General features: G+C 69.8%; 77 protein-coding genes and 1 riboswitch (1 of these 78 only partly in view). Of the genes, 40 read left to right on the forward strand and 37 right to left on the reverse strand.

Annotation, left to right across the window (positions count from 1 at the left end):
- A protein-coding gene (locus tag ACFVYL_RS15850) for a PP2C family protein-serine/threonine phosphatase (protein WP_389715993.1) crosses the window boundary here: on the forward strand, positions 1 to 728 show its end. It extends 808 nt beyond the left edge of the window; the window shows 728 of its 1,536 coding nt (coding positions 809-1,536); its start codon lies off the left edge, out of view; it ends in the stop codon at positions 726 to 728.
- Positions 729 to 999: 271 nt separating this feature from the next.
- The gene (locus tag ACFVYL_RS15855; protein ID WP_389715996.1) at positions 1,000 to 2,484 is read left to right on the forward strand and encodes an aminopeptidase P family protein; all 1,485 of its coding nucleotides are present in this window, start codon (positions 1,000 to 1,002) and stop codon (positions 2,482 to 2,484) included.
- 85 nt (positions 2,485 to 2,569) lie between these two features.
- Here the strand turns inward: ACFVYL_RS15855 and ACFVYL_RS15860 are convergent, their stop codons facing one another.
- On the reverse strand, positions 2,570 to 3,115 hold the full coding sequence (locus ACFVYL_RS15860) for a carboxymuconolactone decarboxylase family protein (protein ID WP_389715998.1): 546 nt from the start codon (positions 3,113 to 3,115) through the stop codon (positions 2,570 to 2,572).
- Positions 3,116 to 3,156: 41 nt separating this feature from the next.
- Between ACFVYL_RS15860 and ACFVYL_RS15865 the strand changes: the two genes are divergently transcribed.
- Together ACFVYL_RS15865 and ACFVYL_RS15870 are read left to right on the forward strand one after the other, a co-directional pair.
- Positions 3,157 to 4,623: a PLP-dependent aminotransferase family protein gene (locus tag ACFVYL_RS15865; RefSeq protein ID WP_389716001.1), complete on the forward strand. Its 1,467-nt coding sequence runs from the start codon at positions 3,157 to 3,159 to the stop codon at positions 4,621 to 4,623.
- 76 nt (positions 4,624 to 4,699) lie between these two features.
- On the forward strand, positions 4,700 to 5,203 hold the full coding sequence (locus tag ACFVYL_RS15870; protein WP_389716003.1) for a nitroreductase/quinone reductase family protein: 504 nt from the start codon (positions 4,700 to 4,702) through the stop codon (positions 5,201 to 5,203).
- Between the two features lie 63 nt (positions 5,204 to 5,266).
- Here ACFVYL_RS15870 and ACFVYL_RS15875 read toward each other — a convergent pair whose 3' ends face one another.
- On the reverse strand, positions 5,267 to 5,737 hold the full coding sequence (locus ACFVYL_RS15875) for an ATP-binding protein (RefSeq protein WP_389716005.1): 471 nt from the start codon (positions 5,735 to 5,737) through the stop codon (positions 5,267 to 5,269).
- A gap of 259 nt (positions 5,738 to 5,996) precedes the next feature.
- Here ACFVYL_RS15875 and ACFVYL_RS15880 point away from each other — a divergent pair, with 259 nt between their 5' ends.
- The 9 genes from ACFVYL_RS15880 (at position 5,997) to ACFVYL_RS15920 (ending at position 16,327) form a co-directional block, all read left to right on the forward strand.
- Entirely contained in the window at positions 5,997 to 6,914 is a 918-nt protein-coding gene (locus ACFVYL_RS15880) for a hypothetical protein (RefSeq protein ID WP_389716008.1), read from the forward strand.
- 192 nt (positions 6,915 to 7,106) lie between these two features.
- Positions 7,107 to 7,829, forward strand: a complete 723-nt coding sequence (locus ACFVYL_RS15885) for a YcnI family protein (RefSeq protein WP_389716010.1) — start codon at positions 7,107 to 7,109, stop codon at positions 7,827 to 7,829.
- A 99-nt stretch (positions 7,830 to 7,928) separates the two neighbouring features.
- Positions 7,929 to 8,630 carry an SCO family protein gene (locus tag ACFVYL_RS15890; protein ID WP_389716012.1) on the forward strand — a complete coding sequence of 234 codons (702 nt, stop codon included), beginning with the start codon at positions 7,929 to 7,931 and terminating at the stop codon, positions 8,628 to 8,630.
- 41 nt (positions 8,631 to 8,671) lie between these two features.
- The gene (locus ACFVYL_RS15895; RefSeq protein WP_389716393.1) at positions 8,672 to 9,142 is read left to right on the forward strand and encodes a copper chaperone PCu(A)C; all 471 of its coding nucleotides are present in this window, start codon (positions 8,672 to 8,674) and stop codon (positions 9,140 to 9,142) included.
- 14 nt (positions 9,143 to 9,156) lie between these two features.
- Entirely contained in the window at positions 9,157 to 11,130 is a 1,974-nt protein-coding gene (locus ACFVYL_RS15900; RefSeq protein WP_389716015.1) for a copper resistance CopC/CopD family protein, read from the forward strand.
- A gap of 11 nt (positions 11,131 to 11,141) precedes the next feature.
- Positions 11,142 to 12,386 (forward strand): iron uptake transporter deferrochelatase/peroxidase subunit, encoded by a 1,245-nt coding sequence (gene efeB, locus ACFVYL_RS15905; RefSeq protein ID WP_389716017.1) that lies wholly within the window; start codon positions 11,142 to 11,144, stop codon positions 12,384 to 12,386.
- 188 nt (positions 12,387 to 12,574) lie between these two features.
- Entirely contained in the window at positions 12,575 to 13,510 is a 936-nt protein-coding gene (pheA, locus tag ACFVYL_RS15910) for a prephenate dehydratase (protein ID WP_389716019.1), read from the forward strand.
- A 706-nt stretch (positions 13,511 to 14,216) separates the two neighbouring features.
- Positions 14,217 to 15,506 (forward strand): serine--tRNA ligase, encoded by a 1,290-nt coding sequence (serS, locus tag ACFVYL_RS15915; RefSeq protein WP_389716021.1) that lies wholly within the window; start codon positions 14,217 to 14,219, stop codon positions 15,504 to 15,506.
- Complete coding sequence (locus ACFVYL_RS15920; protein ID WP_389716023.1) at positions 15,503 to 16,327, forward strand: HAD family hydrolase; 825 nt, start codon at positions 15,503 to 15,505, stop codon at positions 16,325 to 16,327. Before serS ends, ACFVYL_RS15920 begins: the two co-directional genes overlap by 4 nt.
- A 650-nt stretch (positions 16,328 to 16,977) precedes the next feature.
- Here ACFVYL_RS15920 and ACFVYL_RS15925 read toward each other — a convergent pair.
- Genes ACFVYL_RS15925 through ACFVYL_RS15940 form a run of 4 tightly spaced genes read right to left on the reverse strand, consistent with a single transcriptional unit; the run spans position 16,978 to position 20,552 of the window.
- Positions 16,978 to 17,697 (reverse strand): ABC transporter permease, encoded by a 720-nt coding sequence (locus tag ACFVYL_RS15925; protein ID WP_389716025.1) that lies wholly within the window; start codon positions 17,695 to 17,697, stop codon positions 16,978 to 16,980.
- 11 nt (positions 17,698 to 17,708) lie between these two features.
- Positions 17,709 to 18,620, reverse strand: a complete 912-nt coding sequence (locus ACFVYL_RS15930) for an ABC transporter ATP-binding protein (protein WP_389716027.1) — start codon at positions 18,618 to 18,620, stop codon at positions 17,709 to 17,711.
- Positions 18,620 to 19,537 (reverse strand): ABC transporter permease, encoded by a 918-nt coding sequence (locus tag ACFVYL_RS15935; RefSeq protein WP_389716029.1) that lies wholly within the window; start codon positions 19,535 to 19,537, stop codon positions 18,620 to 18,622. The genes ACFVYL_RS15930 and ACFVYL_RS15935 overlap by 1 nt, the downstream gene beginning before the upstream one ends.
- Positions 19,527 to 20,552, reverse strand: a complete 1,026-nt coding sequence (locus ACFVYL_RS15940) for an ABC transporter ATP-binding protein (protein ID WP_389716395.1) — start codon at positions 20,550 to 20,552, stop codon at positions 19,527 to 19,529. Before ACFVYL_RS15940 ends, ACFVYL_RS15935 begins: the two co-directional genes overlap by 11 nt.
- A 258-nt stretch (positions 20,553 to 20,810) precedes the next feature.
- On the opposite strand from ACFVYL_RS15940, the gene ACFVYL_RS15945 reads away from it, so the two are divergent.
- The 5 genes from ACFVYL_RS15945 to ACFVYL_RS15965 all read left to right on the forward strand — a co-directional run bounded on the left by ACFVYL_RS15945 (position 20,811) and on the right by ACFVYL_RS15965 (position 26,101).
- Positions 20,811 to 21,662, forward strand: coding sequence for a M24 family metallopeptidase (locus tag ACFVYL_RS15945; RefSeq protein ID WP_389716031.1), 852 nt, complete (start codon positions 20,811 to 20,813; stop codon positions 21,660 to 21,662).
- Positions 21,659 to 23,452: an SDR family oxidoreductase gene (locus ACFVYL_RS15950; RefSeq protein WP_389716034.1), complete on the forward strand. Its 1,794-nt coding sequence runs from the start codon at positions 21,659 to 21,661 to the stop codon at positions 23,450 to 23,452. Before ACFVYL_RS15945 ends, ACFVYL_RS15950 begins: the two co-directional genes overlap by 4 nt.
- A complete protein-coding gene (locus ACFVYL_RS15955) occupies positions 23,449 to 24,381 on the forward strand; it encodes a metal-dependent hydrolase (RefSeq protein ID WP_389716036.1) in 933 nt (310 codons plus the stop codon). The genes ACFVYL_RS15950 and ACFVYL_RS15955 overlap by 4 nt, the downstream gene beginning before the upstream one ends.
- A 34-nt stretch (positions 24,382 to 24,415) precedes the next feature.
- Complete coding sequence (locus tag ACFVYL_RS15960) at positions 24,416 to 25,363, forward strand: MerR family transcriptional regulator (protein ID WP_389716039.1); 948 nt, start codon at positions 24,416 to 24,418, stop codon at positions 25,361 to 25,363.
- 168 nt (positions 25,364 to 25,531) lie between these two features.
- The gene (locus ACFVYL_RS15965) at positions 25,532 to 26,101 is read left to right on the forward strand and encodes an RNA 2'-phosphotransferase (protein ID WP_389716042.1); all 570 of its coding nucleotides are present in this window, start codon (positions 25,532 to 25,534) and stop codon (positions 26,099 to 26,101) included.
- Positions 26,102 to 26,224: 123 nt separating this feature from the next.
- On the opposite strand, the gene ACFVYL_RS15970 is transcribed toward ACFVYL_RS15965, so the two are convergent.
- The gene (locus ACFVYL_RS15970; RefSeq protein WP_389716044.1) at positions 26,225 to 27,136 is read right to left on the reverse strand and encodes an LLM class flavin-dependent oxidoreductase; all 912 of its coding nucleotides are present in this window, start codon (positions 27,134 to 27,136) and stop codon (positions 26,225 to 26,227) included.
- A gap of 168 nt (positions 27,137 to 27,304) precedes the next feature.
- On the opposite strand from ACFVYL_RS15970, the gene ACFVYL_RS15975 reads away from it, so the two are divergent.
- Entirely contained in the window at positions 27,305 to 28,255 is a 951-nt protein-coding gene (locus ACFVYL_RS15975; RefSeq protein WP_389716046.1) for an HAD hydrolase family protein, read from the forward strand.
- 110 nt (positions 28,256 to 28,365) lie between these two features.
- Here ACFVYL_RS15975 and ACFVYL_RS15980 read toward each other — a convergent pair whose 3' ends face one another.
- The 5 genes from ACFVYL_RS15980 to ACFVYL_RS16000 form a co-directional block, all read right to left on the reverse strand.
- Entirely contained in the window at positions 28,366 to 29,412 is a 1,047-nt protein-coding gene (locus ACFVYL_RS15980) for a murein hydrolase activator EnvC family protein (protein WP_389716049.1), read from the reverse strand.
- 152 nt (positions 29,413 to 29,564) lie between these two features.
- On the reverse strand, positions 29,565 to 31,301 hold the full coding sequence (locus ACFVYL_RS15985; protein ID WP_389716052.1) for a GAF domain-containing sensor histidine kinase: 1,737 nt from the start codon (positions 31,299 to 31,301) through the stop codon (positions 29,565 to 29,567).
- A gap of 137 nt (positions 31,302 to 31,438) precedes the next feature.
- Complete coding sequence (gene cydD, locus ACFVYL_RS15990) at positions 31,439 to 34,978, reverse strand: thiol reductant ABC exporter subunit CydD (protein ID WP_389716055.1); 3,540 nt, start codon at positions 34,976 to 34,978, stop codon at positions 31,439 to 31,441.
- Between the two features lie 98 nt (positions 34,979 to 35,076).
- Positions 35,077 to 36,081 carry a cytochrome d ubiquinol oxidase subunit II gene (cydB, locus tag ACFVYL_RS15995; protein ID WP_389716058.1) on the reverse strand — a complete coding sequence of 335 codons (1,005 nt, stop codon included), beginning with the start codon at positions 36,079 to 36,081 and terminating at the stop codon, positions 35,077 to 35,079.
- Positions 36,082 to 36,100: 19 nt separating this feature from the next.
- Positions 36,101 to 37,645: a cytochrome ubiquinol oxidase subunit I gene (locus tag ACFVYL_RS16000; protein ID WP_389716061.1), complete on the reverse strand. Its 1,545-nt coding sequence runs from the start codon at positions 37,643 to 37,645 to the stop codon at positions 36,101 to 36,103.
- A gap of 234 nt (positions 37,646 to 37,879) precedes the next feature.
- Here ACFVYL_RS16000 and ACFVYL_RS16005 point away from each other — a divergent pair, with 234 nt between their 5' ends.
- Complete coding sequence (locus tag ACFVYL_RS16005) at positions 37,880 to 38,254, forward strand: cyclophilin-like fold protein (protein ID WP_389716063.1); 375 nt, start codon at positions 37,880 to 37,882, stop codon at positions 38,252 to 38,254.
- A gap of 35 nt (positions 38,255 to 38,289) precedes the next feature.
- Here the strand turns inward: ACFVYL_RS16005 and hisC are convergent, their stop codons facing one another.
- Positions 38,290 to 39,369 carry a histidinol-phosphate transaminase gene (hisC, locus tag ACFVYL_RS16010; protein WP_389716065.1) on the reverse strand — a complete coding sequence of 360 codons (1,080 nt, stop codon included), beginning with the start codon at positions 39,367 to 39,369 and terminating at the stop codon, positions 38,290 to 38,292.
- A 454-nt stretch (positions 39,370 to 39,823) separates the two neighbouring features.
- On the opposite strand from hisC, the gene ACFVYL_RS16015 reads away from it, so the two are divergent.
- The 3 genes from ACFVYL_RS16015 (at position 39,824) to ACFVYL_RS16025 (ending at position 43,320) form a co-directional block, all read left to right on the forward strand.
- The gene (locus ACFVYL_RS16015) at positions 39,824 to 40,945 is read left to right on the forward strand and encodes a LacI family DNA-binding transcriptional regulator (protein ID WP_389716068.1); all 1,122 of its coding nucleotides are present in this window, start codon (positions 39,824 to 39,826) and stop codon (positions 40,943 to 40,945) included.
- Between the two features lie 242 nt (positions 40,946 to 41,187).
- Positions 41,188 to 42,243, forward strand: a complete 1,056-nt coding sequence (locus ACFVYL_RS16020; protein WP_389716070.1) for a metallophosphoesterase — start codon at positions 41,188 to 41,190, stop codon at positions 42,241 to 42,243.
- 180 nt (positions 42,244 to 42,423) lie between these two features.
- The gene (locus ACFVYL_RS16025) at positions 42,424 to 43,320 is read left to right on the forward strand and encodes a hypothetical protein (protein ID WP_389716073.1); all 897 of its coding nucleotides are present in this window, start codon (positions 42,424 to 42,426) and stop codon (positions 43,318 to 43,320) included.
- A gap of 217 nt (positions 43,321 to 43,537) precedes the next feature.
- On the opposite strand, the gene thiC is transcribed toward ACFVYL_RS16025, so the two are convergent.
- Positions 43,538 to 45,337 carry a phosphomethylpyrimidine synthase ThiC gene (thiC, locus tag ACFVYL_RS16030; protein ID WP_389716076.1) on the reverse strand — a complete coding sequence of 600 codons (1,800 nt, stop codon included), beginning with the start codon at positions 45,335 to 45,337 and terminating at the stop codon, positions 43,538 to 43,540.
- Positions 45,330 to 45,484, reverse strand: a riboswitch (TPP riboswitch). It overlaps the preceding gene by 8 nt.
- A 71-nt stretch (positions 45,485 to 45,555) precedes the next feature.
- On the opposite strand from thiC, the gene ACFVYL_RS16035 reads away from it, so the two are divergent.
- A complete protein-coding gene (locus tag ACFVYL_RS16035; protein ID WP_389716077.1) occupies positions 45,556 to 47,001 on the forward strand; it encodes a YibE/F family protein in 1,446 nt (481 codons plus the stop codon).
- 63 nt (positions 47,002 to 47,064) lie between these two features.
- Here the strand turns inward: ACFVYL_RS16035 and ACFVYL_RS16040 are convergent, their stop codons facing one another.
- The 4 genes from ACFVYL_RS16040 to ACFVYL_RS16055 all read right to left on the reverse strand — a co-directional run bounded on the left by ACFVYL_RS16040 (position 47,065) and on the right by ACFVYL_RS16055 (position 49,468).
- On the reverse strand, positions 47,065 to 47,502 hold the full coding sequence (locus tag ACFVYL_RS16040; protein ID WP_389716079.1) for an SsgA family sporulation/cell division regulator: 438 nt from the start codon (positions 47,500 to 47,502) through the stop codon (positions 47,065 to 47,067).
- A 102-nt stretch (positions 47,503 to 47,604) separates the two neighbouring features.
- Positions 47,605 to 48,318 carry an IclR family transcriptional regulator gene (locus ACFVYL_RS16045; protein ID WP_389716398.1) on the reverse strand — a complete coding sequence of 238 codons (714 nt, stop codon included), beginning with the start codon at positions 48,316 to 48,318 and terminating at the stop codon, positions 47,605 to 47,607.
- A gap of 326 nt (positions 48,319 to 48,644) precedes the next feature.
- Positions 48,645 to 48,866, reverse strand: coding sequence for a DUF5326 family protein (locus tag ACFVYL_RS16050; RefSeq protein ID WP_361719010.1), 222 nt, complete (start codon positions 48,864 to 48,866; stop codon positions 48,645 to 48,647).
- Positions 48,867 to 49,150: 284 nt separating this feature from the next.
- A complete protein-coding gene (locus ACFVYL_RS16055; RefSeq protein WP_389716082.1) occupies positions 49,151 to 49,468 on the reverse strand; it encodes a cupin domain-containing protein in 318 nt (105 codons plus the stop codon).
- 111 nt (positions 49,469 to 49,579) lie between these two features.
- On the opposite strand from ACFVYL_RS16055, the gene ACFVYL_RS16060 reads away from it, so the two are divergent.
- The 3 genes from ACFVYL_RS16060 to ACFVYL_RS16070 all read left to right on the forward strand — a co-directional run bounded on the left by ACFVYL_RS16060 (position 49,580) and on the right by ACFVYL_RS16070 (position 52,258).
- Positions 49,580 to 49,960 carry a phage holin family protein gene (locus ACFVYL_RS16060; protein ID WP_389716085.1) on the forward strand — a complete coding sequence of 127 codons (381 nt, stop codon included), beginning with the start codon at positions 49,580 to 49,582 and terminating at the stop codon, positions 49,958 to 49,960.
- Between the two features lie 131 nt (positions 49,961 to 50,091).
- Positions 50,092 to 51,282, forward strand: a complete 1,191-nt coding sequence (locus ACFVYL_RS16065; RefSeq protein ID WP_389716087.1) for a cystathionine gamma-lyase — start codon at positions 50,092 to 50,094, stop codon at positions 51,280 to 51,282.
- Positions 51,283 to 51,775: 493 nt separating this feature from the next.
- Positions 51,776 to 52,258, forward strand: coding sequence for an NUDIX domain-containing protein (locus ACFVYL_RS16070; protein ID WP_389716089.1), 483 nt, complete (start codon positions 51,776 to 51,778; stop codon positions 52,256 to 52,258).
- 18 nt (positions 52,259 to 52,276) lie between these two features.
- Here the strand turns inward: ACFVYL_RS16070 and ACFVYL_RS16075 are convergent, their stop codons facing one another.
- Together ACFVYL_RS16075 and ACFVYL_RS16080 are read right to left on the reverse strand one after the other, a co-directional pair.
- Entirely contained in the window at positions 52,277 to 53,743 is a 1,467-nt protein-coding gene (locus tag ACFVYL_RS16075; RefSeq protein WP_389716091.1) for a globin domain-containing protein, read from the reverse strand.
- Between the two features lie 366 nt (positions 53,744 to 54,109).
- Positions 54,110 to 54,742 (reverse strand): HAD family hydrolase, encoded by a 633-nt coding sequence (locus ACFVYL_RS16080; protein WP_389716093.1) that lies wholly within the window; start codon positions 54,740 to 54,742, stop codon positions 54,110 to 54,112.
- 178 nt (positions 54,743 to 54,920) lie between these two features.
- Between ACFVYL_RS16080 and ACFVYL_RS16085 the strand changes: the two genes are divergently transcribed.
- Positions 54,921 to 55,790 (forward strand): GNAT family N-acetyltransferase, encoded by an 870-nt coding sequence (locus ACFVYL_RS16085; protein ID WP_389716096.1) that lies wholly within the window; start codon positions 54,921 to 54,923, stop codon positions 55,788 to 55,790.
- A gap of 71 nt (positions 55,791 to 55,861) precedes the next feature.
- On the opposite strand, the gene ACFVYL_RS16090 is transcribed toward ACFVYL_RS16085, so the two are convergent.
- Together ACFVYL_RS16090 and ACFVYL_RS16095 are read right to left on the reverse strand one after the other, a co-directional pair.
- Positions 55,862 to 56,290 (reverse strand): heme-binding protein, encoded by a 429-nt coding sequence (locus tag ACFVYL_RS16090; protein ID WP_389716099.1) that lies wholly within the window; start codon positions 56,288 to 56,290, stop codon positions 55,862 to 55,864.
- A 96-nt stretch (positions 56,291 to 56,386) separates the two neighbouring features.
- Positions 56,387 to 57,619 (reverse strand): MFS transporter, encoded by a 1,233-nt coding sequence (locus ACFVYL_RS16095; protein WP_389716101.1) that lies wholly within the window; start codon positions 57,617 to 57,619, stop codon positions 56,387 to 56,389.
- Between the two features lie 141 nt (positions 57,620 to 57,760).
- Between ACFVYL_RS16095 and ACFVYL_RS16100 the strand changes: the two genes are divergently transcribed.
- Both ACFVYL_RS16100 and ACFVYL_RS16105 read left to right on the forward strand, forming a co-directional pair.
- Entirely contained in the window at positions 57,761 to 58,219 is a 459-nt protein-coding gene (locus tag ACFVYL_RS16100) for a MarR family winged helix-turn-helix transcriptional regulator (protein WP_389716103.1), read from the forward strand.
- Between the two features lie 78 nt (positions 58,220 to 58,297).
- The gene (locus ACFVYL_RS16105) at positions 58,298 to 58,750 is read left to right on the forward strand and encodes a GNAT family N-acetyltransferase (protein ID WP_389716106.1); all 453 of its coding nucleotides are present in this window, start codon (positions 58,298 to 58,300) and stop codon (positions 58,748 to 58,750) included.
- A 114-nt stretch (positions 58,751 to 58,864) separates the two neighbouring features.
- Here the strand turns inward: ACFVYL_RS16105 and ACFVYL_RS16110 are convergent, their stop codons facing one another.
- From ACFVYL_RS16110 to ACFVYL_RS16120, 3 genes are all read right to left on the reverse strand, one after another.
- Entirely contained in the window at positions 58,865 to 60,244 is a 1,380-nt protein-coding gene (locus ACFVYL_RS16110; RefSeq protein ID WP_389716108.1) for a serine hydrolase domain-containing protein, read from the reverse strand.
- A gap of 79 nt (positions 60,245 to 60,323) precedes the next feature.
- A complete protein-coding gene (locus tag ACFVYL_RS16115) occupies positions 60,324 to 60,788 on the reverse strand; it encodes a carboxymuconolactone decarboxylase family protein (RefSeq protein WP_389716111.1) in 465 nt (154 codons plus the stop codon).
- Between the two features lie 64 nt (positions 60,789 to 60,852).
- Positions 60,853 to 61,323: a MerR family transcriptional regulator gene (locus tag ACFVYL_RS16120; protein WP_389716114.1), complete on the reverse strand. Its 471-nt coding sequence runs from the start codon at positions 61,321 to 61,323 to the stop codon at positions 60,853 to 60,855.
- A gap of 57 nt (positions 61,324 to 61,380) precedes the next feature.
- On the opposite strand from ACFVYL_RS16120, the gene ACFVYL_RS16125 reads away from it, so the two are divergent.
- Complete coding sequence (locus ACFVYL_RS16125) at positions 61,381 to 62,334, forward strand: SDR family NAD(P)-dependent oxidoreductase (RefSeq protein WP_389716117.1); 954 nt, start codon at positions 61,381 to 61,383, stop codon at positions 62,332 to 62,334.
- Here the strand turns inward: ACFVYL_RS16125 and ACFVYL_RS16130 are convergent.
- A complete protein-coding gene (locus ACFVYL_RS16130; protein ID WP_389716120.1) occupies positions 62,321 to 63,175 on the reverse strand; it encodes a helix-turn-helix domain-containing protein in 855 nt (284 codons plus the stop codon). The two genes, ACFVYL_RS16125 and ACFVYL_RS16130, sit on opposite strands and share 14 nt — an antisense overlap.
- Positions 63,176 to 63,250: 75 nt before the next feature.
- Here ACFVYL_RS16130 and ACFVYL_RS16135 point away from each other — a divergent pair, with 75 nt between their 5' ends.
- Positions 63,251 to 64,114 (forward strand): alpha/beta fold hydrolase, encoded by an 864-nt coding sequence (locus ACFVYL_RS16135; protein ID WP_389716122.1) that lies wholly within the window; start codon positions 63,251 to 63,253, stop codon positions 64,112 to 64,114.
- A 90-nt stretch (positions 64,115 to 64,204) separates the two neighbouring features.
- On the opposite strand, the gene ACFVYL_RS16140 is transcribed toward ACFVYL_RS16135, so the two are convergent.
- From ACFVYL_RS16140 to dnaB, 5 genes are all read right to left on the reverse strand, one after another.
- Entirely contained in the window at positions 64,205 to 64,600 is a 396-nt protein-coding gene (locus tag ACFVYL_RS16140; RefSeq protein ID WP_389716123.1) for a hypothetical protein, read from the reverse strand.
- Between the two features lie 39 nt (positions 64,601 to 64,639).
- The gene (locus ACFVYL_RS16145) at positions 64,640 to 64,942 is read right to left on the reverse strand and encodes a hypothetical protein (protein WP_389716399.1); all 303 of its coding nucleotides are present in this window, start codon (positions 64,940 to 64,942) and stop codon (positions 64,640 to 64,642) included.
- 58 nt (positions 64,943 to 65,000) lie between these two features.
- The gene (locus tag ACFVYL_RS16150) at positions 65,001 to 65,336 is read right to left on the reverse strand and encodes a hypothetical protein (RefSeq protein WP_389716126.1); all 336 of its coding nucleotides are present in this window, start codon (positions 65,334 to 65,336) and stop codon (positions 65,001 to 65,003) included.
- Between the two features lie 2 nt (positions 65,337 to 65,338).
- Positions 65,339 to 65,704, reverse strand: a complete 366-nt coding sequence (locus tag ACFVYL_RS16155) for a hypothetical protein (RefSeq protein ID WP_389716127.1) — start codon at positions 65,702 to 65,704, stop codon at positions 65,339 to 65,341.
- Positions 65,705 to 65,962: 258 nt separating this feature from the next.
- Complete coding sequence (gene dnaB / locus ACFVYL_RS16160; protein WP_389716129.1) at positions 65,963 to 67,438, reverse strand: replicative DNA helicase; 1,476 nt, start codon at positions 67,436 to 67,438, stop codon at positions 65,963 to 65,965.
- Positions 67,439 to 67,898: 460 nt separating this feature from the next.
- Here dnaB and ACFVYL_RS16165 point away from each other — a divergent pair, with 460 nt between their 5' ends.
- Positions 67,899 to 69,236 (forward strand): MATE family efflux transporter, encoded by a 1,338-nt coding sequence (locus ACFVYL_RS16165; protein WP_389716132.1) that lies wholly within the window; start codon positions 67,899 to 67,901, stop codon positions 69,234 to 69,236.
- A 128-nt stretch (positions 69,237 to 69,364) separates the two neighbouring features.
- Here ACFVYL_RS16165 and rplI read toward each other — a convergent pair whose 3' ends face one another.
- The 4 genes from rplI to rpsF form a co-directional block, all read right to left on the reverse strand.
- Positions 69,365 to 69,811: a 50S ribosomal protein L9 gene (rplI, locus tag ACFVYL_RS16170; RefSeq protein ID WP_389716134.1), complete on the reverse strand. Its 447-nt coding sequence runs from the start codon at positions 69,809 to 69,811 to the stop codon at positions 69,365 to 69,367.
- An 18-nt stretch (positions 69,812 to 69,829) separates the two neighbouring features.
- Complete coding sequence (gene rpsR / locus ACFVYL_RS16175) at positions 69,830 to 70,066, reverse strand: 30S ribosomal protein S18 (protein ID WP_003949403.1); 237 nt, start codon at positions 70,064 to 70,066, stop codon at positions 69,830 to 69,832.
- Between the two features lie 73 nt (positions 70,067 to 70,139).
- Complete coding sequence (locus ACFVYL_RS16180; protein ID WP_389716137.1) at positions 70,140 to 70,742, reverse strand: single-stranded DNA-binding protein; 603 nt, start codon at positions 70,740 to 70,742, stop codon at positions 70,140 to 70,142.
- A gap of 79 nt (positions 70,743 to 70,821) precedes the next feature.
- On the reverse strand, positions 70,822 to 71,112 hold the full coding sequence (gene rpsF, locus ACFVYL_RS16185) for a 30S ribosomal protein S6 (RefSeq protein ID WP_016644628.1): 291 nt from the start codon (positions 71,110 to 71,112) through the stop codon (positions 70,822 to 70,824).
- 266 nt (positions 71,113 to 71,378) lie between these two features.
- On the opposite strand from rpsF, the gene ACFVYL_RS16190 reads away from it, so the two are divergent.
- From ACFVYL_RS16190 to ACFVYL_RS16200, 3 genes are all read left to right on the forward strand, one after another.
- Positions 71,379 to 71,693 (forward strand): hypothetical protein, encoded by a 315-nt coding sequence (locus tag ACFVYL_RS16190; protein ID WP_389716140.1) that lies wholly within the window; start codon positions 71,379 to 71,381, stop codon positions 71,691 to 71,693.
- A gap of 147 nt (positions 71,694 to 71,840) precedes the next feature.
- Positions 71,841 to 72,962: a lipid II:glycine glycyltransferase FemX gene (locus ACFVYL_RS16195; RefSeq protein WP_389716141.1), complete on the forward strand. Its 1,122-nt coding sequence runs from the start codon at positions 71,841 to 71,843 to the stop codon at positions 72,960 to 72,962.
- A gap of 66 nt (positions 72,963 to 73,028) precedes the next feature.
- Positions 73,029 to 74,060, forward strand: a complete 1,032-nt coding sequence (locus ACFVYL_RS16200) for an alanine racemase (protein ID WP_389716143.1) — start codon at positions 73,029 to 73,031, stop codon at positions 74,058 to 74,060.
- A 99-nt stretch (positions 74,061 to 74,159) separates the two neighbouring features.
- On the opposite strand, the gene ACFVYL_RS16205 is transcribed toward ACFVYL_RS16200, so the two are convergent.
- Positions 74,160 to 75,704: a glycosyltransferase family 87 protein gene (locus ACFVYL_RS16205; RefSeq protein WP_389716145.1), complete on the reverse strand. Its 1,545-nt coding sequence runs from the start codon at positions 75,702 to 75,704 to the stop codon at positions 74,160 to 74,162.
- Positions 75,705 to 75,829: 125 nt separating this feature from the next.
- Positions 75,830 to 78,589, reverse strand: a complete 2,760-nt coding sequence (locus ACFVYL_RS16210) for a transglycosylase domain-containing protein (protein WP_389716147.1) — start codon at positions 78,587 to 78,589, stop codon at positions 75,830 to 75,832.
- 373 nt (positions 78,590 to 78,962) lie between these two features.
- Between ACFVYL_RS16210 and ACFVYL_RS16215 the strand changes: the two genes are divergently transcribed.
- From ACFVYL_RS16215 to ACFVYL_RS16230, 4 genes are all read left to right on the forward strand, one after another.
- A complete protein-coding gene (locus ACFVYL_RS16215; protein ID WP_389716149.1) occupies positions 78,963 to 79,649 on the forward strand; it encodes a PadR family transcriptional regulator in 687 nt (228 codons plus the stop codon).
- A gap of 59 nt (positions 79,650 to 79,708) precedes the next feature.
- A complete protein-coding gene (locus ACFVYL_RS16220; protein ID WP_389716152.1) occupies positions 79,709 to 80,791 on the forward strand; it encodes an inositol-3-phosphate synthase in 1,083 nt (360 codons plus the stop codon).
- A gap of 79 nt (positions 80,792 to 80,870) precedes the next feature.
- Positions 80,871 to 82,127: an MFS transporter gene (locus ACFVYL_RS16225; RefSeq protein ID WP_389716154.1), complete on the forward strand. Its 1,257-nt coding sequence runs from the start codon at positions 80,871 to 80,873 to the stop codon at positions 82,125 to 82,127.
- 114 nt (positions 82,128 to 82,241) lie between these two features.
- Complete coding sequence (locus tag ACFVYL_RS16230) at positions 82,242 to 82,766, forward strand: hypothetical protein (RefSeq protein WP_389716156.1); 525 nt, start codon at positions 82,242 to 82,244, stop codon at positions 82,764 to 82,766.
- Positions 82,767 to 82,895: the final 129 nt, after the last annotated feature.

Raw genomic sequence — 82,895 nt, forward strand, 5'->3', positions numbered from 1 at the left:
AACGCACCCGCGCGGCCGACGCCACCCTGCGCGAGGAGCTCATGCCCTCGCGGCTGCCCCGCATCGCCGGGGTGCAGCTCGCCGCCCGGCACCGCACGGGGCCGCGCGGCGGCGGCGACTGGCACGACGCGCTGGCGCTGCCGGACGCGGCGCTCGGCCTCGCGGTCGGGTCCGTGACCGGCTCCGGTCCCAGCGCCGTGGCCGCGATGGGGCGGCTGCGCGCCTCCCTGCGGGCCTACGCCGTGATGGAGGGCGAGGACCCGGTCGCCGTCCTCTCCGACCTGGAACTGCTGCTGCGCCTCACCGAGCCCGCGCGGTCGGCGACGGCGCTCTTCGCGTACTGCGAGCCCGCCCTGCGCAAGGTCGTCCTCGCCGGTGCCGGGCACAGCCCGCCGCTGATCGTCGGCGAGCGGCGCACGGAGTTCGTCGAGACCTCCCTGTCCGCGCCGCTCGGGATGCTCGCCTGCTGGGAGGCGCCGAGCGTGGAGATCAGCCCGGAGCCCGGAGAAACGGTGCTTCTCTACACCGACGGGCTCCTGCACCGCACCGGCGATCCGATGGACCGGGCCTTCGCGCGGCTGCACGCGGCGGCGGCGAGCGTGCCCAGGAGCATCAGGGACGACCCCGGAGCCATCGCCGACCACGTGCTGCGCACCGTCCTGCCGGACGGCCTCGACACCGTGGGCAGCGACGAGGACGTGGTGCTGCTGGCGGCACGCTTCGAGTGAGCGCGGGGGCGTGTCCGGGCGAGGCGCCGGGCACGCGCGCGTGGAGGGGTTCTTTGTGCGACCCCGGGTTCTTTGTGCGACTCCGGGCACGCGCGCGTGGAGGGGTTCTTTGTGCGGCCCCGGGTTCTTTGTGCGGCTCCGGGCACGCGCGCGTGGAGGGCTTCCTTGTGAGGCCCCGGGCACGCTGTGTAAGTGGCCTTCCGGCCCTGGGACCCCTTCCGTACGCCCGTACGATGGAGGGTGGTCCAGTGTCGTACATAGGAGGCAGATCGTGTCGGAGGCGCTCAACCCGGCTGAGCCCATTGCTGCTACCGCAGCGGGCCCGGAAGAGACCGAAGAAGAGCCGATCAAGCAGCGCAAGAACGGCCTGTACCCGGGCGTTTCCGACGAGCTTGCCGAGAACATGCAGTCCGGCTGGGCCGACACCGAGCTGCACGACCTGCAGCCGATCGCGCAGGCCGAGCACACCGCGGCCCGCCGCGCCGCGCTCTCCGCGCGCTTCCCGGGCGAGCGTCTGGTCGTCCCCGCGGGCAACCTGAAGACCCGGTCGAACGACACCGAGTACGCCTTCCGGGCCTCCGTGGAGTACGCGTACCTCACGGGCAACCAGACCGAGGACGGCGTCCTGGTCATGGAGCCCACCGCGACCGGCCACGACGCGACCCTCTACCTGCTGCCGCGCTCCAACCGTGCGAACGGCGAGTTCTGGCTGGACGGCATGGGCGAGCTCTGGGTCGGCCGCCGGCACTCCCTCACCGAGGCCGAGAAGCTGTACGGCGTGCCCGCCTCCGACGTGCGCGAGCTGGCCGACACGCTGCGCGAGGCGACCGGACCCGTCCGCGTCGTGCGCGGCTACGACGCCGGCATCGAGGCGGCCCTGACCGACAAGGTCACCGCCGAGCGCGACGAGGAGCTGCGCGTCTTCCTCTCCGAGGCCCGCCTGGTCAAGGACGCCTTCGAGATCGGCGAGCTGCAGAAGGCCGTCGACTCGACCGCGCGTGGCTTCGAGGACGTCGTGAAGGTCCTCGACAAGGCCGAGGCCACCAGCGAGCGCTACATCGAGGGCACGTTCTTCCTGCGCGCCCGCGTCGAGGGCAACGACATCGGCTACGGCTCGATCTGCGCCGCGGGGCCGCACGCCACCACCCTGCACTGGGTGCGCAACGACGGAGCCGTGCGCTCCGGCGAGCTGCTGCTGCTCGACGCCGGTGTGGAGACGCACTCGTACTACACCGCGGACATCACGCGCACGCTGCCGATCAACGGCCGCTTCGACGCGCTGCAGAAGAAGATCTACGACGCCGTGTACGAGGCGCAGGAGGCCGGCATCGCGGCGGTGAAGCCGGGCGCCAAGTTCCGCGACTTCCACGACGCCGCGCAGCGCGTGCTCGCCGAGAAGCTGGTCGAGTGGGGCCTCGTCGAGGGCCCGGTCGAGCGTGTCCTGGAGCTCGGCCTGCAGCGCCGCTGGACCCTGCACGGCACCGGCCACATGCTCGGCATGGACGTCCACGACTGCGCCGCCGCGCGCACCGAGGCGTACGTGAACGGCACGCTGGAGCCCGGCATGTGCCTGACCGTCGAGCCCGGCCTGTACTTCCAGGCGGACGACCTGACCGTGCCGGAGGAGTACCGCGGCATCGGTGTCCGGATCGAGGACGACATCCTCGTCACGGAGGACGGCAACAAGAACCTGTCGGCGGCTCTGCCGCGCACGTCCGACGATGTCGAGGCGTGGATGGCGCAGCTCAAGGGCTGAGCATCCGGAGGGACTCACGGGCTGAGCGTCCTGGCGGACCGGGCCTCTTCTTTAAGAAGAGGCCCGGTTCTGCGTTTGTGCGCGCCTAGCGGTCATCCTCGCCCGCCACCTTGGCGGTGCTCAGGGAGATGCGGTTCCAGGTGTTGATGGTGAAGATCAGGGCGAGGACACGGGCCAGTTCCGTCGCGTCGAAGTGGCGGGCCGCCTCGGCGTAGACGTCGTCCGGCACGCCACCCTGGGAGACGAGCGTGACGGACTCGGTCAGGGCGAGGGCCGCCTGCTCCTTCGCCGTGAAGAAGTTCCTGGCCTCGCGCCACACGCCGATCATGTGCAGCCGCGCCTCGTCCTCGCCGGCCTTGCGGGCGTCGGAGGTGTGCATGTGGACGCAGTAGGCGCAGCCGTTGAGGAGCGAGGCGCGGATCTGGATCAGCTCGACCAGGGACAGGTCGAGGCCTTCGCGGGCGGCGGCGTCGAAGCCTATGAGGGCCTTGAACGCCTTGGGGGCGGACTTGGCGAAGTCGAGGCGGGGCGCGTGCTCGTGGGTCTGAGCGTGGGCGTGGGCGGCGGCGTCGGTCGTGGTCTGCGGGGTGTTCGTGTCGTTCGTGTCGTTCGTGTCGTTCGTCATGACCATGAATCTACGGTCGGAAAAGACCTCGGGTAGGGTGCATTTTCATGCCGGAATCATGGGTCAATCTGGCGGAGCGCATCGGCAGCGACCTGCATGTGGAGCTGTCGGGCCCCGGCAGTCGCCGCGCCGTCCTCATCCGTGCGCTGCGAGACGCCGTACGCGAGGGCAGGCTCGCCCCCGGCAGCCGTCTGCCGCCCTACCGTTCGCTCGCCGCCGACCTCGGTCTGGCCCGCAACACGGTCGCCGACGCCTACGCCGAACTGGTCGCCGAAGGCTGGCTGACGGCGCGGCAGGGCTCGGGCACGCGGGTCGCGGCCGGGGCGTCCTTCGCGCGGACGCCGTCCCGGCGCCCACGGACGCCCGTTCCGGCCCGGCCGACCGCCCCCGCCCACAACTTGCGCCAGGGCACACCGGACGCCGCCTCCTTCCCCCGCACGGCCTGGCTCGCGGCCGCCCGTCGCGCACTGGGCGCCGCGCCCAACGAGGCCTTCGGGCCCGGTGATCCGCGGGGCAGGGCCGAGCTGCGCCAGGCGCTCGCCGACTATCTGGCGCGGGCTCGCGGGGTGCGCACGGACCCCGAACGCATCGTGGTGTGCTCCGGGTTCGCGCACGGTCTTCGGCTGCTCTTCGGGGGCGCCAGGGGCGCGGGCGGCGGGGTGCTGCGCGGGCCCTTCGCCGTGGAGTCGTACGGCCTCGGCTTCCACCGGGAGATCCTCGCGGACTCGGGCGTACGGACGGTGCCGCTCAGCCTGGACGAACAGGGCGCCAGCGTCGAGGAGTTGACCGGGATCCCGCGGGTCCGCGGCGTGCTGCTCACGCCCGCGCACCAGTTCCCGACCGGCGGCCCGCTGCGGGCCGCCCGGCGCGCGGCGGTCGTCGACTGGGCCCGCGCCGGCGGCGGTGTGGTCCTGGAGGACGACTACGACGGTGAGTTCCGCTACGACCGCGAGCCCGTCGGCGCCCTGCAGGGCCTGGATCCCGAACGGGTCGTCTATCTCGGCTCGGTCAGCAAGAGCCTGTCCCCCGCCGTGCGCCTGGGCTGGATGGTGCTGCCGGAGCACCTCGTCGACGGCGTCCTCGCGGCCAAGGGGGAGCGGGAGGCGTGGGCGAGCGTCCTCGACCAGCTCACGCTCGCCGACTTCATCGCCTCCGGGCAGTACGACCGCCACATCCGCCGGATGCGGCAGCGTTACCGGAACCGCCGCGACCACCTCGTCACCGCCCTCGCCGCACACGCCCCGCACATCACGGCCACCGGCATCGCGGCCGGCCTGCACGCGGTGCTGCGGCTGCCGCCCGGCACGGAGGCGTCCGCGGTCAAGGCCGCGTCCTGGCAGGGGATCGCGCTCGACGGTCTCGCCGCCTTCCGGCACCCGCGGGCGACGATGCCCGCCGGGGACGGGCTCGTCGTCGGGTACTCGACGCCCGCCGAGCACGCGTACGGGGCGGCCGTCGAGGCGCTGGTCCGGGCGCTGCCACCCGCGGACGACTCCTCCGTAGCGGGGAAATAGGCCCGGCCTCTTGATCGTTCGGAGCGGATACCAGTCGGTAAGCGGACACCAGTCGGTATTCGGAGGGGATCTGACCATGAGCAGCACGAGCGGCACCGTCGAGGGCGAGAGCCGGGTCGACGACGACGGCATCAACAACGCGAACCCCTTCAACCGCCGCGTCATCGAGGAGTTCCGGGCCAACGGCGGCCGGGTCGGCGGGCCGTTCGAAGGGACGAGCCTGCTCCTGCTGACCACCCGTGGCGCGAAGAGCGGGCTGCCGCGGACGACGCCCGCGGTCTATCTGCCGGACCCCAGCCCAGGCGGCGACCGTCTCGTCGTCTTCGCCTCCAACGGGGGCTCGGAGAAGGCCCCGGGCTGGTACCACAACCTCGTGCGCGACCCCGCGGTCGTCGTCGAGGTCGGCACGGAGCGGTACGAGGCCCGCGCCACGCCCGTCGACCGGAGCGAACACGACGAGCTGTGGCGTCGGCAGATCGAACGGGACCCGGACTTCGCGGAGTTCCGGGCCCGGGCGCCGCGGACGATCCCGGTGATCGCGCTGACCCGCGCGGGTCAGTCCACGGAGTCCGCCGGGTAGGAAACCGCCGGGTAGGAGTCCCCCATTACTGTCTACACAGCTTTCAGGCCGTCATCGAACCGTTCAGGCCGTCATCAACGGCGCGTCCTCACGCCACTTGAGGATCTTGTCGAAACTGATCACCGCGCCGCCCCTGCCCGGCTTGTTGCCGAGGTGGACGTGGTCGGCGAGCTCCCTGATGAGACAGAGGCCACGCCCGTGCTCGTCCGTCTCCGCGGCGGGCGGCCGGGGCGCCGGGCAGCCGCGCGAGGCTCCGGGGAAGCCCGGTCCGGAGTCGGTCACCTCGATACGGCACTTCTCGCCGTCCAGATAGGCCGTGACCCGATATCCGCCCGTACCGCCCAACGCACCGCCGGGGACGCCCGCGCCGCCGTGTTCCACGGCGTTGGCGCACGCTTCGCTGAGAGCGACCGACAGGTCGTAGGAGACCTCCGGGTCCACGCCCGCCGTCTCCATCGTGCCGATCAACAGGCGGCGGGCGAGCGGAACGCTCGCAGCTTCGCGCCGCAAATGGAGAGACCACCAGATGCTCATGCTCCAGCCTCCTGGCTGCGGCTCGACATACCGATACGTATTGCCACACGCACTCACGGCTAAGCGCTCGCCCGGCGTGATACCGCCCATACGGCGGATGCGCGGCCCCCGCCACCCGGTGTAGGACGCGGCGCCGGGCCCCCTCCCGGCCGGCTCGCGGATCCGTCCGGCGGCCCGCAGAAGCCCCCAACACCCCGGAACTGGACCTTCCGGACCTGCCGTACGCACGGGGTGGGCCCAGTGCGATGATGGCCCGGCCATGACTGCCCCCCACCAGCGCCAGCCGTACGACGGAGCCGATCTCCGGCTGCTCAGGGCCGCGATGTTCGCCGCGGTCTGCGTCGTGCTGTCCGCCGGTGGCCATGTGCTCGCTTCCTGCGCCGGTGTCCCGCTGTGGACCCTGGGTCTGGCCTTCCTTCTCGTCCTCGCCGTCGCGCTGCCGCTCGCCGGGCGGGCCCGTTCGCTGCCCGGCATCGCCGCTCTGCTCGCGGTGGGACAGCTCGGCCTGCACGCCCTGTTCGGCCTCGGCCAGCACGGCGCCACCGTCTCCGTCGCCCGGAGCGGTGACGGCACCCTGGTGGAACGGGCCGCACGACTGGTCTGCGGGGCGGGCGCCGCGACGATCACGCCCGCGCAGGCCCACCGGATCCTGACCACCGCCGGGCTCGGCCCCGGCGGCACGGGCGGCTCCGGAGCGGTCCACCCCGCAGGACACGGGCACGGCGGGTCCGCCGCCGCGGACACCGCGCTGGACTCCATGGCGGGTGCGAGCGGCGCGCCGGGAGCCGGGGGCTCCATGGGATCGATGGGGTCGATGAGGTCGATGGGCGCCATGTCGCTCCTGCCCTCCGTGCCCATGCTCATCGCCCACGTCCTCGCCGCCCTGGCCGCCGGCTGGCTGCTGCGCCGCGGCGACATCGCGCTGCTCCGCCTCGTCCGGCTCGCCGACGGGGCGCACGGGGTCGCCGAGGGCGCGCTCGTACGTGCCCTGCGTTCGGCGCTCGCCCTCGTACGCGCCCTGCGGGCGGGGCTGCCCGGCGCGCCCGAGACGACCGGTCCGCGGGCTCCCCGCACCGCCCGGCTCGCGCCTCCGAAGCCGCGCACCGTCGCACTCGAGGACACCGTGATCAGGCGCGGCCCACCGGCCGGCCCCCGCGACATCGAACTCGCCGCCTGACGCGACGCACTCCACACCGCTGTACGAGAAAGCACTCCTCTACGGAGAAGCACTCCACACCGCTGTACGGAGGGGTCGCCCGGCGCCGCGCGCGCGTGCCCGACCGGCCGCGCACACCCCTCGTATCCAGCACCGGTAGGCGACCGCGCGTCGCGTACCGCTCACCACTGACGAAAGTGGAGTGTTCCTGTCATGAAGCTGTCCCGTATCGCCGCCGTCGGCACCGTCGCCGCCTCCGCCGTCCTCATCCTCTCGGCGCCCGCGTTCGCGCACGTCAGCGTCTCCCCGGAGGGCGAGGCCGCCAAGGGCGGGTACGCCACGGTCAACTTCAAGGTGCCGAACGAGATGGACGACGCCTCGACCAACAAGCTCGAGGTCTCCTTCCCGACCGACCACCCGCTCGCCTCCGTGATGACCCAGCCCATCCCCGGCTGGAGCGTGAAGGTCACCAAGAGCAAGCTCGACAAGCCGCTGGAGATCCACGGCGAGAAGATCGACGAGGCCGTGACCAAGGTCACCTGGACCGCCGACGGCAAGGGCATCCAGCCCGGCACCTTCCAGAAGTTCCCGGTCTCCATGGGCCAGCTGCCCGAGGACGCCGACCAGCTCGTCTTCAAGGCGGTCCAGACGTACGACAACAAGGACGTCGTCCGCTGGATCGAGCCGCAGCAGAAGGGCCAGGAGGAGCCGGAGCACCCGGCGCCCGCCCTCACCCTGACCGCCGCCTCCGAAGGCCACGGCGCCGCCGGTGACACCGCATCGGACGACAAGCACGCCAAGACCGAGAGCGCGTCCTCCGACTCCTCGGACAGCAGCGACACCACCGCCCGCGTCCTCGGCATCGCCGGCATCGTCGTCGGCGCCGCGGGCGTCGCGTTCGGCGTGCTCGCGACCCGCCGCCGCGTCACCGGCTGAGCCGCAGGACGAGCCACCCACGGGGTGCACCGCCGCGGCAGACAGCCGCCCCGGTGCACCCCGGCCCCCTCACATCTGGGACATTTTCGTATGCGCACGATGAGCTCGAAGAGCCACTCCACGTACCCCTCGCAGAGCGCCGCGAAGGGCACCCGCAAGAAGCTCGCCGCGGCCGCCCTGCTGGCCGCGGCCGCTCTCACGCTGACCGCCTGCGGCGGCGGTGACGACAAGAAGCCCGCGGCCGAAGTCTCCGTAGAGACCGATTCGGGCAAGGCCGCCACGGTCCTCGACCGGCCGTACAAGAAGCCGGACCTCGTCCTCAAGGACACCCACGGCAAGAAGTACGACCTGCGCAAGGAGACCGCGGGCAAGCCGACGCTGATCTACTTCGGCTACACGCACTGCCCGGACGTCTGCCCGCTGACGATGAACAACATCGCGGCCGCCAAGCAGAGGACCCTGTCCAAGGCCGACCAGAAGAAGCTCAAGGTCGTCTTCGTCACCACCGACCCCGGGCGCGACACCCCCGCGGAGCTCGGCAAGTGGCTCAAGGGCGTCGACGCCGACTTCGTCGGTCTGACCGGTGACTTCGCCACCATCCAGGCGGGCGCCCGGCAGCTCGCCATCAGCGTCGAACCGTCCAAGAAGGACAAGAAGGGCAAGATCGTTTCGATGCACGGCACGCAGGTCATCGCCTTCTCGCCGAAGAACGACGCGGGGTACGTCATCTACAACGACAAGGCCACGGCGGACGACTACGCCAAGGACCTCCCCAAGCTCCTCAAGGGACAGAACCCGTGAACCACCGCACCACCCGACACCGCGCGCTCGCCGGCGGAGCCATGGCGCTGGCCGCCGCGCTCACCCTGGCGGGCTGCAACGACTCGGACTCCGACAAGGCGTCCGGGCCCGCCTCCGCGAAGGCGCCCGAGCTCAAGGTCAGCGGCGCCTACATCCCCGAGCCCACCATGGACGACATGGCGGCCGGCTTCTTCACGCTCACGAACAAGGGCGGCGCCGACAAGCTCACCTCCGCGACCAGCGACGTCGCGGGCTCGATCACGCTGCACAGCACCAAGGGCGGCGTGATGAAGGAGCAGAAGTCCTTCGACGTGCCCGCGGGCGGTCACCTCGACTTCGCCAGCGGCGGCAACCACCTGATGCTCGAAAAGCTCAAGCGCAAGCCGGAGAAGGGCCAGCAGGTCGCCCTGACACTGCACTTCCAGAAGTCGCGCCCGATCACGATCGAGGTGCCGGTCAAGGAAGCGACGTACAAGCCCGCGCAGCACGACTCGTCACACAACTCGCACTGAGGGACGGACCGTTGATGCAGACCATCGCTCCCCGCTCCAGGGTCGCTCCCCGGACCAGCGCCGCCCCACGTGTCTGGCGGCTCCTCCTCGTGCTCCTCGCCGCGACCGGTGCCTTCCTCGCCGGTGCCGCGCCGGCCTCCGCGCACGCCGCGCTGACCGGCAGCGACCCGAGGCAGGGAGCGGTGGTCGAGTCGGCCCCCGCCCAGGTCAAGCTCACCTTCTCGGAGAAGGTCGCCATGTCGGACGGCTCCGTGCGGGTGCTCGACCCGGCCGGCAAGCGCGCCGACACCGGCAAGACGGCCGACCTGGGCTCCAACACGTACGGCGTGAAGCTGCGCCCCGGCCTGCCCGACGGCACCTTCACCGTCGCCTACCAAGTGGTCTCCGCCGACAGCCACCCGGTCGCCGGCGCCTTCACCTTCTCCATCGGCGCGCCCTCCGACACCAAGGTCGCGCTGCCCGACCAGGAGGCCGGCGGCGGCCTGGTCGGCCTGCTCTACGACATCACCCGCTACCTCTCGTACGCCGGGTTCATCGTGCTCGTCGGCGGCGCCGCCTTCATCCTGGGCTGCTGGCCGCCCGGCGCCGCGGTGCGGCCCCTGCAGCGGCTCGTGACGTCCGGCTGGGTCACGCTCACCGGCTCCACCCTCGTCCTGCTGCTCCTGCGCGCCCCCTACACCAGCTCCGGAAAGCTCGCCGACGCCTTCGACATGGGCAAGCTCGGCGACGTCCTCAACACCAAGACGGGCGCGGCCCTCGTCTCCCGGCTGCTGCTCCTCGCCGCCGCCGCGCTGTTCATCGCGGTGCTCTTCGGCGCGTACGTCAAGCGTGACGGGCCCGAAGAGGCCGCCGAGAAGAAGGACCTCACCTTCGGGCTCGCCATCGGCGGCACCGTCGTCGCCCTCGGCATCGCGGCGACCTGGGCGATGGCCGAACACGCCTCGACCGGCATCCAGGCGGGCATCGCGATGCCCGTCGACGTGCTGCACCTGCTCGCCGTCGCCACCTGGCTGGGCGGGCTCGCGGCGCTGGGCCTCGCGCTGTTCCGCACGGCGGCGGTGGACGCGCGGGCCGTGCGGCGGTTCTCGACCGTCGCCTTCACCAGCGTCGTCCTCCTCGCCGCGACCGGCACCTACCAGGCGTGGCGCCAGGTCGGCTCGTGGTCGGCGCTGACCGGCACGTCGTACGGGCAGCTGCTCCTCGTCAAGATCGGCCTGGTCGTCGTCCTGGTGGGCGTCGCGTCCGTCTCCCGCAGGTGGACCCGGCGGATCGCCGCCGAGGCGGGCGGGCCAGCCCCCGAGGCGGCGGCCGCCGTGGTCGTCGAGCAGCGCGGCAAGCAGTCGTCGAAGAAGCCGCAGAAGAAGCCGGTCACGGTGCCCGCGTCCGGCGAGGGTGCGGGCGGCGCGGGCGGCGACTCCAAGCGCTCCGCGCAGCTGGCGCGCCAGCAGGCCGCCATGGACACCGCCCGCGAGAAGCGCGTCCGCGATGCCGACCCGCACCGCTCAGGCCTGCGCCGCTCGGTGCTCACCGAGACCGGGGTCGCCGTCGTGCTGCTCGCCATCACGACGATCCTCACCACCACCGAGCCGGGGCGCACCGAGGAGGAGGCCGCCAACGCCACCTCCGCGGCGGCGGCGCAGCGCTCGGGCCCGCTCAGCCTCAAGGTGCCCTTCGACACGGGCGGCACCGACGGCAAGGGCACCGTGCAGATGGACCTCGACCCGGGCCGCAGCGGCAGCAACGCCCTGCACGTGTACGTCAAGCGCCCCAACGGCAGCGCCTTCGACGTCCCCGAGGTGAAGCTCTCCTTCACCCTCAAGTCGAAGGACGTCGGGCCGCTGCCCGTCAAGCCCGACCACATCGCCACCGGACACTGGAGCGCGAACGGCGTGCAGATCCCGATGGCAGGAAACTGGCAGATCGCGGTGACGGTGCGGACCTCCGACATCGACCAGGTCACCGTGAAGAAGAACGCGCAGATCGGCTGAACGGAACCACCATGGCGGACAACGGCATTTCGAGGCGACGGCTGCTCGGCACCGCGGGCGCGACCGGTCTCGCGCTCGGCGCGGCGGGCGGCGCCGCCGGTTACGCCGCGGCGCCCTCGTCGGACGGGTCCGCCCCGGCGGGCGCGTCGTCCGCCCTGGCGTCCCTCGGCACGGACGAGGTGATGTTTCACGGGAAACATCAGCCCGGCATCACCACGCCCATGCAGTCCCGCGGCCATCTCGCCGCCTTCGACCTGGCGGCGGGCGCGGGCCGCAAGGAGGCGGCGGCCCTGCTGCGCCGCTGGTCGGCGACTGCCGGGCAACTGATGGCGGGCAGGCCGGCCGACGGCGAGGACACGGCGGTCGCCCGCGACGCGGGTCCGTCCTCGCTCTCCGTCACCTTCGGCTTCGGCGCCTCCTTCTTCTCCCGCACGGGCCTGCACAAGCAGCGTCCGGACGCCCTGAACCCGCTGCCCGACTTCTCCTCGGACCACCTCGACAAGGCGCGCAGCAACGGCGACCTGTGGGTGCAGATCGGTGCGAACGACCCGCTGGTCGCCTTCCACGCGCTGCGTGCGCTCCAGCGGGACGCGGCGGACACGGCGAAGGTCCGCTGGCAGATGAACGGGTTCAACCGTTCGCCGGGCGCCACCGCCCGCCCGTTGACCACGCGCAACCTGATGGGCCAGATCGACGGCACGAACAATCCCAAGCCGTCGGAGAAGGACTTCGACCGGCGCGTCTTCGTTCCCGATGACGGGGACCCGGCGTGGATGGCGGGCGGTTCCTACGTCGTCGTACGCCGCATCCGCATGCTCCTCGACGACTGGGAGAAGCTCGGTCTGAAGGAGCAGGAGGCGGTCATCGGACGGCACAAGTCGGACGGCTCACCGCTGACCGGCGGCACGGAGACGACCGAGCCGAAGCTCGACAAGGCGGGCCCGGACGGCAAGGTCGTCATCCCGCTCAACGCGCACGCCCGCATCACCCGTCCCGACCAGAACGGCGGCGCCGCGATGCTGCGCCGCCCGTTCTCGTACCACGACGGCTTCGACGCCAAGGGTGAGCCCGACGCGGGTCTGCTCTTCGTCTGCTGGCAGGCGGACCCGATGACCGGCTTCATCCCGGTGCAGCGCAAGCTCGACCGGGGCGACGCCCTGTCGGAGTTCATCCGGCACGAGGCGAGCGGGCTCTTCGCGGTGCCGGGCGGGGCGGCGAAGGGCGAGTACGTGGGGCAGCGGCTGCTGGAGGCGTGAGCCGTCGCTCGCGCAGGGGGTGGAGTCGTACGTCTTCGCACCCGATGGAGTCGTATGTCTTCGCACCCGCTGGGGTCATACGTCTTCGCACGCGCCGGGGCCGTACGTCTTCGCACGCGCGTACGGGGGTGGGCGCCGCTCTGTGAGACGCGTGAGCCGCGCCACGTCGGGCCCATTAGGGTGACGGTATGTCGGCGACGCGCTATACGTACCTGGGCCCCGAAGGCACCTTCACCGAGGCGGCCCTCCGGACGCTGCCCGAGGCGGCGGCCCGGGAGCTCGTCCCCATGGTCTCCGTGCCGGCCACGCTGGACGCGGTCCGCAGCGGCGAGGCGGCGGCCGCGCTGGTGCCGATCGAGAACTCCGTCGAGGGCGGCGTCACCACCACCGTCGACGAGCTCGCCAAGGGCGAGCCCCTGATGATCTACCGCGAGGTCGTCCTGCCGATCGCGTTCGCCCTGCTCGTGCGGCCCGGCACCGAGTTCAAGGACATCAAGACGGTCACCGGCCACCCCGTGGCCCAGCCGCAGGTCCGCAACTGGCTGGCCGCGCACCTGCCGGACGCCGTGTGGGAGTCGGCGGCCTCGAACGCGGATGGCGCCCGGCTCGTCCAGGAGGGCCGCTTCGACGCCGCCTTCGCGGGCGAGTTCGCCGCGGCGACGTACGGCCTCGAACCGCTGGTCAGCGAGATCCACGACGCGGCGAACGCCGAGACCCGCTTCGTCCTGGTCGGCCGCCCGGCACGCCCCGCCGCGCCGACGGGGGCCGACAAGACCTCGGTCGTCATCTGGCTGGGCGACGACCACCCGGGCGCCCTGCTCGAACTGCTGCAGGAATTCGCCGTGCGCGGCGTCAACCTCATGCGGATCGAATCGCGGCCGACGGGCCAGGGCATCGGCAATTACTGCTTCTCGGTGGACGCCGAGGGGCACATCACGGACCGCCGGGTCGGCGAGGCGTTGATGGGGCTCAAGCGGATCTGCCCGCAGGTGCGCTTCCTCGGGTCGTATCCGCGGGCCGGGGTGGCGACGGAGGATGTCCGGCCGCTGCGGCCCGGGACCACCGACGGCGAGTTCATGGCGGCGTCGGACTGGCTGACGCGCTGCCAGGACGGTCGTTTCTAGCCACTCGCGGTAGGCCTTCCCACCGCTCTCCGTAGTCCTGTCGGCCGCCTTCCCGCGGTCCTTGCTGCCTGCCTCGCGGCTGCCCCTGGCCTGCTCCCTGCGGTCCTACCTGCAGATTTACGTTGTCCACAGAAGTTATCCACAGGCACGCGTCTCGACCTGGGGACAAGTCGACAACGAAGCGCGACATGGTCGACAAATCGGCCCACAGCCCCCAAGTCCGTCCACAGTCCGCCACGTCACCCCTCGTCCACTCTTTTCTATTGATCAACTCTTTGGAGCGAGGTATTTCCACTCGAAAGTGGGTGTGCGGGTGGTTTGAGAAGGGAATCTTTCACCCCGCACAGGGCTTTCGGAACACCCCCTTCCGGCATCCACAGATCTTTCGCACAGGCTGTGGATAACTGTCCGGAGGTGCTGATTCCTGTGGACAACCGCGGTGGACAGGCGGCCCAAGTCCGGTCTCCCACAAGGGGTTCCGGTCAAGGCGGCGGTCGCACTCTGCCCCATTTCGGGGAATCGTGCCCTTTTTATTGACCCGACCGGTCGGGCGGCCCGGGTCGCGGCACGGCGGATCTTTTCCGGCCGTACCGATCTTGATTCGGGGTGGCCGGACGCCGGAATTCGCATTCCGGCAAAACAGACATAACGCACACCCGGGAATATCGATTCGTAGGCCGGATCCGCACGACGGTAGCCTTGAGGGGTGATTGACCTTCGCCTGCTCCGTGAGGACCCCGACCGTGTTCGCGCCTCCCAGCGCGCCCGTGGAGAGGACGTCGCGCTCGTCGACGCCCTGCTCTCCGCCGACGAGCGGCGCAGGTCGTCCGGCCTCCGCTTCGACGAGCTCCGCTCCGAGCAGAAGGCGCTCGGCAAGCTGATCCCCAAGGCCGCGCCCGAGGAGAAGCAGGAGCTCCTCAAGAAGGCGGGCGAGCTCTCCGCCGCGGTCAAGGCCGCGAACACCGCGCAGGACGAGGCCGAGGAGGAGACCAAGCGTCTCCTGCAGCAGCTGGGCAACATCGTCCACCCGGACGTCCCGGTCGGCGGCGAGGAGGACTTCGTCGTCCTCGACACCATCGGCACCCCGCGCGACTTCGCCGCCGAGGGCTTCGAGCCCAGGGACCACCTGGAGCTCGGCGAGCTGCTCGGCGCCATCGACGTCGAGCGCGGCGCGAAGGTCTCCGGCTCGCGCTTCTACTACCTCACCGGCGTCGGCGCCCTTCTCGAACTGGCCCTGGTCAACGCCGCCATCGCGCAGGCGACCGAGGCGGGCTTCATCCCGATGCTGACCCCGTCGCTGGTCCGCCCGCGCGCCATGGAGGGCACGGGCTTCCTCGGCCAGGCCGCGGAGAACGTGTACCACCTGGAGAAGGACGACTACTACCTGGTCGGCACCTCCGAGGTCGCGCTCGCGGCGTACCACATGGACGAGATCATCGACGCCGACAAGCTGCCCCTGCGGTACGCGGGCTTCTCGCCCTGCTACCGCCGCGAGGCCGGCACGTACGGCAAGGACACCCGCGGCATCTTCCGCGTCCACCAGTTCGACAAGGTCGAGATGTTCTCGTACGTCGACCCGGCCGACGCCGAGAACGAGCACAAGCGCCTCCTGGAGTGGGAGAAGCAGTGGCTGACCGGCCTCGGCCTGCCCTTCCAGGTGATCGACGTGGCCACCGGTGACCTCGGCTCCTCGGCCTCGCGCAAGTACGACTGCGAGGCGTGGATCCCCACCCAGGGCAAGTACCGCGAGCTGACCTCCGCCTCGAACTGCGACGGGTTCCAGGCCCGCCGCCTGTCGATCCGCATGCGCGACAGCCGCGACGGCAAGAAGGTCCTCCAGCCCCTCGCCACGCTGAACGGCACGCTGTGCGCCGTCCCGCGCACCATCGTGGCCATCCTGGAAAACCACCAGCAGGCCGACGGCTCCGTGGTGGTGCCCGAGGTCCTGCGTCCGTATCTCGGCGGACGAGAGATCCTGGAGCCCATCGCCAAGTGAGTCACCCTGCCCCGGTCACGCCCTCCTTCCCCTACAAGCTGGTCGCGACCGACCTCGACGGGACGCTGCTGCGCCCCGACGACACGGTGTCCGAACGGACGCGTCAGGCGCTCACCGCGGCCACCGCGGCGGGCGCCGCGCACATCATCGTCACCGGCCGTGCGGTGCCCTGGACCCGCCACATCCTCGACGACCTCGGTTACGACGGACTCGCGGTGTGCGGCCAGGGCGCGCAGGTCTACCACGCGGGGGAGCACCGGCTGCTCACCTCGGTGACGCTCGACCGGCAGCTGGCGGGCCTGGCGCTCGCCAAGATCGAGGCGGAGGTCGGCCCGCTCTTCCTGGCCGCGAGCCGCGACGGTCTCGACGGCGAGGTCCTGGTCGGCCCGGGGTACGCGGTCCAGGACGGCCCGCTCCCCGCCGTCCCCATCACGGACGCCGCCGACCTGTGGGCGGCCCCGCTGAACAAGGTGTACATCCAGCACCCCGGCCTCGGCGACGACGCGCTGGCGGAGGTGGCGCGCGTCGTGGCGGGCGACCTGGTGGGCGTGACCATGGCGGGCGAGGGCATAGTCGAACTCCTCCCGCTCGGCCTCTCCAAGGCCACGGGCCTCTCCCTGGCGGCGCGCCGGCTGGGCGCGAAGGCCGCGGACACGATCGCGTTCGGCGACATGCCGAACGACATCCCCATGTTCGGCTGGGCGGCGCACGGCGTGGCCATGGCCAACGCCCACGACGAGCTCAAGACGGTCGCGGACGAGGTGACGACGTCGAACGAGGCGGACGGCATCGCGGTGGTGCTGGAGCGGTTGCTGGGCTGAGCGCCCCTTCGGCGGAGGATGCGCGGATCGAACGCGCGCAGGGGGCTGCCCCTGACGACGGCTTAGAGCCTGTCTTGGAACCCCCGTCGTCCGCGCGAAGCGCGGGCGCAGCGGCGGATTGGGGCCTCCCCTGCTCGAGCGGAGCCGAGAGCTTGGGGAAGCGTGCGATCGGTGTGCGGAGCCTCAGGTCATGTGGCGGAGCCACCTGTCCTGGGGCTCCGTGCGCCGAGCGTGCGTGCCGAGCGCCGCTGCGCAGGCGGGGGTTCAAAGACAGGCTCTCAGCAAGCCGCTGCCTTACCACTCGGCCAATCCTCCCGGGAAGGGAGGGGCGGCCCGCGCAGCGATGCGGACACCGCGCGCTCGAAGCGGCCGCCCCCGGGCAGCTCCCCCGTGAAGCGGGACTCCACGGAATGGGTGACCACTCCGGAGCCTGCCGCACGCTGCCCTGCCGGGAACTCGACTGATCCCGTACTGGACGGGTACGCCGGCTCTTCTCCCGGACTGTCACCGCCCCGGTCTCCCTGCGCGGTGACGTCAACTACTCTGCCCGCGACCCGAATTCCCCGCTACCGAATAAGTCGGGTCACCTGATCCGAATTAATCGGGTCGCCTCGCTCCGGGTCACCTTGAAGCGAGTCGCCTCGCATCGGTCACTCCTCCCCGGCCAGCGTCAGCGACCGCAGCTTCTGTCCCGCGTACCAGGTGGCGAGCGCCGTGACGGCGACCAGCAGGACCGTCGCGGCCGGCAGGCCGACGTCCGAGGTGATCAGGTCGCCGTGACCGACCTTCTGGGCCACGGCGAGGGACCACTGCTGCACGCTGAGCGTGCGTGCTCCGGAGACCAGCGATCCGAAGAGCGCCTCCCACACGAGGGCGTAGACGAGGCCGAAGACCACGGCGTGCCGGGTGACCGTGCCGAGGAGCAGGAAGATCGCGGCGTACGTGACGGACGCGACGAGCGCGGCGATCGTGTAGGCGATGGCGACCTGCTGACCGTTGCCGTTCAGGATCATCCCCGCGATGAACGTGGGGATCGCGGAGAAGGCCATGGTCACGGCGATGGCGACGATCAGCTTGGTGAAGATGATCGTGGGCCGCTTGACCGGCTTGGACAGCAGGTAGACGACGGAGCCGTCGTCGATCTCGGGGCCGATCGCGCCGGTGCCCGCGATGACGCCGATGATCGGCACCATCGTGGCGAGCGCGAAGCCGCCGAGGACGTCGACGGCCACCTGGTCGTCGGCGCCGCTGAAGCCCCGTACCGCCGCGGAGATGACGATCAGGAGGAGGGGCAGGGCGAAGAGGATCAGAGCCCGGCGTCGGCCGAGCAGGGCCCGGTAGGTGAGCCGGGCGACAGTGGGGTTGTACACGGTCACTCCCTTCAGGCCGCGACGAGGTAGGAGAAGACCGACTCGAGGGACTCGTCCGAGGGCGAGACCGTCAGGAGCCGGATGCCGTGCTCGCGGGCGACCCGGGGCAGCAGCGCGGTGAACCGGCCGAAGTCGACCGCCTGGATACGCAACGCGCCCTCCTTGAGGTCGACTTCGATGCCGGCCGTCGAGGGGTCGGCGATCAGCGCGGCGGCCAGGGTGCGGTCGTCGCTGGAACGGATCAGATAGCGGTGCGGGCGGTCGGTCATCAGGCGCCGGATCCTGCGGAAGTCACCGCTCGCGGCGTGCCGTCCGGCGACGATCACCTCGATGTGCGAGGCCAGTTGTTCGACCTCTTCGAGGATGTGCGAGGAGAACAGGACCGTGCGGCCCTGTTCGCCCATGGTCCGCAGGAGGTCCATGAGCTGCATGCGCTGGCGCGGGTCCATGCCGTTGAAGGGCTCGTCGAGCAGCAGTACGGACGGGTCGTGGACCAGGGCGGAGGCCATCTTCACGCGCTGGCGCATGCCCTTGGAGTACGTGGAGATCTTGCGGTCCTGCGCGTACTCCATCTCGACCGTGGCGAGCGCCTTCTTGGCGGCGCGCTCGTCCAGGCCGTGCAACTCGGCGTTGGCGACGACGAATTCGCGGCCCGTGAGGAAGTCGTACATCCCCTCGCGCTCGGGGACGATGCCGATGTCGCGATAGCTCGCTTCGTTGCGCCAGATCGGCTTCCCGTCGAGGGTGACGCTGCCCGTGGAGGGGGCGAGGAAGCCGCCCATCATGTTGATGAGGGTCGATTTGCCGGCGCCGTTCGGGCCGAGGAGCCCCGTGACTCCCGGGCCGATGTTCATGGTGATGTCGTTGACCGCCACCACGTTGCCGAACCAGCGCGACGTGTGGTCGATGCTGATGGTGGTCATTAGAGGCCGACCTTCCGGTAGCGGCGCATCAGTGCGCCGTAGCAGCCCGCGATGAGGCCGAGAACGACTACTACGTAGACGACGCCCACGCCGGACGAGGGGCCTTCCGCTCCGGGGAAGGCGGAGGTCGCGCCGAGGAAGGCGCTCTGCACACCGTCGACGAGCGTGATCGGCGAGAAGAGGCCCAGCCAGGCGATGGCTCCGTTGCTGCCCTGTTCGGAGGCGATCGTCTGGACCGTGGACACCGCTCCGTAGGTGATGGTCAGGACGGCGATGACGGCGGCGATGCCGAAGCCGCGGCGGGGCGTGATCGCAGAGATGACGAGCGCGATGCCGGAGAAGAGCAGGGAGAGCACCGCTACGGAGACCAGGCCTTGGGCGAACCCCGCGGCCTGGTCGGCGAAGTCGAGTTTGGCGAGCAGCGCGCCCACGTAGAGCACGAGGAGCGGCGCGGCGGTGAGGACGAAGAGGGCGCAGGACATCGCGGCGAACTTCGCGAGGACGTAGTCGCCGCGCTCGATGGGACGTGAGAAGTACAGGGGCACCGTTTTGAAGCGCAGGTCGCGCGAGACGGTCTGCGGGGCCTGGGCCGCCAGGAAGAGGCTGATGACGGCCTGGAGCACGATCGCGTAGCGGGTGTAGTCGACGGGCAGATCGTCGGCCTTCGTGGCGACGGCGACCGCCACCATGATCGCCGCGGGCAGGCACATGACCGCGAAAAGGATCATGGGCAGGACCTTGGACTTGGCGGAGCGCCCGAGTCCGTACGCGCCGCGCAGGCTCTGGGAGAAGAGCGAGCGGCGTGCGTAGGCACGGCCGAGGCGCGGTCCTTCGTAGTTGCGGTACCCGATGTTGTGGATCTGGGTGGAACCGATCGTTCCGGTGGGCTCAGGGGCCCGGGTGGACTCAGTGCTCATCGCGCCGGCCTCCTGTCTGCTGTGCGGCGGCTGTTGCTGCCGGGGCGGTGGCCGCGGCGCGCTCCGGGGCGGGCTCCTGACGCGCGTCGTCGTGGTCCTTGAAGACCTCCGCGATGTGGTGCCTGCGCTGTTCCATCCGGATCAGGCCGAGGCCGAGGTCGGCGACGAGGTCGCGCACGATGTCGTACGTCTCCTCGCCGTCGGCGGAGAGCAGGATCGTGTGGCCCGCGCCGGGCAGTTCGCCGCCGGTCTCGGTACCGATGCCGCGGTCCCCCAGCGCGTCGCGCAGGGCGCGGGTGCCGTCGGGGTGCTCGTCGGTGTCGGTGACCTCGACGGCGAGCGTCGTGGTGGTCTGGGTGAAGTCGGTGGTGGAGCTGGACCGCAGGAGCTTGCCGCCGTCGATCACGACGACGTGGTCGCAGGTGCGCTCCAGCTCGCCGAGGAGGTGCGAGGTGACCAGGACCGAGATGCCGAAGTCGGTGTGGACGCGGCGGATCAGGCCGAGCATCTCGTCGCGGCCGGCCGGGTCGAGACCGTTCGTCGGCTCGTCGAGGAGGACCAGTTGGGGGTCGTGGACGAGGGCCTGCGCCAGCTTCACGCGCTGCTTCATGCCGGTCGAGTAGCCGCCGATGGGGCGGTACCGCTCTTCGTAGAGCCCGACGTGGCGCAGGGTGTCCGCGGTGCGCTCGCGGGCCGCGGCAGGTGGGAGTCCGGACATGCGCGCCATGTGGACGACGAACTCGGTGGCCGAGACGTCGGGCGGCAGGCAGTCGTGCTCGGGCATGTACCCCACGCGTTCGCGGATCTCGCCGCCGCTCGCGGCGACGTCGAGGCCGAGCACGGCGGCGCGGCCCTCCGTGGCGGGGGACAGACCCAGCAGGATCTTGATCAGAGTGGACTTGCCGGCTCCGTTGGCTCCGACGAGTCCGGTCACACCGGGCCCGATATCCATGGAGAGCCGGTCAAGCGCGGTCACCCTCGGGAACCGCTTGCTCAGGCTTTCGGTCGCGATCACAGTCACGCTTCGACGCTAGTGGCGCGGACCACACGGGTCGTCAGTCCATGGGCCTGCCCTGACCTCACTCTGGAGTATTACGGGCCCGTAAGGGTCGTCCGGACGTCGGCCCCTGGGGGTTCTTCCGGACGTGTCCCGCAGGTTGGGCAGAACCCTTGACGTAGCCGCCGGGCATTGTCACATTCATCAGTGTCAAGTTACGACCGCGTACGGCGATGGACCGGACACGGGATGACCGGACTCGGGACGGACGGTGGCATGACCTCAGCAGTGGCAGGCGAGCTCTCCGCGGAACTGCGGGGGTTCAGAGAAGTGCAGACCCTCGCGTACGAATGCGCGGAGGCGGTCGCGGCCCAGCTCAAGCCGGGGGTGACGGAGCGCGAGGCGGCGCGGATGCAGCGCGAGTGGCTGCGCGAGCGGGGTGTGCGGGACTGGTTCCACCTTCCCTTCGCCTGGTTCGGGGACCGCACGGCGTTCGTGAACTTCCGGATCCCCCTGCAGTTCTTCCCGACCAACCGCAAGCTGGAGCCGGGGATGCCGTTCATCCTCGACATGGCCCCGGTGTACAAGGGCTTCACCGCCGACATCGGCTATTCCGGCTGCCTGGGTCTGAACCCCGTGCACGACAAGCTCCTCGCCGACCTGGAGGCGCACCGCGAGCTGCTCCTGCGCGAGGTGCGCGAGCGCCGCCCGCTCCGGGAGATCTATGAGGACGTCGAGCGGCTCATGGTCCGCCAGGGCTATGCCAACCGCCATCGCGCCTATCCGTTCGGCGTCATCGCGCACAAGGTCGACCGGGTCAAGGAGCGCCGGCTGGCCCCGCACGTCTTCGGGTTCGGCACGCAGTCGCTGAAGGGCCTTGCGAGCGACGCGATCCACGGCCACCGCGAGGGCTGGTCCCCGCTGTGGTCCCCGTACAAGTTCTCCGACCACCCGCCCCAGAAGGGGCTCTGGGCGGTCGAGCCGCACCTCGGATTCAGGGGTACGGGCGCGAAGTTCGAGGAGATCCTGGTCGTCACCGACTCCAAGGACCCCGAGGAGAGCGCGTTCTGGCTGGACGACGATCTGCCGCATGTGCGGCGCTGGGCTGAGGAGAGGGCCGCCGCATGACGACCGGAGACATCGGCAAGAGCACCGGCGGAGGCCTTAAAGGTGCGCGCGAGCGCTGGGTGCGCACGGGCGGGGTGGAGCTGTGCGTCGCCGAGCTGGGCGACCCCGCGAGGCCCACGGTCCTGCTGGTGCACGGCTATCCGGACTCCAAGGAGGTGTGGAGCGAGGTCGCCGGACGCCTCGCCGACCGCTTCCACGTCGTGCTGTACGACGTCCGCGGGCACGGCAGGTCGACCGCCCCGCAGCCGTTGCGCGGCGGCTTCACCCTGGAGAAGCTCACCGACGACTTCATGGCGGTCGTCGACGCGGTCAGCCCGGACAGGCCGGTGCACGTGGTCGGGCACGACTGGGGCTCGGTGCAGTCCTGGGAGTTCGTCACCGTCAAGCGCACGGAGGGCCGCATCGCGTCCTTCACCTCGATGTCGGGCCCTTCGCTCGACCACTTCGGCCACTGGATCAAGCAGCGCATGTCCCGGCCCACACCCCGCAAGGTGGGCCAACTGCTCGGCCAGGGCGCCAAGTCCTGGTACGTGTACATGCTGCACACCCCCGTGCTCCCCGAGCTCGCCTGGCGCGGTCCGCTCGGCAAGCAGTGGCCGAAGATCCTCCAGCGCCTGGAGAAGGTCCCGGCCGGCGACTATCCGACGCCGTCGCTGCCCCAGGACGCCGCGCACGGCGCCTGGCTCTACCGCGACAACGTCCGCGCGAGGCTGCGCAGGCCGCGCACCGACGCGTATGCCCACGCGCCCGTGCAGCTCATCACGCCCTCCGGGGACATCTTCCTGTCCGAGCGGCTCTACGACGAGCTGGAGCTGTGGGCCCCGCAGCTGATCCGCCGCACCCTGCCGGCCAAGCACTGGGTGCCGCGCACCCGGCCCGACCAACTGGCGGCCTGGATCAGCGAATTCGTCACGACGAACGAGGATGGCATGCCCGTCAGCGACAGCGGTGCGACCGGCAAGCACGCCGACCGGTTCGGCGGTCAGCTCGTGCTGGTCACCGGCGCGGGAAGCGGCATCGGGCGGGCCACCGCCTTCGCGTTCGCCGAGGCGGGCGCGCGCGTGGTGGCCGTCGACCGGGACGCCGAGAGCGCGGCCCGTACGGCGGAGATGTCCCGTCTGATAGGCGCGCCCGCCGCCTGGGGGGAGACGGTCGACGTCACCGACGAGCAGGCCATGGAGAAGCTCGCCGAACGGGTCGCCACGGAGTACGGCGTGGTGGACGTCCTGGTGAACAACGCGGGGATCGGCCTCGCGGGCTCCTTCCTCGACACCAGCAGCGAGGACTGGAAGAAGGTCCTCGACGTCAACCTGTGGGGCGTGATCCACGGCTGCCGGCTCTTCGGCAAGCAGATGGCCGAGCGCGGCCAGGGCGGCCACATCGTCAACACCGCCTCCGCGGCGGCGTACCAGCCCTCCCGGACCCTGCCCGCCTACAGCACCTCCAAGGCGGCCGTCCTGATGCTCAGCGAGTGCCTGCGCGCGGAGCTCGCGGGCCAGGGCATCGGCGTCTCCGCGATCTGCCCGGGCATCGTGAACACGAACATCACGGCGACGTCCCGCTTCGTCGGTGTCGAGGCCGACGAGGAGAAGCGCCGCCAGAAGAAGTCCGCCCGGCTGTACGGCATGCGCAACTACCCGCCGGAGAAGGTCGCCGACGCGATCCTGACCGCCGTCGTCAAGAACCAGGCGGTGGTCCCGGTCACCCCCGAGGCCCGCGGCGCCCGCCTCCTGTCCCGCTTCAGCCCGAAGGCCCTGCGTGCGATCGCCCGATTGGAGCCGCCGCTGTGAGCAAGGAAAGGGATCCGCTGACACGGACCGAGGAGCACTACGCGATCGTTCCGCGCCGGGTCTCGTTCGACTGGGACGGGACACCGCTGCACTGGATACCGGAGGAGCCGACCGCCACCCACGTCATCAACGTCCTGCACCTGCTGCTCCCCGCGGGGGAGCGGTGGTTCGTGAAGGTCTTCAAGGAGGGCCTGCCGCTGATCACCGATCCGGTGCTGCGCAAGGACGTCAAGGGCTTCATGGGCCAGGAGGCCACGCACAGCGTGCAGCACGCGCACGTGCTCGACCACCTGGCGGCGCAGCGCCTCGACACCGCCGCCTTCACCAGGTACGTCGACTTCCTCTTCGAGAAGCTCCTCGGTGAGAAGCCGCCGCTGGGCGCGCCGGTGCCGACGCAGGAGTGGCTGCGGTTCCGGCTGGCGATCGTCGCCGCGATCGAGCAGTTCACGGCGGTCCTGGGCGACTGGGTCCTGCGCGCCGAGGGCCTTGACCGCGCCGGGGCCGACGAGGTCATGCTCGACCTGCTGCGCTGGCACGGCGCGGAGGAGGTGGAGCACCGCGCGGTCGCCTTCGACATGTACCAGCACTGCGGCGGCCGCGGCCTGCCCCGGTACGCCCGCAGGATCGCGGGCATGACGGTCACGGCGCCCGTGATGCTGTACCTGTGGATGTGGGGCACGGCCTATCTGATCCGCCACGACCCCCAGCTCGCGGGCCGCCTGCGGTACTCACTGGCGGAGCACAACCGGGCGGTCGGCAAGGGCCTGCTGCCCACCTGGCGCGAGATCGGTACGGCGATACCGCGCTACCTGCGGCGGTCGTACCATCCCTCGCAGGAAGGCTCGTTGCGCAAGGCTGTGGCATATCTGGCGCAGTCGCCCGCGGCGCGGGCCGCGGCGGGCGCGATCGGCCGGGCGGCCACCGCCTAGGGTCCGGCACGAGGCACAACGAAGGGCGGGGAGCGTGGCGTACACGGAGCCCACAGAGCAGCGGGCGGAGTACCGCTCGGAGTACCGCATCGAGGATCTGGCGCACCACAGCGGCGCGACGGTCCGTACGATCCGCGCCTACCAGGACCGCGGGCTGCTCCCCCGCCCGGAGCGGCGCGGCCGGTCCAATGTGTACGGGGACGCGCATCTGGCCCGGCTGCGGCAGATCGCGGACCTGCTGGACCGCGGGTACACCCTGGCCTCCATCAAGGAGCTCCTGGAGGCCTGGGACGCGGGCCGGGGGCTGGGCGGGGTGCTCGGCCTGGCCGCGGAGGTCGACGGGCCGTGGACGGACGAGAAGGCCGACCGGATCACCCGCGCCGAGCTCGTCGCGGCCTTCGGCGGTACGCCCGACGAGGCGGCGGTGGCCGACGCGCTCGCTCTCGGCGTGCTCGAACCGATGCCGGGGCGCGAGGACGAGTTCCTGGTGCCGAGCCCTCAAGAGCTGTCGGTGGCCGTGGAGTTGCATGCGGCGGGTGTTCCGCTGTCGGCGATCTCGGGCCATCTGCGGGAGTTGAGGGGGCAGGTCGAGCACATAGCGTCCCGCTTCCTTGAGTTCACGACCGAGCATGTGTTCGCGCGCTATCTCGGACACCACCCGCCGACCGAGTCGGACGCGGCGGAAGCGGCCTCGCTGGTACGCAGGCTCCGGCCGCTCGCCCAGCAGTCGGTGGATGCCGAACTGGCTCGCGCGATGCGCCTGTTCGCCACGCGTCACCTCCGTCGGCACTTGGAGCCGGGGCAGCCCGCCCACCTGCCGGATGAGCCGCAGAGTGTCGCGCTGCCGATGTCCACGATGCGCGCCGTACAGGCCTTGGTTGGCGAGGAGAACGCCGCGGAGTTCATCGCGGCGGCCGCCGAACGGGAGGTACAGACAAGGACATTGGACGCATTGGCCGCAAGTCACCGCGATACGCGGTAAGTTGGCCAAATACCCTAGATCGCCTGGGACTTGTCCACAGAATTATCAACTACCCTGTGGATAACTCGACTTGGCTGTGGATCAAACCTTCGGACCGAAATACGTGGATGAAAAGTCGGTGGACGAAAATCGAGTGCGCGGAAAACGGATCACCGCGACGCTGAAGGCATGAACGAAAGACCCACCGCGGGGTCGGAGCAGCGCACCGTGAAGGTGGCCAAGTACCTGTCCAGACACCTGCGCCACCGCCCCGACCGGATCGGCGTCGACCTCGACGCGAACGGCTGGGTGGAGATCGACGTGCTCCTCGCCGCGGCCGCCGCCCACCGCTTCCCCATCACGCGGGCCGAGCTCGACCACGTGGTGGCCGTCAACGACAAGCGGCGATTCGCCGTCGAGAACGGCAGGATCCGCGCCAGTCAGGGCCACTCCGTGGACGTCGACCTCGCGCTGCCGCCGGCGACGCCGCCCGCGTACCTCTACCACGGCACCGTCGCCGCCCACCTGGCCGCGATCCGTGCCGAAGGGCTGCGCCCCATGAACCGGCACGCCGTGCACCTCTCGGCCGACCGCGAGACCGCGACGCGCGTCGGCGCCCGCCGCGGCCGGCCCGTCGTCCTGTCCGTCGACGCGGGCAGGATGCACCGTGACGGCCATGTGTTCCAGGTCAGCGCCAACGGCGTCTGGCTCACGGCCGCCGTCCCGTCCGACTGCCTGCGCTTTCCGGGGCCGCACTGATTCCGGGGATTCCGGGGATTCCGGGGATTCCGGGGATTCCGGGGATTCCGGGGATTCCGGGACCGCGCTGAACCGAGCGGGCACGCCGGTGGTGCCGACGGCGGCCCAGGGCCCTCGCAGGGCTCAGCTCAGCTGGCGGACTGCCTCCGTCGCGATCTTCTCGAACACCGACTCGTCCGCGGCGAAGCCGGAGTCGGGGATCGGCCAGTGGACGACGATCTCCGTGAAGCCCAGCTCCTGATGGCGGCCCGCGAAGTCCACGAAGGCGTCGACGGACTGCAGCGGACGGCTGCGGTCCGGCGTGAAGCCGGTCAGCAGGACCTTCTCCAGCTCGGCCGTGTCCCGGCCGAGCTCCGCGCACGCCTTCCCGAGCCTCTCGATCTGCCCCGCGAGCGCCTCGCGGGACTGCTCCGGCGTGCCCGCCTCGAACAGCTTCGGGTCCCCCGTGGTCACCCACGCCTGCCCGTGCCGGGCCGCGAGCTTCAGACCGCGCGGGCCGGTGGCCGCGACGGCGAAGGGCAGCCGCGGCCGCTGCACGCACCCGGGGATGTTGCGGGCCTCGGTCGCCGAGTAGAAGTCCCCTTCGTACGTCACCGAGTCCTCGGTCAGCAGCCGGTCGAGCAGCGGAACGAACTCCGCGAACCGGTCGGCGCGCTCGCGCGGGGTCCAGGGCTCCTCGCCGCTCTTCAGCAGCGTCGTGGCGTCGAAGCCGTTGCCGCCGGCGCCGATGCCGAGCGTGATCCGGCCACCGGAGATGTCGTCGAGCGAGATGAGTTCCTTGGCGAGCGTCACCGGATGGCGGAAGTTGGGCGACGTGACGAGCGTCCCGAGGCGCAGCCGCTCGGTGGCCGCCGCGGCGGCGGTCAGCGTGGGCAGAGCACCGAACCACGGACCGTCGCGGAAGGTGCGCCAGGCCAGGTGGTCGTACGTGTAGGCCGCGTGGAAGCCGAGCTCCTCGGCCCGCAGCCACTGGTCGCGGGCGCCCTCGTGCCAGCGACGTACGGGAAGAATCACGGTGCTCAGGCGCAGACTCATGTCACAGAGCTTACGGCGCACCCGCATGCGGCCGATCCGCCGATCCGGCCGAGGGACCGCGGGGCACCCGGGGGACTGGGGGACTGCGGGGCACTCGGGGGACCGCGGGGCACTCAGATGTGCGCCCCAGCGCACGCCCGTGCACACAGGTGCGGGACAATCGACGGTGTGACCTCAGCTACCCCAGGGCCCCAGCGCCCGGCCCCCACCGCCCCGGCAGCCACCGCTTCGGCAGTCGGCGCCCCGGCCGGGCCGCGACCAGGGCCCCGGCCCCGACCCCGGCTGATCGCGACGGACCTCGACGGCACGCTGCTGCGCGACGACAAGACGGTCTCGGGCCGCACCGTCGCGGCGCTCGCGGCCGCCGAGGAGGCCGGTATCGAGGTCTTCTTCGTGACCGGCCGCCCGGCCCGCTGGATGGACGTCGTCAGCGCCCACGTCCACGGCCACGGCCTCGCCATCTGCGGCAACGGCGCCGCGGTGGTCGACCTGCACGGCGGCCCCGGCACCCACAGCTTCGTCAAGACCCGCGAGCTGGAGCGGGAGTGCGCCCTCGACGTCGTGCGCAGACTGCGCGCCGCCGCGCCGGGCACGTCGTTCGCGATCGAGCGGACCGGCGGACTGCACCACGAGGAGACGTACCCGCCGCTGCACATGGAACCGGGCGAAAGCGTCGCGCCCGCCGAGAAGCTGCTCGCCGAGCACCCGGCGGACTCCGCCGCCGCCGACCAGCCCGTCCTGAAGGTGCTCGCCTTCCACCCCGGCCTTGCCCCCGACGAGTTCCTGGTGCTCGCCCGGGCGGCCATCGGCGACCGGGCCACGGTCACCCGTTCCAGTCCCAGCGCCCTCCTGGAGATCAGCGGACCCGGCGTCTCCAAGGCAAGCACCCTGGAGCTGTGCTGCGCCGAGCGCGGCATCACCCCGCAAGAAGTCGTCGCCTTCGGGGACATGCCCAACGACATCGAGATGCTCGCCTGGGCGGGCACGTCGTACGCGATGGGCAACGCCCACCCCGACGTCGTCGCCGCGGCCTCCGAGCGCACCATCGCCAACAACGACGACGGCGTCGCGGTCGTGATCGAGCGGATCCTCGAGGAGCGCCGCCAGTCCGGCGGCTGAAGCCCCTCTACGTAGAGGGCACTTAACGGGTACGGGGAAGACACTTAACAGGTACGGAGAGGGCACTTAACAGGTACGGAGAGGGTATTTAAGGGGCGCCCGCGTGCGGTTCAGAGCCTGACTCCCCGCTTGGCCAGCCACTTCACCGGGTCTACAGCCGACCCATGACGCGGCGTGCGCCGCGCCTCGAAGTGCAGGTGCGGACCGGTTGAATTGCCGCTCGTGCCGGCCTGCCCGACCCACTGGCCGGTACGCACCCGGTCCCCCTGGTCGACGGTGACGGCCGCGAGGTGCGCGTACTGCGTGAAGTGCCCGCCCTTGTGCCGCACCACGACCTCGATCCCGAAACCCCCGCCGCACGACACGCTCACGACCCGGCCCGCACCGACCGACCGCACGGGCGCCCCGATGCCGACCGCGAAGTCCTGCCCGGTGTGCCGGTGCGCCCAGTGCGCACCGGCGCGGTCGAAGCCCGCCGAGAGTTCGTACGACGCCACGGGCGCCACCCACGCGCGCGTGGCGGGTCTGCTCGGCTGGTCGAGCCGGACCGCGCCGCGGCACTTCCCCGCGGCGACCGACCGGTCGGCCTCGCCCTGCAGGGTCCACCGCGCCGTCTCCAGCTTCCGCCTGATGTCGCGCTTGAGCTTGGCCAAGCGCACGGTGCGCTGGTCCAGGGAGCGCTTGGCGCGGGTCGCCTTGCGCTTGGCGACGGCCAGGTCTGCCGCCGCCCGCCGGGTCTTGGCGACGACGCTGTTGACGGCGAGGTCCGCCTGCCGGAACGCATGCTCCCCGCGTACCAGGGCGTCGGGGCTGTCCGCGAGGAGCAGCTGCGCGGTGTAGGGCAGGCCGCCGCCGGTGCGGTACTGGGCTCTGGCCAGGCGGCCGAGGTCACCGTGGAGCGCCTTCGCCTCGTGCCGCTCCCGGGCGAGGAGCCGGTCCAGTTTCCGGACCTTCACCTTCTGGATGCGGGCTGCCCGATGCACCTCTTCGTAGCGTGCGGTTGCCGTGGAGGCCTCTTTGTAGAGCCGTGCCACGTCGGCGCTCGTGCCCGGCCCCTCGAAGGCGGGCGCGGGGGTGGGAGGCGTGGTCCAGAGCAGCGCGCACAGCAGCACGGGCACACTGACGAACGGGTGCGGACGGCGGCGGCTGAGGACCATGTCACGGATCGTTGCCCGCCGCGTCGGTGCGGTCCCTGTGCCACTCGTGCACGCGGGGGCCACGGTGCCCCGTACGGCCTACCCGGATACCGCCGAACAGGGTCCCTCGCCCCGCCCGTGAAACCCCGGTCACCCTACGTCGGCCGCCCTACTCAGTACGGCGCCTCCCACACCACCGTCGTGCCCCCGCCGTCCTCGCCGGTCCCGGGCCCGTACCAGCTGTCGCCGCCCAGCGACTCGGCCCGCCTCTTGAGGTTCTTCAAGCCGCTGCGCCGGCCGCCCTCCGCGATGCCCACGCCGTCGTCGGCGACGGTCAGCCGTACCCCGTGCTGCCCGTCCGGGAGGACCACGGTCGAGTCGACCACGACGTCGATCCGGGCGGCCTGCGCGTGCCGGAACGCGTTGGAGAGCGCCTCTCGCAGCGCCGCGATGAGGTTCTTGCCGGTGAGCTCGCCGACGACCGTGTCGACGGGCCCCACGAAGTGGTGCGAGGGCTTGAAGCCCAGCGGGACGGCGGCCATGTTGATCTCGCGCAGGACGCGGGTGCGCAGCCCCGAAGGTGCCTCGGCCGGGCCCTGCTGCAGCGCGAAGATCGCCGTCCGGATCTCCTGGATCGTCACGTCCAGTTCGTCGACGGCCCTGCCGACGCCGACCTGCACCTCCGGCACGACCGACCGGCGCTGTGCGCTCTCCAGCATCATCCCGGTGGCGAAGAGGCGCTGGATGACGAGGTCGTGCAGGTCCCTGGCGATCCGGTCGCGGTCCTCGTAGACCGCGAGCCGTTCCCGGTCCCGCTGTGCCTCGGCCATCATCAGCGCGAGCGCCGCCTGCGAGGCGAACTGGGTGGCGAGCGTCCGCTCCGCCTCGCTGAACGGGCGCCCGCCACGCGCGCGTGGCGTCACGAGCGTGCCGAGGACGCGGCCGTCGCTCTGCAGCGGCAGCATCATGACGGGGCCGAAGGCGCGGGCGATGTCGGTCATGACGCGCGGGTCGGTGGCCATGTCGTCGATGAACACGGAGTGGCCTTCGAGGAGGTCGGCCACGATGCGGCTCTCCGGAGGGACGATCACGCCGAGGGCTCCGGTGGGCTCCTCCGAGGAGACCGCGACGACCTCCATGCCGCCTTCCTCGTCGGGCAGCAGCACGATGCCCGCGGTCGAGTCCGCGAGGTGCCTCGCCTGCTCGGCGACGACCGCGAGCGCGTCCTCCGCGTCGCTGCCGGACAGCAGCGCCGTGGTGACCGCCACGGAGCCGTCGATCCAGCGCTCACGCTGTTTGGCGGCTTCGTAGAGGCGAGCGTTTCCGATGGCGATGCCCGCCTCCGTGGCGAGGACGCGCACCATGTGCACGTCGTAGTCGTTGAATTCCGCCCCGTCCCGTTTCTCCGTCAGATAGAGGTTGCCGAAGATCTCGCCCTGGACGCGGATGGGGACGCCGAGGAAGGTCCGCATCGGGGGGTGGTTGGGCGGGAATCCGCAGGAGCGCGGGTCGGCGGCGAGATCGCTGAGGCGCAGCGTCCGCGGCTGGTGGATGAGGGCGCCGAGGAGACCTTTGTGGCCGTCGGGCAGGTGCCCGATCCGCTCGGCGGTCTCCGCGTCGATGCCGTGGTAGACGAAATCGGAGAGCCCCGCGCCGTCCTCGGCGACGACGCCGATCGCGGCGTAGTGGGCATCCGCCAGCTCGGCGGCCGTCTCGCAGATGCGGTCCAGGGTGGTGTGCAGTTCGAGCCCGGTACCGACCGACCGCATGGCTTCGAGCAGTTGTGGCACCCGCGAGGTCAGCTCGGGCGAGAGCCCCTGGAGGCTGCGGGTCGCCCGCGCCGCCGCCTCGACCGAGTTCGCTGTGCCGTCGGAAGGCGGGGGGTCGGCGGAGGCCGAGGGAGCTGACATGCCTTTGAGCCTAGTAAGTCCTATTTGCAGGGGAAAGTCGAAGCCGTTGCCGATCTGCCCGGCCCTTGTCCTCGCCCCGACTCGGGGTCCTTGCCCCGGCTCGGCGTCCTTGCCCCGGCTCGGGCCGGGGCCCCGGATCACCGCTCATCGATCCCTCCGCTCCCTCGTCCCGCCACCAGCAGATCCGCCGCCCGCTCCACCTCGAGCATCCGCCGCAGCGGTCCCTCCTCCGCCGCGAGCTCCGCGTACGTGCCGCGCTGCGCCACCCGCCCGGCGGCCAGGACGATCACCTCGTCCACGGCGTCGAGCCCGGCGAGCCGGTGGGTGATGAGCAGGGTCGTGCGGCCCTCGGTCGCGGCCAGCAGGTCGGCGGTGAGGGCGTCGGCGGTCGGCAGGTCGAGGTGCTCGGCGGGCTCGTCGAGGACGAGGACGGGGAAGTCCGCGAGGAGCGCGCGGGCCAGCGCGAGGCGCTGCCGCTGCCCTCCGGAGAGCCGTGCCCCGTGCTCGCCGACGAGCGTGTCGAGCCCGTCGGGCAGCGCATGGGCCCAGCCGTCGAGCCGCGCCCGCTCCAGGGCGTCGCGCAGCTCCTCCTCCGTGGCGCCCTTCTTGGCGAGCAGCAGGTTCTCGCGCACCGAGCTGTCGAAGATGTGGGCGTCCTGGGCGCACAGCCCGACCGTGCGGCGCACGGTGTCGCCGTCCAGCGCGGCCGCGTCGGTGCCCCCGAGCGTGTACGTCCCCCGGGTCGCCCCGAGGAATCGCAGCAGCACCTGCGCGAGCGTCGTCTTGCCGGACCCGGACGGGCCGACCACGGCGATCCGCCGCCCGCGCTCCAGCGTGAGACCGACGCCGGCGAGCGCGTCCCGCTCCTGCCCTTCGTACCGCGCGTGCAGCCCCTCGACGCGGAGCGGGAAGGGCGTCTGCGGCGCCTGTGCGGGCACGGCGGGCTCGGGAACGGGTACGGGCGCGTCGAGGACCTCGTAGACCCGCTCGGCGCTCTTCCTGACCCGTTGGCGGTACTGCACGGCGAGCGGCAGGCCCATCACCGCTTCGAAGGCCGCCAGCGGCGTGAGGACGACCGCGCCCAGGGCCACGCCGCCGAGCCGCCCGTCGTGGACCGCCTGTACGCCGACGAGCGAGGCCGCGGCCACGGTGAGCCCGGTGACGAGCGCCCCGAGACCGTCGCCGAGCGCGGTGGCGGTGGCACTCCTGGAGGCGATCCGGGTGAGCTCGGCATCGGCCTCCGCCGCCTTGGCCGTACGACGCTTGAGCGCACCGGCGACGGTCAGTTCGGCGGTCCCGGTGAGCAGGTCGGCGACGCGGGTGGCGAGCGCCCCGCGCGCGGGGGCCAGCTTCCGCTCCGTGCGCCGGGCCACGGCACCGCTCACCAGCGGGACGCCCGCGCCCGCGGCGAGCAGCCCCACGGCGAGCACGGCGCCCGCCTCGGGCAGCAGCCAGGCGGTGAAGCCGACGGCGCCCGCGCTCACGAGGGCCGCGGCGGACGCCGGGAGCAGCCAGCGCAGCCAGTAGTCCTGCAGGGCGTCGACGTCGGCGACCAGGCGGGAGAGGAGGTCGCCGCGCCGGGCCCCGCGCAGGCCCGCGGGGGCGAGCCGCTCCAGGCGCCGGTAGACGGCGACCCGGGTGTCGGCGAGCATCCGCAGCACGGCGTCGTGCGAGACGAGGCGCTCCGCGTACCGGAAGACGGCACGGCCGATGCCGAAGGCACGGGTCGCCGTGACGGCGATCATCAGGTACATCACCGGCGGCTGCTCCGAGGCCCGCGAGATCAGCCACCCGGAGGTGGCCATGAGTCCCACGGCGCTCCCGAGCGCGAGGGCGCCGAGCAGCAGCGCGAGCGCCAACTGCCCGCGCCGGGCCCGCGCGGCCGCCCGGACCCGCCCCAACAGGCCCCGCCGCGCAGGCTCCAGAGAGTTCGGCCGCTCCGGAGTCTTCGAAGGGGAGCCCTCCGCGGCGGTACCGCTGCCCTCGCTGACGCAGGCAGCACTTCCCAGCGCGGAGCGGGGCCCGCCCCGCGGCCCGGCGCTGTCCACCGACGCACCGATCCGCACCACCCTGTCGGCCACGGCCAGCAGCGCGGGCCGGTGCACGACCAGCAGGACGGTCCGCCCCACCACCAGCCTGCGGACCGCCTCGACCACCTCCGCCTCGGTGCCGCCGTCGAGCGCCGCCGTCGGCTCGTCGAGGAGCACCACGGGCCGGTCGGCGAGGAACGCCCGCGCCAGGGCCAGCCGTTGCCGCTGCCCGGCGGAGAGTCCGGCTCCGTCCTCGCCGAGGGCGGTGCCGGTCCCGGCGGGCAGCGCGTCCACGAACTCCAGGGCGCCCGCCTCCCGCAGGGCGTCCCGCAGCTGGGCGTCGTCCGCGTCCGGCCGCGCGAGGCGTACGTTCTCCGCGACGGTCCCGGCGAACAGATGCGGCCGCTGCGGCACCCACGCGATCCGCTCCCGCCACCGCTCGGGCGAGACGTCGGCCAGGTCGACGCCCCCGACGCACACCCGCCCCTCGGTGGGCCCGACGAACCCGAGCACCACGTTCAGCAGGGTCGACTTGCCCGCCCCGCTGGGGCCCACGAGCGCCACGGTCTCCCCGGGTGCCACCTCGAAGGCGGCCCTGGAGACCGCGTCCGACGTCCGCCCCGGATACCGGACCGTCACGCCTTCCACGCTCAGCACGCCCGAGGGCGCCGCCCCGGTCCCGGCGGCCGGCACCGGGGTCTCCAGGACCTCGAAGATCTCCTCGGCGGCCGAGAGCCCCTCCGCCGCCGCGTGGTACTGCGCCCCGACCTGGCGCAGCGGCAGGTAGGCCTCGGGGGCGAGGACGAGGACGACGAGCCCGTCGTACAGCTCCATCTCACCGTGCACCAGCCGCATGCCGATGGTGACCGCGACCAGCGCGACCGAGATCGTCGCGAGCAGTTCCAGGGCGAACGACGACAGGAAGGCGATGCGCAGCGTCCGCATCGTCGCCTGCCGGTACTCGCCGGTGATCTTGCGGATCGACTCGGCCTGCGCCTTGGCGCGGCCGAACACCTTCAGGGTGGGGAGACCCGCCACCACGTCGAGGAAGTGGCCCGAGAGCCGCGAGAGGAGCCGCCACTGGCGGTCCATGCGGTTCTGCGTGGCCCAGCCGATCAGGATCATGAAGACCGGGATGAGCGGCAGGGTCACGACGATGATCACCGCCGACACCCAGTCCTCGGTCACGATGCGGGCGAGCACCGCCACGGGCACCACGACCGCAAGGCCCAACTGCGGCAGGTAGCGCGAGAAGTAGTCGTCGAGCGCGTCGACACCGCGCGTGGCGAGGGAGATCAGCGACCCCGTGCGCTGCCCTCCGAGCCACCCGGGCCCGAGTGCGCCCGCCCGCTCCAACAGCCGCCCCCGCAGCTCCGACTTGACCGCCGCGCTCGCCCGGTGCGCGGCGAGTTCGGTCAGCCAGGCGACAAGGCCACGACCGGCCGCGACGACGGCGAGCAGCACCAGCGGGGTGCCCAGGTCGCCCGCGGAGAGGTCCTTCTGGAAGGCGCCCACCACGATCTCGGCGATGAGCATCGCCTGACCGATGACCAGGCCGGCCCCGATCAGCCCCAGAACCACCACTGCGACGAGGAAGAAGCGAGTGGCGCGGGCATACCGAAGCAGGCGCGGGTCGATCGGTTTCACGTGAAACACACCCTCCGAATGACAGGGGACCGGCAGGTGACGACGGGCTCAGTGCACGGCGGACGACACGGACTCAGTGCACGGCGGACGACACGGGCTCAGTGCGCGGCATCCGCGATGTGCTGCGTACCGATCCGCTTGCGGAACACCCAGTACGTCCACGACTGGTAGAGCAGCACGACCGGCGTCGCGACGCCCGCGCACCACGTCATGATCTTCAGGGTGTACGGGCTCGACGAGGCGTTGGTGACCGTGAGGCTCCACTCCTCGTTCAGCGACGACGGCATGACGTTCGGGAAGAGCGTCAGGAAGAGCATCGCGAAGGCGGCCGCGATCGTGATCCCCGACAGCGCGAACGACCAGCCCTCGCGCCCGATCCTGATGGCGGCGATGGCACCGAGGAGCGCGACCACCGCCACGGCCATCGCGGCCAGGCTCTTGCCGTCACCCTTGTCGGCCTGGGTCCAGATCAGGAACCCGAGCGCCAGGACAGCGGCCACCAGGCCGAGCCCGAGCGCCATCTTCCGCGCCCGCACCCGGATGTCGCCCACCGTCTTGAGCGAGGCGAACACCGCACCGTGGAAGGTGAACAGCGTCAGAGTGACCAGACCGCCCAGGATCGCGTAGGGGTTGAGCAGGTCCCACAAGTCGCCCACGTACTCCTTGTGGGCGTCGATCTTCACGCCGCGCACGATGTTGCCGAAGGCCACGCCCCACAGCACCGCCGGGATCAGCGAGGTCCAGAAGATCGCGTGTTCCCAGTTGGTCTGCCACCGCTCCTCGGGCCGCTTGGCGCGGTACTCGAAGGCGACGCCGCGCACGATCAAGCAGATCAGGATGAGCAGCAGCGGCAGGTAGAAGCCGGAGAAGAGCGTCGCGTACCAGTCGGGGAAGGCGGCGAAGGTCGCGCCGCCCGCCGTGAGCAGCCACACCTCGTTGCCGTCCCAGACGGGACCGATGGTGTTGATGAGGACCCGCTTCTCGACCCGGTCGCGGGCGAGCAGCTTGGTCAGCACCCCGATCCCGAAGTCGAAGCCCTCCAGGAAGAAGTAGCCGATCCACAGGACGGCGATCAGTACGAACCAGACGTCGTGAAGTTCCATGTCCTCGTCGCTCCTTCCTTCAGTACGAGAAGGCCATCGGCCGGTCGGAATCGGAGTCGGCGTCGGAGTCGGAGCCGTGGCCCGGTCCGGGGCCGCCGATCTTGGTGGGCGGGTTGAGGTCCGCCTCGGTCAGCTCGGGCGGGCCCTTCCTGACGTACTTGAGCAGCAGCTTCACCTCGATCACGGCGAGGATCGCGTAGATCAGCGTGAACCCGATCAGCGAGGTGAGCACCTCGCCCTGCGAGACCCCGGGGGAGACCGCGTCCTTGGTGCGCAGGACCCCGTAGACCACCCAGGGCTGCCGCCCGGTCTCCGTGAAGATCCAGCCCCAGGCGGTGCCGATGAGCGGGAAGATCAGCGTCCACTGCGAGAGCCGCCACCACCACGTGCCGAGCTTCGGCGCGAGCTCCTTGTTCTTGGTGAGCATCAGCTTGGGGATGTCGTCCGCGCCGGTGCGGTGCTCGGGCGCGAGCCAGAACTTCTTCCGCGTCAGCCACAGGCCCGCGGTGCACAGCACCATCGAGATCCCGCCGAAGCCGATCATCCAGCGGTACGACCAGTAGGCGGTGGGGATGTTCGGCCGGTAGTCGCCGGGCCCGAACTTCTCCTTCGCCTCCTTGTTGAGGTCGTTGATGCCGGGGATCTCGGCGTCGAAGTTGTTCTTGGCGAGGAAGGACAGGACGCCGGGGACCTGGATGGCCACGTCGTTGTGCCCCTTGGCGACGTCTCCGTACGCGAAGAGCGAGAACGGCGCCGGCTTCTCGGACTCCCACAGCGCCTCGGCGGCCGACATCTTCATCGGCTGCTGCTCGTACATGACCTTGCCGAGGGTGTCGGCGCTGATGACGGTGAGCAGTGTGCCGACGAACGCGGCGACCAAGCCGAGCCGCATCGACATCCGCATGGTGCGGACGTGCTGCTTCTTGCGCAGGTGGACGATGGCGATGCCGGTCATGAAGGCGCCGCCGACCAGGATGGCCGCCGAGATGACGTGGAAGAAGTTGACGAGCGTCGTCTCCTGGAAGAGCACCTTCGAGAAGTCGGTGAGCTCCGCGCGCTTGCTGCCGTCCCGCTCCACGATCTTGTAGCCGACCGGGTGCTGCATAAAGGCGTTGGCGGCGATGATGAAGTACGCCGACAGGACGGTGCCGACGGAGACGATCCAGATCGTCGCGCAGTGCAGCTTCTTCGGCAGCTTGTCCCAGCCGAAGATCCACAGACCGATGAAGGTCGACTCGAAGAAGAAGGCGATCAGCGCCTCGAACGCGAGCGGCGCCCCGAAGACGTCACCGACGAAGCGCGAGTAGTCGGACCAGTTCATGCCGAACTGGAACTCCTGGACGATGCCGGTGACGACACCCATCGCGATATTGATCAGGAACAGCTTCCCCCAGAACTTGGTCGCTCTGAGGTAGTGCTCCTTGCCGGTCCGCACCCACGCCGTCTCGAGGATCGCCGTGAGGGCGGCGAGCGAGATCGTCAGGGGGACGAACAGGAAGTGGTAGACGGTCGTGATGCCGAACTGCCATCGCGCCAGGGTTTCCGGCGCCAGAGCCAGGTCCACTGCGACTTCTCCTTACTCACCGCGGGCCAAGGAGGCTTTGTGCCCCTTTTGTTCCGCCGATCTCCGGATGAACCGGGACACGCTTGTGAACGCGTTCACATTCACAAGCATTATGTCGTACAGGCTGTCGGCACCCAAAAGGGGGGTCCCCATTACCGCCGGGAACGCGAAGAAGGCCTCGGGATCCCGCCCGAGGCCTTCCCCGCCACTTCAACATATTGTTGAATCCGCGCCATGCAGATACGGATCTCCTGGCCCGCCGGGCACCTGACCGCGACGCTCGAGGACACCCCGACCGCCCGGGCGCTGGGCGGCGTCCTGCCGCTCAGCTCCACCGCTCACACCTGGGGCGAGGAGGTGTACTTCGACACGGGCGTCAGCGTCCCGCGCGAGGGCGGAGCCCAGCAGGTCGTCGCACCCGGCACGGTCGCCTTCTGGACGGACGGCGACGCCCTCGCCCTCCCCTACGGACCGACACCGATCTCACGGGGCGACGAGTGCCGCCTCGCGAGCCCGTGCAACGTCCTCGGCCATCTGGACGGCGACGCACGCCTGCTGGCCACCGTGCGCGACGGCGACCCCGTCCGCGTCGAGCCGGCGGACGACTGACCCGCGCGGGGAGCGGGGCGGCTGGAGCGGGGCGGCTAGAGCTCCTTGCGGAAGGCCTCCGCCGCCTGCAGGAACAGGTCGTTGGCCTCGGTCTCGCCGATCGTGGCCCGCATCCCCTCACCCGCGAACGGCCGCACGACCACGCCGGCCTCCTCACACGCCGCCGCGAAGTCGGCCGTACGGTCCCCGAGCCGCAGCCACACGAAGTTCGCCTGCGTCTCGGGCACCGTCCAGCCCTGTCCGCGCAGCGCCTCGACCACGCGCGTGCGCTCGCCGACCAGCGAGCCGACCCGGCCCATCAGCTCGTCCTCGGCGCGCAGCGACGCCACCGCCGCGTCCTGCGCGAGCTGACTCACGCCGAAGGGCACCGCCGTCTTGCGCAGCGCGGCGGCCACCGGCTCGTGGGCGACCGCGAAGCCGACGCGCAGGCCCGCGAGGCCGTACGCCTTGGAGAACGTGCGCAGGACGCAGACGTTCGGGCGGTCGCGGTAGATCTCGATGCCGTCCGGCACCTCGGGGTCGCGGATGAACTCGCGGTACGCCTCGTCGAGGACGACCAGCACGTCGCTCGGCACCCGGTCCAGGAACCGCTCAAGCTCCGCCCTGCGGACCACGGTGCCGGTGGGGTTGTTGGGGTTGCAGACAAAGATGAGCCGGGTGCGGTCGGTGATCGCCGCGGCCATCGCGTCGAGGTCGTGCACCTCGCCGTCCGTCAGCGGCACCCGCACCGAGGTCGCGCCGCTGACCTGCGTGATGATCGGGTACGCCTCGAAGGACCGCCACGCGTAGATCACCTCGTCGCCGGGGCCCGCGGTGGCCTGCAGCAGCTGCTGGGCGACGCCCACGGAGCCGGTGCCGGTGGCGATGTGCGAGACGGGCACTCCGAAGCGGTCGGCCAGCTCGGCCATCAAGGTCGTGCACGCCATGTCGGGGTAGCGGTTGAAGGAACCGGCCGCGGCGAGCACACTCTCCATCACGCCGGGAAGCGGCGGGTAGGGGTTCTCGTTCGAGGACAGCTTGTAGGCCGCCGGACCGTCGGACGCCGCGGGCTTGCCCGGCTTGTAGGTGGGGATCCCCTCAAGCTCGGCGCGCAGCCTCGGGTTCGTCTCGCTCACCGCAGTCCTCCTCGTAGCCAGTCACAACCAGTTCGAATACTGCTTACCTTATGAGGATTCGACGCCCCTGCGAATGGGCTTCCGGCATCTCCTCCACGGAGACCGCGCGAAGGTCTGCGTGGCGGTCTGCGCGGAGGCTCCGCGGAGGTCTCCGCAGACGTACGGCGAGGTCCTCCGAAGGCGTACAGGACGACAGGGGCGCCCCGTGCTCCCCCGTGCGCCGGTGGCTCGCTCCGTGGCGCGCGTCCCTCGTGAAGGTGAGTTGAGACCTCTTCGAGATCTGGCCCCTTTGGCAGGCCCATGCGCGACGATCAGGGGCAGCTACCCATCAAGCCCGCCAACTCCCTTGCATTCCATGGTCATTGACCCGCTTGCGCCATGCAGAAACGTGCCTGTCAACGCGTGAATATGCGCCCCTGCTACCCACCCTCATGAGCCCTACTATCGGCTCGCCATGACAGCAGCAGGGAAGCATCAGGTGAGCCGAGCGGAGACCGCACGCCGGGGCAACCGGCAAAGTCGAGCGGGGATCAGAGACGTCGCCGCAGCCGCCGGTGTCTCCATCACGACTGTCTCCGACGCCCTCAACGGCAAGGGAAGGCTGCCCGACGCCACCCGACGCCACGTCCGCGAAGTCGCAGAGCGGCTGGGCTACCGCCCGTCCGCGGCGGCCCGCACCCTCCGTACCGGCAAGTCAGGCCTCATCGGCCTGACCGTGACGACGTACGGGGATGAACCTTTCACCTTCACCGAATTCGCCTACTTCGCCGAGATGGCCAGAGCCGCCACCTCGGCCGCACTCGCCAGGGGCTACGCCCTGGTGATCCTCCCCGCCACCTCCCGCCGCAGCCCCGTCGACGTGTGGTCGAACGTCGCACTCGACGGAACCGTCGTCGTCGACCCCTCCGACCACGATCCCGTGGTCAGCGAACTAGTCCGGCAGGGCCTTCCGGTGGTCTCCGACGGCCGCCCGGCGGGGTCGCTCCCGGTCACCGCCTGGGTCGACAACGACCACGAGGCGGCGGTCCTGGAGATCCTCGACCACCTCGCGGCCGCCGGCGCCCGCCGGATCGGCCTCCTCACCGGCACCACCACGGACACGTACACCCACCTCTCCACCACCGCGTATCTGCGCTGGTGCGAGCGCGTCGGACAGGACCCGGTCTACGAGTCCTACCCCGCGCACGACCCGTGCGCGGGCGCCGTCGCCGCCGACCGGCTGCTCGCCAGGCCCGACCGGCCCGACGCCGTCTACGGTCTCTTCGACCCCAACGGCACCGACCTGCTCGCCGCCGCCCGGCGGTACGGCCTGCGCGTCCCCGACGACCTGCTGCTCGTCTGCTGCAGCGAGTCCACGGTGTACGCCACCACCGAACCGCCCATCACCACGCTCTCCCTCAAACCCCGGCGCATCGGCACGGCCGTCGTACAGCTCCTCATCGACGCCATCGAGGGCCTCGACACGGGCCGGCCCATCCAGCAGGTGATACCGACCGAACTGATCGTGCGCACCTCGTCCGAGCGACGTCCACCGCGCACGACGGTCAGCCCGCCCCGCTCGCCCGGGCACGGCTGACCGCTCCCGCCCGAGCGCCCGGCCCCGGGCGGAGGTCGGCTTCCTCCCCGCAACCAGCGGGGAAACCTCTGCCCAATTCGGGAGAAAACCTCGACGAACCGGGGTCCGGGACCGATTCACCACCCCTGGTGCACCACACAGCGGGAGCCGCATTCCTATGATGGGCGGACGACACCGCGGGCCGCTGCGACCAAGCAGTCCGATCTCGGTGCAGATGCGGCGCAATGGTGGTGGAGGGGTCGATGACTCAGGGGGCCGGTCAGGGACCCGATGTGCGGACGGCGACGCTGCGCGACTTCCGCGTACCGGCGTACGTCCATGAGACGACCGGACCCGCCCCGGCGAGCCCCGGAGCGCCCGGCGAACCGCCGGAGGAGGGCTACACCCCCACCCAGCGCGATCTGCCCGTCATCAACCGGGGCGACACGGTCCAGGTGCAGGTCATGCCGGAGCCTCCGCAGCCGCGGGCGGGCGAGGAATTCGGTCCGCTGTTCGTCGTGGGCGACGTGCACGGCTATCTGGACGAGCTCGTCGCGGCCCTGCATGAGCAGGGGCTCGTCGACGACGAGGGCAACTGGTCCGCGGGCAACGCGCGCCTGTGGTTCCTCGGCGACTTCACCGACCGCGGACCCGACGGCATCGGCGTCATCGACCTGGTGATGCGGCTCTCCGCCGAAGCGGCCGCCGCCGGCGGCTACTGCAAGGCGCTCATGGGCAACCACGAGCTGCTCCTGCTCGGCGCCAAGCGGTTCGGCGACACCCCCGTCAACTCCGGCGCGGGCACCGCCACCTTCCAGGCCGCCTGGCTGCTCAACGGCGGGCAGAAGACCGACATGGAGCGCCTGGAGGACCACCACCTGCAGTGGATGGCCCGACTGGACGCGATGGAGGAGGCCGACGGCCACCTGCTCGTGCACTCCGACACGACCGCCTATCTGGATTACGGCGACTCGATCGAGGCGGTGAACGACACCATCCGGGAGACCCTGACGCGCAATGACGCCGACGAGTGCTGGGACCTCTTCCGCAAGTTCACCAAGCGCTTCGCCTTCCGCGACGAGTCCGGCCCCTCGGCCGTCCGCGAACTCCTCGATGTCTACGGCGGCACACGCATCGTCCACGGTCACAGCCCCATCCCCTACCTCCTGGGCGACGTCGGCTCCGAGGACGAGTCGGACGGCGGCGGCCCCGTCATCGAGGGTCCGCACGTCTACGCCGACGGCCTGGCCATCGCCATGGACGGCGGAGTGACCATGGCCGGAAAGCTACTGGTCTGCCAACTCCCCCTGACTGACTGAGCGTTCTTCGGGCAGGCGCTCCTCTACACGATCACGCTGGCCAGGGGGGCAATTTCCGGAAACCCCCTGTCACCGCATGCGGTCACGGCTCTACCATCGGCTTATCCGTAGCAGGCTCCCCTCCGTTTCTGCCCAACGGCTCGCAGCCATGCGAGCCTCAGCCCTACGGAGCATCGGGGGATGCACATGAACAGCGCTCCACACCTGCTCAACGAGGACCGCCCCGAGTACGAGCGGATCCTCGATGAGGCGCTGCGCAACGCACCTGATCGTCCTGAACTCGCCGCAGTGGGCCAGCGGCTCAACACCGAACAACTGCGCACCATGGCCCTGAACGCGACAGCACTGATCACGGCCTCGGCCGCGGCCGAGTACGCGCACTACGTGAAGGTTCGCGAGGAGTTGCGCGAACCTCGACCGACGTCCACAACAATCCGTGAAGGGAACGGACAGAGCGCCGCGGAGTCGGGCTCCGGCGGCATCAGCCTCGCCACCACGATGGGCGAGGTGGCGGAACCAGTGGCCGCGGGAGCCGGGGCGATCGCCGTCGTCGCGGTCCTCGCACCCGTCCTCGCGGGCACGGCCGCGATGATATTCCTGCTCGTCGGCTACATCCTGAAGATGCTCACCCCTGAGCCCGCCTTCGCGGACACCCTGCTCACCGCGGGGTGGCTGTTCGGCGCGCTCACCGCCGGGGGCATCCTGGTCGCCGCGGTCGGTCTGCTCCTGACCGCCCTGCGCAACGGCTCCACCTCGCTCCAGGCAGAACTGCACGGTGAGCACTGCGAGGAGGTGTCCCGCGCCAGGGAAGACTGGGGCCGGGCGCTCCTGGAGCGCGGCGTCGTGCCGTTCCTGCGGGAGGCCCTGACGGACCCGGGCGGAGCTCCCGCCGCCCGTACGCCGTCGCCGGGCGCCGGGGGATCCGGGGCGAACGGCAGCCGCATGCCCCAACTCGGCTATCACAGGCCGGGGTTCAGCAGCCCGGACGGCGGCCCTGCCGCGGGACCGCGCCCGAGCTACTCCAGCCCGGACTTCTCCAGCCCCGACTTCGGCGGGCCCGACCACAAGCCGGAGTAGTGGGGCCGGGGACGGGCACGGGGCAAGACCGTGCACAGGTACGCAGGGGCCGGACCGGTGTTCGGCCAGGTCAGAGCGTGTGACCTGGCCGAACACCGGCAGGACGAGGCGCGAGGCAGGGCAGTGACCGGCTGGTTGCCGGTGTGCTGCCCTGCTCCCGCGTGCCGTCGGCCGTTGAAACGGCCTCGGAGCCGACCGGGGAGGCCGCGGGTACGGCTCAGTCGGCGATCGGCAGATAGACCCGGTTGCCCGCCGCGGCGAACTCCTTGGACTTCTGCTCCATGCCCGCCTCGATGTCGTCCTGCTCCAGGTCACCGCCGTGCTGACGCCGGATGTCCTGCGAGATCTTCATGCTGCAGAACTTCGGCCCGCACATCGAGCAGAAGTGCGCCGTCTTCGCGGGCTCGGCCGGCAGCGTCTCGTCGTGGAACTCCCGTGCCGTGACCGGGTCGAGAGCCAGATTGAACTGGTCCTCCCAGCGGAACTCGAAGCGCGCGTCCGAGAGCGCGTCGTCCCAGTCCTGCGCGCCCGGGTGCCCCTTGGCCAGGTCCGCCGCGTGCGCCGCGATCTTGTACGTGATGACGCCGGTCTTCACGTCGTCGCGGTTGGGCAGGCCCAGGTGCTCCTTGGGCGTGACGTAGCAGAGCATGGCAGTACCCCACCAGCCGATCATCGCGGCGCCGATGCCGGAGGTGATGTGGTCGTAGGCCGGGGCGATGTCCGTGGTCAGCGGGCCGAGCGTGTAGAACGGCGCCTCCTCGCAGATCTCCTGCTGGAGGTCGATGTTCTCCTTGATCTTGTGCATCGGGACGTGACCGGGGCCCTCGATCATCGTCTGTACGTTGTGACGCTTGGCGATCGTGTTGAGTTCCCCGAGCGTCCTCAACTCGGCGAACTGCGCCTCGTCGTTGGCGTCCGCGATCGAGCCGGGCCGCAGGCCGTCGCCGAGCGAGTACGTCACGTCGTACGCCGCGAGGATCTCGCAGAGCTCCTCGAAGTGCTCGTAGAGGAAGCTCTCCTTGTGGTGCGCGAGACACCAGGCGGCCATGATCGAGCCGCCGCGCGAGACGATGCCGGTCTTGCGGCGCGCGGTGAGCGGGACGTACGGAAGGCGCACGCCCGCGTGCACCGTCATGTAGTCCACGCCTTGCTCGGCCTGCTCGATGACCGTGTCCTTGTAGATCTCCCAGGTCAACTCCTCGGCCTTGCCGTCGACCTTCTCCAGGGCCTGGTAGAGCGGCACGGTGCCGATCGGCACGGGGGAGTTGCGCAGCACCCACTCGCGGGTGGTGTGGATGTTGCGGCCGGTGGACAGGTCCATGACCGTGTCGGCGCCCCACTTGGTCGCCCACGTCATCTTGTCCACCTCCTCCTCGATGGACGAGGTCACCGCGGAGTTGCCGATGTTGGCGTTGACCTTCACCAGGAACTTCTTGCCGATGATCATCGGCTCGATCTCCGGGTGGTTGACGTTGGCGGGGATCACCGCACGGCCCGCGGCGACCTCCGCGCGCACGACCTCGGGGTCGAGGTTCTCGCGGATCCCGATGAACTCCATCTCGGGGGTGATCTCGCCGCGGCGGGCGTACGCGAGCTGCGTCACCGCCTGCCCCGCGCGCCCCCTGCGCGGCTGTCGCGGACGGCCCGGGAAGACCGCGTCGAGGTTCTTCAGGCCGCCGCGGGGCGAGGTGTGCTTGATGCCGTCGTCCTCGGGACGGGGCGGGCGGCCGGTGTACTCCTCGGTGTCGCCGCGGGCGATGATCCAGTTCTCCCGCAGCGGCGGCAGACCGCGGCGGACGTCGGTCTGGGCCGACGGGTCGGTGTAAGGGCCTGAGGTGTCGTACAGCGTGACAGCCTTGCCGTTGGTGAGGTGCACCTGGCGGACCGGCACGCGCAGGTCGGGGCGCGAACCCTCGACATACGCCTTGTGCCAGCCGATGGACTTCCCAGCCTCGTCAGCCGCGACGGTGTTCTCGTCGCTGCCGGAGGCAGGCGTGCGTGCGTCCGATGTGGTCATGAGACCTACTCCCTACGCCGGCATTACCCGGTAACAGGTTCGGCGGTCGACGCAGCGGATCCCGTACGGCTCGTGCACGATCGTGCCGGTTCGTACGGAGGTCAGCGCCCTCTCAGCCCGGTGCTCCGAGCTCCCGCGATTGCAAAGGTGGCTCCACGCTAGCGTCATCTCGGGCGCGCTGAACAGAGGGCCCCCTCCGTTCTTGCGATGATCGGGCAGTGACCACCACAGAGCCGCCGCTTCCGCCGCCCTCTCGTCCCCCGTCGCAACCGCCGGGTCCGACCCCGCCGTCGGACGGGACCGGACATGGAGGTCATGGGCACGGGGGCCACGGACACTCGCACAGTCACGGCCCCGCAGCGCCCGTCTCCAAGCACCTGCGCAAGGTCATTGCCGCGGTACTGATTCCCTTCGCCGCCGCGGTCGCCGTAGGCCTGCTGGTGCTGTGGCCGGGTGGCACACCGGGCCACGAGCGCACCGGCGTCGGATTCGACCGGCAGACCCAGGCGGCGAAGGTCACGAAGGTGCAGGAACTGCCCTGCAAGGACCTCAGCCCCTCCCAGACCCCGCCGAACGGCGACACCTCCACCGCCGAGGGTCAGTCCGCCCAGTCCCGGGCGGCGGGCACCTGCAAACGCGCGACGGTCGAGGTCAGCAGCGGCAAGGACGAGGGCCGCACCTTCACCGAGATCATCCAGCCGGACTCGCCCCGGCAACTGCGGCAGGGCCAGCAGGTGGTGGTCGCCTACGAGCCCAAGGCCCCCGAGGGTCTGCAGTACTCCGTCACCGACGTGAACCGCAAGTTCCCGATGGCACTGCTCGCCGGAATCTTCGCCCTCGCCGTCGTCGTGGTGGGACGGCTGCGCGGTGTGATGGCCCTGGTCGCGCTCGCCATCAGCTTCATGGTGCTCACGTTCTTCATCCTGCCGGCGATCCTGCAGGGCTCGAATCCGCTGGTCGTGGCGGTGATCGGGGCGAGCGCCATCATGCTGATCGCGCTCTATCTGTGCCACGGCCTCACGGCCCGCACATCGGTCGCGGTACTCGGCACGCTTATCTCCCTCCTGCTGATCGGCCTGCTCGGCTCGGTCTTCATCGGCTGGGCCTCCCTGACCGGCAACACGGACGACAACACCGGCCTCATCCATGGCCTGTACCCGTCCATCGACATGAGCGGCCTGCTGCTCGCGGGCGTCATCATCGGCTCGCTCGGTGTGCTCGACGACGTAACGGTCACGCAGACCTCCGCGGTCTGGGAACTGCACCAGGCCAACCCGACGATGGGTTGGCGCGGCCTGTACCGCGCGGGCATCCGCATCGGCCGCGACCACATCGCCTCGGTCGTCAACACCCTCGTCCTCGCCTACGCGGGCGCCGCGCTGCCCCTCCTGCTGCTCTTCTCGATCGCGCAGTCCAGCGTGGGCACGGTGGCCAACAGCGAGTTGGTCGCCGAGGAGATCGTGCGCACTCTGATCGGCTCGATCGGCCTGGTCGCCTCGGTGCCGGTGACGACCGCGCTGGCCGCCCTGGTCGTCTCGGCGGACCGCACGATCGGATCTCCGCCGCCCCCTCCCGGTACGGGACGCCCCACCGGCACGGGCGCCACCGCTACCGGCCCCGCGCGCCCCTCCCACGGCGGAAAGGGGCGGCGCCGCAAACGGTGACCGCTCCCGGCGCCACTAAATGCACCAAAATGCCACCCTCATCCGTCCCTTGACGACAGCAGGTCAGCCCGCGTTCTGCTCCTCCGCGAGGATCCGGTCGAGCGCCTCGTCGAGGTGGGTGTCGAAGTCGGCGAGCGACCGCTCCTGCCCGAGCGGCACCAGCCTGTCCGTACGGTCGAGGAAGGCGAGCAGCGGCGGGATGCCCACCCGGAACAGCGCCTGGTCCGCGCCGACCTGAAGCCTGATCAGCGCCTCGTCGAGCAGCCCGGAATCGGTCGGCTCGACCCGCACGTCCCCCTCCCCGGACGGACTCCCCACCCCGTCGATCAGCAACTCCCGCCCAAAGGTCCAGGTCACCGGGGCGTCCCCCGGCAGATGGAACGTCAGCTGCACGGCATAGGGGTCGTCGATCTCGTAACGCAGCTCCACCGGGATGCGAAACGACAGCTCCTCGGAAACAAGGAAGCTCATCATGACCTCTGCCTGAACCGTCTCGCCCATCGCGCCTACCCCGTCACGTAGCTCTCGAGGAGCCAGGGACCAACTCCCTGGCACCCTTGGCATCTTGCTCAACGTGCGCACCAGATCACAAGGAGTGAGTTTTCAGATGCTGATAGAGAAGGCGAGTGTCCCTAGTAGCTTTCCGAGTTCACGCTGCAAACGCTGGGCCGCGGGCAGCAGCCGATCGGCTTGGTAGGCGGGTACAGAAATGGCCATGGTCGCGGCGGTGTCACCCACTGTGATCGGAATCGCCGCGCAGACCGTACCGAGCGCGTACTCCTGACGCTCCACGACGGGCCGCATCCGCTCCATCGCGTCGAGCCGCCGCATGAAGGTGCGGTCGTCCCGGACCGAATAGCGAGTGATCGACTGGACCGGATAGCGGTCGAGGTGGTCCAGCCGGGCCTCACTGTCGAGTTGACCCAGCAGACACTGCCCGATCGCGTGGGCGTGCCCCGTCTCCCGGAAGTCCGCCCACTCCTCGACGGCAGGGTTGCCCGGGGTGTCCGAGACGGCGACGAGATCGATCTCGCCCTCGCGGTAGACCGCGAAATACACGGGGACCCCGATGGTGTCGCGCCAGTGCGCCAAGGTCTCCTCGATGGCGCCGCGCCGATTCTGCTGCGCCCCGCTGCTGCCCAGCCGCTCGGCCGCCTCGCCGAGCACGAACACACCTTTCTCTCTGCGGAGATAGCCCTCGTGGGTCAGGGTGCGCAGCAGGTGGTACGCGGTGGGGAGGGCAAGCCCCGCCTCCCGCGCCAACTGCTTCGCGGGCGCCCCGCCTTGATGCGCGGCGGCGGCTTCCAGCAGTCGCATCGCCCGCTGTACGGAACCGATGAGGGTCGGCCCGACGGCCGCGGTGGATGTGTCGGCCGGTGCAGGGGTGGCGTCAATCGCTGAGGTGGTGGCGTCGACCGCAGCCAAGGTTCACTCCCGAAGCGCGTGAGGGGTCCGCCCGTGCCCGCAGGAGCGAGGGAAGGGCAGTGCACGTGCACCCGTCCACGGAGGGTCGACCTCCGCGTCGGATTCCGGACTCTAATCCTTGGCCACCGCTCTACGGCTCCGCACGGGAAAACTTCCCCCTGCCGAGGGAACCGTTGCGAAAACTCACCACTGTGTGGTCACCGGTTTCCGGTCCGCGGTCACCAGTCGGTACGGGACGAAGAGGAGCCGGATATGAACTTCCGTACGACATAGATGAGTCCACCGACCAAAGCTACGAATAGCAGGGCCTTGAACAGCAGACCGACCACGAATCCGACAACGGTGGCTATCACGCTGCCGAAGACGACGAGTGCGATGACGGGCACGGCCACCCACTTCACCCACCACGGCATTCCCGCAAAGATCTCCTTGGCTGCCATCGTTCTTACCTCTCTCCGCTCTGTCCGCACTTCCGCGCTCTTCGCATCGGTGCGGGTCCCTGAATCTCCGCAGGTTCCTGGCTTCTCGCATTCGATGCTAGGACGCCAAAGGGCTCTGCGGGGGCCGCGGAGCCCTTGTCCTCCCCTGATCCGACCCTTAGGGAACCCCGAGGTCGCAGCCCTGAAGAGGTCAGCCTGCGGAGGGAGAGCCGGGCTCCTACCGAGGCCGGGAGCCGGTCGGTCAGAGCTCAGGACTCTCAGGGCTCTCAGGAGTCTCAGGAGTCTCAGGACTCGGGCGGGGAGAAGACGACTACCACGCGCAGGTCCTCGCTGATGTGGTGGAACTTGTGGGCCACTCCGGCCGGCACATAGACGACGCTGCCCCGCGCCACCTGCGTGGTCTCCATGCCGACCGTGATCGAGGCACGGCCACTGACGACCATGTACACCTCGTCCTGCTGGTGCGGCTGCTGCGGGTCGGGCTCGCCGGCGTCCAGTGCGTACAGCCCGACCGACATGTTCCGCTCACGCAGGAACTGCAGATACGCACCGTCGTTCGCGGCGCGCTCCGCCTCCAGCTCGTCCAGTCGGAAAGCCTTCATCGCTCTCGTACACCCCTCGCTGATGCCCGTCGGACCGCCGCTGGGCCTGTCACTGGTCGCGGACCCTCATGAGCCGACCGTTCCCGGCCCGTGTCTGCCACGATCAGACACATGAAGAATTTTGTAGTCAAGACGATCGCCAACGCCGCGGCCCTGGCTGTCGCCGTGTGGCTGCTCGACAAGATCACCCTGACCGGCGACAGCACGGGCAAGAAGGTGGGTACGCTCCTCGTCGTCGCCCTGCTCTTCGGGCTGGTGAACTTCCTGGTCAAGCCGGTGGTGAAGGTCCTCACCTTCCCCTTGTTCATCCTGACGCTCGGCCTGATCACCTTCGTGGTCAACGCCCTCATGCTGCTGCTCACCTCGTGGCTGGCCGACAAGCTGGACGTCAGCTTCCACGTCGAGGGCTTCTGGACCGCCGTCCTGGGTGGCCTGATCATCTCGATCGTCTCGTGGGCCCTGAACGTCGTCCTTCCCGACGACAAGGACTGACCTCCCTGGGCGGTCGAGGGGGCCGGGGGAAGCAAGGGATCCGAGGGGCTCGCGGTGTGTCCGAGAATGGTGGGGACAGCGAGCCAGAGCCTGCTCGGCGTTGTACGTGAAGCAGTGGAAAGGCGGGCGGCATGACGGAATCGGGACCGATAGGCGACGGCACGGGACCCATAGGCGACGGTGCGGTGCGCATCGGCGACGGCACGCGGGCGGTGCGGGCCGGGCTGCCCGAGCCCGTGAAACACGAGCCGACACTGCCCGGCCCGGTGTTCGCCGCCCACTTCCACCTGCCCGGCGACCCCACGGGCGGATACGCCTACGGCCGTGACGACAACCCCACCTGGACGCATCTGGAGCGAGCCATCGGCGAGCTCGAGGCACCGGACTCCGCCGCCGACGTCGAGACGCTGGTCTTCGGCTCCGGCATGGCCGCCATCTCGGCGGTGCTGTTCTCGCAGCTGCGCGCCGGTGACGCGGTGGTCCTGCCGGACGACGGCTATCAGGTCTTCCCGCTGGTCCGCGAACAGCTCACCTCGTACGGCATCGAGGTACGCACCGCCCCGACAGGCGGCGACGCCCAGCTCGATGTCCTGGACGGCGCCAAGCTGCTGTGGATCGAGACGCCCTCCAACCCGGGCCTCGACGTGTGCGACGTGCGGCGGCTCGCCCACGCGGCACACGCGCGTGGCGCCCTGGTGGCCGTCGACAACACCCTGGCGACGCCGCTCGGCCAGCGCCCCCTCGAACTCGGCGCCGACTTCGCGGTGGCCAGTGGCACCAAGATGCTCACCGGCCACGGCGACATCCTCCTGGGATACGTCGTTTGCCGCGACGCGGAACTGACCGCCTCCGTACGGAACTGGCGCAAGATCGTCGGAGCGATCCCGGGCCCGATGGAGGCCTGGCTCGCACACCGCTCGCTCGCCACGCTCCAACTGCGCGCCGACCGCCAGAACGCGAACGCCCTGGCCATCGCCGAGGCCCTGCGCGACCGCGCCGAGGTGTCCGGACTGCGCTATCCCGGGCTGCCCGACGACCCCTCGTACAAGGTCGCCTCGCAGCAGATGCGGCGCTTCGGGTGCGTGGTCTCCTTCACGCTGCCCACGCGCACGCGTGCCGAGCGTTTCCTTGAGGCACTCCACCTTGTCGACGACGCCACGAGTTTCGGCGGTGTGCGGTCCACCGCCGAGCGCCGCCGTCGCTGGGGTGGCGATGCCGTTTCGGAGGGCTTCATCCGCTTCTCCGCAGGCGCCGAGGATCCCGCCGATCTTGTGGCGGACGTGCTGCGTGCGCTGGACGAGTCGGCCGAGACGGCGGGCTGACCGCCCGGACCGCCTCGCAGCCCGAACCACCTCGCAGCACGAAAACCCGCCTCGCCGAGAGCGCGACGGCGCCCCGGCCACACACCGGCTACGCACGACGAACGGTCCGAGCCTCCCCCCTCTTGGCTCGGACCGTTCCGGTTCCGCGCGCGAAGAACCGCACACACAAGGCTAGTTGACTGTGTGTCAGTGTCCAATCACCGTAGCGACAGGGGCCTATCGACATATTTATAGTGGGCGCGCCCTGAGGGCACGAAGGGGAGTGACGCCGGCACCGCCGAGGAGGCGCTTGAGGGGCTCGCGGCCGGGCACCACGACCTGGCCATCACGACGGCCCGTCCCCGCGGCCCGCTGCTCACCGCGGCACCACTCGCCATGCCGCACATCGCTCGGGCGCACGAGTGGCTGCTGCGCGCCGCCGTCGACTGGGCTTGATGGGGGCGCGGCCGGTCCGCGATGTTTCACGTGGAACAGTCCGGGCCACATTTCCCCCATGACCGTCCGACCCGTGGTCAAGCGCACCGCACGCGCCGTCCTGCTGGACGGTGACGACCTGATCCTGATCAAGCGCACCAAGCCCGGTGTCGATCCGTACTGGGTCACCCCGGGCGGCGGCGTGGAGGCGGAGGACGACTCCGTCGTCGACGCGCTCCACCGTGAGGTCCACGAGGAGCTCGGCGCCAAAATCACCGACGTCGTGCCCTGTTTCGTCGACACCGTGGAGCACATCGGCGAGGACGGTGGGGCGACCGGAGTGAAGGTGCAGCACTTCTTCGTCTGCCGCCTGGAGTCCATGGACACCGGCCAGCGGCACGGGCCCGAGGTCGAGGATCCGTGCGGCGAGTACGAGATCGTGCACGTGCCCTTCACCCGGGTCGGCATCGCCTCGGTCCACCTCGTACCGCTGTCGCTGCGGCATTACCTCGACGGCAATATCGAGGGCGTACGCGCGATGCACGCCCCCGACCTGGGATAGGGCCTTCAAAGCCAGGCTCTAAGGCGCCGCCATCAGTTCCTCGACGGAGTCATGGCGGATCCTGTCCTCGGGGATGCCGATGTCGCGCAGGGCGTCCACTCCGTTGCGGATCATGCCGGGCGGACCGGAGAGATAGGCGTCGTACTCATTCCACGGCCCGTACTCGCGCACGGCGTCCGGCAGTTGGGCCCGCTGGTCGACGACGGGGCGCACGGCCAGCCACGGGTGGGTCTGCTGCAATCGCAGCATCGTGTCGATGTCGTACAGGTCGTGATCGGTACGGGCTCCGTAGAACACCTCGACCGGTCGGCGCCTGCCGTGCTCGGCCACATCCTCGACGAGGGCCTTGATGGGCGCGATGCCCGTGCCACCGCCCAGGCAGAGCAGCCCGCTGTCGGTGGTGTGGTCGACGGTCATCGAACCGGCGGGCGCACCGAGCCGCAGCACGTCACCGGGGCGGGCGTGATGCACCAGGGCGTTGGAGACCCAGCCGGCCGGGACCGCCTTGACGTGGAAGGACAGCAGCCCGTCGGGGCGGGGCGCCGAGGCGAAGGAGTAGTGGCGCCAGATCCGCGGCCACCAGGGAGTCTCCAGGCTGGTGTACTGCCCGGCGAGGAAGGGGTACGGCTGGTCGGGGCGGACCGTGACGACCGCTATGTCCGGGGTCCTGAGATCGTGCGAGACGACCTCGGCGAACCACCAGGCAGGAGCGCGCAGTTCGTCCTCGGCGGCCGCGTCGATCATGATCTGGGAGATCGTCGTGTACGTCCGGACCCAGGCGGCCTCGGTCTCCTCGTCCCAGACCGCGCTCGCGTACCGGCTCAGCGAACCGATCAGACACTCGCCGACGGCCGGGTAGTGCTCGGGCTGGGTGCCGTACTTGCGGTGTCCGCGCCCGAGGTTCTTCAGATACGAGACGAGCACGTCGGTGTGGTCGATGTGCTCGGCCGAGGTCAGCAGTGCCTTGAGGATCCGGTCCCGCTGGGTGTCCATCGCCGCGGGGAACAGGGCGCGCAGATCCGGGTGGCGGGTGAAGAGCAACGCGTAGAAGTACGAGGTGACCTTGTCGGCGACAGGAGCGATCTCGGCCATCGTGCGCTGCACCAGGACCGCGTCGGGGGAGGCCTTCCCTGTGGGCTTCGCCGTCGGGGTGGGCATGGAGGGCGATGCTGGATGGGGCTGAGGCGCCGAGGTCTGCGGAGCTGATGTCTGCGGAGCCGGGGCCTGAGGGGCCGGGGCTTGAGGAGGCGCGGCCTGAGGAGGCGCGGCGGCGGATATTCGCTCGTCAGACGGCTCCGTAGCGGGCATCGGCGCCGACGGCTCCGTGTCGGGCGTCGGCGCGGAGGTATCGGTCGGCTGCCGCTCGCCGTCCTGGGGCCCCTGCGGGGGCCTGCGCGGGGTGAACCAGCCGCTCCCGTCGTTGGAAGTACCGTCGTCAGCCGACATGGTGGTCGGAGCGTCCATGCTGTGCCTCGCCTCGAACATCTCTCGGTCGGTCTGCGCACTCCCTGCCGGAAGTTGCCTGCTTTCCCCGCTCTGCCTCGACGGCCGTTACGGCCACATTGAACCCCGGCTTCCCGGACCCTACGGACAAGTAGGTCCAGAATGTGACATTGGCCGCAGTCATCTCACGGCAGCATCCCATTGCCCGCCGTCGCGTCGACCGCATAACGGCAAGTACGAGTTCTGGATCTCTTCCCCCGTTAGGCTTCTTTGCCTGCGTGTGCCCCCCAGAGTGCGAAGTGGCGCACCCGGCACGAACCGTGATCGACCCTACCGGCAGCCGCCGAACGCACAAGTCCTTCTACCCTGCGCCTGTAATTCCACTGCTCCGGCTGCCAATTACCTCAATTACCGGTCGTGCCGGACCAATTCGTATGCCTTCCGCAGATCCCGCCCGACATAGGAGTGGGTGGCCAGTCTCACCAGCCGTTGATCCGCATTGACCGCCACAGAAACGGGGACGACGCCGAACAACTCCAGGTCGGAAAGCGAGTCACCGTACGCGACGCAATCGCTCCGGCCCACCCCGAACTCTTCACAGAGGCGGTTCGCGATCTTCACCTTGGCCGTCGCGTTGAGAATGCCCGTCGGATCGACCGGCTCGGTGAACGGCACGGCCGGGAAACGCGATCCGTGCGCGGCGTGCGCACCCCACCCGGTGAGCCGCTCCACGAAGAACGACGGCGAGAGGGAGACCACCGCGCAGTAGTCCCCGCTCTCCCGGATCTCGGCCCATGTCTCCCGTATGCCGGTGAGCCAGGGCGCCCCGTCGAAGGCCGCCGTCACCTGCGCGTCCGTGAGCTCCGCCCACAAGGCGTGCACCCGCTCCGCGTACTCCGGTGAGTCGATGCGCCCCGCCACGAAGTCCCGCTCGAGCTCTGCGATCTCCGCGTCCAGGCCGAGCTGCCGGGATATCTCCACGGGCGCCGCTGTGCCGTGCAGCAGCGTCCCGTCCAGATCGAAAAGGTGTAGGCGTGCCATGCCGCCGAGGCTAGTACTCGCGGTTACTCCCGCTGTCGGACGCCCCGGCCCCCGCTCCTCGGCACCGTGTTTCACGTGAAACACGACCGCACGGCCCGGCGCAAGGTGGGCAGAACCAACGTGCTTCTGCCCACAAACGGGTGGACGCCGAGGATGTACGTCAGACAGCCTGGCCCGCGTGTCGACACCTTCCCTCTCCGCACTGCCCATCCGCCGGCTGACGCCCCGCGATCTGCTGGCCTGCGCCGACCTCTCCGAAAACCGGGGCTGGCCGCGTGAAGAACACAAGTGGGGTCTGCTGCTGTCGGCCGGAACGGGCTACGGCATCGACGAGCCCGACGGCAACGGCCTGATCGCCGCCTATGTAGTGACCCGGTACGGCGCTCAGGAGCGCCCCGATCTGGCCGCGATCGGCATGGTCCTCGTCGCCGAGCAGTACGCGCGGCAGGGCATCGGCCGTCGGCTGATGGAGTACGCCGTCGAGGCGGCGGGCACCACCCCGCTGACTCTCCACGCGACACCGTTCGGCCGCCCTCTCTACGAACAGCTCGGCTTCAAGGTGATCGGCCGGGTCGAGATGGTCAGGGGTCACCTGACCCCTGCCGGACCGCTGCCCGACATCGCCACCCGGCCGGCCACCGCGGAGGACCTGACCACCGTCCTCCGGCTCGACACCGAGGTCTTCGGTCACGACCGGATGCATGTGATCACCCGGCTCCCCGCCTTCACGGACCAGTTCCGGGTCGCGGTGGCTGACGGTGAGATCGTCGGTTACGCGGGTGCTTGGCCCAACATGGAGACCCATGTCGTGGGCCCGCTCGTCGCCCGGGACACCGAGACCGCGAAGGCGCTCGTCGCCTCGCTCGCCGCGCACACCGACCGTCCGCTGCGCACCGACATCGACGTACGGCACGAAGAGTTGCTGACGTGGGTGAAGGAGAGCGGCCTGGAGCACGTCGCCGACAACACCGTCATGACGTACGGGACGCCGGAGCTGCCTGGCGACTGGACCCGCCGCTTCGCGCCGCTGACGGTCGCCGCCGGCTGAGCCGACCGCCGTGACGCAGAGAGGCCCGTCCCCCGGGATCCTGGGGGACGGGCCTCTCTCATACGAGTGCCTTATGCGAGGGCGTCCGCGGCCGCCGCCGCGAAGCCGTGGTCCTGCTCGGGCGCACCGCCGCCGACGCCGACGGCACCGATCAGGCGGCCGTCACGGTGGACCGGCACCCCGCCCGCGATGAAGAGCAGGGGACGGTCGAGGGCGGTGGGCAAGGTGTGGAAGAGGCCGCCGGGCTGCACCGCGTCGACGAGGTCGGCGGTCGGGGCGTTCAGCTGCAAGGCGGTGTAGGCCTTGCGCGTGCTGGTCTCACCGGAGACCAGGACGGCCCGGTCGTCGCGCCGGAAGGCGAGGAGGTGGCCGCCCGCGTCCAGGACGGTGACGCTGACCGTGACACCGGCGGCGTCGGCCGCGCGGCGGGCCGCGGTGACGAGTGCCTCGGCGTCCTCGATGGTCAGTGGGGCGACGGCGGCGGGGGTGGTGGTGCTCACGAGGGGGTTCTCCTTGCGGGGTGGTGCTGAGGTTGAGGGGAGGAACGGGGGGTGGGGGGAAGTTGAGGGGTGGGGGATCCGGGGGAGCCGGGGGAGTCAGTGGTGGACGGGCGTCGGCCGCTCGACGGGCGCAGATGACACACCCACCGCACTCGCACCCGTCACAACGAGGCCCGGACGACCTCCGGAGCGACGCTCCAGCGCGGCCGAGACGAGCGCCAGGACGAGGGCGGAGGCGGCGAGCACCGCACCGACCCAGTTCGGGGCGGTGTAGCCGAGGCCGGCCGAGATGACGAGCCCGCCGAGCCACGCCGACAGCGCGTTGCCCAGGTTGAAGGCGCCGATGTTGACCGCGGAGGCGAGCGTCGGGGCGCCCGAGGCGTAGTCCAGGACACGCTTCTGCAGGGGCGGCACAGTCGCGAAGCCCAGGGCTCCGATCAGCAGGACGGTCACGGCGGCCGAGACCTTGTTGTGCGCGGTGAGGGTGAACAGACCGAGCACCAGGGCGAGGGAGCCCAGCGTCACGTACAGCATCGGCATCAGCGCACGGTCCGCGAGCCGTCCGGCGACGAGGTTTCCGCCGACCATGCCGAGCCCGAAGAGGACGAGCAGCCAGGTGACGGAGGAGTCCGCGTAACCGGCGACGTCCGTCATCATCGGCGTGATGTAGGTGATGGCCGCGAAGACGCCGCCGAAGCCGAGGACGGTCATCGCCATGGCGAGCAGCACTTGTACGTTGCGAAAGGCACCGATCTCGTCACGCAGCCGCACGCCTTCGGGCTTGGGCAGATCCGGTACGAGCTTGGCGACTCCGAGGAGGCCGAGGACGCCCAGGGCAGCGACGAGCACGAAGGTGATCCGCCAGCCGATGGCCTGGCCGACGAGCGTGCCGAGCGGGACACCGACCACGTTGGCCACGGTGAGGCCCGAGAACATCATGGCGATCGCCCCGGCCTTCTTCTCGGGAGCGACCAGTTCGGCCGCGACGACCGAGCCGATGCCGAAGAAGGCGCCGTGGGCGAGGGAGGCGACGACGCGGCCGGCCAGCATCACGCCGAAGACCGGGGCCACGGCGGAGAGCAGGTTGCCGACGACGAAGAGGCCCATCAGAAGCATCAGCATCCGCTTGCGTGGGATCCGGGTGCCGAGGGCGGTCATCAGCGGAGCGCCGAGCACGACGCCAAGGGCATAACCCGTCACGAGGAAACCGGCAGTCGGGATGGAGACACCGAAGTCGCCCGCGACCTCGGGAAGCAGCCCCATGATCACGAACTCGGTGGTCCCGATCCCGAAGGCTCCGATCGCGAGAGCCAGAAGCGCGAGAGGCATGGATCTACCTTCCAAACGATTGCAGGTGCGCTTAACGTGCGCCAACAATAATTGCATGCGCGGGATACTTGCAAGCGCTGGATATTGCAGCGGTGGATTACTCTGGGTGTCAGCCCACTCCGGGACGGAGGAACAAGAGCCATGACAGCGACAGACCCCGCACTCACCGCGCTCGCCCAAAGCTGGTGCGCCCTCTCCCTGCTCCACGGGAAGATCGAGGCACGCGTCGAGCGCGCTCTCCAGGCCAAGCACGGCCTGAGCGTGCGGGAGTACGGACTCCTCGACGTCCTCAACCGCCAGCACGACGGCGAGGGCGGCCACCTGCAGATGAAGCAGGTGGCCGACGCCGTGGTGCTGAGCCAGAGCGCGACCACCCGCCTGGTGACCCGGCTCGAGGAGCGTGGCCTCCTGTCCCGCTACCTGTGCCCCACCGACCGCCGCGGCATCTACACGGACGTCAGCGAGACCGGCGCCGCGCTGCTCGCCGAGGCACGCCCCACCAACGACGCGGCCCTGCGCGAGGCGCTCGACGAAGCCGCGCAGAACCCGGAGCTTGCCCCGCTGGTCAGGGCCGTCGAAACGCTGCGCGTGCCCGCGTAGCTCCCTTCGATGGCCGGCCGGGGGAGGTCATGGAAGGTACGCCCGGGAGACCGCGGGCGGCCCACATAGGCTGCCGCCATGGGAGAACTCGAAATCCGCCCTGCCATAGCCGCAGATCTGTCCGCCATCGTGGGCATGCTCGCCGATGACCCCCTGGGCGCCGCGCGCGAGTCGCCGGACGACCTCACTCCGTACGTCACCGCGTTCGAGCGACTGACCGACGACCCGAACCAGCACCTGGTCGTCGCCGAGCGCGAGGGTCGCGTCGTCGGCACGCTCCAGCTCACGATCATCCCGGGGCTCTCCCGGAAGGGCGCCACGCGGTCGGTCATCGAGGGCGTACGTGTCCACGCCGACGAGCGCGGCAGCGGGCTCGGCACACGCTTCATCGAATGGGCCGTCGAGGAATCCCGCCGCCAGAACTGCCAGTTGGTGCAGCTGACCTCCGACGCCACCCGCGTCGACGCCCACCGCTTCTATGAGCGGCTCGGGTTCTCGGCGTCCCACGTGGGCTTCAAAATGCAGCTCTGAAGGACACAGCGAGGCGGCTTGTTTCACGTGAAACAAGCCGCCTCGTCCTGCTGTGCCACCCTTTTAAGGCCTCTTAGGGACCCAGTTGAGCTCCGGGGGCCACCAGGAATTCGTCTACGGGAAGCCGCGCCACCCCTGCGGATCCACCCCGCCAGGGACCGGCGCCCCCTCGTCGTACGGCGTGCGGGTGAAGACGAATGACCCCAGGTCGAGGTGGCTCACCGAACCGTCCACCCGCCGTACCGCCCGCAGCAGCTCCCCCGCGTAGTAGCCGTTGAGCCCCGTCCAGGTGCCGTCCCCGTTGGACCGGAACCGGGCCTGCCGCCCCGCCCCGGAGAGCGGGCCCACCTCGACCCCGCCGTCGGCCGTCAGCCGGAGCGCGAGCACCTGAGTCCCCCAGTACCAGGGGCCCGTCAACTCCAGTGCCCTCTCGTCGACTTCGGTGAGCGGCCGCCACGGCTCCGGGATGCGGGGCTCGGCGTCAGCCACGATCTTCACCAGATCCACGGCGAGCGCCGCCACCTGCGGCCCCGACGTGCAGTTGGCGAGGGCGACCGTGGCCAGCCCGTCCGCCTCGCTCACCCACAGAGCGGCCACGAAGCCCGGCAGCGACCCACCGTGTCCGGCCAGGCTGCCCTTCTCCCACCGCAGCAGGTCCAGGCCCAGGCCGTACGCCCTGTCCCATTCCCCCGCCTGCAACGGCGCCGACGGCGTCCGCATCTCCCGTACGGACTCCCCACACAGGACCCGGTCATCGCCCTTCAGCAAGAAGGTCCCGAAGCGCGCCAGGTCCGCCGCGGTGGACCACAACTGCCCTGCCGGAGCCATCAGCCCCAGATCCTCGACGGGCTCGGGCATCATCACGTCCGCCCAGGGATGCACGGCAAAGCCACCCGCGTGCGGTGCCTGAGGCTGTGCGCTCGTACGGCTCAGGCCCAGCGGATCAAGCACCTCACCGCGCAGCACCTCCTCCCACGGAGCGCCCCGCAACGCCTCCACCAGCGAACCGAGCAACGTATAGCCGGGGTTGGAGTAGTGGAAGCGACGGCCCGAGGGGTGCTTGAACGGATCCTGGCCCAGTACGTCGGCGAGCTCGGGACGCGTCGAGCCAGGTGTGCGCTCCCACCACGCTCCTGGTGTCTCCGCGGCCAATCCGCCCGTGTGGGAGAGGAGTTCAGCGATGGTGACCTCTCCCGCTCCGGTCCCCGGAAGATGCTTCTCCAGCGGGTCGCCCAAATCCAGCACGCCCTCGTCCCGCAGCCGCATGACCAGCACGGCGGTGAAGGTCTTGGTGATCGAACCGATGCGGTACTGGACGTTCTCGTCCGGCGCGTGCCCGTCCACCATGCTGCGGCCGCCGCTCCACACCAGCTCGCCGTCCCGGGCCACCGCGGCGACCAGCGACGGGGTCCGGCCCTCCGTCTGCGCGGTGGCGATGCGGTGCAGCAGGGATCGGCGGGTGGACGGGAGGAGCTCTTCATGAGGTGTTGTCATGGGACCAGTTGACCTGGGAGGCGCCGCTGAGTCGAGCGAATTCGTACCCGTATCCGTACCCGCATCCCGGCAGGTCAGGTCAGGTCTCCCAGGGCATCGAGCCCGCGACCCGCCGCGTGGCGACGTTGATCCGGTCGAACATGTTGGTCACCCCGACGGCGAGGACGATCGCGGCCAGCTCCTGCTCGGTGAAGTGCTTCGCCGCCTCGTCCCAGACCGCCGCCGGCACCGGATCGGGCCGGTCGGCGAGCCGCGTGACCGCCTCCGCGAGGGCGAGGGCGGAACGTTCCGCGTCGGTGAAGCAGGTCGTGTGCCGCCAGGCAGCCACCGCTGAACGCTGCTTGTCCGTGACGCCCGCCGCTCCGGCACTGCGCGCACTCCCGTCCACACAGACACTGGATCCGTTGATCTGGCTCACGCGCAGCTGCACCAGCTCGATCGTCGCCTGGGGCAGGCCTTGCTTCCTGACGATCTTGGACAGGACCAGCAAGGGCTTCATGGCCTCAGGGATGACCACGGCGGGGTTCTGCATACGAGCCTGCATTGAGTGTTCTCCTCAAGCGTCTGCCCGGCGCCGCTGTCTGCCGAGGCGGCGTCGTGGTGGTCCGTCACTGCACCGACGAATCGCGACGCGGGAGTGTGAGCGGCGTCGGCGACCAGAGCCCGGCCGCCGTTCCGTCACGCAGGTGCCGCTCGTAGGTGACGACCTTGCCGTGAATGACCTCCAGGCAGGCGCTGAGGTCGTCGATCTTCGCGCGTACGGCGCGTTCGTGCGCTTGGAGCAGCGCCAGGCGGTCCGGCTCGTTGCCGGGCCCGGAGCGCACGAGCGCCGCGAACTTCTGGATCGTGGCGATCGGCATGCCCGAGTCCCGCAGCCGGCCGCACAGCAGAAGCCAGTCCACATCTGCCTGTTCGTAGACCCGCTGTCCCCCGCCGGTGCGTGGGATCTCCCGCAGGAAGAGCCCTTCCCGCTCGAAGAACCGCAGCGCGTGCACGCTCAGACCGGTCACATCGGCGACCTTCCCTATGGACAGTCCACGCGCCTTGCCGTCGGGCAGACCGCCCGCATCCTCACTCATGCCGCGACCGTACAGATCCCTTGACCTAGCGCGCGGTCTAGCTCCTAGCGTCCAGGCATGATCACCGAACAGCAGAAGCTCGGCACCGGATTCGGTGCCCGCAGCACGGCCGACGACGTGCTCGCCGACGTGGACCTGACCGGCACCACGGCCCTGGTCACCGGCGGCTACTCCGGTCTCGGGCTCGCGACCACCCGGGCCCTCGTACGCGCGGGAGCGCACGTCATCGTCCCCGCCCGCCGCCCCGACACCGCAGAGAACGCCCTGCTCGGCCTCCCCAGGACCGAGGTGCACGCCCTCGACCTCGCTGATCCGGACAGCATCCGCGTGTTCTGCGACCGCTTCCTGGAGACCGGCCGCTCCCTCGGCGTCCTCATCAACGGCGCGGGCGTGATGGCCTGCCCGGAGACACGCGTCGGCCCGGGCTGGGAAGCTCACTTCGCCGTCAACCACCTCGGGCACTTCGCGCTGGTCCAGCGCCTGTACCCGGCGTTCGCGCCGGACGGGGCGCGTGTCGTGGCCGTCGCCTCCTCCGGACACTTCCTGTCCGACATCCGCTGGGCCGACCTTCACTTCCGCACCGGCTACGACCGGTGGCTGGCCTACGCCCAGTCCAAGACCGCCAACGCCCTCTTCGCCCTGCACCTCGACCGCCTCGGCGCCGACCACGGCCTGAGCGCCCTCGCCGTGCACCCCGGCAGCATCCTGACCCCGCTGCAGCGCCACATCCCCCGCGAGGAGTGGCTCGCGCAGGGCTGGGTGACCCCGGACGGCACGCCGGCCGAAGGCTTCAAGACGCCTGAGCAGGGAGCGGCGACGGCACTCTGGGCGGCGACCTCTCCCCTGTTGGACGGTCGCGGAGGGGCGTACTGCCAGGACTGCGACATCGCCGGGCCGGCCACCACCGACGACATGCTGATCGGCGGCGTCAAGCCCTGGGCCGTCGACCCCGCCTCGGCGTCCCGGCTCTGGGACCTCTCCTGCGAGCTCACCGGGCTCAGCGCCTTCTGACGCCGGGCCAGGCGCGGTCGTCCACCGTCAGGAAGGGTTCGCCCACCACGGCCGTCGGCGTCGAGCCGGTGAACTCCCTGACGTCCCGGTGCAGATGGGACTGGTCGAAATAGCCGCCGTCCGCCGCGACGCGGGCCGCACCTTCGCCCCCGACCATGCGGTGCACCGCGTGGTCGAAGCGGATCAGCTTCGCGGCGCGTTTCGGCGGCATGCCGATGGACGAGTGGAAGCGGGACCACAGCCGCTTGCGGCTCCATCCGAGTTCGTCCGCCAGGTGGTCGACCCGGGCGAGGCCCCGGGTGCCCACGATCCGGTTCCAGGCCCAGGCCAGCGCCGGGTCCACCGGCGACCGTGTCTCGTACCGGCGGGCGAGCAGAGCGTCCACATACGCGAAACGGTCGCTCCACGAGGGCATTTCGCCCAGTCGCTCACGGATCCGTGCCGCCTCCCGGCCCCACAGGTCCTCAAGGGAAACCGACGTACCGGCCAGGTCCGCCGGACAGACACCCAGAGCGGCGCCCGCGACCACGGGCGACAGGCGCACCTGCACGCACTCGATGCTCTGCCCCCACGCCCGGACCCCGCCTCCCGATCCGAAACCGGGTCCGGCAACGAGACTGCCCCGGTGCCGCCGCCCCGTGCCGTCGTCCACGGTGGGCGTGCTCGGCCCGAACTCCAGGATCATCATCACGGCCGGATGCGGAACCACCCGCAGGTCACCGGCGAGCGGGCCAGGAACCCGGAATCCGGCCATATCGACACCGGCCACCGTGCTGGGCCGCTGCGGACGTGCGACGTCCCACGCAGCGGAATCGTCACGTCCAGGCGTGGTCAACCCCATCCTCGGATGCTACGCGCGCCGAGCAGGGAACATTTGTCCAATCCGTGGACGGGATACGGGAGCAACGGTGGGCGCATGACTCATCCCGACACGAACCCGCATGTCAACGCCGACGCCACCGAGGCTGCGACCCTCCATCTGGAGCACGGCGACCTCTACGTCTGTCAGGACGGCCCCCACGACGCCCCCGCACTCCTGCTCGTCCACGGATCGGCGGCCTCCAGCCGCTCATGGGACGCGCTGGTTCCGCTGCTGGCCACGACGCATCACGTCATCCGGATCGACCTGCCCGGGCACGGCCGCTCGGCGGAACCGGTCGGTCGCGGCTATCGAACCGACGAGCAGGCAGGCACACTCGGCACGGCGCTGGACCGGCTCCACGTCCAAGGCGTCACGGCCGTCGGCCACTCCAGCGGCGGTTATGCCGTCACCGCGCTCGCCGAGCAACGACCCGACCTGGTGGCCGCGCTCGTCCTCATCAACACCGGTCCCGGCATGAACGCCTTCATCGCACCGGAGCCCCTCGCGATCGACCCCGCACAGTGGCCGCCGTCCGACGAGCAGATCCGCCGGTTCGCGAGCGCGGCGTTCCGCGAGGGTTACCGGGTCCCGCAAGAACTCGTCGACGAGCTGCGCGGCATGACCTACGGAGCGATCACCTCGGCGATGCGGGAGGCCATCGCCTACCTGAACCAGCAGGCACTCCCGTACCGCCTGACCGCCCTCGGCAAGCCCCTACAGGTGATCTTCGGCGACCAGGACCGCAGGTGGCGGCCCTCGTCCGCCGCCGACTACCGCGTGGTCCCTGGCGCGGAAGTCGTGTTGCTGCCCGGTGCCGGGCACACGCCGATCCTGGAGGAACCGCTGAAGACCGCTGAACTTCTGCTGGCCTTCGCCGATGTAGGTTCTCACTTTCGATGTCATGCGCCGACGCTATGACCTGGACGTTCCCCTCCAGTCTCACGACGTGTCGGCAGGCGGCTGTCTCAGATCGGTGTCATTTCCTCAGACTGCCGGCTGCGCCGGACCTCATGAACCTGCATCGGCGGCCGTCCGTTCTATCCACTCCCGCACCGTCACTGCTTGCTCGATGCGGTTGACGATGTCCTTCTTGGACGCCGTGTCCAAGGTCTCCGGGATCTTGTCGAAGGTGTCGGGCAGGACGTCGAGGAGACCCCAGATCTGTTCGCCGGTGCTGACGGTCAGCAGTTGCTGGCACCTCCACTGCAGCGGCACCTCGAGACGGTGCGTGAGCCGCTGCACGAGCGTCGGGAACAGGTAGTGCGTCGCCTCTGCGGCGAGGTGCTCTCGTAGCCAGTCGCCCGGGAGCCGTTGACTGAAGCCATGCATGGCGGCCTCCTGGGCCAGGTCCAGGAGCTGAGCGGTGTCGACGGCTCGGACGGTGCGGGGAAGGGTCAGGGTCATGCCGCGATGATGCCAAGAAGCCTCCGCGGGGCCGAGCGGTCAGCTGGGCCGGGATGCGATCTGCCGACGGGCAGACCCCCAGACTTCCTCGAACTCCTCGAAGGTGAGTTGTTCGGGGTCGTGGCCTTCCCATTCCGAGACGGGCAGCTCGGCTGTGATCCCGAACCTGCTGTCGTACTCGTCGAGGCGGCCTGCGTCGCGGGCCCCCTGCCACTCGGCGAGGGAGGCAGCTGTGATCGGGATCAGCTCAGGCCCTTCGAGTTCGACCTGCCGGATCACCCAGCCGTCGGCGTCGACCTCGAAGTAGAACCAGGTGTCTTCCTCGTCCCAGTAGCAGCGCATCCATGTGGTCACCAGGCCATGGTGCCGGGCCAGATACGCCGCGCTACTCCGCCTTGTCTCACGGTTGAGCAATGAATCCTGCGGATCGGTCGAGCTGGAAAGGAGAACCGCCCCCGGTCGGATCCCAGCCTTGATCCCGTGCCTCGCGAATGCTGGCAGCAACGTGAGCTGGACGAATGGGCTCCGTCTCGACGCCCACCCAGTTACTGGGATGGGCCTGGCCGCTGGTGACGATCAAGGTCGTGCCCGGCTGGCCACCGCTGGCCGCTTCGACCGCGTAGGTCATGGGTGTCCAGCAGAGTCCTTGCATGTAGGAGGGCTTCCTGCGGATCCGCCAGCGGTACTCGATCCCGTCAACAGCTATGCGCCGGGAACCCTTTTTGTTCAGCGCCATCTTCACCTCCTCCGCTGTTGGACTCTAGCGCCGTGCAATAGGTCCGTCTCAGCCGCCCAGAACAACCAGAACGGCTGCGAGGCGTACCCCACGACCTGCGGATCGAAGTCCGTCAGGATCGCGTGGTCGCGCTCCAGCCACGACTCGAACCCGACACGGCGTCCCATCGTCGCCGACCAGTACAGCCACGGGAAATGCCGCTGCCCCCGGTACGTCGGAAAGTCCCGGACCGGCGCAACGTCCTCGAAGGCCACATCCGCCGCGTACCCCAACGGCTTCCGCACCTCGTCACCATGCTCCAGCCAGGCCAGATCGAAATCCGAGACCTCTGGCGGAGCCCCACCCCGCAGGACCTGTACTCCACCCATGCATCGACCATCTCGGATGCCGTGAGACAAGCCACACGCAACGAGACGGGCTTCATCCCTGTGAGTGACCCTGCCCTCGACAACAGCCACTGGCCGTGAGATTGGAAGCCGCACCGTCCAGATCAGTGTGATTCATCCACGCTCAGCGAGACGGGACATCAAAGCCTGGCCGGTCTCATGGCGATGTCGTATCCGACATCCATCCGACATCGACCGTGAGATTCCGACACGGAACATGAGGCCCTACAGCCGAGAAGATCAGGTCTGCGCCATGTCCACGAAGCGCGAGTAGTGACCCTGGAACGCGACCGTGATCGTCGCCGTCGGGCCGTTACGGTGCTTGCCGACGATGATGTCCGCCTCGCCCGCGCGAGGCGACTCCTTCTCGTACGCGTCTTCGCGGTGCAGCAGGATCACCATGTCCGCGTCCTGCTCGATCGAACCGGATTCACGCAGGTCGGAGACCATGGGCTTCTTGTCCGTGCGCTGCTCGGGGCCACGGTTCAGCTGCGAGAGGGCGATCACCGGCAGCTCAAGCTCCTTGGCCAGCAGCTTCAGGTTTCGCGACATGTCCGAGACTTCCTGCTGACGGCTCTCGGACCGCTTGGAACCGCCCGACTGCATCAGCTGCAGGTAGTCGATGACGACGAGCTTCAGGTCGTTCCGCTGCTTGAGGCGGCGGCACTTGGCGCGGATCTCCATCATCGACAGGTTCGGGGAGTCGTCGATGTAGAGCGGGGCGGCCGAGACGTCCGGCATGCGCCGGGCGAGACGGGTCCAGTCCTCGTCGGTCATGGTGCCGGAGCGCATGTGGTGCAGCGCCACCCGCGCCTCGGCGGACAGCAGACGCATCGCGATCTCGTTGCGCCCCATTTCGAGCGAGAAGATCACGCTCGGCATGTTGTGCTTGATCGAACAGGCTCGCGCGAAGTCCAGGGCCAGCGTCGACTTACCCATGGCGGGACGGGCCGCGATGATGATCATCTGGCCCGGGTGCAGACCGTTGGTGAGCTGGTCGAGGTCGGTGAAGCCGGTCGGGACACCGGTCATCTCCCCCGACCGCGAGCCGATCGCCTCGATCTCGTCGAGGGCGCCCTCCATGATGTCGCCGAGCGGCAGATAGTCCTCGGTCGTGCGCTGCTCGGTGACCGCGTAGATCTCCGCCTGGGCGCTGTTGACGATCTCGTCGACGTCGCCGTCGGCCGCGTATCCCATCTGGGTGATCTTCGTGCCGGCCTCGACGAGGCGGCGCAGCACCGCGCGCTCGTGGACGATCTCCGCGTAGTACTCGGCGTTCGCCGCGGTCGGAACCGTCTGGACCAGCGTGTGCAGATACGATGCGCCGCCGACCTTGGTGATCTCACCGCGCTTGGTGAGCTCGGCCGCCACGGTGATGGGGTCGGCCGGCTCGCCCTTCGCGTAGAGGTCGAGGATCGAGGCGTAGATCGTCTCGTGCGCGGGGCGGTAGAAGTCGTGGCCCTTGAGGACCTCGACGACATCGGCGATGGCGTCCTTGGAGAGCAGCATGCCGCCGAGCACGGACTGCTCCGCGTCGAGATCCTGCGGCGGAACGCGCTCGAACGACGACCCTCCGCCGTCCCAGCCACTCTCCCTGCCTCGGTCGTGCTGGTCGTCGCGGCCCCGTCCACCGTCGCGGCGCTGACGGGATACGGGCAGACGGTCACTGGGACCGCTGTCGGCCCAGGGGTCGTCCAAAGGCTCGGAGATACTCACCGGGCCACCTCCTCCCGTCCGCCGAGCGGACCTCGCCGTGCCCCTCTTTCCTACGGCACGACACTGACAAATAAGGGGGCCCAACTCCGGTTCTGACGCGTCGGTTTTCCGGGGTTTCCGAGGTCGTACGACGAGGCGGGCGCCGGTCCACGGTAGGCCTGTGGGCACCGTCAGCCAATCTGGTTATCCACAGGCGGTGTGGATAGCGGACCCTATGCTGTGGAGAACTCCGCCAAACCTGTGCACGGGCCGGTGGACAGGCCTGTGAACAAGCCCTCAGCGACGTTCGCACAGCGCCTCTGACCTGCACCTTTCCCATCCACCGGCTGTGCAGAAGAAAAACTTTCCCAGTCGGACCAAGATCATTGGAAACGGCATGTGACAGCGGACCGAAGGACGACCTAGGTAAGGGTCGTAATTGCGTTGCATCTCTTACCTGTGGAAGATTACATTGGTGTCCATGACACAGGCTCCCGTGGCACCCAAGGCCACCCGGCGGCGGCACGACCGAGAGATCATCGCGCTCGCTGTTCCCGCCTTCGGCGCACTCGTCGCCGAGCCCCTCTTCGTACTGGCCGACAGCGCCATCGTGGGGCACCTCGGCACGGCGCAACTGGCCGGTCTCGGCGTCGCCTCGGCGCTCCTGACCACCGCGGTCAGCGTCTTCGTCTTCCTCGCGTACGCCACCACTGCCGCCGTCGCCCGCAGGATGGGCGCGGGAGATCTCCCGTCCGCCATCCGCCAGGGCATGGACGGCATCTGGCTCGCACTGCTCCTCGGTGCCGCCGTCATCGCCGTCGTCCTGCCCACCGCTCCCGCTCTCGTGGAGCTCTTCGGCGCATCGGACACCGCGGCCCCGTACGCCGTCACGTATCTGCGGATCTCCTCACTCGGCATCCCCGCCATGCTCGTCGTACTCGCCGCCACCGGTGTTCTGCGCGGCCTGCAGGACACCAGGACCCCGCTGTACGTCGCGATCGGCGGGTTCGTGGCCAACGGCGCCCTCAACGTCGGCCTGGTCTACGGCGCGGACCTCGGCATCGCCGGCTCCGCCTGGGGCACCGTCATCGCCCAGTGCGGCATGGCCGCCGTGTACCTCTACGTCGTCGTCCGCGGTGCGCGGCGGCACGGTGCCTCGCTGCGTCCTGACGCAGCCGGGATCCGGGCCTGTGCACAAGCCGGGGCGCCCCTCCTGGTCCGCACGCTCTCGCTGCGGGCCATCCTGATGATCGCGACCGGCGTGGCCGCCCGTCTCGGCGACTCCGACGTGGCTGCCCACCAGATCATTCTGTCCCTGTGGAGTTTGATGGCCTTCGCGCTCGACGCCATCGCCATCGCCGGGCAGGCGATCATCGGGCGCTATCTGGGCGCCGACGACCCGGAAGGCGCACGCGCCGTCTGCCGCCGGATGGTGGAGTGGGGCATCGCCTCGGGATGCGTCCTCGGCCTGCTGATCGTGCTCGCCCGGCCGTTGTTCATCCCGCTCTTCACGGGCGACGCGGCCGTGCAGGATGCGGCACTGCCCGCCCTCGTGGTGGTGGCCCTCGCCCAGCCGGTGTGCGGCATCGTCTTCGTCCTGGACGGAGTCCTGATGGGCGCCGGCGACGGGCCGTATCTCGCCTGGGCGATGATCGCCACGCTTGCCGTCTTCACGCCGGTCGCCCTGCTCGTGCCGGCCTTCGGCGGAGGCCTGACCGCGCTGTGGGGGGCGATGACGCTGATGATGGCGGTCCGGATGCTGACCTTGTGGCTGCGTTCCCGCTCCGGACGCTGGATCGTCACGGGTGCCACGCGCTGAGCGTCTGCGGGCTGTTTCACGGGGGGTGCTGTTTCACGTGAAACAGCACCCCCCCCGTGAAACACGTTGGGCCGCACCCCGCGAGGGGTGCGGCCCAACGTTTGCTTCAGCTCTGCCAAGCGCAGTGCTTAGGCGGAGACGACCTCGACGTTGACCTTCGCGGCAACCTCGGGGTGCAGACGCACGGACGTCGTGTGGGCGCCCAGGGTCTTGATCGGCGAACCGAGCTCGACACGGCGCTTGTCGACCTTCGGGCCACCGGCAGCCTCGATCGCCGAAGCGATGTCAGCCGGGGTGACGGAACCGAAGAGACGACCGGCGTCGCCGGAGCGGACGGCCAGACGGACCTTGACGCCCTCGAGCTGGGCCTTGATCTCGTTGGCCTGCTCGATGGTCGCGATCTCGTGGATCTTGCGCGCACGACGGATCTGCGCGACGTCCTTCTCGCCACCCTTGGTCCAGCGGATCGCAAAGTTCCGCGGGATCAGGTAGTTGCGGGCGTAGCCGTCCTTGACGTCTACGACCTCGCCGGCGGCGCCGAGGCCGGAGACCTCGTGGGTGAGGATGATCTTCATTTTTCGGTCACCCTTCCCTTATCGCGCGGTGGACGTGTAGGGCAGCAGCGCCATCTCACGGCTGTTCTTCACGGCCGTGGCGACGTCACGCTGGTGCTGCGTGCAGTTGCCGGTCACGCGGCGGGCACGGATCTTGCCGCGGTCGGAAATGAACTTCCGCAGCATGTTCGTGTCCTTGTAGTCCACGTACGTGACCTTGTCCTTGCAGAAAGCGCAGACCTTCTTCTTCGGCTTGCGCACAGGCGGCTTCGCCATGGTGTATCTCCTGTGTGATCAAGAAGTGGGGTTACGGCCCACCCTCGGCCCGAGGGCCTGAAAGCCCTGAGGCTTAGAAGGGGGGCTCGTCCGAGTAGCCGCCACCGGAGCCGCCGGAGCTTCCGCCCCAGCCGCCACCGCCGCCGCCCTGCTGCTGGCCGCCGCCGGCCGGAGCACCGGTCGCCCAGGGGTCGTCGGCGGCGGGAGCACCGCCGCCACCCTGCGGCTGGCCGCCGCCGGGGTTACCGCCCCAGCTGCCGCCACCCTGCTGACCGCCGCCACCGCCGCCGTAACCGCCCTGGCCACCTCGGCCAGTGGTCTTGGTGACCTTGGCCGTGGCGTTCTTCAGGCTGGCGCCGACTTCCTCGACGTCCAGCTCGTAGACCGTGCGCTTGATGCCCTCACGGTCCTCGTAGGACCGCTGCTTCAGCCGGCCCTGCACGACGACGCGCATGCCTCGCTGAAGCGACTCCGCGACGTTCTCCGCCGCCTGACGCCAGACCGAGCAGGTCAGAAAGAGGCTCTCGCCGTCCTTCCACTCGTTCGTCTGGCGGTCGAAGGTGCGGGGGGTGGACGCGACACGGAACTTCGCGACCGCCGCACCGGAGGGGGTGAAGCGCAGCTCGGGGTCGTCGACAAGATTGCCGACGACCGTGATGACGGTCTCGCCTGCCATGGGGGAACCTCTCGGCGGGTTTGCTGCTGGCTGCTTGTTGCTGCTACTCGATTCCCGGGTGCTACTGAGCTAGGAAGCTTCAGTGCATCTCGGGACGGAGGACCTTGGTCCGGAGGACCGACTCGTTCAGGTTCATCTGTCGGTCGAGCTCCTTGACGACCGCAGGCTCGGCCTGCAGGTCGATGACCGAGTAGATGCCCTCGGGCTTCTTCTTGATCTCGTAGGACAGACGACGACGGCCCCAGGTGTCGACCTTCTCGACCTTTCCGTTGCCCTCACGGACGACGGAGAGGAAGTTCTCGATCAGCGGGGAGACAGCGCGCTCCTCGAGATCGGGGTCGAGGATGACCATCACTTCGTAGTGACGCATGTGGAACCCACCTCCTTTGGACTCAGCGGCCACGGTCGTTCCGTGGCAGGAGGGTCGTGATGCGTACGCAACGGTATCCGCAGCCACTGACAATCGACTCCCGCGAGCGGGAGCTCATGCTGTGGCCAGGGCAGACACTGGTGCAGACGGTACAGACTACCCGCACCGAGGCTTCCGGTTGAAATCCGGCGGCGGACGGGCAGAATCTGTACACATCGGGTGTCTATGGCGCTACGATGCGCCGCCTTACGCAGGAGGTGCCTCACATGGCACAAGCAATGCGACCGCACACCGCCACTTCCCTCTTCGCCACGGACGGCAAGGCCCATCCGTTCCAGGACACGCTGGTCGGCGTGACGCTGGTGCTGGGGGTGATCGCCTTCGTGACGGCGATGTTCCACAACCTCCATCTGATCAGCTCGTGGGCAGGCCTGGCCGGGATCGCCACCGGTGCGTACGGCCAGTTCATCTCGGTGACCACGCGCGAGCGCTTCGGGTTGATCCTGGGGCTCGGCGCCTCGGCCGTCGGCTTCTTCCTCGGTATGGCGCACGGCGGACTCTTCGGCGGAATCGTCGGCTGACGGCCTTCCGGTGCCCCGGTCGCGGGAACGGCCGGGGCGCTGAGTTCCGTACGCCCAGACGGGGCGCTCGCAGGGCGCAGTAGGCTTCGGCGCGAGAGCCGGAGCCCCTGAACCCATGGGGACACACCAGCCCGAGGAGCGCCCCGAATGAGTCTGACCCTGAGGACCATCAGTCGCGAGCAGCATCTGGCGTATATCCAGACACTGCCGTCGGCGAGTCATTGCCAGGTCCCGGCATGGGCTGACGTGAAAAGCGAATGGCGCTCGGAGAACCTGGGCTGGTTCGACGACAGGACCGGCGCGCTGGTCGGTGTGGGCCTGGTGCTCTACCGGCAGCTGCCCAAGCTGAAGCGGTACCTCGCGTACCTCCCCGAGGGCCCGGTCATCAACTGGTACGCCCCGAACCTCGACGAGTGGCTGCAGCCGATGCTGGCGCATCTGAAGCAGCAGGGCGCCTTCTCCGTGAAGATGGGTCCGCCGGTCGTGATCCGCCGCTGGGACGCTCCGGCGATCAAGGCCGGCATCCAGAACCCCGACGTCAAGCGGCTGCGGGACACCGAGGCGACCCACATCGAGCCGCGTGCCTTCGAGGTCTCCGACCGACTGCGGCGGATGGGCTGGCAGCAGGGCGAGGACGGCGGCGCCGGCTTCGGTGACGTGCAGCCCCGCTTCGTCTTCCAGGTGCCGCTGGCCAACCGCTCCCTGGACGAGGTCCAGAAGGGCTTCAACCAGCTGTGGCGGCGCAACATCAAGAAGGCCGAGAAGGCCGGCGTCGAGGTCGTCCAGGGCGGCTACCAGGACCTCGCCGAGTGGCAGCGCCTCTACGAGATCACCGCCGTGCGCGACAAGTTCCGTCCGCGGCCCCTCGGCTACTTCGAGCAGATGTGGCGGGCCCTCAACTCCGAGGACCCCAACCGCATGCGGCTGTACTTCGCGCGGCACAACGGCGTGAACCTGTCGGCCGCGACGATGCTCGTCGTCGGCGGCCACGTCTGGTACTCCTACGGGGCCTCGGACAACATCGGGCGTGAGGTCCGGCCCTCGAACGCGATGCAGTGGCGGATGCTGCGCGACGCATACGCCATGGGGGCCACTGTCTACGACCTGCGCGGCATCTCCGACTCGCTGGACGAGACCGATCACCTCTTCGGTCTGATCCAGTTCAAGGTCGGCACCGGTGGCGAGGCCGCCGAGTACATCGGCGAGTGGGACTTCCCGCTCAACAAGCTGCTGCACAAGGCGCTGGACATCTACATGTCGCGCCGCTGATCCCGCACAATTTCCTTCCATAACTCTGATACACCGCAGACACGAGAAAGGTTCCGGGATCCAGCCATGGCGCTCACGCTCTATGTCGACACCGCGCGCTGGCGGGCACACCAGAAGCACCTGCTGGAGCAGTTCCCGGGCATCGTCCCGGTCTGCAAGGGCAACGGCTACGGCTTCGGTCATGAGCGCCTCGCCGAGGAAGCCACGCGCTTCGGCTCCGACGTCCTCGCCGTGGGCACCACCTACGAAGCCGCCCGGATCAAGGACTGGTTCAGCGGTGACCTGCTGGTCCTGACCCCGTTCCGGCGGGGCGAGGAGCCGGTGCCACTGCCCGACCGCGTCATCCGCTCCGTGTCGTCGCTCGACGGCGTGTACGGCCTCGTGGGCGCCCGTGTCGTCATCGAGGTCATGTCCTCGATGAAGCGCCACGGCATCAGCGAGCAGGAGCTTCCGCAGCTGCACGCGGCGATCGAGGACGTGCGTCTCGAAGGCTTCGCGATCCACCTGCCGTTGGACCGCACCGACGGCTCGGACGCCGTCGAGGAGGTCATCGGCTGGATGGACCGGCTGCGCGCCGCCCGCCTTCCGCTCCACACGATGTTCGTCAGCCACCTCAAGGCCGGTGAACTCGCCCGTCTGCAGCAGCAGTTCCCGCAGACCCGCTTCCGTGCGCGCATCGGTACGCACCTGTGGCTGGGCGATCACGAGGCCACGGAGTACCGCGGCGCCGTCCTCGACGTCACCGCCGTCGCGAAGGGCGACCGCTTCGGCTACCGCCAGCAGAAGGCCGCGTCCGACGGCTGGCTCGTCGTGGTCGCGGGCGGCACCTCGCACGGTGTCGGCCTGGAGGCCCCCAAGGCGCTGCACGGCATGATGCCGCGGGCCAAGGGCGTCGCGCGTGCGGGCCTCGCGACCGTCAACCGCAATCTTTCGCCGTTCGTCTGGGCAGGCAAGCAGCGCTGGTTCGCCGAGCCGCCGCACATGCAGGTCTCGATCCTCTTCGTGCCGTCCGACGCCCCTGAGCCGAAGGTCGGCGAGGAACTGGTGGCCCATCTGCGGCACACCACGACGCAGTTCGACCGGATCGTCGACCGCTAGAAGTCGACAGAGAAGGGCCGGTACGACGACGCGTCGTACCGGCCCTTCTGTGTGTCCTTCTCTCGCTGTTCGCCCTGAGCGAACACGCCTTGGAGCGCCTCAGCGCGACAGGTCGGTGGCCGAACCCCACTGCACGGCGGGCGCGCCTGTCGAGCGCCTCACCGGCTGCGCCGCACGGCCCGCGTGCCCGAGGACGAAGACGTCTCTCGCGCCGTCCAGGACGCCCCCTGACGGGTCGTCCTCCCCGCCCTGGCGCACCACGTCCCGCTCCGGCATCAGGATGTCGCGCACGACCACGGCACACAGGTACAGCGTGCCCAACAGGTGGACGACGATGGCCAGTTGATAGCCCTCGGTCGGCAGCCCCTTATGGGCGTCCCCACTCGTCGTGTACGCCAGGTACATCCAGATCCCGAGGAAGTACGCGATCTCCCCCGCCTGCCAGATCAGGAAGTCGCGCCAGCGCGGGCGGGCGAGCGCGGCGAGCGGAACCAGCCACAGGACGTACTGCGGCGAGTAGACCTTGTTGGTGAGGACGAAGGCGGCGACCACCAGGAAGGCGAGCTGCGCGAAGCGCGGGCGGCGCGGCGCGGTGAGCCCGAGTGCGCCGATGCCCAGGCAGGCGAGGAGCATCAGCGCCGTCGCCAGGGTGTTGACGGTGTCCGTGGTCAGCGGGGAATCCATCCGCTGGGAGAGGATCAGCCAGAAGGACCCGAAGTCGACGCCGCGCTCCTGGCTGAATGTGTAGAACTTCGACCAGCCGTCACCGGCGAGCAGTATCACCGGAAGGTTCACGACCAGCCACGTGCCCACCGTGCCAAGCAGGGCCGTACCGAATTCCCGCCATCGCCCGGCCCGCCAGCACAGGACCAGGAGAGGGCCGAGCAGCAGCACGGGGTAGAGCTTGGCAGCCGTCGCGAGCCCGAGCAGCACACCGAAAGCGAGGACACGCGCGCGCGCCCACATCAGCATCGCGGCGGCCGTGAGAGCCACCGCGAGCAGATCCCAGTTGATGGTGGCCGTCAGCGCGAGCGCCGGCGCCAGGGCGACGAGCAGCGCGTCCCAGGGGCGGCGCCGGTGGGTGCGCGCGACACAGATGGCGAGGACCGCGGTGCAGGCCATCAGTATCCCGGCGTTGACCATCCAGTAGATCTTCTCCTGGTGCTGGATGGATCCGCTGCCGGGAGTCACCCAGGAGGCCATCTCCATGAACACCCCGGTCAGGACCGGGTATTCGAGGTACTCCATGTCACCGGGCAGCCTGTCGAAGTACGGCACGAGCCCGTCGGCGAAACCGCGCCCCTGGTAGAGGTGCGGGATGTCGGAGTAACACGCGTGCGTGTACTGCGAGCTCGCTCCGAAGAACCACGCGCCGTTGTAGCACGGCATCTTCTGGATCATCCCGAGCGCGAACATCCCGAGCGCGACGAGCAGGATGACGCGCACGGGGGTCCACCAGCTCGCCGTGAACAGCACTCTTCGGCCGGCCGGTCCCCCGATCAGCTCGCTGCCGGCCCTGGCGACCTCGTCCTCCTTGGTCGGCCGTACGGGCTCCTGCGGGCTCACGGACTCGTACGCGCTCGTACGCGCCGTCTCCGCACCGGGGTCTGCACTGTGGGGGTCTGCGCTGGGCATGCCCGCCATCCTGCCGTACGTAGCTGGGAACGCGGAGAGGACCGCCGCACCCATCGGTGCGACGGCCCTCGTTTCACGTGAAACATCCGTGGGGGAGTCCCGGCGGCCTGCCGGGGAGCGCCCACAGAACCGGCTCAGCCTCCCGCGCCGCGAATGAAGCCTCCGCCTCCGCCGTCTTCGTTGCCCTCGTTGGCTCCGCCACCGGCCGGATCCTCTGTCGCCGGGGGTGACTCGCCCCCTGGGCCGCCGTCGACGCCGCCCTGGCCTCCTCCGTTCCCCTGGCCGCCGTTGTGGTTGCAGTCCCAGTCGAACGGGTCACAGGACTCGCCGGGGTCGGGTGACTTCGTCGGGGGCTTCGTGGTCCCGGACTTCGAGGGCGTAGGCGACGTGGTCTTCTCCGGCTCCTCGGTCTTCGTCGGGGGCGGCGGGGGGGGCGGGGTCTCACCGACGACCTCGCCGATCGGACCGGGCACGGGGAAGGGGATGGCTCGCGCGTTCTTGAGCGCCTGCTCCATGTAGTCGTGCCAGATCTTCGCGGGGAACGAGGCGCCGTGGATCTTCTCCTCGCCGCCCGTACCGAACATCTCCAGGAACTTGCGCTTCTTGTTGGTCTCGTCGTCGTCGAGCCGGTACATGCTCACCGCCGTCGACAGCTGCGGGGTGTAGCCCACGAACCAGGCGGACTTGTTGCCATCGGTCGTACCGGTCTTGCCCGCGACCTGACGTCCCGCGAGCTTGGCCGAGGTGCCGGTGCCCCGCTCCACGACGGTTCGCAGCACGTCCGTGACGTTGTTGGCGACGTCCTCGTCGAAGGCCTGCTTGGTCTCACTCTTGTGGTGGTAGACCGTGTCGCCCTCGTGCGTCACCTCTGTGACGGAGTACGGATCGTTCTGCTTGCCGCTCGCCGCGAAGGTGGAGTACGCGCCGGCCATCCGGATCGCACTCGGTGACGAGGTACCGAGTGAGAAGGACGGGTAGTTGGCGCTGGCCATGGACCGGTCGTCCTTGAGGCCGGCTGCCATGGCCGACTCCTTCACCTTGTCCAGACCGACATCCATGCCGAGCTGCACGTAGGCGGAGTTGACCGACTCCCGCATCGCCTCGCGGAGGTTGATCTGGAAGCTAGGAGCGTTGTACGACCGGCCACCGTCGTTCTTCTGGTTCCACTGCTTGCCCTCGCGGTCCGTCCAGACTTCGCCGTTGTACTTCTGGATCTTGAGCTCGTCCTTGCCGCTGTACAAGCTCTTCGGGTTGACGATGGTGCGTTCGGAGTTCGACTGCACCTCGCCGAGATCCGGGTTCCGCACGCCGTACTTGAAGGCCGCGGCCAGCACGAACGGCTTGTACGTCGAACCGACCTGGGCACCGGTCTGGTCGGCGTTGTTGGTGAAGTGCTTCGTCGCGTCCTCACCGCCGTAAATGGCCTTGATCGCGCCGTCCTTCGGACTGACGGAGGCGCCACCGAACTGGACGTGTGTGTCCTTCTCGGGCCGGACCTTCGGGTTGATCCGCTTCTTGCGGACCTTGTTCACCGACTTCTCGAGCTCCTTGACCTTCGTCCTGTCGAAGGTCGTGTGGATCTCGTAGCCGCCCCGCTGGAGCTGCTCGGCGGTGATCTTGGTGTTCCTGATGACGTACGCCTTGGCCAGGTCCACCAGGTAACCGGTCTGGCCGCGCAGGTCAACGTTCGACCGGGGGTTCTGCAGCTTGGGGAACTTGTTGTACTTGGCCCGGTCCGCAGCCGTCAGACGGCCGTCCTTGACCTCCTCGTCGAGGATCCACGACCAGCGCTTCTTGGCACGCGCGGTGTTGTCCGTCTTGTTCGCCGCGGGGTCGATCTCCGGGGCTCCGGCGGGGTCGTAGTACGTGGCGCCCTTGAGCACGGTCGCGAGGAGAGCGCACTGGCTCGGGTCCAGCTCCTTGGCCTCGGTGTTGAAGTACGCCCGGGCGGCAGCCTGGATGCCGTAGGCCCCACGCCCGTAATAGGCGGTGTTGAGGTACCCCGCCATGATCTCTTCCTTGGAGACCGTCCGGCCGACCTTTATGGAGATGAAGAGCTCTTTGAACTTACGGGTGAACGTCTGCGACTGGTCGCCCAGACGCGCGTTCTTCACGTACTGCTGGGTGATCGTGGAGCCGCCCTGGGTCTGCCCGCCCTTGGCCATGTTGACCAGGGCGCGGGTGATGCCCATCGGGTCGACGCCCTTGTCCTTCTCGAAGGTCTTGTTCTCCGCCGACATGACGGCGAAGCGCATCTCCTCGGGGATGTCGTCGTAGTCGATGATCTGGCGGTTGCGCTCACCACCGGTCGCGACCATCTGCTTGCCGTCGGCCCAGTAGTAGACGTTGTTCTGGGCCTTGGCCGCCTTGTCGACCTCCGGCACCTCCACCAGGGCGTACGAGATGCCGGCGACCGCCATCAGGCTGCCGAGGAACCCGAGGAACAGGCCGCTGACCAGGCGCCACGACGGAACCCAGCGCCGCGCACCGGTCTTGTTCGCGCGGGGGTAGTCGATGAACCGCTTCTTGCGTGGAGGCTCCGCGCCGCGACCCCTGCCGCGGCCGGCCCCGCCCGGGCCCCCGGAGCCACCACCGCGACGGCCGCCACCACCGGCGCCCGAGCGCCCACCGCCGTCGGGTGCCCGGCGCCGGCCGCCGCTCGCACCGATCGAGCCACTGCGCTGTGCGGCGCGCCGGGCCTCGGCCCTGCCGCCGTAAGTTCGGCCTCCGTCGTCCGGAGCGCCCGGGGCGGGCGTCCCGTAGGAGGAAGAGGGCGACCCGGTGTCGCCTCGCGGTGCCGCACGGCGGCCCGAAGACGGTGCTTGGGCGCCACGCCTGGCCGCGGCGCGTCCGCCGCCCTGCGGCTGCGGCGGTTTGCGACGGTGCTCGCTCATCGAACGATTACTCCTCGGGCAGGCGCAGCTGTCCACGCCTGGAAACGGCGGCTGGTTTCCGGTCCCCCCGAAGTGCGGTCGCGCCCGTTCCAGAACGCACCCGCACCGCGCCGGGGACCACGACGCTCCCCGGCGTCACTTGGTTCCCGGCGGCATACATGGCGCACAGACTACGCACCGTCAAAACCCTCGTAGAGCCGAAGTTCACCCCAAATCAGGCAAGTTACTTCCTACGAATCGGTGATGTGACGCCGTTCACCGTGCCCCCTCTTGTATCAACCGGATCGCCGTTCTATCGTCTCGATGTATCGAGTCGATACATCAGCTCGGCATAAAGGCCGTACTGAGGGACCGTGACAGACGGGAGGCGAAGATGAGCAGGCGCTCCGGCATCCTGGAATTCGCCGTGCTCGGTCTGCTCAGGGAGTCCCCGATGCACGGCTATGAGCTGCGTAAACGACTCAATACGTCACTGGGAGTGTTCCGCGCCTTCAGCTACGGGACCCTCTACCCCTGCCTCAAGACGCTGGTCGCCAACGGCTGGTTGATCGAGGAGTCGGGCAGCACCCCTGAAGACGCCCTCGCAGCTCCACTCGCAGGACGTCGCGCCAAGATCGTCTATCGGTTGACGGCGGAAGGTAAGGAGCACTTCGAGGATCTGCTGTCGCAGACCGGCCCCGACGCATACGAGGACGAGCACTTCGCCGCCCGCTTCGCCTTCTTCGGGCAGACCTCGCGGGACGTACGGATGCGGGTGCTCGAGGGCCGCCGCAGCCGCCTCGAAGAGCGTCTGGAGAAGATGCGCGCCTCCCTGGCCCGTACCCGGGAGCGCCTGGACGACTACACGCTCGAGCTTCAGCGGCACGGCATGGAGTCCGTGGAGCGCGAAGTGCGCTGGCTGAACGAGCTCATCGAGAGCGAGCGAGCGGGGCGGGACCAGCAACGGTCCGCCCCCGACAGCTCCGCTCAGCAGAACAGCACATCTGGGGAGTCGGCGGGCCTGCCCCGGCGGCGGGAGACCAACCCGCCGCCGGATCCGTCCGACGACCCCGCCAAGTGAGACCCAGCGTTCCGCAGGGTTTCATCCGGAATACCGAGATCACACAGGGAGCAACCGGAATGGGTTCGGTTCGCGTAGCCATCGTCGGCGTGGGCAACTGCGCCGCCTCGCTGGTCCAGGGCGTCGAGTACTACAAGGACGCAGACCCGGACGCCAAGGTCCCGGGCCTGATGCACGTCCAGTTCGGCGACTACCACGTCGGTGACGTCGAGTTCGTCGCCGCCTTCGACGTCGACGCGAAGAAGGTCGGCCTCGACCTCTCGGACGCCATCGGCGCCAGCGAGAACAACACCATCAAGATCTGCGACGTGCCGAACAAGGGCGTCACCGTCCAGCGCGGCCACACCCTCGACGGCCTGGGCAAGTACTACCGCCAGACCATCGAGGAGTCCGCCGAGGCCCCGGTCGACATCGTCCAGATCCTCAAGGACCGCAAGGTCGACGTCCTCGTCTGCTACCTGCCCGTGGGCTCCGAGGACGCCGCGAAGTTCTACGCGCAGTGCGCCATCGACGCCAAGGTCGCGTTCGTCAACGCCCTCCCGGTCTTCATCGCCGGCACCAAGGAGTGGGCGGACAAGTTCACCGAGGCCGGTGTCCCGATCGTCGGCGACGACATCAAGTCGCAGGTCGGCGCCACCATCACGCACCGCGTGATGGCGAAGCTGTTCGAGGACCGCGGTGTCCGTCTCGAGCGCACCATGCAGCTCAACGTCGGCGGCAACATGGACTTCAAGAACATGTTGGAGCGCGACCGCCTCGAGTCGAAGAAGATCTCGAAGACGCAGTCCGTCACCTCGCAGATCCGCGACCGCGACATGGGCGCCGACAACGTCCACATCGGCCCGTCGGACTACGTCGCGTGGCTCGACGACCGCAAGTGGGCGTACGTCCGCCTCGAGGGCCGTGCCTTCGGTGACGTCCCGCTGAACCTGGAGTACAAGCTCGAGGTCTGGGACTCCCCGAACTCGGCCGGTGTCATCATCGACGCCCTGCGCGCCGCGAAGATCGCCAAGGACCGCGGCATCGGCGGCCCGATCCTCTCCGCGTCCTCGTACTTCATGAAGTCCCCGCCGGTGCAGTACTTCGACGACGAGGCGTACGAGAACGTCGAGAAGTTCATCAAGGGCGAGGTCGAGCGCTAAACAGCTCTCTCCTTGTTGCTCGTCGAGGGTCCCCGGGCATTCCGCCCGGGGACCCTCCTCGTATGTGAGGCTGTGCCCCATGGCTGTCGTCGGTGACCTGCGAATACTGCTGCGGCTGCGGGACTTCCGACGGCTGCTCGCCGTACGGCTGCTCTCCCAGGGGGCGGACGGCGTCTACCAGGTCGCGCTCGCCACGTACGTCGTCTTCTCCCCGGAGAAACAGACGTCACCGGCGGCCATCGCCTCCGCCATGGCGGTCCTGCTCCTGCCCTATTCGCTGATCGGCCCCTTCGCGGGGGTCCTGCTCGACCGCTGGCAGCGCCGTCAGGTCTTCCTGTACGGCAACATCCTGCGGGCCGCCCTGGCCGCGCTGACGGCCGTGCTGATGCTCAGCGGCGTCCCCGACTGGCTCTTCTACATCTCCGCCCTCTGTGTCACCGCCGTCAACCGCTTCGTCCTGGCCGGACTCTCGGCCGCCCTGCCACGCGTCGTCGACGCCGGCCGCCTGGTCATCGCCAACTCCCTCTCGCCGACCGCGGGGACACTCGCCGCGACCGCCGGCGGCGGACTCGCGTTCGTCGTCCGTCTGGTGGCGTCGGACTCGGACGCGGCGGTGGTCCTCCTCGGCTCCGCCCTGTACCTCTGTGCCGCACTCGCCTCGCTCCGCATGGCGCGCGAACTGCTCGGCCCGGACCCGGACCTGGTGCCGCCACGGCTCACTGCCGCGCTGGCCGGAACGGCACACGGGCTGAAGGCCGGGGTGCGGCACCTGGCCCAACGGCCCGCGGCCGCCCGCGCGCTGGCCGCGATGACGATGATGCGGTTCTGCTACGGCGCGCTGACGGTCATGGTCCTGATGCTGTGCCGGTACGCCTGGTCGTCGACGGAGTCCGACGGGCTCGCGCTGCTCGGCCTGGCCGTGGGGGTCTCCGGGGCGGGGTTCTTCGTGGCGGCTCTGGTGACACCGGCGGCGGTGGGGCGGCTGGGGGCGGGCGGCTGGATCGTCGCCTGCGCGGCAACGGCGGCGGTCCTCGAACCCACCCTCGGCCTGTCCTTCGAGTCCGCCCCGCTCCTCGTCGCCGCCTTCGTCCTCGGCCTGACGACCCAGGGCGCGAAGATCGCCACGGACACGGTGGTGCAGTCCGCGGTGGACGACGGCTTCCGCGGCCGGATCTTCAGCGTCTACGACGTGCTCTTCAACGTCGCCTTCGTCGGCGCTGCGGCAGTGGCCGCCCTGATGCTGCCGCCTGACGGCCGATCGGTTCCGCTGGTCGTCGCGGTGGCTCTGGTCTACGCGGCGGTTGCTGGGGCTATGGCCCGGTTTGACGCGCAGTAAGTGTCACATCAGTGCCACAGAGGCCCTCTGGGCTTCAGAGATAGCGCTGCGCACGGATAACTTACGGACGTCGTATTCGCGCCATCGCGCTTCCGTTCGAGGGGGACCCCCAAAGTGACCACTCCGCCGCCCCAGGGCCAGATGCCGTACCCGCCCCAGGGCCAGAACCCCTATGGCCAGCCCCAGGGCGGCGCCCCGTACGGCCAGCAGGCCTCAACGGCCCCGTACCCGGCGCACCAGGGACAGCCGGGTATGCCGCAGCAGCCGTACCCGCCCCACAACCAGGGTGGTCCCGTGCCCCCGCCGGCCGCCCCTCGTGGGCGTGGCAAGAAACTGCTCCTGCGGATCGGTGGCTTCATCCTGGTGGCGATCCTCATAGCCGTCGGCAAGACGATGCTCAACAAGAGCGACGCGGAGTCCACTTCGGTCGGCAGCTGCATGCACAACGAGGGCACGCAGTTCTCGCCGGACCTCAAGGAAGTCGACTGCTCCTCGAGCGAGTCCGAGTTCAAGGTGGTCGAGAAGTTCGACGACACCAGCGACAGCGACAAGTGCGAGGCCGTCAAGACCTCCGAGGTCGCCTACTACCAGAGCGGCAAGGGCCACAACGTCGTGCTCTGCCTGAAGAAGACCAAGTAGCAGAGCGCCGAGGGGCGCTGTCTCACGGTTTCACGTGAAACAGCGCCCCCCCGCGGTTTCCCGGGAGGGGGGGGGGGTGGGGCACAAAACCCCCCCCCCCCCCGCCCGCGCCACCCAAACGCACGCCCC

This window comes from Streptomyces sp. NPDC058308 (genome assembly GCF_042880275.1).
Taxonomy (GTDB): Bacteria; Actinomycetota; Actinomycetes; order Streptomycetales; family Streptomycetaceae; genus Streptomyces.

Bases quoted from the DNA above. Each gene is read 5' to 3' on its own strand.
- ACFVYL_RS16120 (WP_389716114.1), bottom strand. From the start codon at position 61,323: ATGAGTGAGGATGCGGGCGGTCTGCCCGACGGCAAGGCGCGTGGACTG.
- ACFVYL_RS16180 (WP_389716137.1), bottom strand. From the start codon at position 70,742: ATGGCAGGCGAGACCGTCATCACGGTCGTCGGCAATCTTGTCGACGAC.
- ACFVYL_RS16200 (WP_389716143.1), top strand. From the start codon at position 73,029: ATGGCGCTCACGCTCTATGTCGACACCGCGCGCTGGCGGGCACACCAG.
- ACFVYL_RS15885 (WP_389716010.1), top strand. From the start codon at position 7,107: ATGAAGCTGTCCCGTATCGCCGCCGTCGGCACCGTCGCCGCCTCCGCC.
- ACFVYL_RS16015 (WP_389716068.1), top strand. From the start codon at position 39,824: ATGACAGCAGCAGGGAAGCATCAGGTGAGCCGAGCGGAGACCGCACGC.
- ACFVYL_RS16020 (WP_389716070.1), top strand. From the start codon at position 41,188: ATGACTCAGGGGGCCGGTCAGGGACCCGATGTGCGGACGGCGACGCTG.
- ACFVYL_RS16095 (WP_389716101.1), bottom strand. From the start codon at position 57,619: ATGCCTCTCGCGCTTCTGGCTCTCGCGATCGGAGCCTTCGGGATCGGG.
- ACFVYL_RS15970 (WP_389716044.1), bottom strand. From the start codon at position 27,136: ATGAGTCTGCGCCTGAGCACCGTGATTCTTCCCGTACGTCGCTGGCAC.
- ACFVYL_RS16210 (WP_389716147.1), bottom strand. From the start codon at position 78,589: ATGAGCGAGCACCGTCGCAAACCGCCGCAGCCGCAGGGCGGCGGACGC.
- thiC (WP_389716076.1), bottom strand. From the start codon at position 45,337: ATGACCACATCGGACGCACGCACGCCTGCCTCCGGCAGCGACGAGAAC.
- rpsR (WP_003949403.1), bottom strand. From the start codon at position 70,066: ATGGCGAAGCCGCCTGTGCGCAAGCCGAAGAAGAAGGTCTGCGCTTTC.
- ACFVYL_RS15875 (WP_389716005.1), bottom strand. From the start codon at position 5,737: ATGAGCATCTGGTGGTCTCTCCATTTGCGGCGCGAAGCTGCGAGCGTT.
- ACFVYL_RS16130 (WP_389716120.1), bottom strand. From the start codon at position 63,175: ATGGGGTTGACCACGCCTGGACGTGACGATTCCGCTGCGTGGGACGTC.
- ACFVYL_RS15865 (WP_389716001.1), top strand. From the start codon at position 3,157: ATGCCGGAATCATGGGTCAATCTGGCGGAGCGCATCGGCAGCGACCTG.
- ACFVYL_RS16190 (WP_389716140.1), top strand. From the start codon at position 71,379: ATGGCACAAGCAATGCGACCGCACACCGCCACTTCCCTCTTCGCCACG.
- ACFVYL_RS15965 (WP_389716042.1), top strand. From the start codon at position 25,532: ATGAACGAAAGACCCACCGCGGGGTCGGAGCAGCGCACCGTGAAGGTG.
- ACFVYL_RS15895 (WP_389716393.1), top strand. From the start codon at position 8,672: ATGGCGCTGGCCGCCGCGCTCACCCTGGCGGGCTGCAACGACTCGGAC.
- ACFVYL_RS15950 (WP_389716034.1), top strand. From the start codon at position 21,659: ATGACGACCGGAGACATCGGCAAGAGCACCGGCGGAGGCCTTAAAGGT.
- ACFVYL_RS16060 (WP_389716085.1), top strand. From the start codon at position 49,580: ATGAAGAATTTTGTAGTCAAGACGATCGCCAACGCCGCGGCCCTGGCT.
- ACFVYL_RS16195 (WP_389716141.1), top strand. From the start codon at position 71,841: ATGAGTCTGACCCTGAGGACCATCAGTCGCGAGCAGCATCTGGCGTAT.
- ACFVYL_RS15945 (WP_389716031.1), top strand. From the start codon at position 20,811: ATGACCTCAGCAGTGGCAGGCGAGCTCTCCGCGGAACTGCGGGGGTTC.
- ACFVYL_RS16050 (WP_361719010.1), bottom strand. From the start codon at position 48,866: ATGGCAGCCAAGGAGATCTTTGCGGGAATGCCGTGGTGGGTGAAGTGG.
- rpsF (WP_016644628.1), bottom strand. From the start codon at position 71,112: ATGCGTCACTACGAAGTGATGGTCATCCTCGACCCCGATCTCGAGGAG.
- ACFVYL_RS15860 (WP_389715998.1), bottom strand. From the start codon at position 3,115: ATGGTCATGACGAACGACACGAACGACACGAACGACACGAACACCCCG.
- ACFVYL_RS16045 (WP_389716398.1), bottom strand. From the start codon at position 48,318: ATGCGACTGCTGGAAGCCGCCGCCGCGCATCAAGGCGGGGCGCCCGCG.
- ACFVYL_RS15870 (WP_389716003.1), top strand. From the start codon at position 4,700: ATGAGCAGCACGAGCGGCACCGTCGAGGGCGAGAGCCGGGTCGACGAC.
- rplI (WP_389716134.1), bottom strand. From the start codon at position 69,811: ATGAAGATCATCCTCACCCACGAGGTCTCCGGCCTCGGCGCCGCCGGC.
- ACFVYL_RS16110 (WP_389716108.1), bottom strand. From the start codon at position 60,244: ATGACAACACCTCATGAAGAGCTCCTCCCGTCCACCCGCCGATCCCTG.
- ACFVYL_RS16220 (WP_389716152.1), top strand. From the start codon at position 79,709: ATGGGTTCGGTTCGCGTAGCCATCGTCGGCGTGGGCAACTGCGCCGCC.
- ACFVYL_RS16100 (WP_389716103.1), top strand. From the start codon at position 57,761: ATGACAGCGACAGACCCCGCACTCACCGCGCTCGCCCAAAGCTGGTGC.
- ACFVYL_RS16080 (WP_389716093.1), bottom strand. From the start codon at position 54,742: ATGGCACGCCTACACCTTTTCGATCTGGACGGGACGCTGCTGCACGGC.
- ACFVYL_RS16105 (WP_389716106.1), top strand. From the start codon at position 58,298: ATGGGAGAACTCGAAATCCGCCCTGCCATAGCCGCAGATCTGTCCGCC.
- ACFVYL_RS16205 (WP_389716145.1), bottom strand. From the start codon at position 75,704: ATGGCGGGCATGCCCAGCGCAGACCCCCACAGTGCAGACCCCGGTGCG.
- ACFVYL_RS16115 (WP_389716111.1), bottom strand. From the start codon at position 60,788: ATGCAGGCTCGTATGCAGAACCCCGCCGTGGTCATCCCTGAGGCCATG.
- cydB (WP_389716058.1), bottom strand. From the start codon at position 36,081: ATGGAACTTCACGACGTCTGGTTCGTACTGATCGCCGTCCTGTGGATC.
- ACFVYL_RS16215 (WP_389716149.1), top strand. From the start codon at position 78,963: ATGAGCAGGCGCTCCGGCATCCTGGAATTCGCCGTGCTCGGTCTGCTC.
- pheA (WP_389716019.1), top strand. From the start codon at position 12,575: ATGTCGGCGACGCGCTATACGTACCTGGGCCCCGAAGGCACCTTCACC.
- ACFVYL_RS15900 (WP_389716015.1), top strand. From the start codon at position 9,157: ATGCAGACCATCGCTCCCCGCTCCAGGGTCGCTCCCCGGACCAGCGCC.
- ACFVYL_RS16150 (WP_389716126.1), bottom strand. From the start codon at position 65,336: ATGGCGCTGAACAAAAAGGGTTCCCGGCGCATAGCTGTTGACGGGATC.
- ACFVYL_RS16140 (WP_389716123.1), bottom strand. From the start codon at position 64,600: ATGACCCTGACCCTTCCCCGCACCGTCCGAGCCGTCGACACCGCTCAG.
- ACFVYL_RS15880 (WP_389716008.1), top strand. From the start codon at position 5,997: ATGACTGCCCCCCACCAGCGCCAGCCGTACGACGGAGCCGATCTCCGG.
- ACFVYL_RS16055 (WP_389716082.1), bottom strand. From the start codon at position 49,468: ATGAAGGCTTTCCGACTGGACGAGCTGGAGGCGGAGCGCGCCGCGAAC.
- ACFVYL_RS15890 (WP_389716012.1), top strand. From the start codon at position 7,929: ATGAGCTCGAAGAGCCACTCCACGTACCCCTCGCAGAGCGCCGCGAAG.
- efeB (WP_389716017.1), top strand. From the start codon at position 11,142: ATGGCGGACAACGGCATTTCGAGGCGACGGCTGCTCGGCACCGCGGGC.
- ACFVYL_RS16135 (WP_389716122.1), top strand. From the start codon at position 63,251: ATGACTCATCCCGACACGAACCCGCATGTCAACGCCGACGCCACCGAG.
- ACFVYL_RS15930 (WP_389716027.1), bottom strand. From the start codon at position 18,620: ATGACCACCATCAGCATCGACCACACGTCGCGCTGGTTCGGCAACGTG.
- ACFVYL_RS16025 (WP_389716073.1), top strand. From the start codon at position 42,424: ATGCACATGAACAGCGCTCCACACCTGCTCAACGAGGACCGCCCCGAG.
- ACFVYL_RS15985 (WP_389716052.1), bottom strand. From the start codon at position 31,301: ATGTCAGCTCCCTCGGCCTCCGCCGACCCCCCGCCTTCCGACGGCACA.
- ACFVYL_RS16040 (WP_389716079.1), bottom strand. From the start codon at position 47,502: ATGGGCGAGACGGTTCAGGCAGAGGTCATGATGAGCTTCCTTGTTTCC.
- ACFVYL_RS16165 (WP_389716132.1), top strand. From the start codon at position 67,899: ATGACACAGGCTCCCGTGGCACCCAAGGCCACCCGGCGGCGGCACGAC.
- ACFVYL_RS15980 (WP_389716049.1), bottom strand. From the start codon at position 29,412: ATGGTCCTCAGCCGCCGCCGTCCGCACCCGTTCGTCAGTGTGCCCGTG.
- ACFVYL_RS16075 (WP_389716091.1), bottom strand. From the start codon at position 53,743: ATGTTCGAGGCGAGGCACAGCATGGACGCTCCGACCACCATGTCGGCT.
- ACFVYL_RS15935 (WP_389716029.1), bottom strand. From the start codon at position 19,537: ATGAGCACTGAGTCCACCCGGGCCCCTGAGCCCACCGGAACGATCGGT.
- ACFVYL_RS16005 (WP_389716063.1), top strand. From the start codon at position 37,880: ATGCAGATACGGATCTCCTGGCCCGCCGGGCACCTGACCGCGACGCTC.
- ACFVYL_RS16155 (WP_389716127.1), bottom strand. From the start codon at position 65,704: ATGGGTGGAGTACAGGTCCTGCGGGGTGGGGCTCCGCCAGAGGTCTCG.
- ACFVYL_RS16125 (WP_389716117.1), top strand. From the start codon at position 61,381: ATGATCACCGAACAGCAGAAGCTCGGCACCGGATTCGGTGCCCGCAGC.
- ACFVYL_RS16225 (WP_389716154.1), top strand. From the start codon at position 80,871: ATGGCTGTCGTCGGTGACCTGCGAATACTGCTGCGGCTGCGGGACTTC.
- ACFVYL_RS16070 (WP_389716089.1), top strand. From the start codon at position 51,776: ATGACCGTCCGACCCGTGGTCAAGCGCACCGCACGCGCCGTCCTGCTG.
- ACFVYL_RS16145 (WP_389716399.1), bottom strand. From the start codon at position 64,942: ATGCGCTGCTACTGGGACGAGGAAGACACCTGGTTCTACTTCGAGGTC.
- ACFVYL_RS16065 (WP_389716087.1), top strand. From the start codon at position 50,092: ATGACGGAATCGGGACCGATAGGCGACGGCACGGGACCCATAGGCGAC.